At 41.8% G+C, this 115,343-nt stretch carries 105 protein-coding genes (2 of these 105 running past the window's edge); 60 read left to right on the top strand and 45 right to left on the bottom strand.

Going from position 1 to position 115,343, the window contains the following annotated elements:
• The 6 genes from xseA to dapA all read left to right on the top strand — a co-directional run.
• A protein-coding gene (gene xseA, locus LVD17_RS21780; protein ID WP_233761262.1) for an exodeoxyribonuclease VII large subunit crosses the window boundary here: on the top strand, positions 1–764 show its 3' portion. It extends 478 nt beyond the left edge of the window; only the last 764 of its 1,242 coding nucleotides appear in the window; the start codon falls outside the window, past its left edge; its stop codon occupies positions 762–764.
• On the top strand, positions 757–954 hold the full coding sequence (gene xseB / locus LVD17_RS21775; RefSeq protein ID WP_233761260.1) for an exodeoxyribonuclease VII small subunit: 198 nt from the start codon (positions 757–759) through the stop codon (positions 952–954). Before xseA ends, xseB begins: the two co-directional genes overlap by 8 nt.
• A gap of 87 nt (positions 955–1,041) precedes the next feature.
• Positions 1,042–2,922, top strand: a complete 1,881-nt coding sequence (locus tag LVD17_RS21770; RefSeq protein WP_233761258.1) for a M1 family metallopeptidase — start codon at positions 1,042–1,044, stop codon at positions 2,920–2,922.
• A 106-nt stretch (positions 2,923–3,028) separates the two neighbouring features.
• Positions 3,029–5,035 carry an NAD-dependent DNA ligase LigA gene (gene ligA / locus LVD17_RS21765; RefSeq protein WP_233761256.1) on the top strand — a complete coding sequence of 669 codons (2,007 nt, stop codon included), beginning with the start codon at positions 3,029–3,031 and terminating at the stop codon, positions 5,033–5,035.
• A gap of 6 nt (positions 5,036–5,041) precedes the next feature.
• Positions 5,042–5,557 (top strand): DUF6913 domain-containing protein, encoded by a 516-nt coding sequence (locus tag LVD17_RS21760; RefSeq protein WP_233761254.1) that lies wholly within the window; start codon positions 5,042–5,044, stop codon positions 5,555–5,557.
• A complete protein-coding gene (dapA, locus tag LVD17_RS21755; RefSeq protein WP_233761252.1) occupies positions 5,557–6,450 on the top strand; it encodes a 4-hydroxy-tetrahydrodipicolinate synthase in 894 nt (297 codons plus the stop codon). The genes LVD17_RS21760 and dapA overlap by 1 nt, the downstream gene beginning before the upstream one ends.
• Before the next feature lie 401 nt (positions 6,451–6,851).
• Here the strand turns inward: dapA and LVD17_RS21750 are convergent, their stop codons facing one another.
• Both LVD17_RS21750 and LVD17_RS21745 read right to left on the bottom strand, forming a co-directional pair.
• Positions 6,852–7,028, bottom strand: coding sequence for a BF3379 family histone-like protein (locus tag LVD17_RS21750; protein ID WP_155170884.1), 177 nt, complete (start codon positions 7,026–7,028; stop codon positions 6,852–6,854).
• A gap of 109 nt (positions 7,029–7,137) precedes the next feature.
• Complete coding sequence (locus tag LVD17_RS21745; RefSeq protein ID WP_233761250.1) at positions 7,138–8,385, bottom strand: aminotransferase class I/II-fold pyridoxal phosphate-dependent enzyme; 1,248 nt, start codon at positions 8,383–8,385, stop codon at positions 7,138–7,140.
• A gap of 166 nt (positions 8,386–8,551) precedes the next feature.
• On the opposite strand from LVD17_RS21745, the gene accC reads away from it, so the two are divergent.
• Genes accC through LVD17_RS21725 form a run of 4 tightly spaced genes read left to right on the top strand, consistent with a single transcriptional unit; the run spans position 8,552 to position 12,843 of the window.
• A complete protein-coding gene (gene accC, locus LVD17_RS21740) occupies positions 8,552–10,048 on the top strand; it encodes an acetyl-CoA carboxylase biotin carboxylase subunit (RefSeq protein ID WP_233761248.1) in 1,497 nt (498 codons plus the stop codon).
• 13 nt (positions 10,049–10,061) lie between these two features.
• Entirely contained in the window at positions 10,062–11,360 is a 1,299-nt protein-coding gene (locus tag LVD17_RS21735) for a DUF1015 domain-containing protein (RefSeq protein ID WP_233761246.1), read from the top strand.
• On the top strand, positions 11,323–11,892 hold the full coding sequence (locus LVD17_RS21730) for a Maf family nucleotide pyrophosphatase (RefSeq protein ID WP_233761244.1): 570 nt from the start codon (positions 11,323–11,325) through the stop codon (positions 11,890–11,892). The genes LVD17_RS21735 and LVD17_RS21730 overlap by 38 nt, the downstream gene beginning before the upstream one ends.
• Positions 11,893–11,901: 9 nt before the next feature.
• Positions 11,902–12,843, top strand: a complete 942-nt coding sequence (locus LVD17_RS21725; RefSeq protein ID WP_233761242.1) for a CPBP family intramembrane glutamic endopeptidase — start codon at positions 11,902–11,904, stop codon at positions 12,841–12,843.
• Between the two features lie 218 nt (positions 12,844–13,061).
• On the opposite strand, the gene LVD17_RS21720 is transcribed toward LVD17_RS21725, so the two are convergent.
• The 7 genes from LVD17_RS21720 to LVD17_RS21690 all read right to left on the bottom strand — a co-directional run bounded on the left by LVD17_RS21720 (position 13,062) and on the right by LVD17_RS21690 (position 18,017).
• The gene (locus LVD17_RS21720; protein WP_233761241.1) at positions 13,062–14,036 is read right to left on the bottom strand and encodes a glycosyltransferase; all 975 of its coding nucleotides are present in this window, start codon (positions 14,034–14,036) and stop codon (positions 13,062–13,064) included.
• Positions 14,033–14,863: a glycosyltransferase family 2 protein gene (locus LVD17_RS21715; RefSeq protein ID WP_233761239.1), complete on the bottom strand. Its 831-nt coding sequence runs from the start codon at positions 14,861–14,863 to the stop codon at positions 14,033–14,035. The genes LVD17_RS21720 and LVD17_RS21715 overlap by 4 nt, the downstream gene beginning before the upstream one ends.
• A complete protein-coding gene (locus tag LVD17_RS21710) occupies positions 14,860–15,627 on the bottom strand; it encodes a glycosyltransferase family 2 protein (RefSeq protein ID WP_233761237.1) in 768 nt (255 codons plus the stop codon). The genes LVD17_RS21715 and LVD17_RS21710 overlap by 4 nt, the downstream gene beginning before the upstream one ends.
• A gap of 80 nt (positions 15,628–15,707) precedes the next feature.
• Positions 15,708–15,956, bottom strand: a complete 249-nt coding sequence (locus LVD17_RS21705) for a hypothetical protein (RefSeq protein WP_233761235.1) — start codon at positions 15,954–15,956, stop codon at positions 15,708–15,710.
• A 193-nt stretch (positions 15,957–16,149) separates the two neighbouring features.
• A protein-coding gene (locus tag LVD17_RS21700; protein ID WP_233761233.1) for an IS3 family transposase occupies positions 16,150–17,285 on the bottom strand; the annotation gives its coding sequence in 2 pieces (ribosomal slippage) (positions 16,150–17,024 and positions 17,024–17,285; 1,137 coding nt in all).
• Between the two features lie 61 nt (positions 17,286–17,346).
• Entirely contained in the window at positions 17,347–17,835 is a 489-nt protein-coding gene (locus tag LVD17_RS21695) for an ABC-three component system protein (RefSeq protein ID WP_233761231.1), read from the bottom strand.
• Positions 17,835–18,017, bottom strand: coding sequence for a hypothetical protein (locus LVD17_RS21690; RefSeq protein ID WP_233761229.1), 183 nt, complete (start codon positions 18,015–18,017; stop codon positions 17,835–17,837). Before LVD17_RS21690 ends, LVD17_RS21695 begins: the two co-directional genes overlap by 1 nt.
• Positions 18,018–18,685: 668 nt before the next feature.
• Here LVD17_RS21690 and LVD17_RS21685 point away from each other — a divergent pair.
• Entirely contained in the window at positions 18,686–18,841 is a 156-nt protein-coding gene (locus LVD17_RS21685) for a hypothetical protein (RefSeq protein ID WP_233761227.1), read from the top strand.
• A 135-nt stretch (positions 18,842–18,976) separates the two neighbouring features.
• Positions 18,977–20,386: a tetratricopeptide repeat protein gene (locus tag LVD17_RS21680; protein ID WP_233761225.1), complete on the top strand. Its 1,410-nt coding sequence runs from the start codon at positions 18,977–18,979 to the stop codon at positions 20,384–20,386.
• Between the two features lie 38 nt (positions 20,387–20,424).
• On the opposite strand, the gene LVD17_RS21675 is transcribed toward LVD17_RS21680, so the two are convergent.
• Positions 20,425–20,901, bottom strand: a complete 477-nt coding sequence (locus LVD17_RS21675) for a helix-turn-helix domain-containing protein (protein WP_233761223.1) — start codon at positions 20,899–20,901, stop codon at positions 20,425–20,427.
• Between the two features lie 623 nt (positions 20,902–21,524).
• Here LVD17_RS21675 and LVD17_RS21670 point away from each other — a divergent pair.
• From LVD17_RS21670 to LVD17_RS21650, 5 genes are all read left to right on the top strand, one after another.
• The gene (locus LVD17_RS21670; protein WP_233761221.1) at positions 21,525–21,770 is read left to right on the top strand and encodes a hypothetical protein; all 246 of its coding nucleotides are present in this window, start codon (positions 21,525–21,527) and stop codon (positions 21,768–21,770) included.
• Between the two features lie 89 nt (positions 21,771–21,859).
• The gene (locus tag LVD17_RS21665; RefSeq protein WP_233761219.1) at positions 21,860–22,186 is read left to right on the top strand and encodes a hypothetical protein; all 327 of its coding nucleotides are present in this window, start codon (positions 21,860–21,862) and stop codon (positions 22,184–22,186) included.
• A 174-nt stretch (positions 22,187–22,360) separates the two neighbouring features.
• Complete coding sequence (locus LVD17_RS21660) at positions 22,361–23,506, top strand: hypothetical protein (RefSeq protein WP_233761218.1); 1,146 nt, start codon at positions 22,361–22,363, stop codon at positions 23,504–23,506.
• Positions 23,507–23,517: 11 nt separating this feature from the next.
• Positions 23,518–24,102 carry a hypothetical protein gene (locus LVD17_RS21655; protein ID WP_233761217.1) on the top strand — a complete coding sequence of 195 codons (585 nt, stop codon included), beginning with the start codon at positions 23,518–23,520 and terminating at the stop codon, positions 24,100–24,102.
• Positions 24,102–24,746 carry a hypothetical protein gene (locus tag LVD17_RS21650; protein ID WP_233761216.1) on the top strand — a complete coding sequence of 215 codons (645 nt, stop codon included), beginning with the start codon at positions 24,102–24,104 and terminating at the stop codon, positions 24,744–24,746. Before LVD17_RS21655 ends, LVD17_RS21650 begins: the two co-directional genes overlap by 1 nt.
• A 268-nt stretch (positions 24,747–25,014) precedes the next feature.
• Here the strand turns inward: LVD17_RS21650 and LVD17_RS21645 are convergent, their stop codons facing one another.
• From LVD17_RS21645 to sdaAB, 3 genes are read right to left on the bottom strand one after another with little or no spacing between them, the layout of a single operon-like run.
• Positions 25,015–26,397, bottom strand: a complete 1,383-nt coding sequence (locus tag LVD17_RS21645) for an efflux RND transporter periplasmic adaptor subunit (RefSeq protein ID WP_233761215.1) — start codon at positions 26,395–26,397, stop codon at positions 25,015–25,017.
• A 4-nt stretch (positions 26,398–26,401) separates the two neighbouring features.
• Positions 26,402–27,883, bottom strand: a complete 1,482-nt coding sequence (locus tag LVD17_RS21640; protein ID WP_233761214.1) for a TolC family protein — start codon at positions 27,881–27,883, stop codon at positions 26,402–26,404.
• A 2-nt stretch (positions 27,884–27,885) separates the two neighbouring features.
• Entirely contained in the window at positions 27,886–28,563 is a 678-nt protein-coding gene (sdaAB, locus tag LVD17_RS21635) for an L-serine ammonia-lyase, iron-sulfur-dependent subunit beta (protein WP_233761213.1), read from the bottom strand.
• A 165-nt stretch (positions 28,564–28,728) separates the two neighbouring features.
• Here sdaAB and LVD17_RS21630 point away from each other — a divergent pair, with 165 nt between their 5' ends.
• Positions 28,729–29,532, top strand: coding sequence for an aminotransferase class IV (locus LVD17_RS21630; RefSeq protein WP_233761205.1), 804 nt, complete (start codon positions 28,729–28,731; stop codon positions 29,530–29,532).
• Positions 29,533–29,676: 144 nt separating this feature from the next.
• On the top strand, positions 29,677–30,618 hold the full coding sequence (locus LVD17_RS21625) for an NHL repeat-containing protein (RefSeq protein WP_233761203.1): 942 nt from the start codon (positions 29,677–29,679) through the stop codon (positions 30,616–30,618).
• 3 nt (positions 30,619–30,621) lie between these two features.
• Here the strand turns inward: LVD17_RS21625 and thyA are convergent, their stop codons facing one another.
• Positions 30,622–31,416 (bottom strand): thymidylate synthase, encoded by a 795-nt coding sequence (gene thyA, locus LVD17_RS21620; RefSeq protein ID WP_233761201.1) that lies wholly within the window; start codon positions 31,414–31,416, stop codon positions 30,622–30,624.
• A gap of 347 nt (positions 31,417–31,763) precedes the next feature.
• Here thyA and LVD17_RS21615 point away from each other — a divergent pair, with 347 nt between their 5' ends.
• The gene (locus LVD17_RS21615; protein WP_233761199.1) at positions 31,764–31,991 is read left to right on the top strand and encodes a hypothetical protein; all 228 of its coding nucleotides are present in this window, start codon (positions 31,764–31,766) and stop codon (positions 31,989–31,991) included.
• A gap of 47 nt (positions 31,992–32,038) precedes the next feature.
• On the top strand, positions 32,039–34,312 hold the full coding sequence (locus LVD17_RS21610) for an efflux RND transporter permease subunit (RefSeq protein ID WP_233761197.1): 2,274 nt from the start codon (positions 32,039–32,041) through the stop codon (positions 34,310–34,312).
• Here LVD17_RS21610 and LVD17_RS21605 read toward each other — a convergent pair.
• From LVD17_RS21605 to LVD17_RS21595, 3 genes are all read right to left on the bottom strand, one after another.
• Positions 34,302–36,236 (bottom strand): extracellular catalytic domain type 1 short-chain-length polyhydroxyalkanoate depolymerase, encoded by a 1,935-nt coding sequence (locus tag LVD17_RS21605; RefSeq protein WP_233761195.1) that lies wholly within the window; start codon positions 36,234–36,236, stop codon positions 34,302–34,304. The two genes, LVD17_RS21610 and LVD17_RS21605, sit on opposite strands and share 11 nt — an antisense overlap.
• Before the next feature lie 196 nt (positions 36,237–36,432).
• Positions 36,433–37,266: a universal stress protein gene (locus LVD17_RS21600; protein ID WP_233761193.1), complete on the bottom strand. Its 834-nt coding sequence runs from the start codon at positions 37,264–37,266 to the stop codon at positions 36,433–36,435.
• A 51-nt stretch (positions 37,267–37,317) separates the two neighbouring features.
• Entirely contained in the window at positions 37,318–37,857 is a 540-nt protein-coding gene (locus LVD17_RS21595) for a Dps family protein (RefSeq protein WP_233761191.1), read from the bottom strand.
• 310 nt (positions 37,858–38,167) lie between these two features.
• Here LVD17_RS21595 and LVD17_RS21590 point away from each other — a divergent pair, with 310 nt between their 5' ends.
• Positions 38,168–39,034 carry a formate/nitrite transporter family protein gene (locus LVD17_RS21590; RefSeq protein ID WP_233761189.1) on the top strand — a complete coding sequence of 289 codons (867 nt, stop codon included), beginning with the start codon at positions 38,168–38,170 and terminating at the stop codon, positions 39,032–39,034.
• Here the strand turns inward: LVD17_RS21590 and LVD17_RS21585 are convergent.
• The 6 genes from LVD17_RS21585 to LVD17_RS21560 all read right to left on the bottom strand — a co-directional run bounded on the left by LVD17_RS21585 (position 39,027) and on the right by LVD17_RS21560 (position 44,964).
• Positions 39,027–40,097, bottom strand: coding sequence for an alanine racemase (locus tag LVD17_RS21585; RefSeq protein WP_233761187.1), 1,071 nt, complete (start codon positions 40,095–40,097; stop codon positions 39,027–39,029). The genes LVD17_RS21590 and LVD17_RS21585 overlap by 8 nt on opposite strands.
• A 9-nt stretch (positions 40,098–40,106) precedes the next feature.
• The gene (alr, locus tag LVD17_RS21580) at positions 40,107–41,261 is read right to left on the bottom strand and encodes an alanine racemase (protein ID WP_233761185.1); all 1,155 of its coding nucleotides are present in this window, start codon (positions 41,259–41,261) and stop codon (positions 40,107–40,109) included.
• Positions 41,254–42,414: an amidohydrolase gene (locus tag LVD17_RS21575; RefSeq protein ID WP_233761183.1), complete on the bottom strand. Its 1,161-nt coding sequence runs from the start codon at positions 42,412–42,414 to the stop codon at positions 41,254–41,256. The genes alr and LVD17_RS21575 overlap by 8 nt, the downstream gene beginning before the upstream one ends.
• 15 nt (positions 42,415–42,429) lie before the next feature.
• The gene (locus LVD17_RS21570) at positions 42,430–42,852 is read right to left on the bottom strand and encodes a GNAT family N-acetyltransferase (RefSeq protein WP_370688835.1); all 423 of its coding nucleotides are present in this window, start codon (positions 42,850–42,852) and stop codon (positions 42,430–42,432) included.
• A 60-nt stretch (positions 42,853–42,912) separates the two neighbouring features.
• Positions 42,913–44,358, bottom strand: a complete 1,446-nt coding sequence (locus tag LVD17_RS21565) for a sodium:solute symporter family protein (protein ID WP_233761181.1) — start codon at positions 44,356–44,358, stop codon at positions 42,913–42,915.
• Between the two features lie 117 nt (positions 44,359–44,475).
• Positions 44,476–44,964 carry a MarR family winged helix-turn-helix transcriptional regulator gene (locus LVD17_RS21560; RefSeq protein ID WP_233761179.1) on the bottom strand — a complete coding sequence of 163 codons (489 nt, stop codon included), beginning with the start codon at positions 44,962–44,964 and terminating at the stop codon, positions 44,476–44,478.
• A gap of 77 nt (positions 44,965–45,041) precedes the next feature.
• Between LVD17_RS21560 and LVD17_RS21555 the strand changes: the two genes are divergently transcribed.
• The gene (locus tag LVD17_RS21555; RefSeq protein ID WP_233761177.1) at positions 45,042–45,713 is read left to right on the top strand and encodes a DUF4159 domain-containing protein; all 672 of its coding nucleotides are present in this window, start codon (positions 45,042–45,044) and stop codon (positions 45,711–45,713) included.
• A gap of 7 nt (positions 45,714–45,720) precedes the next feature.
• Here the strand turns inward: LVD17_RS21555 and LVD17_RS21550 are convergent, their stop codons facing one another.
• Complete coding sequence (locus LVD17_RS21550) at positions 45,721–45,909, bottom strand: energy transducer TonB (RefSeq protein ID WP_233761176.1); 189 nt, start codon at positions 45,907–45,909, stop codon at positions 45,721–45,723.
• A gap of 394 nt (positions 45,910–46,303) precedes the next feature.
• Here LVD17_RS21550 and LVD17_RS21545 point away from each other — a divergent pair, with 394 nt between their 5' ends.
• The 3 genes from LVD17_RS21545 to LVD17_RS21535 all read left to right on the top strand — a co-directional run bounded on the left by LVD17_RS21545 (position 46,304) and on the right by LVD17_RS21535 (position 50,011).
• On the top strand, positions 46,304–46,681 hold the full coding sequence (locus tag LVD17_RS21545; protein ID WP_233761175.1) for a BlaI/MecI/CopY family transcriptional regulator: 378 nt from the start codon (positions 46,304–46,306) through the stop codon (positions 46,679–46,681).
• Positions 46,674–48,419: a TonB family protein gene (locus tag LVD17_RS21540; RefSeq protein ID WP_233761174.1), complete on the top strand. Its 1,746-nt coding sequence runs from the start codon at positions 46,674–46,676 to the stop codon at positions 48,417–48,419. The genes LVD17_RS21545 and LVD17_RS21540 overlap by 8 nt, the downstream gene beginning before the upstream one ends.
• A 788-nt stretch (positions 48,420–49,207) precedes the next feature.
• Positions 49,208–50,011 carry a M57 family metalloprotease gene (locus LVD17_RS21535; protein ID WP_233761173.1) on the top strand — a complete coding sequence of 268 codons (804 nt, stop codon included), beginning with the start codon at positions 49,208–49,210 and terminating at the stop codon, positions 50,009–50,011.
• Between the two features lie 54 nt (positions 50,012–50,065).
• On the opposite strand, the gene LVD17_RS21530 is transcribed toward LVD17_RS21535, so the two are convergent.
• Positions 50,066–50,584, bottom strand: a complete 519-nt coding sequence (locus LVD17_RS21530) for a hypothetical protein (protein WP_233761172.1) — start codon at positions 50,582–50,584, stop codon at positions 50,066–50,068.
• A 90-nt stretch (positions 50,585–50,674) separates the two neighbouring features.
• On the opposite strand from LVD17_RS21530, the gene LVD17_RS21525 reads away from it, so the two are divergent.
• The 5 genes from LVD17_RS21525 (at position 50,675) to LVD17_RS21505 (ending at position 61,409) form a co-directional block, all read left to right on the top strand.
• Positions 50,675–54,286: a chemotaxis protein CheB gene (locus LVD17_RS21525; protein WP_233761171.1), complete on the top strand. Its 3,612-nt coding sequence runs from the start codon at positions 50,675–50,677 to the stop codon at positions 54,284–54,286.
• A gap of 375 nt (positions 54,287–54,661) precedes the next feature.
• Positions 54,662–57,082, top strand: a complete 2,421-nt coding sequence (locus LVD17_RS21520; protein WP_233761170.1) for a glycoside hydrolase family 31 protein — start codon at positions 54,662–54,664, stop codon at positions 57,080–57,082.
• A gap of 45 nt (positions 57,083–57,127) precedes the next feature.
• Entirely contained in the window at positions 57,128–58,492 is a 1,365-nt protein-coding gene (locus tag LVD17_RS21515; RefSeq protein ID WP_233761169.1) for an alpha-amylase family glycosyl hydrolase, read from the top strand.
• 71 nt (positions 58,493–58,563) lie between these two features.
• Entirely contained in the window at positions 58,564–60,093 is a 1,530-nt protein-coding gene (locus LVD17_RS21510) for an MFS transporter (protein ID WP_233761167.1), read from the top strand.
• Between the two features lie 173 nt (positions 60,094–60,266).
• A complete protein-coding gene (locus LVD17_RS21505; protein WP_233761165.1) occupies positions 60,267–61,409 on the top strand; it encodes a hypothetical protein in 1,143 nt (380 codons plus the stop codon).
• Positions 61,410–61,484: 75 nt separating this feature from the next.
• Here the strand turns inward: LVD17_RS21505 and LVD17_RS21500 are convergent, their stop codons facing one another.
• The gene (locus tag LVD17_RS21500; RefSeq protein WP_233761163.1) at positions 61,485–62,705 is read right to left on the bottom strand and encodes a DEAD/DEAH box helicase; all 1,221 of its coding nucleotides are present in this window, start codon (positions 62,703–62,705) and stop codon (positions 61,485–61,487) included.
• A 167-nt stretch (positions 62,706–62,872) separates the two neighbouring features.
• Here LVD17_RS21500 and LVD17_RS21495 point away from each other — a divergent pair, with 167 nt between their 5' ends.
• Positions 62,873–63,529, top strand: a complete 657-nt coding sequence (locus LVD17_RS21495; protein WP_233761161.1) for an HAD family hydrolase — start codon at positions 62,873–62,875, stop codon at positions 63,527–63,529.
• A gap of 69 nt (positions 63,530–63,598) precedes the next feature.
• Here LVD17_RS21495 and LVD17_RS21490 read toward each other — a convergent pair whose 3' ends face one another.
• Together LVD17_RS21490 and LVD17_RS21485 are read right to left on the bottom strand one after the other, a co-directional pair.
• The gene (locus tag LVD17_RS21490; protein ID WP_233761159.1) at positions 63,599–65,515 is read right to left on the bottom strand and encodes a PAS domain S-box protein; all 1,917 of its coding nucleotides are present in this window, start codon (positions 65,513–65,515) and stop codon (positions 63,599–63,601) included.
• 51 nt (positions 65,516–65,566) lie between these two features.
• Positions 65,567–66,067 (bottom strand): YfiR family protein, encoded by a 501-nt coding sequence (locus LVD17_RS21485; RefSeq protein WP_233761157.1) that lies wholly within the window; start codon positions 66,065–66,067, stop codon positions 65,567–65,569.
• Between the two features lie 230 nt (positions 66,068–66,297).
• Between LVD17_RS21485 and msrB the strand changes: the two genes are divergently transcribed.
• Positions 66,298–66,801, top strand: a complete 504-nt coding sequence (gene msrB, locus LVD17_RS21480) for a peptide-methionine (R)-S-oxide reductase MsrB (RefSeq protein ID WP_233761155.1) — start codon at positions 66,298–66,300, stop codon at positions 66,799–66,801.
• 26 nt (positions 66,802–66,827) lie between these two features.
• Here msrB and LVD17_RS21475 read toward each other — a convergent pair whose 3' ends face one another.
• Entirely contained in the window at positions 66,828–67,883 is a 1,056-nt protein-coding gene (locus LVD17_RS21475; RefSeq protein ID WP_233761153.1) for a polysaccharide deacetylase family protein, read from the bottom strand.
• Positions 67,884–67,892: 9 nt separating this feature from the next.
• Positions 67,893–68,735, bottom strand: a complete 843-nt coding sequence (locus LVD17_RS21470) for a glucosaminidase domain-containing protein (RefSeq protein ID WP_233761151.1) — start codon at positions 68,733–68,735, stop codon at positions 67,893–67,895.
• A 106-nt stretch (positions 68,736–68,841) separates the two neighbouring features.
• Here LVD17_RS21470 and lhgD point away from each other — a divergent pair, with 106 nt between their 5' ends.
• From lhgD to LVD17_RS21455, 3 genes are read left to right on the top strand one after another with little or no spacing between them, the layout of a single operon-like run.
• Complete coding sequence (gene lhgD, locus LVD17_RS21465) at positions 68,842–70,038, top strand: L-2-hydroxyglutarate dehydrogenase (protein WP_233761149.1); 1,197 nt, start codon at positions 68,842–68,844, stop codon at positions 70,036–70,038.
• A 25-nt stretch (positions 70,039–70,063) separates the two neighbouring features.
• Positions 70,064–71,173 (top strand): molybdopterin-synthase adenylyltransferase MoeB, encoded by a 1,110-nt coding sequence (gene moeB / locus LVD17_RS21460; protein WP_233761147.1) that lies wholly within the window; start codon positions 70,064–70,066, stop codon positions 71,171–71,173.
• Between the two features lie 2 nt (positions 71,174–71,175).
• Complete coding sequence (locus LVD17_RS21455) at positions 71,176–72,102, top strand: L-lactate dehydrogenase (protein WP_233761145.1); 927 nt, start codon at positions 71,176–71,178, stop codon at positions 72,100–72,102.
• A 38-nt stretch (positions 72,103–72,140) separates the two neighbouring features.
• Here LVD17_RS21455 and LVD17_RS21450 read toward each other — a convergent pair whose 3' ends face one another.
• Both LVD17_RS21450 and LVD17_RS21445 read right to left on the bottom strand, forming a co-directional pair.
• Complete coding sequence (locus LVD17_RS21450) at positions 72,141–73,526, bottom strand: serine hydrolase domain-containing protein (protein WP_233761143.1); 1,386 nt, start codon at positions 73,524–73,526, stop codon at positions 72,141–72,143.
• A gap of 39 nt (positions 73,527–73,565) precedes the next feature.
• Positions 73,566–74,075, bottom strand: a complete 510-nt coding sequence (locus LVD17_RS21445) for a hypothetical protein (RefSeq protein ID WP_233761141.1) — start codon at positions 74,073–74,075, stop codon at positions 73,566–73,568.
• Between the two features lie 105 nt (positions 74,076–74,180).
• Here LVD17_RS21445 and LVD17_RS21440 point away from each other — a divergent pair, with 105 nt between their 5' ends.
• Together LVD17_RS21440 and LVD17_RS21435 are read left to right on the top strand one after the other, a co-directional pair.
• Positions 74,181–74,381: a YwbE family protein gene (locus LVD17_RS21440; RefSeq protein WP_233761139.1), complete on the top strand. Its 201-nt coding sequence runs from the start codon at positions 74,181–74,183 to the stop codon at positions 74,379–74,381.
• Positions 74,378–74,794, top strand: a complete 417-nt coding sequence (locus LVD17_RS21435) for a hypothetical protein (protein WP_233761137.1) — start codon at positions 74,378–74,380, stop codon at positions 74,792–74,794. The genes LVD17_RS21440 and LVD17_RS21435 overlap by 4 nt, the downstream gene beginning before the upstream one ends.
• Here the strand turns inward: LVD17_RS21435 and LVD17_RS21430 are convergent.
• On the bottom strand, positions 74,791–75,756 hold the full coding sequence (locus tag LVD17_RS21430) for a YheT family hydrolase (protein WP_233761135.1): 966 nt from the start codon (positions 75,754–75,756) through the stop codon (positions 74,791–74,793). The two genes, LVD17_RS21435 and LVD17_RS21430, sit on opposite strands and share 4 nt — an antisense overlap.
• A gap of 159 nt (positions 75,757–75,915) precedes the next feature.
• On the opposite strand from LVD17_RS21430, the gene LVD17_RS21425 reads away from it, so the two are divergent.
• The 5 genes from LVD17_RS21425 to LVD17_RS21405 all read left to right on the top strand — a co-directional run bounded on the left by LVD17_RS21425 (position 75,916) and on the right by LVD17_RS21405 (position 80,735).
• The gene (locus tag LVD17_RS21425; RefSeq protein WP_233761133.1) at positions 75,916–76,485 is read left to right on the top strand and encodes a helix-turn-helix domain-containing protein; all 570 of its coding nucleotides are present in this window, start codon (positions 75,916–75,918) and stop codon (positions 76,483–76,485) included.
• Between the two features lie 114 nt (positions 76,486–76,599).
• Positions 76,600–78,813, top strand: a complete 2,214-nt coding sequence (locus LVD17_RS21420; RefSeq protein WP_233761131.1) for a heavy metal translocating P-type ATPase — start codon at positions 76,600–76,602, stop codon at positions 78,811–78,813.
• A gap of 26 nt (positions 78,814–78,839) precedes the next feature.
• On the top strand, positions 78,840–79,052 hold the full coding sequence (locus tag LVD17_RS21415) for a heavy-metal-associated domain-containing protein (RefSeq protein WP_233761129.1): 213 nt from the start codon (positions 78,840–78,842) through the stop codon (positions 79,050–79,052).
• A 149-nt stretch (positions 79,053–79,201) separates the two neighbouring features.
• Positions 79,202–79,504 (top strand): DUF3817 domain-containing protein, encoded by a 303-nt coding sequence (locus LVD17_RS21410; RefSeq protein WP_306415957.1) that lies wholly within the window; start codon positions 79,202–79,204, stop codon positions 79,502–79,504.
• Between the two features lie 322 nt (positions 79,505–79,826).
• Entirely contained in the window at positions 79,827–80,735 is a 909-nt protein-coding gene (locus tag LVD17_RS21405) for a sensor histidine kinase (RefSeq protein ID WP_233761120.1), read from the top strand.
• A 444-nt stretch (positions 80,736–81,179) separates the two neighbouring features.
• On the opposite strand, the gene LVD17_RS21400 is transcribed toward LVD17_RS21405, so the two are convergent.
• Complete coding sequence (locus tag LVD17_RS21400; RefSeq protein WP_233761118.1) at positions 81,180–81,638, bottom strand: hypothetical protein; 459 nt, start codon at positions 81,636–81,638, stop codon at positions 81,180–81,182.
• 548 nt (positions 81,639–82,186) lie between these two features.
• Here LVD17_RS21400 and LVD17_RS21395 point away from each other — a divergent pair.
• Positions 82,187–82,816, top strand: coding sequence for a deoxynucleoside kinase (locus LVD17_RS21395; protein WP_233761116.1), 630 nt, complete (start codon positions 82,187–82,189; stop codon positions 82,814–82,816).
• A 65-nt stretch (positions 82,817–82,881) separates the two neighbouring features.
• Here the strand turns inward: LVD17_RS21395 and LVD17_RS21390 are convergent, their stop codons facing one another.
• The 6 genes from LVD17_RS21390 to LVD17_RS21365 all read right to left on the bottom strand — a co-directional run bounded on the left by LVD17_RS21390 (position 82,882) and on the right by LVD17_RS21365 (position 89,583).
• Positions 82,882–83,778, bottom strand: a complete 897-nt coding sequence (locus LVD17_RS21390; protein WP_233761115.1) for a DUF5777 family beta-barrel protein — start codon at positions 83,776–83,778, stop codon at positions 82,882–82,884.
• A 12-nt stretch (positions 83,779–83,790) separates the two neighbouring features.
• A complete protein-coding gene (locus LVD17_RS21385; protein WP_233761113.1) occupies positions 83,791–84,327 on the bottom strand; it encodes a YceI family protein in 537 nt (178 codons plus the stop codon).
• Between the two features lie 20 nt (positions 84,328–84,347).
• Positions 84,348–85,163, bottom strand: a complete 816-nt coding sequence (locus LVD17_RS21380) for a hypothetical protein (protein WP_233761111.1) — start codon at positions 85,161–85,163, stop codon at positions 84,348–84,350.
• 15 nt (positions 85,164–85,178) lie between these two features.
• Entirely contained in the window at positions 85,179–86,906 is a 1,728-nt protein-coding gene (locus tag LVD17_RS21375; protein WP_233761109.1) for a porin family protein, read from the bottom strand.
• Positions 86,890–87,492, bottom strand: a complete 603-nt coding sequence (locus LVD17_RS21370; RefSeq protein WP_233761106.1) for an RNA polymerase sigma factor — start codon at positions 87,490–87,492, stop codon at positions 86,890–86,892. The genes LVD17_RS21375 and LVD17_RS21370 overlap by 17 nt, the downstream gene beginning before the upstream one ends.
• A 1,872-nt stretch (positions 87,493–89,364) precedes the next feature.
• Positions 89,365–89,583 carry a hypothetical protein gene (locus LVD17_RS21365; RefSeq protein WP_233761104.1) on the bottom strand — a complete coding sequence of 73 codons (219 nt, stop codon included), beginning with the start codon at positions 89,581–89,583 and terminating at the stop codon, positions 89,365–89,367.
• A 146-nt stretch (positions 89,584–89,729) separates the two neighbouring features.
• Here LVD17_RS21365 and dinB point away from each other — a divergent pair, with 146 nt between their 5' ends.
• Positions 89,730–90,797 carry a DNA polymerase IV gene (dinB, locus tag LVD17_RS21360; protein WP_233761102.1) on the top strand — a complete coding sequence of 356 codons (1,068 nt, stop codon included), beginning with the start codon at positions 89,730–89,732 and terminating at the stop codon, positions 90,795–90,797.
• Here the strand turns inward: dinB and LVD17_RS21355 are convergent.
• A complete protein-coding gene (locus tag LVD17_RS21355) occupies positions 90,781–91,263 on the bottom strand; it encodes a YiiD C-terminal domain-containing protein (RefSeq protein ID WP_233761100.1) in 483 nt (160 codons plus the stop codon). The two genes, dinB and LVD17_RS21355, sit on opposite strands and share 17 nt — an antisense overlap.
• A 135-nt stretch (positions 91,264–91,398) precedes the next feature.
• On the opposite strand from LVD17_RS21355, the gene LVD17_RS21350 reads away from it, so the two are divergent.
• The 6 genes from LVD17_RS21350 to LVD17_RS21325 all read left to right on the top strand — a co-directional run bounded on the left by LVD17_RS21350 (position 91,399) and on the right by LVD17_RS21325 (position 99,238).
• A complete protein-coding gene (locus tag LVD17_RS21350) occupies positions 91,399–91,836 on the top strand; it encodes a peptidylprolyl isomerase (RefSeq protein ID WP_233761098.1) in 438 nt (145 codons plus the stop codon).
• Positions 91,826–92,326 (top strand): hypothetical protein, encoded by a 501-nt coding sequence (locus LVD17_RS21345; protein WP_233761097.1) that lies wholly within the window; start codon positions 91,826–91,828, stop codon positions 92,324–92,326. Before LVD17_RS21350 ends, LVD17_RS21345 begins: the two co-directional genes overlap by 11 nt.
• Before the next feature lie 506 nt (positions 92,327–92,832).
• Positions 92,833–93,912: an efflux RND transporter periplasmic adaptor subunit gene (locus LVD17_RS21340; RefSeq protein ID WP_233761096.1), complete on the top strand. Its 1,080-nt coding sequence runs from the start codon at positions 92,833–92,835 to the stop codon at positions 93,910–93,912.
• Positions 93,905–96,964, top strand: coding sequence for an efflux RND transporter permease subunit (locus LVD17_RS21335; RefSeq protein WP_233761095.1), 3,060 nt, complete (start codon positions 93,905–93,907; stop codon positions 96,962–96,964). The genes LVD17_RS21340 and LVD17_RS21335 overlap by 8 nt, the downstream gene beginning before the upstream one ends.
• On the top strand, positions 96,961–98,265 hold the full coding sequence (locus LVD17_RS21330; RefSeq protein ID WP_233761094.1) for a TolC family protein: 1,305 nt from the start codon (positions 96,961–96,963) through the stop codon (positions 98,263–98,265). Before LVD17_RS21335 ends, LVD17_RS21330 begins: the two co-directional genes overlap by 4 nt.
• Positions 98,266–98,347: 82 nt before the next feature.
• Positions 98,348–99,238: an endonuclease/exonuclease/phosphatase family protein gene (locus LVD17_RS21325; RefSeq protein ID WP_233761093.1), complete on the top strand. Its 891-nt coding sequence runs from the start codon at positions 98,348–98,350 to the stop codon at positions 99,236–99,238.
• A gap of 11 nt (positions 99,239–99,249) precedes the next feature.
• Here the strand turns inward: LVD17_RS21325 and LVD17_RS21320 are convergent, their stop codons facing one another.
• Genes LVD17_RS21320 through alaS form a run of 3 tightly spaced genes read right to left on the bottom strand, consistent with a single transcriptional unit; the run spans position 99,250 to position 104,505 of the window.
• Positions 99,250–100,398, bottom strand: coding sequence for a TlpA disulfide reductase family protein (locus LVD17_RS21320; RefSeq protein WP_233761092.1), 1,149 nt, complete (start codon positions 100,396–100,398; stop codon positions 99,250–99,252).
• A 19-nt stretch (positions 100,399–100,417) separates the two neighbouring features.
• Positions 100,418–101,872, bottom strand: coding sequence for an Asp-tRNA(Asn)/Glu-tRNA(Gln) amidotransferase subunit GatB (gatB, locus tag LVD17_RS21315; RefSeq protein WP_233761090.1), 1,455 nt, complete (start codon positions 101,870–101,872; stop codon positions 100,418–100,420).
• 11 nt (positions 101,873–101,883) lie between these two features.
• The gene (gene alaS, locus LVD17_RS21310) at positions 101,884–104,505 is read right to left on the bottom strand and encodes an alanine--tRNA ligase (RefSeq protein ID WP_233761089.1); all 2,622 of its coding nucleotides are present in this window, start codon (positions 104,503–104,505) and stop codon (positions 101,884–101,886) included.
• A 164-nt stretch (positions 104,506–104,669) separates the two neighbouring features.
• Here alaS and LVD17_RS21305 point away from each other — a divergent pair, with 164 nt between their 5' ends.
• Both LVD17_RS21305 and LVD17_RS21300 read left to right on the top strand, forming a co-directional pair.
• Positions 104,670–105,656 (top strand): M23 family metallopeptidase, encoded by a 987-nt coding sequence (locus LVD17_RS21305; RefSeq protein ID WP_233761088.1) that lies wholly within the window; start codon positions 104,670–104,672, stop codon positions 105,654–105,656.
• A gap of 37 nt (positions 105,657–105,693) precedes the next feature.
• Positions 105,694–106,668, top strand: a complete 975-nt coding sequence (locus LVD17_RS21300; protein WP_233761087.1) for a M23 family metallopeptidase — start codon at positions 105,694–105,696, stop codon at positions 106,666–106,668.
• 153 nt (positions 106,669–106,821) lie between these two features.
• Here LVD17_RS21300 and LVD17_RS21295 read toward each other — a convergent pair whose 3' ends face one another.
• A complete protein-coding gene (locus LVD17_RS21295; RefSeq protein ID WP_233761086.1) occupies positions 106,822–107,256 on the bottom strand; it encodes a DUF4168 domain-containing protein in 435 nt (144 codons plus the stop codon).
• 322 nt (positions 107,257–107,578) lie between these two features.
• Here LVD17_RS21295 and LVD17_RS21290 point away from each other — a divergent pair, with 322 nt between their 5' ends.
• The 7 genes from LVD17_RS21290 to LVD17_RS21260 form a co-directional block, all read left to right on the top strand.
• Positions 107,579–108,967, top strand: coding sequence for an alpha-amylase (locus LVD17_RS21290; protein ID WP_233761085.1), 1,389 nt, complete (start codon positions 107,579–107,581; stop codon positions 108,965–108,967).
• Between the two features lie 82 nt (positions 108,968–109,049).
• Entirely contained in the window at positions 109,050–110,012 is a 963-nt protein-coding gene (locus tag LVD17_RS21285) for a hypothetical protein (protein ID WP_233761084.1), read from the top strand.
• Between the two features lie 82 nt (positions 110,013–110,094).
• Positions 110,095–111,735 (top strand): hypothetical protein, encoded by a 1,641-nt coding sequence (locus tag LVD17_RS21280; protein WP_233761082.1) that lies wholly within the window; start codon positions 110,095–110,097, stop codon positions 111,733–111,735.
• Between the two features lie 156 nt (positions 111,736–111,891).
• A complete protein-coding gene (locus LVD17_RS21275) occupies positions 111,892–113,097 on the top strand; it encodes a CapA family protein (RefSeq protein WP_233761080.1) in 1,206 nt (401 codons plus the stop codon).
• A gap of 8 nt (positions 113,098–113,105) precedes the next feature.
• Complete coding sequence (locus LVD17_RS21270; RefSeq protein ID WP_155169295.1) at positions 113,106–113,444, top strand: MerR family transcriptional regulator; 339 nt, start codon at positions 113,106–113,108, stop codon at positions 113,442–113,444.
• Positions 113,445–113,457: 13 nt separating this feature from the next.
• Positions 113,458–114,573: a DNA-processing protein DprA gene (dprA, locus tag LVD17_RS21265; protein ID WP_233761078.1), complete on the top strand. Its 1,116-nt coding sequence runs from the start codon at positions 113,458–113,460 to the stop codon at positions 114,571–114,573.
• On the top strand, positions 114,570–115,343 hold the 5' portion of the coding sequence (locus LVD17_RS21260) for a J domain-containing protein (protein WP_233761077.1). It continues 264 nt past the right edge of the window; 774 of the gene's 1,038 nt are visible here — the first part of the coding sequence; it begins with the start codon at positions 114,570–114,572; its stop codon lies beyond the right edge, outside the window. Before dprA ends, LVD17_RS21260 begins: the two co-directional genes overlap by 4 nt.

Raw genomic sequence — 115,343 nt, 5'->3', positions numbered from 1 at the left:
GCTTTGGCGATTTTATGGACCAGATTACCAAAAATAGTTATGGCTATCGGTTCAAAGTTAAATTGTATAAAGCCATTATGCAGGGCGATAAGGCGTGTGAGTCTATTATCAACGCTATCCTGCAAATCCATAACTCCCAGGAAGAATATGATGCACTTATTATCATTCGTGGTGGAGGAAGCCAGATTGACCTTGACTGTTTTGACGATTACGACCTGGCCACTCACATTGCACAGTTTACCCTACCGGTAATCACAGGCATCGGGCATGAAAGGGATGAAACCATTGCAGACCTTGTAGCCCACACCATGATGAAAACACCCACTGCCGTCGCAGAATTCCTGATCAGTGGTGTAAGGGCATTTGAAGAAAAGCTGGATGACGCCTTCGCCCGTATATATCATTATACCAATAATGCACTTAACTTACACACACAGCAACTCAGCACACTCGGTTATCAGCTCAAGGCTAGTGCCAGGGATAAACTGTCTGCAAGACTCTATCGTGTTGACCATTTAAATGAGAGACTAAAAATCCATACCCTAAACCAGCTTCAAAACCATCAGAAAAGACTTAACCTGGCACAAACGTCCCTGAACTTGCTAGATCCGGATACCATTCTGAAAAGAGGCTATACATTTACCACAGTCAATGGCAAAGCCCTATCAGAAGCAGAGATAAAGCCCGGAGATAAAATGAAAACAGTGAGTGCCAGAAAAATCATTATCAGTACCGTAGAAACCCAAATAGATAAAAATGGCTAAGAAAGAAACCCGTTATAGAGATTCACTTGAAGAAATAGAAAAAATCATTCACCAGATAGAATCAGGAGAAACTGATATAGATGAACTTTCAGTACTTGTAAAAAGAGCGGCAACTTTAATTAAGGATTGTAAAAGCAAACTAAAAAGCACCGAAGATGACCTGAATCAGACCCTGAATGATATGGAGTGATTTTACCGTCCTTCACATTACAATTTGATAATAACATCTAAATTGATATTTTGCCCCAAATTCGATTAAACTTAAACGTAAATCTTAATGTATATTTATAAGAGACTCATTTTAAGCTACTTATTACTGATCCCAGTTCTGGGGATGGCTCAGCCAAAATCACAGTCGTACTGGCAGCAAAGAGCAGAATACACCATGGAAATAGACATGGATGTAAAAACACACCGGTTCAATGGCAAGCAGAAACTGGTTTACTATAACAATTCTCCTGACACCCTGAACAAAGCATACTACCACCTCTACTTCAATGCATTTCAGCCGGGAAGCATGATGGATGTACGCTCATTAAATATCGAAGACCCGGATAGCAGGGTTGGAAGCCGCATATCCCAATTGAAGGATGAAGAAATTGGCTACCAGCATATCAAATCATTGAAACAGGATGGCAAAACAGTGACTTATAAAGTTGAGGGTACAATACTGGAAGTAAGGTTAAATAAGCCTATCCTTCCCGGAAGTAAAACTACTTTTGAAATGGAGTTTGAAGCCCAGGTACCTTTGCAGATCAGAAGATCAGGCCGCAATAGTGCCGAGGGAATAGCCTATTCCATGACACAATGGTACCCTAAATTGAGCGAATATGATTACCTGGGGTGGCATACTAACCCTTATGTTGGTAGAGAATTTCATGGTGTATGGGGCGATTTCGATGTGAAGATCACCATAGATCCTTCATACACAGTTGGCGGAACAGGTTACCTGCAAAATCCCGACAAAATTGGCCATGGCTACCAAAAAGCAGGGGCTGAGGTAAAACAAGCTGACAAACCACTTACCTGGCACTTCAAAGCACCTAATGTACATGACTTTGCATGGGCTGCAGACCCTGATTACAAACATACCACAGCTCAGGTGCCTAACGGCCCTACCCTGCATTTTATCTATCAGGAAACCGAAGAAAATAAAGAGAACTGGGAAAAGCTTCCTGAGTTCATGGTCAAAGCTATGCAGTTTATGAGCGAGAACTTCGGCAAATATCCATATGACCAGTATTCGTTTATCCAGGGTGGAGACGGAGGTATGGAGTACCCTATGGCTACGCTTATCACCGGTAACAGAAATTTAAACAGCCTGATTGGCGTATCTGTACATGAAATGGTACACAGTTGGTACCAGGGCGTGCTGGCAACCAACGAAAGCCTGTACCCGTGGATGGATGAAGGGTTTACCTCTTATGCTTCGGATGTCATAATGAAACACTTGTTCGACCCTGAAAGTGACCGCAACGCTCATGAAGGATCGTACAGAGGCTATTTCTTCATGGCCAGCAGTGGCAAGGAGGAGCCTTTGACCACACATGCAGACCAATACCACACCAACAGGTCGTACGGCATCAACTCCTACTCAAAAGGAGCTGTTTTCCTGCACCAGCTGAGCTATATTATTGGTCATGAAACCTTTATGAAGGGGATGAAAAACTATTTTAACACCTGGAAGTTCAAACATCCCACATCAATTGATTTTATAAGGGTGATGGAAAAAACTTCAGGAATACAGTTGGATTGGTACCTTGAAAAATTTGTTTACACAACTGACCAAATCGATTACGGTATCAGAACAGTGGTTGGTGATGGTGATGCCACTTACGTAACCCTGGAACGTATCGGAGAGATGATGATGCCAGTAGACCTGTATGTAGAGTATGAAGATGGCTCAAAAGAGATCTATTATATTCCTTTAAGAATCATGAGAGGAGCAAAAGAGGTGGAAAACACTCAAATTCAGCGCATGAACAAGGAAGCGTGGCCATGGACCTACCCTACCTACACATTAAAGATCAACAATGCCGCGTCCAAAATAAAGAATATTGAGATAGACCCTACAGACAGAATGGCTGACATTGACAGGTCTAACAATAGTATGGATTTAAAAAGTGCCATGAAAGCATTTGAAGATCCCACAAAATAATAAAACCTGCATATCAGGATGATGAGGAAAGATGAATTTCGAATGAGATTCATCTTTCCTTTTTTTACAGACTTTGGTTAGATTTACGGGCATTTACAAGTACGACATGACTAAGGAAGAAGCACAACGGGAGATAGCTGATCTCACAAAAAAAATTGACCACTACAACGAACAGTATTATTTAAATGATACCTCAGAAATATCAGATTACGAGTTTGATATGCTCCTGGAAAAACTGATAGAGCTGGAAAACAAATTCCCTGAGTTCAAATATCCCGATTCACCAAGCCAGCGGGTAGGTGGTACGATCACTAAAAACTTTGATACGGTTTACCACAAAACTCCAATGCTGTCCCTGAGCAACACTTATTCAAAAGAAGAGCTGGAGGATTTTGACAGACGCGTGGCCAAAGGGCTGAACGGTGAGTCATATGAGTACTTCTGTGAGCTTAAATTTGATGGCGTTGCGCTTAGCCTTACCTATGAAAACGGCATGCTTGTCAGAGGTGTTACCCGTGGAGACGGCGTAAGAGGTGATGATATCACCAACAATGTAAAGACAATCCGGTCTGTTCCGCTCAGATTAAAAGGTGATTACCCTCAGGAGTTTGAGACCCGGGGAGAGGCTTTTATGCCCAACAAGGTCTTTACGCAACTGAACAAAGAACGTGAGGGCGTTGGAGAAGAGCCTTATGCCAATGCCCGGAATACAACTTCAGGCACATTGAAAATGCAGGACTCTGCTGCTGTTGCCAAGAGAAAACTCGATTGCTACCTCTACTCCATGAGTGGTGAAAACCTCGGTGTGGATACCCACGCCGCAGCAATTCAAAAGTTAATTGATCTGGGTTTCAATGTGTCCCCTACCTTCAGAAAGTGTGCAAGCATCGAAGAAGTACTGAAATATATAAAGGATTGGGAAGAAGAAAGAAATAAACTGCCACTGATCACCGATGGCATCGTAATCAAGATTAACAGCTTCTCGCAACAGGAAAGACTGGGATTTACGGCCAAAAGCCCTCGCTGGGCAATTGCTTACAAATATAAGTCAGAAAGTGCCGCCACAAGGCTAAAAGACATTACCTACCAGGTAGGCCGTACCGGAGCTATTACTCCCGTGGCAGAACTACAGCCTGTACTTCTTGCGGGCACAACCGTTAAAAGGGCTTCACTCCATAACGCCAATGAGATCCAACGCCTGGACCTGCGGGTTGGTGATATGGTTTTTGTAGAGAAAGGAGGGGAAATTATACCAAAAATCACCGGTGTAGACCTTACAGCCCGCACACCAGGATTACAGCCCGTAGAATATATCAGCCATTGCCCTGCATGCGGTTCCGCGCTGGAGCGTGTAGAAGGAGAAGCCGTACACTACTGCCCCAACACCAAAGGGTGCCCGCCACAGATCAAAGGCAGGATAGAGCACTTCATCCAAAGAAAAGCCATGGACATAGACTCACTGGGTGAGCGTACTATTCATATGCTTTTCGAAAAAGGTTTTGTCAAAAGCCCTGCCGACCTGTATGACCTTACTTTTGAACAGGTATATCAGCTGGAAGGTTTTAAAGAGCTCAGCACCAATAACTTACTTAAAGGCATTGAAATTTCAAAAACAACTAATTTTGATAGTGTACTTTTTGCTTTGGGCATTCGCTTCGTAGGTAAAACCGTGGCAGAAAAACTGGCCGCTCATTTTAAGAATATCGATAACATCATCAGCGCAAGCTTCGATGACCTCATCAATGTTCCTGAAATAGGCGAAAGGATTGCCACAAGTGTGCTGGACTTTTTCAAAGACACGGAAAATGTCAGGGAAATAGAGCGCCTTAAAGCTGCCGGCGTTAGCATGGAATTGGAAGAAGCTGATAATACCCAGGTATCTAATATTTTAGATGGCAAAACTTTCGTAATTTCGGGCGTGTTTGAAAGGTATAGCCGTGATGAGCTCAAAAAGGTCATCCAGGACAACGGAGGTAAAGTAATCTCGGCCATATCAGGAAAACTGGACTTTCTTTTGGCTGGCGACAAAATGGGGCCAGCTAAAAAGGATAAAGCAGAAAAAATGGGAGTAAAGATAATTTCGGAGCCTGATTTTGAAGCTATGCTCAAATAGAATACAATGCTTAGCAAAAAGATACTTTCATATAAAACCAAAGCTCTGGTTAAAAAGAGTAAAATAGCCCGTAGCAGTGTAAGTTATGAGCTGGCGAAAAGCATTGGTATTGTTTTTACTATAGATGACCTCGCCAAGCATGAAACAATCAAGCAATTGGTTAGGCAGCTTGAAAAAGACGGAAAGAAAGTTCAGGTATTGGCATTTCTCCCAAAAGGCAAGGAAAACTTTGAATTCCTTTTTGATTTTTTCAGCGACAAGGATGTAACTATGTGGGGAAACTTCACGGCAGATCAGGTTCATACTTTTATAGAAAAGCCTTTTGACTATCTTTTTTACCTGGACCAGAAAAGCAACCCGCTGATCACAAACATTTTGGCCATGAGCAAGGCTAAATGCAGGATCGGAAAATTCAATGAAGTGAACAATCAGCTCTGTGAGTTGATGATACAAACCCAAAACGGCAGTAGTATTCAACAGCTGGCTGATGAAATGTATAAGTATACTAAAATATTAAGTTGATGCATAAATTATACGGTACAGGTGTAGCACTGGTAACACCATTTGACAGCCAGGGAAATATTGACTTTGACGGACTGACAAACCTGCTAAAGTTTACAGCAGAAAAGGGCGTCGATTATTATGTCGTTCAAGGCACAACCGGAGAATCTGCCACCATCTCTGCTAAGGACAAGGCCGAGATACTCAACTACACCAAGCAAAACAATCCGCATCAGCTACCTGTCGTTTATGGCATAGGTGGAAATAACACAGAAGAAGTCATCAAAACCATCAAGTCGACAGACCTTGACGGTGTGAGTGCAATTTTATCTGTCAGCCCCTACTACAACAAGCCCTCTCAGGAAGGCATCTATCAGCATTATATCGCTATTGCAAATGCATCTCCGGTGCCGGTAATACTTTATAATGTACCGGGAAGAACAGGCTCTAACATCTCAGCCTCAACTACTTTGAGGCTTGCAAAGCACAAAAATATCATTGGCGTAAAAGAAGCCTCCGGCAATCTGGAGCAGGCTATGTTAATCAGCAGGGACAAACCTGAAGACTTTATGCTGATCAGTGGAGATGATATGCTTACAGTGCCATTATATTCTATTGGTGCAGTTGGTGTTATTTCAGTGCTGGCCAATGGATTTGCCGATATCTTTAAAGAAATAAAGGACGCTGCTTTTGCTAACGACTACAAAAAAGCATCTGCCGCTGCTTTCCAATTGCTAGAGATCAACCCACTCATGTATTCCGAAAGCAACCCTGTAGGAATTAAACAAGTACTCAAGGAGTTTGGTGTATGCGATAACTTTGTAAGGTTACCACTTATCTCGGCTTCTGAGGATTTACAGGAACAGATCAGCAAGGCTATGCACCAGATGAAAGCAGGTTTGTCTGCTATATAACAGTTGGCAAACCTCGAAGCGGTTTATTGCTTTTCAGAAACAAGCTTCACTTTACAGGTTTTTAATTGATTCAACTCCCAGCCTTGAAAGGGTGCTATTTATCAGTAAAAGGTGCGGCCTTTGTTAAAAAATTGAATACGGTGCCTCTGGAAGGGTGAGATTTCATCGGTCTTTATGTATTACCTACGGTCACATGCTTCTGAACAGTTCAGCTTTATCAAACTTTCGGAAGTTTAGTAAAGCCGCAATTTAGTTCTGTTGGCTGCCTTTCTAACAAATAATGTCCCTGTCTGAAAGATGTATGCCTCGGGAAGCAGGTCTTTTAAGGGTGAAATGCCCTAAATTAAAAAAGGGACAACTTGTGTTGTCCCTTTTTTATTTATTTGCTTAAAAGAATTAGATTATCCTTTGTTCTTCATATCTTGAACTTCAACTCTGATCTCCTGAGCAAGGTTTTTCAGATCTTGCATGCCTTTTCTAACTCTAGTTCCAGCAGCGTTATTATTCTTATCGTAGAATTTCTCGAAGTCAGACTCCAATGACATTACTAAATCTCTAAGTTGAGCAAATTTGTTCATACGTGATAAAATTTTAAGGTTATTGAAAATTTTCTACTATTAATTTTGAGGAGGCAATATAAGCAAAATGTTTATAATTAAACCAAAAACGGTCTTTTTTTTAACTTTTTTACTTAGTTATTGCGATAATTTCCTCTCTTCTGTAAACGCCATTGTCAAGTTTCTCCTTAACAGCGGCAAAAGCGTTAATTGTTTCCTCTACATCTCCCAGAGTATGTACAGCAGTAGGGATCAATCTCAGCATGATCACATCCTTAGGTACAACAGGGTAAATTACCATTGAGCAGAATATGTTGTAATTCTCTCTCAAATCCATAGCCATGTTGGCACCCTCTCCCAGTCCACCTTTAAATAATACAGGTGTTACAGGGGATTTAGTGGTTCCTATATCGAAACCGTGTTTCTTAAGACCGGACTGCAAAGCATTTACAACCTTCCAAAGGTTATCCTTCAATTCAGGCTGCGTTCTCAAAAGCTCCAGTCTTTTCAAGGCTCCTATTACAAGCGGCATAGGGAGCGTCTTGGCGAAGATCTGAGATCTCATCGTGTATCTCAGATACTGAATGATAGAGTTGTTACCTCCCACAAAAGCTCCGATGCTGGCCATAGACTTGGCAAATGTAGAGAAGTAAAGATCAATACCATCCTGAACACCTTGCTCCTCACCTGTTCCTGCTCCTGTCTTACCCATGGTACCGAAACCGTGAGCGTCGTCAACAAAAAGTCTGAACTGGTATTTGTCTTTAAGGGCAATAATGTCTTTCAGGTTACCCATGTTGCCTGACATACCAAAAACACCTTCGGTAATAACAAGGATACCACCGCCTGTTTCGTCAGTGATCTTCTTGGCTCTTTGAAGCTGCTTTTCAAGGTTTTCAATGTTATTGTGGGGGAACACGAAGCGTTTACCCATGTGCAGTCTTACACCATCTATAATACAGGCGTGAGATTCCGCATCATATACAATAACATCTTTTCTGTCTACTACGGCGTCAATGATTGATAATACACCCTGATAACCATAGTTAAGAAGCATTACCGCTTCTTTATCTATAAACTCTGCCAGCTTTTCCTCAAGCTCGATATGATGAACGGAGTTTCCTGACATCATTCTGGCGCCCATAGGATATGCAAGTCCCCATCTTTCAGCAGCTTCAGCATCAACTCTTCTTACTTCCGGGTGGTTTGCCAACCCCAAATAGTTGTTCAAACTCCACGTCAATACTTCTTTCCCATTAAACTTCATTCTTGGAGCTATATCTCCTTCCAGTTTAGGGAACATGAAATAATCTTTAGGAAGATGCGAATGTTGACCTAAAGCGCCCTCTTCTACTTTTAATTTATCAAATAGATCCACTACAAATAAGTTTTATTATAAAACGTCCATATACTTATAAAAAGCACACAAATCTAACATTAATAATGGTCTTGTCAAAAAGGCGCGTTTATTTTTAATGCGGCCTCAATTTCGTAAATAACAAATATTTAATTAGCATTGTGATTCATTTTTGAGGCCATTTGACATGAAGAAAATCCAGAAAATACTCATCGCCAACAGGGGCGAAATAGCATTACGAATCATTAGATCTGCACGGGAAATGGGCATAAAAACCGTTGCCGTGTATAGCGAAGCTGACCGTAACGCCCTGCATGTCAGGCATGCAGATGAAGCCGTATGCCTGGGGCCGGCCGCTTCTGCCGAATCGTATCTACGCAGCGATAAGATCATAAAAGTGTGCAAAGACCTCCATGTAGATGCCATACACCCTGGTTATGGTTTTCTGTCAGAGAACGCAGAATTCGCCAAACTGGTGTCTGAAAATAACATTATATTCATAGGCCCTTCCCCGGAAGCCATAGAAACCATGGGAAGCAAGCTGGCTGCTAAGGCTGCCGTAGCAAAGTATGATGTGCCGCTTGTGCCTGGTACTGAAAAGGCCATTGATGATATCGATGAAGCAAAAAGTATTGCCGCAGAAATTGGTTACCCGATCCTGATCAAAGCCAGCGCCGGTGGTGGTGGTAAAGGTATGAGGATTGTAACCAAAGAATCGGAGTTTGAAGAGCAGATGAAAAGGGCTATCAGCGAGGCAAAATCAGCCTTTGGAGATGGCTCCGTATTTATTGAAAAGTTTGTAACCTCCCCTCGCCATATTGAATTCCAGATCCTGGGAGACCAGCACGGCAACATAATCCACCTTTTTGAAAGGGAGTGCTCTATTCAAAGACGTCACCAGAAGGTTATAGAAGAAGCGCCTTCATCGGTACTTACACCTGAAGTAAGGGAAGCCATGGGAAAGGCGGCTGTTCGTGTTGCCAAAGCTTGTAATTACTATGGAGCAGGTACAGTTGAATTTATTGTAGATGATAAGCTCAATTTTTATTTTCTGGAAATGAATACCCGACTGCAAGTAGAGCACCCGGTGACCGAAGAAATTACCGGAATCGACCTGGTTAAAGAACAGGTTAAAATAGCGGAAGGCTCGAAACTGGAGTTTAAACAGGAAGACCTTTCTTTTAACGGTCACGCCTTGGAATTGAGAGTGTATGCCGAAGATCCGAAAAACAACTTCCTGCCTGATATTGGCAGATTAAATAAATATATAAGACCTGAAGGCCCGGGTGTGCGTGTTGACGACGGTTTTGAACAGGGCATGGATATACCTATCTACTATGACCCGATGATTGCCAAGCTTACGGTGTACGCCGAAGACAGGCCGGCCGCCATCCAAAGAATGCTGAGGGCCATTGAGGAATACGAAATCAGTGGTATCGAAACTACTCTCGAATTCGGAAGATTTGTGCTGAACCATGAGGCTTTTACCTCTGGAAATTTTGACACCACCTTTGTAGAAAGACACTTTTCTCCGGAAAAACTGGAAACAAAAGAGCAAAACGACGAGCAGATGATAGCTGCAGCACTCGCTGCCATGCTTCTCGAAGATACTAAACAACACAAAACTCAAAAAGCAGCTAATTCCACCCCTCGAAGCAAATGGAAACAGAGGGCCAGAAACTAGCAATAATCTACCCATGGCCGAAATAAAACCTTTAAGAGCGTGGCGTTATAACAGCGAGTTAACCTCCGGAATTGACGAACTCACCTCTCCCCTCTTTGATGTGGTATCTCCCCGGCAAAGGGGAAAGCTATACCAAAATCCATATAACAGCATCCACCTCTCCGTTCCCAGAGGAGAAAATGCAGCCGATAATGCTGCTTTACTGCTGGAAAAGTGGAAAAATGAAGGGATTATAGAACAGGATCCTATATATGGTATCTACGTCTACTACCAGTATTTTACCTTACCAGGTAGCCATAAGGAGTATTGCCGCAAAGGTTTTATTTGCAATATCAGGGCTTACGACTGGGATGAAGAAGTTATTCTCAGACATGAAAATACTATCCCAAAGGCTGTAAATGACCGGATCGACCTGCTCGAAAAAACACACCTCAATGTGAGTCCCACACACGGCCTCTATACTGATAAGGATTTTGAGCTGGAAAAATACATGGATGACAGCATGAAGCATCCATTATTTGAAACAGAGGATTACCAGGGAGTAAGGGATGTACTGAGCGTTATTCATGACGCAGGGGTTATTAAAAAATTCCTTGAGGTTATCAAAGATAAGAAGATCATACTGGCTGACGGACATCACCGGTATGAGGGCTCTTTGATGTATCGTAAAAAGATGATGCAACGGGAAGGGCACAAAGGCGACGAGGGTTATAATTACCATTTGATGTTCCTGACTAATACTGAAGCGGGTGATCTGAGGATTTTACCAACACATCGCCTTATCAAGAATATCAGTGGCTTTGATGAAAAGAAACTCATGGAGAAATTCAGTGAAGACTTTATCATCAAACCGGTTGAAGATGCTTATAATATCAATGAGATCATATTAGGTAAACAATGGGCTTTTGGATTGCTTTTCAAGGACTACGCCTATAAAGTAAGGTTAAAGCCTGAGAAAATATCTGCATTAAAATGGAATTTCCCCGATGAAATAAAAAAGTTGGACCTTACGGTAATGCACTACTTCATTATTGAGAAGATATTGGGAATACAAGGCAAGAACCAACGCACATCGGAAAATATAGAATTTGACCGTAGCTTCAGTGATTGTCTCGCAAAAGTTATCCGCGATGAGGCTCAAATGGCGATCATTACCAATGACATCACCATGAACGATGTAAAAAAGGTATGCTACAGTGGTTATCTGATGCCTCAAAAATCGACATATTTTTACCCGAAAGTAATCTGCGGTTTCTTATTTAGCTCTATAAAAGATGATGAATTTCAATCGCCCCCTCATTCTTGCTTCTAACTCTCCACGCCGCCAGGAGCTTCTCCGCAATGCAGGCTTTGAGTTTGAGATAAAGACCAAAGAGGTAGATGAATCGTATCCTGAGGACACTCCTCCCGAAGAAGTAGCCAAATACCTTGCCGCCAAGAAAGGTAATGCCTATGGCAATGACCTGAAGGATGAGGTGGTCATTACGGCAGACACCATTGTAAAGTTGAATGATCAGATCCTGGGCAAGCCTGAAAATTATGACGATGCCAGACGCATGCTTGAAGCGCTATCTGGTACAGAGCATGAGGTAATTACAGGGGTATGCATTAAAAGCCGTGACAAACAGATTGTTTTTGACGATACTACCCGAGTGTATTTCAAAAAGTTATCCGAAGAGGAAATTGACTACTACATTACCAATTACCTCCCTTATGACAAAGCAGGAGCCTATGGTATTCAGGAGTGGATCGGCATGGTGGGCATTGAAAAGATAGAAGGGTCATTTTTTAACGTGGTCGGTCTGCCGGTCAATAAAGTGTATGAAGCGCTCTTTACCTTGTAAGTTACAACCTTGAAAAAGATACTTCATTATCTGAAAGGCCACCTCAGGGAAGATTTTAGCCCGGGCTATTACAGCGCAATTGCCTTATTCCTCACTTTTTCGCTCATTTTCAATTACTACTTCGACTTTGAAGACTCGGTTATAGACAGTTACCACGGCAGCAACATAAGGATACTCTATTACTTCCTTTTCTATGGCTTTGCCTACTATTCGGCGGTACTGATCATGGTAAGCTTCAAAAAGAACCGGTCACTGCTCAGCAACAAGGTTTTCTGGATCAAAAGTGCATCAGTGTTGGCTATTTTGGCTTTGGATGCTGCCTTCCATTATCATGAGATACTCGTCAATCAGGAGCTAAGCTACCAACTGCACTACTGGGCAAAAAAGGTGGGTAAAAACCTGATCAATATATTTACCACGATCATCCCGCTATGGGTAATTTATAAAGCACTGGATCAGAAACTGGAGAGCTTTTACGGGCTCACACTAAAAGGCTTTGACTACAAACCTTATGTATTCCTGCTGCTAATCATGGTGCCCTTGCTGATAGCAGCCTCTTTTATTGACAATTTCAGCAATTTTTACCCCATTTATAAAGCCAACCCCTCCCCCGCTTACCTGGGCGTGCCTGAGTGGGTACCGGCCATAATCTATGAGCTGGCTTACGGATGGAATTTCCTGACTATTGAGCTGGTATTCCGGGGCTTCATGATCCTGGGCCTGGCATCTCTAATGGGTAGAAATGTGGTTATCCCCATGGTAGTAACGTATTGCTTCTTACATTTCGGCAAACCGGAAGGAGAAGCCATCAGCTCTATTTTCGGTGGTTATATACTCGGCGTGATCGCCTATGAGAGTCGCAGCATTTTGGGGGGCGTGATCATCCACGTGGGTGTAGCCTGGCTCATGGAGTTATTTGCCTGGTTGCAACAGGCACTGTTCAAGTCCTAACGATCAATCCTATACTATACCCGCATCTTCTGAATTGGACCCCTTATTTAGGACAGCAGCAGACAAAACTAACTTGCGGCTTTACTAAACCTCCGGAAGTTTGGTAATGCCTGACTGTTCAGAAACACTGGCAGCAGGTGGTGGCTCAAACTGAAATTATCCTACAGAAAGGTGGCTGTCTGAGGACAGCCACCGGGGGAGATTGTATAGAGCTGTTATCAGGCAAAAGGCAGGAATTTCGGTTCACTATCCTTCTCAAAATAGGGTTTAGAGGCATTTAGCGTTTCTCCGTTCATGATCTTCTCGTACAATTTCAGGAAGGAATTGGCCATCGGTGTAATCGAAAAATACTCCATCACCCGCTCATGGATGCCCTGATAGTTAAAATCAGCAGGGTCTTTAAGGTAGTTGATCAGCTCTTCTTTGTTCGCCGTCAGAAACCCTGACTCTTTATCTACAATTTCCGGTATAGAGCCATAAGGCGTGGCAAATACAGGACAACCAAAATACATGCTCTCGGTAATGGCGATACCAAAAGGCTCATGCCATATCACGGGAAACAAGAGGCCTTTGGACTCCTGCATTACTTTGTTCTTCTTTTCACCGCCAATCATGCCGTGGAAGCGCATGTTTGGGTCAATGGTAAACCTGAAGCCCATGTGAAAGTTCACCCTAGAACCGCCAATGACATGGAGCTTATTGCCACTCTTTTGGGCTACTTCTATGGCTCCTTTAACGTTTTTCACTCTCCAGGCTGCTTTACCTAGAAAATGGAGGTAGTTTTTCTTTTTAAATGTCGGACGTCCATAATCTTCCGGATCAAGACCGTTATGTACATAGCAGGTAGCATGGTGCCGCTCTGCATGGTTCCTGGACACAAATACAGTATTGATATCGTACTCCGGCTTTTTGGTATTCGACTCCATGTGTACGAGGTATGGCTTATTCAGCTCCTCCATTACAGGGATGTAGGAGTGCACCAGGTCTACTTCATCAGGTATCTGCTCCCTGAGAGGCTTTTCCGGATTGTATATTTTAACTTCTGCAAACGGGCACGATGAACCCTCTCCTACCAGAAAAATAACTTTGTGTCCCTGCCTGACCAGCTCCTTGCCCAGCCACCATACAATGCGTTGGATGCCACCATACTTGGCTACTGGTATAGTTTTATCAAAAACGATTAAAATCTTCATCCGTTAAGTTTTTCTATTCCGTAAGGGGTTTTGACCACGCCTGTTTTGCGGGTATTTCTCCTGATCTCCAGGTTGCGCTCCAATGATTCTTTTGTTTTATAGCCACGGGCATGATCCAGGTGTACACATATGGCCCGGTGCCTGATCTGCTTTCCTTTAATGCCTTTGTTCTCCAGTCGCTCACCGATCTCCCTGTCTGGCCCACCGTACCTCATGCGTTCATCATAGCCATTTACTTCGATCAGGTCTTCGCGCCATGCAGAGGTATTACAGTTGTTAAATGAAGCATTGGCAGGGGTAACAAAATCGAGGAAATCGGCCCACTTACCCTGGGCACCCAGCTTTCTTAACTGAGATGAGCCAGTAAGGCCATTTTCCCTGAGCCATTTTATATCAAAACAGCGCTGGGTAAGTATATCGTCTTTGCTGATCAGCTTGCTCAGCTCCATAGGTAGTTTGCAGTAGCCTCCTGACAGGAACCGCCCTCTCTCTGCAAGATTGGCGTGTACTTCTACAAAGTCCTTTCTGGGTATACAATCACCGTCGGTGAACAGGATGTATTCATTTTTTGCTTCTGTAATGGCCCTGTTCAGGATGGTTTGCCTCCTGTAGCCTTCATCTTCATGCCAAAGGTGGTTGATCTTAATTATAGACCGTTCCTTAGCCGCATCAATGATCTTTTTGGTCTCTTCACCCGATCCGTCATCAGCAATGATCACGTCAAAATTTTTATAGGTCTGGTTTTCATAACCGATAATAACCTTCTCCAGCCACTCGGGCATGTTGTAGGTGGCCATGATTACCGTTATCTTCAAATCCTGATTCATTTTCTCTTTTGGTTACGGTTTAACTCCCAAAGCCTCAAATACTTCATAAAGTTCAGATATGCAGTCAATCCGCTAAAAATGAAGCCGTAATACCCATCCAGGAACCCCAGCCTGAGTACGTACTTCCTGAAAAATTTATACAGCGGACTCAATATCACGTGAAAAATAAAGTTGGCCTTCTTCCCCTGCCTGAACTTGGCATGTGCGGCTATAATGGCAAACTTCTTGATCTGCTCATAATGCTCCTCCAGGTTCTCATAAGCATAGTGAAGGAGGTCGCCTTTTAGTTTTTCCACTTCCCCGGAGACGATTACTTTGTCATGTGGGTTAGTACCTCCCCACTTACCCTTTCGCCTGTCCCAAAGCCTGAGTTTTTTATCAGGATACCAAGAGCGCCTGAGCCAGGCCCCGCAGTAGTTATTAAACCGGTTGAAAACATAGCCATCTGCCTGCCAGTTATCCTTCACCGCCTGAATGGACGCTTTCATTTTTGGCGACACCCGCTCATCGGCATCCAGAGAGAGTATATGGTCGTAAGAGGCCTGATCCATGGCAAAGTTCTTCTGCTCAATATGTCCTTCAAAGGCATGCTGAACAAACCTAACCCCCAGCCTTTTACAGATTTCCTCTGTCTGATCTTTGCTATACGAATCAACCACAACCACCTCATCAACGATATCGATCAGCGAGTTGATGCACGCCTCGATATTACGCTCTTCGTTATAGGTAATAATTACTCCGGAAATTTTAACAGGACCTGCCAAGAATGCGCCGATATAAAGTTTTTACTATTACTTATTTACTACCTCTATGAAACAGATAGCAACTGCGGTGCAAATTAAAGCTATTTTGAAAACAATAGTGGGAAGATGGTTAAACTTTCGTTTTTTGATTGGGTAAATCTGTAATCATACCCCGTTTCTATATCTTCATCATATTTTGGGTTTTCACTCAATGTTATCCTTACCTGTTTGGCGTTATCATATTCAACAGTACCAGGAAGGTAAATTACATAAATCACAAGACCAACAAACAATAATACAAGTCCAATAAACTCCTTGACATCAATGTCTTTAATTATTCTCTTTAGCAATCCCTTCCATAATGTTTCTGCTTAAAGAGGCTATAGATGAAGTGTCCAAAAAGTCACTTTTTTCATTGGTCAGGAAATCTTGGCATGGTAATAATCTATCCAAAGATAAACTCGTAAGTGTCTGTTTGGTAAATATCCTAGCTGCTCGTGTAAGCACCCCCGTTTTAGGACTCCATAAAAGTATAGATTTCTATTAATTATTATTGTTATAATAGGTGTTAATTGTGGGTAACTCGATAGAGTTATCCACTGTTAACGCCACTTGTGCGTATTGTACAGGACTCTTATCATTTAAGCTTTCATGTGGCCTCACAAAGTTGTAATCATACATCCAATCTTCAGTGGCTTGTCGTACTTCATCTATAGAATCAAACACATAAGCATCAAGCACATAGTTTCTATAGGTACGATTCAGTCTCTCAACATATGCATTTTGAGTAGGCTTACCTGGTTGAATATAAATGAACTCTATTGCGTGCATACGGCTCCATTCTTGTGTTAATGCCGCTATAAATTCTGGACCGTTATCCATACGTATGCGCGAAGGTTTCCCTCTGCGTTTAATTAAGTGATTTAAAACCCACACCACTTTATTGCTCTTTAAAGAATAATCGATCTCTACATGCAAAGCTTCTCGATTAAAATCATCCATAACATTGAAAGAGCGGAATTTACGCCCATTGAATAAGGCATCACTCATGAAATCAATAGACCATGTATGGTTAAGTGCAGCAGGCACCTCCAGAGGTTCTTTTATTCTTGCTGGCAATCTCCTCTTTACTTTCCTACGCAAGTTTAAACCCAACGCTTTATAGATACGATGAACTTTCTTGTGATTCCATTCATTACCCTCATTTCTGAGGCGATTAAATGCTTTCCAAAAACCTTCGCGAGGAAATTGCTCAGCCTTTGCCTGCAATGCTGATATTATAGGCTCATCATTCTTAATAGACTGATAATAATATACCGATTTGGCTAGATTTAGCACACGGCACGCCCTGCTGATGCCACAGTTCAGTTCCTTCTGCACTTCTTTAACGAGCTGCTTTTTATGACAGGGCTTTAAAGCTTTTTTTCTATAATCTCTTTAGCAAGTTTGAGATCAAGGGCCAGTTCAGCATACATATGTTTTAACCTTCGGTTTTCTTCCTCAAGGTCCTTCAGCTTGCGAAGCTCTGAAGCTTCCATTCCGCCAAAGCGCTGACGCCACTTGTAAAATGAAGCCTGGCTAACGCCGTGTTCACGACTGATCTCTGCTGCCGTTTTTCCTGCATCAAACTCCTTTAAGATGCTGGCAATCTGCTGGGGTGAAAATCTTTTCCTTTTCATAAAAACAGTTCAAATTTAAGTTGTTTTCTCTACTTTTAAACTGTCCTATTTACGGAGGTGCTTACACTTCGACTTCTATTAAGTCTAATATTGGTTTTACTATATCTTTAGATATAGTTGACAATATCACTCTTTCTGACACTCCATCTCTCAACATTGGCTTTATTAAATGAATGTACTTCTCAAGTACAATGGCTAAAATAAATGCAAAGATTTCTTGAGCTGGCTCATAATTTTGATAATAAACAAGTTTTTTATGAAATTCTTGTTTTAACCAAGCAAAATCCTCGTACAAATAACTTTTGCCAGCATCATTTAATTTCTGTTCCAAGCCAATCGTATCTCTTCGTGTGGTGTACCTTTTTAAATCGTCTGATATTTTTTCTATTTCCTGACTATTATCAAAACTTGCTTTTAGCTTTTCAAATAGAGATGAAAGTTTTCCACTTGAACTATAATAATTATTTGTTTGCGATTTATCATCGCCTCCTATAATCTTATTCCCCGAACCTTCAATACTCGCGTTATTTTGATTAGTGCTTTTTAACATTATTTATTAGAGTTGTCATCTCCACCAATTACTTTGTTTTTGTTTCCTTTAATTTTTATATTGTCTTGACTAGATTTTGTGTTTCGTTTCCTTGATCTATTTATAGAAATCAACGCACCTCCAATTATTGCTGTCAATAAAGCTATAATTGCGACCATAATTTTTGCTGTACTATCTTCCATAATTTACATTTTTCAACTTATTCGCAACCGTGCATTCGGTACATTGTTCCGAATAGAACGGCTATAAATGATAACATATTTTTATTTCTTTTTTTGCTTATCAATTCTAGACATTCTTACCTATAATTCATCTAAAACTTTCCCAATATTTCCTTACACTTTCCGAACCCCACAATTCCGTTTGTAAACAATTCTAAAAGTAACTCTACAGTAGTATCCCTGTCAATACCCAACCTTGGGTATTTTTAGCGGATCAGCATTGGAATATTGAGTTTGTGCAACCGTATTAATTTAGCCGTTGAATATAAATTACAAAAAGCGAATTATACGCTTTTATGCATGCAAATTAATTGTATCGGTGGATTATTATTGAAAATTCCGTGTAAGATATTATTATAAAATGACACTTTAGGAAAGCAATTTTACACATCCCTCTATTGCAGTACAATTGGGGAGACTCGGTTTAGATAAAATTTCTTTTACTTGCTATGGGTAACTCATTAGTGGTCTGACAGTAACAGATATAAGTCTAACTGATTCATTACCAGCGTAACATTGCCATAAAAGTACCATGAGACGGTGATTTGAGAAACCATTAAATTTGTGAGGGTCTTATTCAATTGCCTGATGACCCGAAATACAACTAAACCCTTTAAATTCGGAAACAAATGAAAATCAGAAAAATTGCATTAATTGCAGCGCTTAGTATGTTTGGATTAACCTTTACATCGTGCCAGGAAGAAGAAATAATACCCGACACAGATAATGTACTAAACACGGAAGGTGTAAATGAAGGACATACCCAAGGGCCGGAAGACGATTGATCCAAATGATTAAACTTGGTAAATACTAATGCACGTAAGGTTTCCCAAGTATATGCTCCTTGATAATTGTGATAATACCGACATCTTTGTTCGATATTATCACAGTTATTTTCAACCTATAATTTACCTATCATTATGCCGAGACTTGCAACTCTGGCGGTCTTGAGTATGCTGTTTATCACGGCCTGTATTCAAGATGAGATCTATACCCACGACCCAGCCAAGATTGAAGCTTTAGAGCACACCTATCAAGAGTATCTAAACCACTATAAGGACTCTAAAATAGCCTTTGAGCTACTTGAAAAGTTGAAAACCTTAGCCATAGAATTAGATAATAAAGAATACTTAGCTAAGTATTATGACAACCATGGTTATCTAAACAACATGAGCAATCAACTTGGAGAAGCCACCAAATCATACAAATTGGCTCTGACGTTGTACTACGAATTGAATGACCCTGTTAAACAAGCTAAGATAGCGTCAAACTTGGGTAATGTTTACCGCTTGGTAGAGAGACATGAGGAAGCTCTAAATTACCTTCAACAAGCCGAAAAAATATATTCCCGATTGGACAAAAAGCAAAAACTCCCATTGATATACGATAATATTAGCTTGGTATACTTAGGGATGGAAGAGTATGACAAAGCTGAACACTACATTTCAAAAAGCCTTGAGGCGGCTACTGGTTTAGGATCATCATTTTGGATATATAATGGATATGCTTCATATGGTGAGCTATATTTCAGGCAGCAAAGGTTTGACGAAGCCATAAAGAGTTTTGAAGAAAGTCTTAACTATTTGGGGAGTGACCAAGCATTGGAAAAAGCCTTTCTACATGGTAATATAGGTGAGAGCTTTATGAAAGCCGGTAACCTCAATGAAGCCGAAAAATGGCTCAATGAAGCCCTGCAGTTAAAAACCGCTTTAGATGGTGCTGATAAAAGACCCAACCTGAATTATTTGGGAGAACTGGCCTCCCTCAAAGGTGATTACAAAGCTGCCCTGAAATATTATGACCAGGTGGTGGAGCTTTCCGTGTCTGATAAAGAATTGCTCTCCGATGAACTCGGTACCGCTTTAGAAGCCCTGCAAACGCTGACCAACAACCAGTCTGCTCGAGCTGCTGGTCTGGTGGTTCCCTCCCAAAAGTATAGCCTGATCCGGGATAAAAAGAATAAATTACTGGAAGAGCAAAACGAGCTGATATCATCGATGTATGCGCAGCAAAGTGTTGATATGGCGGAAGCCGAAATTACGCATTTGAACAATGAAGAAAAGTATAAGCACGAGTTGCTGCAAAAGGAACAGCGAGCAGATTTAATGAATATCGTTTACGCCATAAGCGCTGCGCTTGGCCTGCTTTTGGTGGTGTTTGTGCTGTATAAATACAGGAAAAGACTAATCATGTATCGCAATTATAAAAATCAACAAGAGAGAAAGAGTAACAAACTAGAAAAGCTGCACGAAAGGCTGGAAGAAGAGGTACTAGCCTTAAACCAACAGGTGCATTCTATCAGACAAATGCTCAGGGACAGCCAATCTTAAGTGGCTGCCTTGACCTATAGTAGTTTCATTATACACTATTATTCCAGGGCGGCTCTTTTTAGCTCATTAATTGTATCCGCAAGCTTGTCAGAGGCATTTATCATCACTTCAAGTTTCTTTTGATACTTGCCTACCTCCTTTTCAGAGTTTTTCAATTGCTCCTGAAGCTCTTTTATTTGATTGCTGTTCTCCCTGAGCAGGATCAACGACTTTTCAAAAGCCGCTTTAGCATCTCTATGGGCAAGTTCCTGAAGTTCGGAAATGCTGGTGCTGTATTCGTGGGACTTATCCATATCCTCACTCGTATAAAACAGCTCATCGGTGGTGACACCAAATATTTTCGCCAGAACGGGAATAAGGTCTACGGGTATCTTCCTTCTCCCATTTTCATAGTTAGAAACCACACTACGCGTAAACAATTGCCCCGTGATCTCCTGCATCTGCTCCCCAAGCTCAGTTTGGGACAAATTATTTTTCTTCCTAAAGTGAGAGATTCTTTCGGTAATTGTTTTCAATTTGTTTACAAAATATTATATTCGCATAGAGCAATGTTAACAAAATGAATACAAAATTATGTATCTTGTTTGCATCGCGTAAAGATCAAATATATATAAAACCATTGGAATTGCATTGGCTGACCCACACCTCATTTGTAGGTACAGGTACAGGACAAAGCAAAGCGGAGTTTATATAGGTAAAATTGAAAGAGTTCGCCCCACCGAACAGTAATCAAAATTTAAAAACATGCCTATTGTAAGGGATTATCAAACGGCAATTCAAAGCATGGAGGTGCTGGCCTTGAAGATGGAAGTCATAACATAAGAGCTGTTTGAGGCCAACATCGACTTCATCTGCAAGCTTACAGAACCGGAGCTAAAAGAAGAATTAAACGGCAACCTTTCCGCCTATAGCGCAAGGTTTCAGGGGCTTATAGAGGGGCTGGAGGAAATTATTAAAAAGGGAAAAAATTAATTATCAGTTCGGAAAAAGTTAATGGCTGAGTGTGTTCCGCTCGTGTAAATGGTAACTCTGTTGATTTTGGGGTTTCAGATTGACAGGTCAAGGGAGGTGCAGGCAATGGCACCTCCCTCAATGTACGGGGACACTGCATAGGCTTTCACTTTCTGAGGAGAACAAAATGAAGTCAAGCAAGATAATTCAAAGAATAGGGCAAACCGACCGTCTTCTTCAAAATGGCAACATTGGCAACGCTGAAGCTTTCGCCAAGCAACTTGATGTATCTAAACGCACGGTGTTTAATTTGTTTAAAATGCTGAAAGATGACTTTGAAGCTCCCGTGATATTTGACAGAAGCTCAAAAAGCTACAGGTATGCCCGGCAGGGAAACATAGTGATGGATTTTGTAACAGAGGATAATAATTAAAACAATCCGTTTCAACTGGATTTAGGTTGAGCGCCACCAAAGGGAGGAGCAAGTGTCTCCCGGCGGTGGGTATTTAAAACATGTGAATTATGAAAGACAACAAAACCGCGTGGGAGGAATCCCAAAACCAGTACAGGCTCCTGCTAGAAGGCGTGAACGAGCTCATAAAAAACTCCACACAGTTGGCCGAAACCTACCAAACCACCAACATGGACTTCGCCAGCATGATCTACCAAAACGGCCTTTCCGAGCTGATGCAAAAAGCAAACCAAATGAAAGTCTACGAACGCAGCTTCGAACTGATGCTTTACACCATGAAAAGCCACGTAGAGCAGTTGCGGCACCTAAAGGATGTGCTGAAGTTAATTATGATCAACGATACGGTTAATCAGCCGCTTAACGCTCCTGATCTTTAAAAGCAAGGTGGCGAAACAGCTCTGTAGTCTACCCTGGTTCAAGTCTTTAGCTTAGCGGAGATTTGGTGGAGCTATAATGAATTCAAGTCTTCTGACTTGTGGAAATTTGTTTGGGTATTCCAACCCTTCCTACAACTCTTAATTTTAAAGTTTAAACCAACCAATACTTTTATTATGAAATCTATCAACTACCTCCTTTGCCTATTTTTGGCAATTATTTCATTCAGTTGTCACCAATTTGATGAGTTTACTACTGAACAGGAAAAACTTAAAAGTTTTCAGCGAGATTTTACAGATAAATTTGAGCCATCAATCAGCTTTCCTGCTGAAGATTTAAATGTTGATTGGACCAGTTACGAAAAATTTTCCTCATACTTCGGCTCTGGTATTGCTTTCCAAATATCTCTGCCCAAATCAAAAAAGGAAGACAATGGGCCGTTTACTGCAATGGAGAAGTATATGCTTGTTGGTATTCAAAATGGTACCTTTATCACACCTGGTTATATTGTTAAAGTACTTTTTTTTAAGTCAGATCCACCAACCTGGAAGGGATTAAAAGATTTGTCTGAGTTTCATGGTGTTTTACAATACTATGATCTTCAAGGTAAGCAGGTTGCTTCTGAAACATACTTAAATGGAGACTTATACAAGCATGTTCTAGAAGAAGATTTAAAGAAGCTATCTACCTCTCGCGCCCCCGATTGTGGAGGTCACATAGTTACCACCCACCATTATGAAGATTGGTACCAGTTAACATCATCGGGTTGGTTATTTTTGGATACAAAATATAAAGGATCTACCACTGAATTCATTCATATCCCTTGTGAGGACTATGATTGGGACCCCATTCAGCGTAAGTATTGGGCCAGAAATATTAACGGTGGCAACCCTCCAACTAGCTCTCAGCAATGGAAAGCTCTCTCAAACAACCAAACCGTAGGGAGACTTTGCGATAACATAAAATCTATAAAAGTAGGCAATAGTTATACAGCTCAAATCACCGGAGTAGGCCTAACTGCCGTGAATCATCAACTTAATAAAGTCGTTAATGCAGAGCTAGGAACTATTTGTGTATCCATACCAATAGCATATGCCACAAGTCAATATACCGCTTCGCAAATACTCACAACCATCATCAACCAATCCCGGGATGAGATAGGCCCATTATTAAACTCAGGTAACTTAGCTCCCTATTCAAGTTCAATAAGAATTAAATTAAAATCATTAATTTCAACGAAGTTAAGTGCGTATGCTGGAATGATTTCATCGGGTCCATGCTCTGGGTCGATACCCAACACTACAGCAGATTACAGTTGTTAACACAATCATTTATGTATAAATTCTTTTCACTCATTCTTATTAATTTTTATGTCCTTTCTTCTTCAGTGGGTCAAAGTTTAGATACTTTAACTATTCATTTAGATTCGAAAGACTCACTTTCTTATTACCATATCATAAATGAACAAGTATCGACCTCGGAAGCAAAAGCCATGATTTTTGTGATTGATAACAACCTCTCAAGCTGGATAATTTTTCCTGCAAACTCAGACAGGGATGCTTTTGAGGATAACTATCCAAATTACACATTGCAATTTCACTTAAAGGAATTACCATATCCTTTAACCAATATCCCTTCTTTACAAGGATTAAATGTTTCGGCCCTCGGGCTGAAACATCTTCCGAAGGATATAGAAAGCCTAAAAGAATTAACGGCTTTAGATATAAGTTTTAATCCTATTGATATCAAAAACGAAATTTATACTATTTTAAAAATGCAGGGTTTAGAAGAATTGTATATCTATGGCTGCAAGTTTACAGAGGGTGATATCTTAAAACTAAAGAGTCTTACCCCCTCATTAAAAATCTTTTTTTCCAAAAAACAGTATCTTGAGAAATTCTATAGCAAAACGGAATAATGGAACTGAAAACTAAACTTGATCTCTTACAAGAAGTACACAAGTATTATGCTATTGGGTGCCCTCTCCTTAACCATGAATACCCGGGCTACAATCGTTTGTTAGGTGTTCTCGAAAACAAAATCAATAACTTAATAGACTATATTGAAGATGATACCTGGGGGTCTCTAATTAATGAACTTCAAAGCAATGGCAAATTCGTGGTCTACGATGATAGCTATCTTCAGTTTCCTAATCTGGTTGCTCGAATTGAACTTTCAAAAACCGAGGCTGAAGTAAGTATCACCCGAACTCTTCGGGTTACTTTATCACTGTTGACCAATTACTACACGGCTTTTATTGAAGAAAGGGCCACTTTTGGCAGGTATAATAATGAGGCTGGTGTGGCCCCTGTAAAACTGCTATGGTATGGACAGCGGAATATGTCGGATAATGAAACAAAGTGGCTGGAGGAAGTAAACGTCAGGGTGAACTATCATTATCCCAACTACTCATTTATCAACCATGATCTGCTGTTGAATACTAATATATATGGTGGATTGCCTCATGGTGAAGATCCGGAAGATTTAAAACCATGTTATTCCTTATACAGCTTCTTGTTTGATTATATACAGCCTCCTCAAGGTTTTGAGGTGATTTCCTGAATACTGGCTTGCACAGTGTACATCAGCACTTAGACACCCGACAAGTTTTCTTGCTTTCCACCTCGATCATACTAAGCTAGCGAAGTATCTAACTCGGTTCCTTACCGGCTCAGTGGTATGTAATAACCTGCTTAGGTAGACCCTTCCTATCGGCAGTAGGACTGTGGGGTGTTGGGAGGTGATGAGGTGAACACAGCAGGATTGAGAACAGGCACAAAAAAAGTTGCACTTACGTGCAGCTTTCCTTTTGATAAACTTATCGGAATTATTATTCTTCCGCCAATTTTTTATCCTCGGCTTTGTCATCGCTGTTTTTCTCTTCAGTCTTTACTTTATCACCATCTTCAAGCCGTTTAGATACCGCCAGGAAAGGCCCTGATATTACTTTCTCGCCTTCTTTTACACCCTCCAGTATTTCAATGTTTTCGTAATCGCTTATGCCAGTCTTAACTTCTCTCAACACTGCTGTGCCGCCTTCATTAACAAACACCACTTCCTTGATACTTTCTTTAGCTCCCGTGTTCTTCTCATCAGCCTTTGCTACTTTTTCGTCTTCCTCTTTTGCTCCTAATTTTTTCTTATCCGGGTCTCGTGTAGTAACGGCAGAAAGTGGTACGGCAAGTGCCTTTTCCTTTCTTTTTGTTATTATATCCACGCTGGCAGTCATACCCGGACGAAACGGGTACCTGCTACCCTCTTCTATCAAATCCCGATATGATGAGTTCAATATTTTAATACGAACTTCAAATTCTGTAACCGCATCTGCAGACGCTTTATCGTTGGCCGTATTGGCTATAGCCGTAACCACTCCTGTAAACTCTTTATCGAGGTGGCTGTAGGCATCTACATCAATAACAGCGGTATCGCCGAGCGAAACCCTTATAATATCATTTTCATTAACATCTACGCGTACTTCCATTTTATTGAGGTCAGCAATACGCATGATTTCTGTACCCTGAAACTGCTGGGTTCCCAGTACGGTCTCCCCTTTTTCTACATTGAGTTTGGATACTATACCTCCCATTGGCGAAGTAACAGTAGTCCTTCGTAAATTTTCCTGAGCCTGATCAAGGGACGCTCCACTTGATCGTACTATGTATTTTGCAGCTTCTACTGATTTCTCTGCAGACTTCAGATCGTTTTTGGCTACTGCAAAATTTTGCTGTGCCTGCTCCCATTCCGCATCGGATATAACAGTTTGCTTAAACAGTTTTTCCTGCCTCTTATACTCCTGTTCTGCACGTACAAAAGTAGCTTTAGCTCTTTCAAGAGATGCTTCTGCAGATGCCAGGTTTGCCTTCTGCTGATTAAGTGATGCCCTGGACTGCTCCACCACCGCCACAAAATTATCCGGTCTTACCTTCGCCAGAATCTGATCAGCCTGTACAGAATCTCCCTCTTCAACGTTTAATTCTATCAGCTCACCGGATACTTCCGGGCTTAGCTTTACTTCTACTACCGGCTGTACCATACCGGAAGCGCTGACTTTTTCAGTAATTGACAGTTGTTTGGCTTCGGCTATTTCCACCTCTATTTCATTGGGCTTACCAATCCAGCCGGCAGACTTACCGACGATAAGTATTACCACCAGCACGCCGAATGCACCGATCAACCAGTATAACCATTTATTGGATCTTCTTTTTTTTGCCATCAGTTTAAAAATCTAAAGGTTTACCTTGATAAAAATCTAATACTTTTAGTTTGAATATATAGTCGTATTTAGCTCTCAAAAGATCTGATTTGGCCTGAAACAAATCGTTTTCTGCTATTTGATAGTCTGTAAAATTAACTGCGCCTATGTCGTATCGCTGCTTCATTACCCTGAATGATTCTTCCCTGGCCTGCACCTGAGTTGTTGAAGCATTATAAGATTTGATAGCTGCTGTTACATCATTGTAAGACTGCTCTATGGTTCTCCAAAGCTGGTACTTCACATCCTTTTCGTTGATCTCGGCCTGCTGGTGCGTGATCTTCGCCCTCTGGATGCCCGCCCTGGCCGAAAAGCCATTGAAAATGGGGATGGAAACACCAAGGCTCACATACTTGCTGAGGTTATCATTGATCTGCGTGTCAAAATCAATGGTTTCATATCCGGTTGGCGATGAAGCCGGTACATTGACAGTCTGCAAGTCAGTGCCATTTGAAAAAGTAACTGACTGGTATAACTGAACCTGATTGCCGTTAGGATTTGTAGGGTTGTTGATAAACACCGGCTCTGTAGCTGTAGGTATCTGCGACGCATCAGAGTACCTGGTGGTAAAGCCGCCTTGTAGTGATAATGTAGGGTAAAGGTTTCCCCTGGCTACATCTACGCCTATATCAGTACTTTCGGTATTTAGCTCTGCACTCTTAACTTCAGGCATTGCACCAAGTGCAATATTGTATATTTCAATAGCTGAAAGCTCCATTACCGGCTCAGCCTCCACATCCAGCTCAGGCACCACAATATCAATATCGCTTTCCGGAGGAAGCTGAAGCACCTGTTTCAACTGAATTTTGGCCATCAGGTAGTCGTTTTCCCTGTTTACCACATTGAGCTCATTAGTGGCCTTTTGGGCCTGTAAGTCCAGCAGGTTAGCCTTAGGCAAGGCACCTACATCCACCTGCTTTTGAGTCAGCTCCACTTGCTGCTCGGTGCTGCTTAACTGTGTACGGGCATTTTCCAGTAGCTCGCGAGCAAAAAGAACATTGGTGTAAAAGGTAATTACATTCAGTATCACACTGTTCTTAGACGCAGCAAGATCCATCTGGCTCGACTCATAGGACAGCCTGTTCTGCTTTATGGAGTTATTAATCCTCATGCCATTGAACAACACAACACTACTGGTCAGGCTTCCGTTGGCAGATGCTATTCTCTGATTGTCAACGAATAAGTTAGTCGTCGGGTCAATAGACCTACCCCAGCTATAACTGTAGGAGCCATTGGCATTGGCATCGGGCAACCTTGACAACCTGGCCTGGCTGTAGTTAATATCCTGACTTTCCACATTCAGCACACTTCTTTTCACATCCAGGTTATTTTCCAGCGCGTAGTCTATACATTCCTGCAGCGTCCATTCGCTCTTATCCTGAGCAAAGGCGCCAAACGAACATAATAAAGAGACAATTAATACTTTGACCGCTTTCCTTTTCATCATATTTATAAATCGATATCGGGGATATATATTACTTCTTTGATCCAGCTGAGGCTTTTTATATATTCTAATGTAATTGGCTTTAAACCACTGTCCATTTCAATTACCTGGCACGCTATGTCATGCTTTCCTTTACGAGACACCGACATGGTGGCAATGTTACAGTCGTCGTGAGATAAAATATTGGCTATATAGGCAATACTGCCTTTTACATCATCGGCTTTGAGTATCAGGGTATGTAAGTTCGCAGAGAAATTGGCATTAAATCCATCAATTTCGGCGATATTGATCACTCCCCCTCCTTTGCTTTCACCTATTACTTCTATCTTCCGGCCATCTTTTTCGAGGTTCAGTTTTATGGTATTAGGGTGGTAAACCGAGGCGTTGCCTACAGACTTAAAAGTGTACTCCAGACCGGCCTTTTCAGCAAAATCAAAAGAATTCCTGATCCTTTCATCATCTGTTTTATAATCCAGAAGACCGGCTATTATTGCTTTGTCACTTCCGTGCCCTTCATAGGTGCGGGCAAAGGAATTATAAAATGTAATAACCGCTTTTTCCGGTTTGCCTCCCAGCACTCTGATAGCAGCACGCGCTATACGTACTACCCCTGCTGTATGCGAGCTTGACGGTCCTATCATAACGGGTCCTATCATATCAAATACACTACTTTTCTCCGCCATGGCACTAAATTGTTATAGTTTCAATATTAATGATAATTTTACTGCTGCATCACCTGAAAATTATGAATGGTTAATAACCCATTTGAAACCCCAAATTGGGTGATAAAGTATTTTAGGTAATGCCAAACGATCAAAGATCATATCTATTTATCGTTTTTCCATTTTATGGCTGCAATATTTAACAATAATTACATCACCAAGGCATTTTCATGTGCCATCAACGACCGGGCTCTTCAGTTTGGCGATGGACTTTTTGAAACTATCAGGATTGAAAACGGCAAGGCACAACTTTTAAACTATCATATGGAGCGCCTTTTAGAAGGTGCCGGGGCTTTGCGCTTTAATATTCCAAAGTATATTACTGAAGAATCCTTACAGTCACAAATAGCGGAGTTGCTTTTTCATAACCACTTTGGGAAAAATGCCACTGCGAAACTGATTGTATGGCGCAGAAATGACTACCAAAAAGCATATACCAGTACGGATACAGGAGTCAATACTTTGCTTATGTTAAGGCCGGCATCAACTCCTGTAACCAAACAGCGCGCAGGCTTTTCGGAAGACGTTATCCTCCACTACTGGAAGCTCTCAAGATTCAAAACCATCAGTGCTCTGCCTTATATCATGGCCTCTCAGGAAAGGGATAGCCGAAAACTTGATGAGCTCATTCTTCTTAATGTACACGGCCATATTACTGAAAGCACATCATCCAACATATTTTGGTCCAAGGATGATATTTATTATACTCCGGCGCTGACAACAGGGTGTATAGCCGGGGTACAACGACGACACATTTTAAAAACTCTCGGAACTCAAAAAATAGAATTTCATGAGGTTGAAGAGGGCAAGGAAGCTCTTTTAAATGCTGATGGAGTATTTGTGTGTAATAGTAGCGGGTTAAGTCCCATAGCACAGCTAAATAACATAACTTACTGTAAATCAGAATATATAATAAAAAAATTAACTTGAGTTAACTTTAAATTTCACAACTTGTCAGTGCACTTTGGCCGGTTTGTGAATCTTTTACCTCTCGTATTGAGTAAAAGCATTAAGTGAGAATCTGGTTCTTGGCCTGATCCTCTATATATGACCCCAAACCCTAACCTTCTGCAAATGAAATACGCTGTTATCCTGATTTTCCTGTCTCTGCCGGTTCTTTCCAAGGCTCAAAAATTCAACACCCTTGAAAAGGTATCAGAAATACCAGAGTCTGATCTTATACCTGAAGGAATTGCCCATGATCCCCAATCTGACGCTTTTTATATAGGTAGTCTTTATAAGAATAAGGTAATTATGATGGATAGGCAGGGGAAAGTTTCTGACTTTATCCCTGCTAATACAGATGGCGACTGGAGCTACCTGGGTATGAAGGTAAAAGATGGCAAGCTATGGAGCTGCAGAGGCCCTTTGAGTGAAAAGCATGACAGTACAGGATATTCCGGTTTGTTTGTATACGACCTAAAGACAGGAAAGCGGATCAAACGATATTTGACACCCGATCGCGGGCATCTGCTTAACGATTTGATATTTGACGGGAATGATATCTATATTTCGGATTCACAGGGTGGAGCTGTTTATAAGATTTCTTCGTCAAACGACCGGCTGGAAGTGTTTATCCCGCCAGGCACCTTTGTTTATCCAAACGGCATCACCCTGACCCCTGACGGTGGCAGCCTGGTATTAGCAACTTCCGGAGGACTGCAAAAAATTGATATCCCTACAAAGCAGGTCACCCAGCTCACTCACCCCGATTATTATATTATAGCTATTGACGGATTATACACTTATGGCGATGCTCTTATCGGTTTTCAAAGTATAATGAAACCGGAAGCCATCAATCAGTTTACCTTTGATAGTGCTTATACTGAGGTTGTAAATATTAAAACGCTAACGTGCGGACACCCCGCATTTTATCAACCCACTACAGGTGCTATAAAAAACGGCTGGCTTTACTTCATTGCAAATAGTTATGTGACTACTTTGAATAATGAAAAAGTAATCACAAACCCGAAATTATTAAAGAATCCGGAGCTCTACAGAGTAAAACTGGATTGAATATTAAACTGCAACCGGTGCTTTGATACCAGGGTGAGGATCATAGTTCAGAATTTCAAAATCCTCATATTTATAGTCAAATATTGAGTCAGGTTTTCTATTGATGCGCAACGTTGGCAGACTTCTCGGTTCTCTGTTCAATTGCGTCCTGACCTGCTCCATATGGTTGGAATAAAGGTGTACATCACCACCCGTCCAGACAAAATCGCCAACTTCCAGATCGCACTGCTGGGCAAACATATAAACGAGCAAGGCATAAGAAGCAATATTAAAAGGAACTCCCAAAAAGTAATCAGCACTTCGCTGATAAAGCTGGCATGACAATTTGCCTTTTGCTACATAGAACTGGAACAGGGCGTGACATGGAGGCAGAGCCATTTCATCTACTTCGGCAGGATTCCACGCACTTACTATATGCCTTCTGGAGTTTGGGTTGTTCTTTATAGAATCAATTACCTGCGATATCTGGTCAACGGTTCCTCCGCCGGGTGTTGGCCAGCTTCTCCATTGGTGCCCGTAAACCGGCCCCAGGTCGCCATTTTCATCCGCCCACTCATCCCAGATGGAAACACCATTATCTTTCAGGTATTTAATATTGGTATCTCCGCTGAGAAACCAAAGCAATTCGTGAATAATAGATCGTATATGGAGTTTTTTTGTAGTCAGCAATGGGAAGCCTTCGGAAAGGTCGAACCTAAGCTGACGACCAAATACACTGACAGTACCTGTACCTGTACGATCACCTTTTTCATTTCCATTGTCAAGGATATCCTGCATTAAGTCTAAGTACTGTTTCATAATTTTTTGTTTTGGGGTTGGGCACACGCAGTTTGTAAAACAAATAACGGCTTACCGCAATAAAAATACATTTATCGAAAGATACGTGTGATGCAAATAAATAAAAGCTAAAATTATAGCGAAGATATAAATTTTGATTCTATACCTTTATGTCACCTTAATACTTTTTAAAAAATTAAGTGTGGAGAGGTGGCTTAAATAATGAGTAACTATATTCACATAAAATATTCCCCCATTATCATTTTTTACTTGAATATAATAATCATAAATACCTGATTGTCTAGGCATTATTTTTTTTAAGTTATTATAGATTTTATAACGGTGCATTTTGTGCACAATAATAGTATATGGGATTTTTCAGTCAATTTTTTAGTCCTAAGAGACAGCGTATTATCGAATCGGTCAGAAATTACTACAGCGGCAAAGGTGATAAGATTCCGTACTCACCCAAAGAGATCCGGGAAGCCATTGAATGGGTAAAGAAAACCGATATTGAAAACAAGGAGATGCTTATTGAAAAATTAACAATGGCTGAGTTGCTGGTGCAGGCAAAAGAGCCTTCCAAATCACGTTAATTTATCTATTTTTGCGAGCGTTATTCATCGTGTAGCCTGCAAAACTGATGCTCAAAAAACTCTCTTTTCTTTCCATAGTCTTTGTCGTCATTATATCATTGATTTTGGGCTACTTCATTCGTAACCTACAATTCAATTATGTCTTTGAGAGCTTTTTCCCCACTGATGATCCGGACTTGGAATATTATAAGCAATTTGAAGAGTTATTTGAAACTGACAATAACTACCTGCTTATAGGACTAGTTAACAAGCCATCAGTGTTTGACAGTGCATTCCTTTATAAAGTAACCCAGCTCACACAAAGTATTAGCAAAACGGACCATGTTAAAAGTGTTGCTTCTCTCACCAGTATGGAAAAGCCTGTCATTAGCCCTGCAGGATACTTTGAAATCCCTGTCATACATGTGGATGCCCCGGAAAGGTATGCCAGTGACAGTACACGCATTTACAGAGACGAATGGCTGCTGGAATCATTGATCTCGCGCGATGCCAGTGCCACGGCCGTCATTTTAAAGCATGAGCAGCTCTCCGGTAAAGAAGGCGCCGACTCTCTGGTCAGTAATATAAGAAAAGCTATTGACGATCTTGGTTTTCAGAAAAGCCACCTGGCAGGGAAAGCTTATGCTCAGGGCGTATTTATTGAAAAGATGCAGTATGAGCTGGCTATTTTCCTTTCTGCCTCTGTCGTTTTGGTCATCATATTCTTATGGGTAGCTTTCAGATCGATTTCGGGGGTGCTCGTACCACTCATTGTTGTGCTGCTCTCTACAATATGGATACTGGGCTTTATGGCTATGACTGGCAAAACCCTGGACATTCTTATGGTGCTTCTACCAACCATCATGTTCATTGTAGGCATGTCTGATGTGGTGCATATCATGACCAAATATATTGAACAACTGCGCGTGGGTGACAGCAAAAGCACTGCCTTAGTTACTACCCTAAAAGAAGTCGGGCTGGCTACATTCCTTACCTCACTCACTACTGCGGTGGGTTTTGCAACTCTGCTGACCGCCAGCATAAAGCCGATCCAGGAGTTTGGCATTTATACTGCAGCAGGGGTATTCTTTGCTTTTATAGTTGCCTTTACTCTTCTTCCCGCATGCCTGTATCTGATTCCAAGGCCAAAGGTTTCCTATAAAATGGTACACAGGTCTTCATGGTTCATGTTTTTGAGTCGGTCATTCATTAAAGTGGCAAGGAATGGAAAAACTATTATTGGCATTAACTTTTTACTGATAATCATTTCATTGATCGGCATTTTTCAGATCCGTATCAACACTTTCCTCATAGAAGACCTGCCATCAGACGACCCGCTTAAACAGGATTTTACATTTTTTGATACTCAATTTGGAGGTTCACGGCCCTTTGAAATTACTGCTACCATAAAAAAAGCAGGTCTTACTGTCTATGACCCGCAGATTTTGATTGAAACAGATTCTCTGCAAAAGCATTTCACCTCATTATTCGGCCCAGGTGGTATTCTATCACCTGTTACTGTTGTAAAAGGCCTTAACCAGGCTATAAATGGTGGTGCAGCTGAAGCCTACCGGTTGCCCTCCACCGAAAAGGAATGGAAGCGTATGAACAAGTATCTGCCCAGGATATTGAAAAGACATGAAAGCTCAGGAAACATAACTGCAAAAGAGAATACCATAGGCCGGATCAGTACCCGCATAGGAGACATAGGCAGTGCCATTTCACTGGAAAAAACAAAAGAATTGCAATTGTATATAAGGGAGCATACTGATACCTCACGGGTGGCCTATAAAATTACTGGCACTTCTAATCTTATAGACAAAAACAACGAATACCTGGCCCGCAATATGTTTGAAGGCTTGGGAATAGCTTTTTTTGTTGTAGCCATTATAGCGGGCCTGCTTTTTAAATCGCTACGAATGGTAATCATCACTTTGGTACCTAACGTTATTCCGCTACTTGTTATAGCAGGAATTATGGGAATATCAGGCATCACACTGAAGCTTTCAACCTCCATAGTTTTTTCGATTGCCTTTGGCATTGCTGTAGATGATACCATTCACTTCATCAGCAAGCTCAAAATCGAACTTAGCAAAGGAAAACCCTTGCTTTATGCCTTAAAAAGGACGTACCTGTCTACTGGAAAGGCTATTATTGTCACAAGCATTATTCTCTCCGGTGGTTTTCTGATCTTATTGCTATCATCCTTTGGAGGAACGTTTTATACAGGTCTCCTGGTAAGTCTGACACTTGTTTTTGCCCTTATTATTGATCTCACCCTTCTGCCTGTAATGATCTTGCTTTTCTTCAAAAGCAAGGGCGAGCCTCGTTTTACCGCCTGATCATAATTTTACAGGTATATGGTTCATCATTTATAACCATATGAAGCAGATATAAGCCTTTGCTGAGGGAGCTTACATCCAGCAAAAGAGTCCCGTTGAGCCATTCGGCTTTGGTTCTGCCTATCCTTCCATCAACGGAAATCATTTTTATGCCCCAAACATCAGGGGAGCTACTTCTTATATAAATTCTGTCAGTTGCAGGATTAGGATACAGGAAAACTACCTGGTGCTGTGGTCCCGTATCGCCAATTCTGTACAGGCTGGAGTGGTTTTCTCTGATCCCTACCTTAAAAGCTGCATCGAACACAGTATATGCAATCCCATTATACCAGAAATTACCGCCACCGTACAAATTGGAATAACTATATTTTATAGAGGCCTCGGTAAGCTGTACCGTATAGAGTTGACCACTCAACAGCTCAGGACCATTTTGCAAAGTAATGGTTTGCCATCCGTCAGCCATGTTTATTCCCGGTTGTTCATAAACGGGCTGTCCTGTTACCGAATTGCCATTATATATGCGAAGGGCCGAACCTGAAACAGCATTGACCAGGTTGAAGGAAACAGTTTCGAGCCTGCCATTCACCGTGGCCATGAACGATTGCCCCATATGCTGTCCGTTGTTATAACTCAAAATACCGCTGCCATTTGGCTGCTCTATTACAACCAGTTCTCCCTGCTCTCCTTCTGCCAGAGTAGTTGCCGAAACCGTTTGGCTTACAGCGGTTTCATTGCTGGCATTGACTGCTGTTATCCTGTAGTAATAGCGGGTCTCTGCGTCCAGACCTGTATCATTGTACGAAGTGGTGTTGGCACTTAAACTGACCACATTAATAAACTGATTATCAGGATTTAACGACCTTTCAACAGCATAAGAAGTTTCCGTGGTCGCATTATCATTCCACGTGAGTCTGATCTCAGAAGGAGAGGTTGCCACGGCCTGTACATTATCCGGAGCTTCAAATACCTCTCCTACATCGATAATCTCAAAAAACTGAGCTGCAATATAGCTGCTGAACAGGTCAACATCACTGGCATAAGTACCGGTTTGTCCGCCTTGCTTTTCTCCACTGCCCGGATCAACGGCAATGGCATGCCCCATACCATCAATGCTATAGGTGACCACAACATCATTACCATGCTGGTCTTTATAGGCTTTCCGGGTTACAAGAGCATTATTTTCATAACCGGCATCTTCCAGGTCGGCAACCTGATCAGTACCATGTACATTGGTCCATTGTTCCATAAGTTCCCGCTGATTCATAAAATATACAGTGTAATCTGATGCACCGTGAATGACCGCCAGGCGAGGATAATTTCCGTTGAAAGAGGAAAAGGCATTTCTCACCAGGTTTCCCAATTGTTGCGGACTTTTGTTAATATTACCAAACATGGCCATAAAAGCTTCATTGCTTCCTGAAGCTACTTTGTAAGGTAATCCACTCATCACTACTCCGGCAGAGAACACATCAGGATAGGCGGCCATCATAACACTCGTCATAGCTCCACCGGCAGAAAAGCCGGTAACATATACACTGTTTCCGTCGATGGTGTAGTTTGCTTTTACATAGTCAACCATAGATTTGAGAGAGGCTGCTTCGCCTGCGCCACGACTGATATCACCATTTTCAAACCAATTGAAGCACCGGGAAGAGTTATTGCTGCTTTTTTGCTCAGCATAGATCACATAGAACCCATGCTGATCGGCCAGTTGATTCCAGCCACTCTCCATTGCAAAACTGCCGGCATTCTGGGAGCAGCCGTGTAATACCAGCACAAGGGCTGCATTGGGTGCCACCGCTGCAGGTTCATAAAGATACATGCTGAGATTACCCGGGTTTGTACCAAAGCTACCAACAGGAACCTGGGATAAAACTCTAAAGGCAAAAAAAATAATGAAAGGTAATATAACTAGCTTTTTCATAGGATTGAGGGTTTATGGTTGAGCAACTTAATATCTCAATCTCTATGCAATAAATGTATCTCTGATGCTAATATCAGGTGGGTGACTTAATCCGGATTTATCAAAAAAACCGTATATAATCTTCAGGTTATCAAGGGATTAAAAAACAAAAAAAGCTTATTGACTTAAAGCGTTTTACCATTCGCCATAGAAGGACTCAATAAACAAAAACGGGATTCTCCGTTTCTTCCATAACCTGCCCGGCATGACACTCTTTGTAGCCCGAGGTTTTACTAAACCGGTTAATGGCAATTAAGTCAGCATTAAGCTGATCGGCATAAGCCTTTATGGCCATTTCCTTTTGTGCACTACTTACCAGTTCGATAGCCTCAGCTTTCAGGCTGTGTATTTCAAGGTAGTTTTCTATATCATTTAGTGTACATTGTTTTTTGTCATCAGGGTGATTTACATGTATGTAGTAAACCTTTGATGACAGCTTCCTGGCCAATAAGGCAAGGTCTTCAACTTTATGCTGCTCCAGTGAATCGAAATCCAAAGACACTACTATTTTATGTTTGCCTTTGAAGGTATGTTCATGATTATGGCATACCATAATAGGGCAGTCAACTTTAATCAGTTCCCGGGCCTGATTAATATTACAAAAGGAATCCCCGATGGTATGCGCACCGGTGATCCCTATTACAATCAGTCCTATGTTTTTCTTTTTTAGCTGCTTTCTTATTCCTGAAGCCAGCTTATCAATTTTAATTTCCGAATGAACTTCAACGTCAGTTCTACCCATTTCTTTTACCAGCTCCGCAAGTTTTTCTTCATTTTCCTTTAAAAGGTTGATTGATGAAAAAAGCTCTTCGCTGATATTTTCTATAGGATTTGATGAAGGCTGTAATTTACGCCTGACCGGTGGAATAAAATTAACCAGATGAACATCAGTTTTCAGTTTTTCCCCCAGTTCAACAGCGTTTCTTACAGCGTTGGTTGCTGCTTCGGTAAAGTCAACTGGTACTAGAATAGATTTGGTAAGCTTTCCCATAACATCAACATTTTGATTGGGGCATTGAAGTGTACGGTGCTTCAGAAGTAGCTATTGATCTAAAAAAGCAGTGAACATCCAATGACTCTTTTCTATTTTATTGATAAACGTGTTTATCATATCTTCGGTGCCGACATCACCAATATTGATGGCGGCATTTGCTACATCTGTCATGTAAGTTAGCAATATTTCGTAATCCTTCAAGATTTCTGCCACCATTTCTGTACCGGCCAGATTCGATCCGGTTTCTTTTATTTCAGAATTGGCCAGGTATTCTTTCAATGTACTCATCGGCGTAAAACCAAAAACTCTGATTCTTTCTGCTATATCATCAATATTGAGTTTTGCCTCGTTATACTGCTCTTCGAACTTCTCATGGATATCAAAAAAGTCCGCTCCTTTAACATTCCAGTGGTAATTTCTAAGTTTTTGATAGTGTACATGATAGTTGGCTAATAGCTGATTTAGTGTGTTTACAATTTCAGCCGTTTCGGTCTCAGAAAACCCCAGCCTGGTATAAACTCTTTTTTGCATTGATGTACCCTTTTTCGGTTTTTCCTTTTGAAGGGTTTGAGTAGTTTGAGTATTCATAATTTTCATAGTTAATATAGTTCTGCCTTTACCCTTTGCAATTACTGTACTACCTAAGACTTAATGACTATGCTTCCGGACAGATGGCTGGAGAATTGCTCTTTAACCTGAAAACAGCCGATTAAATATGGATAAATACCAGCAATAAGGCGTGTTTGATGCAGGTCAATGAGAAAACCTCTTCTCTTTGTGTGGAGGAAAATCCACGCATTTGCTTTTTTTGAAACAATTAGGAGCTAATGTGCTTAATATATTTTACAGACCTGACATGCTCATGTCTAAATAATCGATACCAATACCCCATACTAATATGAAACTCCTGAACTTATTTAAGCCTAAACCACAGAAAGTAGAAGATGTAAGCAATGAGCCCAAAACGGTATATCACATTTTCCAGGAGCAGATAGACGCTGGACTTGCAGAGCATCACCGCACTCCGCAGGGCCTCTTCGTATCGGCTTTTGCTGCCGGTCTGGAGGTGGGGTTCACCCTTTTTCTAAGTGGCATGTTATTTACATTGCTACATGGTCATATTGCGGATTATCTCATGCACATTTTTCTTGCACTTTCCTATCCGGTAGGTTTCATCTTTGTAATTATAGGCAGGTCAGAGCTATTTACTGAACATACCACCCTGGCAGTAATCCCTGTACTGCGCGGGTCGGCATCGTATAAAAGTTTATTAAGGTTATGGGGTATCATATACCTCGGTAATCTTATTGGTGGCTATTTTATGGCTTTTATTTTGACCTCCATAGGCTCAAGTATGGAAATAATATCTATAGAAGCTTTTGAATATCTGGCCCATAATATGACAAAGTATAGCTGGCTTGTGATCCTGGGCAGCAGTATCATTGCAGGCTGGCTGATGGGGCAGTTATCATGGCTGGTTACTTCATCTCAGGAAACCATAAGCCGTATAGCCGTAGTTGTGTTGGTCACCTCGCTAATCGGCCTGGGAGGCCTGCACCACTCCATTGTAGGGTCTATTGAAGTCTTTGCGGGAGTACTTACTTCAGGTGTTAGTTGGGTAGATTACTTCCACTTTCAACTTTGGACTACAGCAGGTAACATAATCGGCGGAGTGGTGTTTGTATCAGTCATTAAATTCAGCACCATAAAACTGAGTGAAAAGAAGAAACACCCTAAAAAGCCTTTCGAAACGAATGCTAAATGATCTTCTTGTCAATATAATCTGAATTCAGAATACTCAGGGCGCCCATATACCTCAATTTAAAAGACACAAGGTCTCCTACTTTATAGTTTCGCCTTGTTTTGCCCAGGTCGATAACAAGCATATCACTACTGGCGCCGCTAATTTCTATTTTCGGATCATCCGGGATCAGATATTCGGGTGAGATATCAAGTAACCCGATATCTATAATGGCACGGTATGAAGTTTTACCGTAGTCATCCTCGTTGATCACCATTACCTCACCGGAAGGGTTTTCCGCCAGCTCGCCCATAGGCACTTTTGGCTTCTCATACAGCTCAATGATCTCTGTATATAGTTTAAATACATCATCCCTCATGCCTTTGACTGTTTTCATGGTAAAGAGGTTGAGCCCAAAATAGAGGATCTCTCCTACTCTGAAATGGTTGATGCCCATTGGTCTCATTTTTTTGAGGAGTAGCGGAATGGTAACAGAAGTACCTCCGGAAACCCAGGGTATCTGCCTGTTGAATTTGGCTTCTATAAGTTGTTTATACAAGCTGAGCTGGATTAGCTTATCCTGAGAGGGCATAACACCATGCAGGCAATTGAGGTTGGTTCCTATACCGGTCACTTCGATATTGGGAAGCTCAAATATGCGCTCATAAAAATCAATGACATTTTCTCCAAGCACACCTTCCCTCAGGTCACCCATTTCGATCATGATGATAACCTTGTGCTTTTTATTTTGCCGTCCTGCCTCTTCTGACAGGAGCTTTATGGTAGAATAGCTAGTATTAAAACTCACATCAGCATATTTGATCAGGTTCGGAATGCTGCGTTTGGCAGGTGGTTTTATATAAACAGTCTGCACCTTTTTGTCAATACTCTTAACTACCTTAAGGTTACTTATTCTGGAATCATGAATCTCTCTGGCTCCAAGGTTTATAACCTCCCTGATATAGCTTTTATTACCACAAAGCAGCTTGGTGACCACCCCCCACTCTATATCCCGGTCTTCAAAAAGTCTTGACAGATATTGATAATTGTGTTTTAAGCGATCTTTATATAATTCTAAAAAAGCCATTGTGTTAGTTTATTCAGTTATACGGGGAATATCATGAGGCAACCTGGTGAGCAGCTCGTAGTTTAGCTGATTACTCAGCTCTCCAAATGAAGCTACAGATATGGCCGTTTCCTCATGCCCGCCTATTAAAGTTACTTCAGTTCCCTTTGAAACACCAGTCACATCAGTAATATCTACCATCATCATATTCATATTAACGGTTCCGATTACCCCCACTCTGCGACCATTGATCAGCACACGCCCCTGATTACTAAGTACTCTGCTATAACCATGGGCATAGCCAACCGGAATAGTTGCTATTACCATATTTTGCTGAGCCAGGTAGCTCGTACCGTACCCGATGAATTCTCCCGCCTTAACTACTTTTATGCCCATTACATAGCTGGACCAGGTAATAACCCTCTTTAAGGGGTCAGTTTTATGTTCTGTTTTAAGCTTACCCAGGTAATCAATGAATATCTCCTTACTTGGCCAGTAGCCATACTGAAGAATGCCTACCCTTACCATATCCATATGGGTTTTGGGGTATGCCATGGCAGCAGCAGAGCAGGCAGTATGCCTTACAGCAGGAGTCACTCCTTTTTTCTTCAACAATTCATAGGTTTTGTTAAATTTCTTGATCTGTTTCTGGACTCTCACATAATTAGCTATACTTTCTGCTCCGGCATAATGCGTACATAGTCCACGGGGTATCAGATGTTGGCTGTTTTCATTGATCAGGTTGACCAACAGCTCCAGTTCGCCGCGGCTGAAGCCGGTCCGGTTCATACCGGTTTCAACTTCGATATGGATCAGCGCAGGCTTACCTGTTTTCCTGGCAGCATCCAGCGCCACCCGGGCTCTTTCCAGATCAAATATGAAAAACTCTATTCCCTGCTCTACCAGCCAAGCTACGTCGTGGTTATAAACTGCTCCCATTACCAGTATTGTGCATTTTTTGTCCAGCACTTTATATACTTTGTAAGCTTCATCGGCACTAAATACAGAAAAGTGATCTACACCGCACTTTTCAATCATGGGTACCACAGCTTCTATCCCGTGTCCGTAGGCGTTGCCTTTCACCACCGATGACAGCTTTACATTTTCGCCCAGTCTGGATCTGATAAATTCAATGTTGGATTTTAGCGCCTCTGAATTAAGCACAATTGTAGATGTACTATGCATTTTCTGTTTTTAAAAGCTGGTTTATGATGTTGTGAAACATTAAAATGCCAGTGCTCAAAATCTCATCAGGAAAGTCGTAATTTGGGTTATGTAAATCAGGCATATCCTCTCCTGAGCCAAGTCCAAAAAGGGCGCCCTTAAATTTTTGTGTAAAAAGACCGAAATCTTCACTCCACCTGAAAGGTTGCTCTATTTCCGTAACAGACAGATTCAATTGTCGCGCAGCATTTTTTATATACTCACAACAATTTTTGTCACTTAAGGTTGAGCTGAATATTTCAGTATCACTGATTTGTACTTTTAACTTATATTTTTCGGCGATGACTTTGGTATTCTTTTCGATTTCATCTTCCAACCGGGCAAGATCTTCATCGTGATAAGCCCGGATAGTGGCCATAACTACCGCCTTACCGGGAGTGACACCAAAAGCACGGTCTCCCAGCCTGGCATGTACCACAGTAGCCAGTGTAAAATCTTTTAGATCGCTCAACGCCGAGGGTGCGTTTTCAATCAGTTTTATGATTTCAGCCACAGCGATAGCCGGACTAATGCCATTATGAGGTTCTGCCGCATGGGAGGTTTTACCCTGAAGCTCTATAATCAATCCTTTTGAGGCTGCGGCAAAAACACCATCCTTAACTATAATTTCATTTTTGGAAAACCCGGGCAGGTTATGAAGGGCGAAGATATAATCCACTTTCAGACCCTCAAACGCATTATCTCCTATCATTCTTCCTGCTCCTTCCCCCGTTTCTTCGGCTGGCTGAAACAATAATGCAATCCTGCCTTTTTCCGGCCTTTGATCAGCCAGCAGCGGGGCCAGACCAGCCACCATTGTCATGTGGCCATCGTGCCCGCATAGGTGTGCTTTACCCTCTGTTTTAGAGCGATGCGGCACATCGTTGATCTCTTCAATCGGCAGGCCGTCGAGCTCTGCCCTGATCATAACAGTCGGGCCTGGTTCGCTCCCATCAAAAAAGAAAACCATTCCATCTCCTCCGATCTCAGTAAGAACTTCATCAGGGCCAAACTGCTCAATAAAGTGCTTTATTTTGAGGGCAGTTTTCTTCTCCTCACCAGAAACTTCCGGCTCTTGGTGCAGTTCCTTGCGTAGCTGCTGCAGTTTTTGCAGTGTCGTATCCTTTATCGGCATACAGTATGAAACTGCTTATTTTTTAAGTCTCATTTCAAGGTACTTATTGGTAAAGCCCAGTTTCTCATAAAGGAATTTGGCTGGATTGTTAGGCTCTACATGCAAGGCTATATCACCATCTGCTTTATCAATGGCTTTTTGCATCAGCTCCTTTCCGATGCCTTTGCCTCGATGTGCAGAGTCCATGGCAATATAAACCAGTATATTTTCAGGAATATAACCAGCCATGCCGGTTCTGTTGATAACTACAGCCCCTATGATCTTGCCCTCCAGCCGTGCCGTTACTACAAACCCGCCCGGTGTAACGCCACTGTCCAGAGCATAATCAATTGCTTTTAGTATATCTGTCTTTTCATCTCCGAACTCATCCAGGTGAACATATAAGAAGTCTGCCACCTCTTTGCGGTGTATCAATCCTACCGTTTCTGCAGGTGTCATTATATTATATTGAACCATTGTCGTGTCTTTATTGGTGTTTGCTGAAATTGTACTCATAAGTTAAGCATTTTTTAATTTTTGTTTCCTTCTCACTTCATTGACCACAATAAACATCATCAGTGAAGAAGTGATTCCATAGAAATTAGCATCCAGCCCCATAGGCAGCTTTTGCTGACTAAGAATAAGGGAAAGCGTGACTATCCCTCCTGTTAACATGGCAAGAAATGCTGCCAGGGAACTGCTGTTTTTAACGAACAAAGCCGCAATGACGGGGACAAACAGTCCCGAAACCATAAATGCATATGAATAAAGCATTAACTCCAGAACATTCTGCATAAATGTGGCCAGAATAAGCGCGGCTATACCTATAACGAGTGTAAGCACCTGCGAAGTTCTCAGGATACTTTTTTCACTCCTGCCAATGTGCAGCCATCTCCCCAGCACATCTGTAAGAATATTGCCAGAAGCGGCCATAAGACAGCTGTCTGCGGTAGACATAATGGCTGAAAAATAAGCTGACATCATAAGCCCCATTAATCCAACGGGCAGGATGCTTCGAAGTAAAAGTGGAAGACCCATTTCTGAATCTATGTCTCCGACACTAGCATATCCCAGGTTCACAAACATACCTTGCTCTGCAGCCACTCTGGCAAAAAGCCCCAGCAAAACGCCCATCATAGCCATAATCGGCCACTCAAACAGCCCCGCAATAAACCATGCTTTCCGGGCTTCCTTTTCTCCTCTGCAAGAGTAGATCCGCTGGTAGAGTGTCATACCCACAAACCAGATAGGTATGATGGTAATGCCCCAGTTAACGAAGGTTTGCCATTTGATATTACCAAAGGAAAGGTATTCGGCAGGCAGTATGGCTGAAATAGCATCATAGCCACCAATAGCCATATAACCTAACGGGATACCTATGAATATCAGACCTGACATTAATATAATCCACTGGATGGTATCAGTGTAAATAACGGCCTTCATGCCGCCCATTACGGTATAAACTATGGCAATTACCCCCATGATGATAAGAGCTGTATTCAGGTCGAGTTCTACAAATGAAGCGGATGCAAGCTTTGCTCCGGCCAGAATCTGAGAGCTGGTGAAACCGATATAACCTATGGCTGAAATGATACCGGCCAACAAGGCTACATAGCCATTGTAAAAATGACCGAATATTTGGGGGAAAGTGAGGAAATTATGAAGCTTTGATAACCGACTGACTTTTGGAATAAGGAATACCGCAGCAAGCCATGCCCCAATCAGACCGGTAAACAACATCCACGAACCGGATATTCCCATTGTAAAACCGAGTCCGCCGAGCCCGATTGAGAAACCGCCGCCAACATCAGTGGCCACCACGGACAAGCCCACATGCCACGACCCCATTTTTCTACCTCCCACATAATAATCGTCAGTGTCTTTGTTTTTCTTCAGAAAGAAAAATCCAACTCCCAACATGGCCAACATGTAAATGGCGAAAATCGCCAGGTCAATAGCGTGCATTCAAGAAATTTATTTTCTACAGAAACATTCAAAACACAAAACTATGGATATAACATTTAAAATGCCATTTTTACTGACACAATAACAGTTACAAGATCATATTATCTTCTGTACAAATTATTTATCATCCTGAGAAGGCAACAAATCATCAAGCGTCACCAGTGGGTAAGCATCGATATTATCAATACCCATAACATCGATCAAAAGTTTAAAACCACGCTCTATTTCCTTAAGCTGATCCTCCGATAGTTTATTAAGCTTGGTCTGTAACTGCTCGTGCATAAGCTCTGGTGCCTTTTTAAGAAGGGATGCACCACTTGTAGTCAGTGCCACATAGGTGATCCTCTTGTCTTTCAGATTAGGTAGTTTGGCTACATAGCTTTTCTTTTCCAGTCTGCTGATTATCCCTGTAACGGTACTTGAGTTCAGGTTCAGGTATTTGGAGATCTGTCCGTGTGTAGCTTTGAAGTCATCGCACGTTTTCAGGTAGTTTAACGTTAACAACTGTGGAATACTGATACCATATTCCTTCTGGATTCTTTTTGACTCCAGGTTGACGGATCGAAGAATTTTTCGAATATTGATTAGTATACTAGTTGAATCCAAGGTATTATTGAGATTTAACTGCAAAGTTAGAAAAAGATTTAAAATTAGTTTCTACAAAAACTATTTCAGATTGTAGCATGACGTATAGAAAAGCAATACTTCTTATAGCAACAGGCCTGGTATTTATAGCATATGCGGCCCACGCCCAGGTACAGATTAAAATAGCCAAATTAAAATATGACGGTGGCGGCGACTGGTATGCCAACAAAACAGCCCTACCCAACCTGATCCAGTTTTGCAACAGGGAACTAAACACCAGCCTGGACCCGGAGGATGAGGTAGTTGATGTGAGCAGCCCCGATCTGTTCCTCTATCCTTACATATACATGACCGGCCATGGCAATGTGGTTTTCTCCAGCAGCGATGCAGAAAATTTAAGAACTTACCTGGAAGCGGGCGGTTTCCTCCATATTGACGATAATTATGGTCTAGACCAGTTTGTCAAACTGGAGATGAAAAAGGTGTTTCCTGAACTGGAGTTTGTTGAGATCCCTTTCGACCACCCCATTTATCATCAAAAATTTGACTTCCCGAACGGGTTGCCCAAAATACATGAACACGATGGTAAGCCAGCCCAGGGCTTTGGTCTGATATATAAAGGCAGGCTTGTATGCTTCTACAGCTATGAAAGTGACCTCGGCAATGGCTGGGAGGACCAGTCCATCCACAAAGACCCTGAGGCCAAGCGACAGCAGGCATTAAAGATGGGTGCTAATATTATCGCCTACTGCTTTACTCATTATCAATAGCAACCAATCAAGGCAGCCTGAAACGCATTAATGTGGATTTTCTCTGCCTTACGGGCTTACAGTCGCATGGCAGTTTGCCAAGCCGGTGCATTTCCAATAATCTCATGGCTTCTTCGTCACAGCCTGTACCAATACCTTTGGTGATCATTATAGCCTTCAGTTGTCCTTCTTCATCAACATCAAACACTGCAAACACATTTCCTTCAATGGATACTCCATCTTTTCCTGAAGATAATCTTCAAACGCCGTATTACCACCCACAGGCCCAGCCGGTGAATCTCCCTGCGCCCACACAGCTAAAACCTCCAAATAAACAAGCCACTAAAACAACTGAAAATTTGAACTTCATTATTAATACTTCTCTTATTTTAACTAGCCCCCTAAACTGGTAAAGCTTCTTATAACCTGCTAAAAATGTGCATATTTTCACAATAAAATGCTTTATGCCCTACCCTACCGATGTATGGGACCCAGGTAATAACTAAAAAAATAGTTTGAAAACTAAATTATTAGTTATATCTTTGAATCATTACTTTACGAATATTCTGAAGCAGCCGCTCCGGACGGCCAAAACCAAAACAAAAAGTATTATGAAGGAATTAACCAAAGCAGAAGAACAAGTCATGCAGATCCTCTGGCAGATTGAAAAGGGTTTTGTAAAGGACATCATTGAAAAGATGGACCCGCCGAAACCTGCGTATAATACTGTCTCTACCATAGTGCGTATACTGGAGCAAAAAGGTTTTGTTGCTCACAATGCCTATGGCAAAACACATGAGTATTATCCGCTGATTGCCAAGGAAAAGTATAGCAAATTCTACTTCAACAATTTCCTGTCAGGGTATTTCAATGGCTCATTTGAACGGCTGGTGTCGTTTTTTGCCAAAGAAAATGACCTGGACATCAAAGAGGTGGAAGAGCTTATGAGGCACGCCAGATCAGAACAAAAAGATAAGGACAATGAGTAGCTATATCAATTACCTGCTTGAGGCCAATATTTGCCTCCTTATCTTCGGGTTGTTTTATTACCTGGTACTTCGAAATGATACGCATTTCAGGTTTTCCCGGTATTATCTGCTCGGGTCAGCTGCACTTACACTGGTTATTCCTTTGTTGCACTTTAACAATCCCTTTACAGGAGACAATGCCATACCCCTGGTCAATGACCTTCAGGCCATCACATTACCTGAATTGATCATTAACCTGGATAACAGCCCGGCCACTGAAACTAATGGTGAGGCCGGTCTCTGGTCATTGCCCATGATCATTTCGCTGGTATACGTTGGTGTAATCATAGTAATGTTAACACTGTTTTTATATCAGGTATATCAAATTATCAGCTTCAAACGGCTCAAGAAAGATGAGACTATTCGTCACAGTGAGCATTTGGTTATTCCTACGGATGGCCAGTTGCCTACATTCGCTTTTTTTAACATGATCTTTTTCGACAACACGGCTCCTTTATCAGATCTGGAGAAAGAAAAAATCATGGAGCATGAAGCTGTACATGTGAGCCAGCGTCATACGCTGGATATCATGGTAATGGAATTGGTAAAGATCCTGTTTTGGGTAAATCCGGTGGCCTGGTGGATGCACAAAAGCCTCAGAGACGTACATGAATACCTGGCAGACCAGAGTATTATCAAGTATGCTGACAGCGAAAGCTACAGCAGCTTACTTGCAAAAATGGCGCTCCGGCAAATGAGCCTCTCTGTGGGTCACCACTTTAACAAATCAATGACTTTAAAGAGAATCAAAATGATAAAATCTCCTAAAACAAAATTTAAAAACTGGAAATTGGCCAGTATGATAGTGGTAACTACACTGGTTGTGACGGTTTTTAGCTGCAACGATGTCAATGAGGTTATGGAAACTGCCGTTCAGAAAGAAATCCCGGCTTCACTGGAGCCTGAACTAAAACGTCTGCAGAAACAATATCCCGATGCGGAATTTGTGTACATAGAAACAGATGCAGAGAATAAACAAAGGCTCGAAAATCTGGGTGAACTGGATCCTAAGGCCATCGCTTATACCAGGGAATGGAAAGAAACGGGTATGATAGGCATTATTGTGAGTAAAACTGGCCCCGTGCAAAACCTGCCCGATGCCGACGGGGTATTTACGATTGTAGAAGAAACTGCAGTGCCGGAAGGTGGATATGAGGTAATGTATGCCCAACTCGCTGAAGCTCTAACATACCCCGAACAAGCACGAAAACTGGGAGTAGAAGGTAAGGTTTATATTGAATTTATCGTGGATACAGATGGAAGCCTTACCAATATCACAGTCAAAAAAGGTATAGGTGCCGGTTGTGATAATGCCGCCCTGGAGGCCATGAAAACCATAGGGCCGTTTAAGCCCGCGAAACAGCGGGGAAAAGCTGTAAAACAAAGACTAATCCTGCCTGTTTCCTTTAAGTTAGATGACGAAACTGCTTTATCAAAAATCAATCAGGAAGAGATCATAATCGTTCAGGAGAAATTTAACGTAAAAGTTGAGAGAAATGGCCTCGCAGTATCAGGAAAGGTAACAGGCCCTGACGGCAAACCTATGCCCGGAACCAATGTAATTATAAAAGGCACAAATAACGGCACCGTGTGCGATCGTGATGGTACTTTCAAACTAACTGTTTTCAGGAAAACCGATGAGTTGGTGTTTAGTTATGTAGGTTTTGAAAACCAAACCTTAGCCCTGGCTGAGTATTAAAAATTCTGATCTTGAAGCTTTCCCGAGTTATTAATATTAAGCTTGGGAAAGCTTCATTTTGTTATTCAGGCTGAAGACATCCAGATAAGTCCTTAAATTAATTTACAAATTTTGTTATTAACCAAACCACGATAAGAGTCAGGGTTAAGTAGAATAAAATTAAAGATAACCATAATTTGCCTTCTATATCCTTTATCTCAGATTTTCCTTTCATTGAAGGAAAGTATATCAGCAAAAACACATTGTAGAATCTCAAGAGATTCATTATATCTTTTTGAACTATTTTCCCTCTAATTAAAATTTCATAACCAGAGGATTCTTTATACTCATCTTTTAGGACTTGCATTATTATCCAATGCAAATGATGCTTTTTTCTCATAGCAACTTACAACCGCAGACAGAAGTAATAGGAATGAAAGCTTTAAATAGCCGCAAATATCCATCAGCCTCCTCCAACAGCAATTATTGATTCAGTTGGATAAATATGTTTATTAAATTGACCTGTCATACCCGCAAGAATAACAATAAACACTGAATCATATGTACCTATTCCTCCAATCCATAGCAAAATTAACATCCATCGAAAATGCAAAATCTTACATATAAAATTTACTTCGACTATAAAGCTATCAGTGCAGAAATACTAAACATCAATCCCGTTCCCAAAAAACAAAATCCCAACTTTCCTTTTGTATGTAATATACAACGCCGTTTTTAAAAGCATTGTGACTCAGCGATTTGTATATTAAGCTCGAAATTAAAATTTCCAACCTAAACCATCTTTTATTATGACTAACCCTAAATTACTGGCCATTGGTCTGGCCTTATGTCTGTTTGTTTCCTGTAATGAGCAGGAAGATGTCGCACCTGAAAAAGAGGCTATTTCTCCAGAAACCATTGCTAAATTGCACGCTTTAGGTTTCAAAACGGATAATGCTTTTAAATACAACGGTTCTCTCGTTGTGGAGGGTGATATTGTGCTTTCGGAAGCTGACGTGGATCGTATGAAGCCATCAAACATCGTAGCCGTTGAGGAGCAGTACCATACTGACAACCTCGTGTCTTCACTGCCCCGGACTATTGATGTGTATGTAAGCACCAGCTTTTCATCCAAGTACTTTACTGCTGTAGATGCGGCCATTGCAAGGTACAATAGCGAAAATCTGAACCTTACCTTTCAGCGTGTGACCAGCTCAGGTGGAGCAGATATGGTGATCAATCCGTCCCCATGGTGGTACTACTGGTTCGGTATTCTGGGTTCTGCCGGTTTCCCTACAGCCGGTGGCGATCCTCACAACGAAATACTGCTGACCAGGCAGTATTACGACGGTGTAAGTGATATTGGTGCGCTAACCACTACTATTGCTCATGAAATGGGACATTGTATAGGCTTTCGCCACACTGATTATATGGACAGAAGCTATAGCTGCGGCGGAAGTGCTGACAATGAAGGTGATGGAGGTGTAGGCGCCAATCATACTCCGGGTACACCTACTACCCCAGATGCTGCTTCCTGGATGCTTGCATGCTCCGACGGGTCCGACAGACCATTTAACAACAACGACAAAACAGCGCTTGATTATCTTTACTAAAACCAACTGGAATAAAGCAGCTTGACCCAGAAACCCCACTCAATGTGGGGTTTCTTATTTTATATCTGTCATGTACACTTGTGGCTCACAGGCCTCACATATCACAGTCTGGGTCCTTAATTCATCCAGGCTACCAAAAACCCGCCGGCTGGTCAAAGCATCAAACCATCCTCCTTTGAATTGTATTTTACCACAAACCGCACAACGTTTTTCCTCAGCCTCGCTATCCTCTATAAAGCTTATCTCAGGGGTAATTTCACCAGTGCGAATTAAATCGTGCTCAATATGAAAAGTCCCGTCGCTTACCTTCGATACCATCATTTTCATAAATTGAGCCCTCGATGGGCCATCACATCTGTAATGCAAAATATAAGGTTTTCCCGTTACCCTGACCCTTGTTATCAAAGCATCCAAAAACATCCTTGCAGGATCTCCCTTGATATATTTCCATATCAATCTGCCCGAAATTTCATCACCTGTTAGCTGGCTGGCCTTATTCTTTCTTGCGAGCTCATCCCATGATTTGTCTGTCCTTATTATTCTGCAATTTATGTCTATCCAAATAGATGCCATTACCTGATGCTTAGTGCTGATTGTTAAACATTTCCACTAACAATTTCCATTCTTAGTGGTTTTAAAGGAAGAACAAAATTTTAAGAAAACTTGAATAAAAAGAAATCAGTCGAATATATAGTAGCTATCGGAGCATCGGCGGGAGGGCTTACTCCTCTTCAGGAATTGATCGACGCTCTACCCGAAAATATTAATAATTCTGCCATAATTATAGCCCAGCACCTTAGTCCTGAATACAAAAGTATGCTGGCAGAAATACTTAGTAGAAAAACCATACTTCCTACCACAGCCATTGCCGATGGTGTGGAACTAGAGCCTAATCATATATATGTTACCCCTCCTAACTGTGACGCCATACTGAAAGGCACACACCTGGAAATAGTAGAAACCAGTGCCGGAGGACCAAGACCAAGCATTGACAGGCTTTTCACATCACTTGCCAAAGAATATGGCAAGAAGGCGGCTGGTATTGTACTGTCAGGCACGGGGCAAGACGGAAGTAAAGGTGTGATGGCACTTCGCAGGGCGGGTGGCCTTACCATTTGCCAGAGCCTCGACACTTGTAAATACACAGGTATGCCTCATGCTGCCATTAGCACCGGAATGATCGATGCCATCCTATCCCCCAGAGAAATAGGGGAAAGTCTGCTTGATATGATCCATGGAAGTAGAAACAAGGTTTATGATGATGTACAGGATGAAAATAAAGAGAGCACCTTCTATGAATCGAGCGATGATATAAGCACTATTTTAAGCCTGCTCGAAGCTAAAATAGGAACCGACTTCAGCAATTATAAGGAGTCAACCATTATCCGAAGGCTGGAAAAGAGGCTGCATGATAAAAAATTTAATACGGTAGAGGCATACCTCAAATATATAAGAAACAATGAGGACGAACTTGATGAGTTCTTTAAATATCTGCTTATTGGTGTGACTTCTTTTTTCAGAGATAATGAAGCATTTAAAGCTCTGAAAATAGAAATAGAAGATCTTATCAAGCAAAAGAGCAAAGGCTCCAGACTCAGGGTGTGGATACCCGGCTGCGCCACAGGAGAAGAAAGTGTAAGCATAGCGATATTGATTAATGAACTGCTGATCAAGACAGGCAGGTATGACATCAAGCCGCAAATTTTCGCCACCGACATTAACACAAAAGCTTTAAAAACTGCACGGATAGGTATTTATAAGAAAGATAAGGTGGAAGTAATCCCTGCCAATTTGATTGATAAATATTTTGAGAAATACAATGAAGAGGAATACGAAGTTTGCCGGGACATCAAACAGATTATCCTGTATACCAAGCATGATCTTACTTCTAATCCTCCCTTTCTCAGGTTAGACCTGATCAGCTGTCGCAATTTGTTTATATACTTTAATCAGCGACTTCAAAATCATATTTTCCCTATTTTTCAATATTCACTGCTCCCTGGAGGAATTTTATTTCTGGGAAAGTCAGAGTCGGTTGGTAATTATAAAAACCTGTTCAGTACACTTAATGCAAAATACAGGATATTTTCGCGCAAAGAGCGAAGCTCCTTGAAACCGTTGCGACTGCCCTCTACCAAACCCCTGGTAGTAGATAAGAAGGTTTCCCCTAAGCTCAACCTGAAAAATGAATCACTTTCTCTTCATGAAATGGTCAAGGAAACGGTTTATAACACCTATGAACACCCATATGTAATAATTGATGAGAATATGGATATTCTGGAAATATCCGGTGATACCAACAGCATTTTGAAGATCAAACCTGGGCTGGCCAACATGAACTTGCTGAGGCTGATCTCAGAGGAACTCCAGATAGAAGCACGAGCTCTGACCATGCAGTCCATGAAATCCATGAAAATCGAAAAAGGTGGCCCCAGAAGATTTCATGATAAGGAAGAAAGCCACCTGGTAAGACTTATCGTGAAACCATTGATATATACCAAGCCCGGGCACCCATACTTTATGGTGATCTTTGAATCGTTTGATGGGGTAGAGCCTTTCTTTATTAATGTGGAAGAGGGTGGTGAAGCATTGCTGGAATCTCAGCGTAATCAGGAACTGCAATATGAACTGATCAGCAACAAGCAACATATGAATACATTGGTTCAGGAGCTTGAAACCACTAATGAAGAGCTACAGGCACTTAACGAAGAGTTGCAATCATCCAATGAAGAGCTACAGGCCTCCAACGAAGAGCTGGAAACCTCCAACGAAGAACTGCAGGCTACTAATGAAGAACTGGAGAATGCCTATGTAGACCTCAGAATCGCTTCACAGAAGCTTACCAGGCAAAAGCAAATGTGGGAAAAGCTTTCAGTAACATCTCCGGATCATATTGCAGTACTTAAAGGGGAAGACTTTATTTTTGAGTTTGCAAATCCGGCTTATAAAGCCCTTTTTCCAAACCGTGAGCTTGAAGGTCACTCCGTAATGAGTGTTATGCCAGAGCTTGCGGCACACGGGTTTATTGACATGCTGAACAATGTGCGTAAAAGTGGGAAAGCACATCATCAAAATGAGGCCACCATTACTATGGATTACAATGGAAATGGTGAGGAAACAAGGTATTTTAATTTCACCTATGCTCCGCTAAGGTACTCAGACCATGACAAGCCTGATATTATAATTTATGCCGTGGATGTAACAGAGCATGTCAGTAACCGCAAAAAAGCAGAAAACAGTGCAAAGTTCTTCGGTACACTGGCAGAATCCATGGCTCAAAAGATCTGGACTATTGACCCTGAGGGAGATATCTCATACATCAACCAAACCATGAGAAACTATTTTGGTTTTGATGGGCCTCCGGCAGACCTGAAGCTGACTGAGTATATTCATGAAGAGGATGCACAACATTCTCCCACGCTGACGAGGGAAGCCCGGCAAACGAAAGAAGGGTTTAAAAGACAATACCGCCTCAAGGATAAAAACGGGAAGTACAGGTGGCACCTGATCAGGAATACCCCACTTTTCAACAAAGATGAAGAAGAATTAGTGGTCTGGATATGTACAGCTACCGACATTCACGAGCAAAAGACAATTGAGGAAAAGAAAGATGAATTCATGAGTATTGCCAGCCATGAGTTAAAAACACCTCTGACCACAGTAAAAGCATACCTTGAATTACTGGAGGAAGTACTAAAAAAAGAAGATGCAGACACAGCGCGTCTATACGCCCAAAAAGCCTCCACCGGGCTAAACAAAATCAACTCACTGGTCTCCGACCTGCTGGATGTCACGCGTATACAGACAGGGAAGATGAAATTCAATATTACAGAGTTTGACTTCGATAAACTGGTAGAGCAGGCTGTAGATGATGCCCGGCCACTGAGCAATAATCACAAAATAATTCTCAAAGGTAAATCAGGGACTAAAATCAAAGGGGACGCCAACCGGCTTGAGCAGGTTATGGTCAACCTTATCAGCAACGCCATAAAGTACTCTAACAATGCAGACAAGGTATTAATCAATAACTTCAGGGAAGATGGCCATGTAGTGTTGGAGGTGGTTGATTATGGCCCGGGAATAAAACCTCAGTACAGAGAAAAAATATTTGAGCGTTTCTACCGCTTAAAAAAGAACCATGACTTTACTTCCGGGCTTGGTATAGGGCTGTACATTTCAAAGCAGATCATCAACCAGCACAACGGGAAAATTGGTGTAACTGACCATGATGTCAAAGGCAGTAAATTCTATGTTAGGCTGCCTGTTGATAACTAAAAATAACCCTAAAAAAGCAACTGAATGATTTTATACTCTTTCCTGGCAATAAGACCATTCCTGCCCGGGCATGGTTAATGCCAGTATATTACGATTTCGAACAGTTTAAAATGAAACATTAAATTTAAAAACATGCATTAAAAGAAGGCGATACTTTTTCATAAGTATCTCTTGTTAAGAAAGGAATTGCCAACAAAACTACTTTTGCGACAGGCGGTTGTATTTAAAAGTTTTCCATACAATCGTCAACGCAAACGATTTCGGGATTTTTTTGCCCTAAACGGTCGATTTGTAAGGAATAATGTCTTTACTTTCGTTCGAATTGCAGTAAGAAAAAAGCCGGATTTCGGGCATTTTTTAACTAACTTTAGATAAATGATAGTATCTCAATCATCATCAAAAACGAACTTAAGTACCAGCGTGGATAACCTTCTTCAGTTTGAGGAAAAGCATAATGGTCTGGAAGGAAAAACGGGCAGCTATCAGTTCAGGGTCCTGGTATACTCGTCAAATATAATTCGTATTCATATTACGGCCAATGAGCAATACGATGAGCATTCTTATGCCGTTATTGCCAAACCGGAATTTAATGATTTCAACCTGGAAGATTCAGATGACCTGTTGATACTCAGCACCAGCGCCATCGATCTTAAAATTGAAAAGCGTCCACTGCGATTTTCTTTCTTTGACAAACAAGGTAATGCCATTAATGAAGACGATAGTTTCGGTACTTCATGGATCGGTGAGCAGGTGACTACATATAAAAAGTTGCAGGAGGGTGAACGCTTTATTGGTCTTGGAGAAAAAACCGGACCATTGGATCGAAAGGGTCATGGCTACCAGCATTGGAATACTGATAGCTTTGCATATGGCCCCGAGAGTGACCCTTTGTATTGCTCCACTCCTTTTTATATTGGTCTGCACAATCAACTCTCTTACGGTATTTTTCTGGATAATTCTCACAAATCGCATTTCAATTTCGCAGCGTCCAACAACAGATTCTCCAGCTTCTCTGCCGACAGTGGTGATATGAATTATTATTTCATCCATCACGATTCAGTTGACGAGATCATACAATCATATACATACCTTACAGGCCGCATGTCTATGCCACCAATGTGGAGTATCGGGTATCAGCAGTGCCGGTACAGTTACTATCCTGATAAAGAAGCCTTAACTGTAGCCCAAACCTTCAGAGACAAGGATATTCCGGCGGATGTAATAGTATTTGACATCCATTATATGGAAAGCTACAAGATTTTCACCTGGGACAAGGTGAAATTTTCTGACCCTGAAAAAATGATCTCACAGCTCCGGGAGTTAGGCTTTCATGTTGTTGTCATGTGTGATCCTGGTATAAAGATCGAGGATGGTTACGAAGCCTATGAGGATGGTAAGAAAAAAGATGTTTTTCTCAAATATCCTGATGGCAGCTATTATTCCGGAGCCGTTTGGCCAGGCTGGTGCCACTTCCCTGACTTTACAAATCCTAAAACCAGGGATTGGTGGAAAGATAAATTAAAGGGATACGTAGAGATGGGCGTTCATGGCTTCTGGAATGATATGAACGAAATAGCCACGTGGGGGCAGATGATGCCAGAGCTCATAGAGTTTGACCTGGAAGGCAGCAAAGGAACAACACGTAAAGGCCGCAATATATACGGTATGCAGATGGCCAAAAGCACATTTGAGGGAGCAAAACATCACCTTAATGGCAAAAGGCCCTTTAATCTCACTCGTGCAGGTTTCTCTGGTGTACAACGCTATTCGGCAGTATGGACCGGCGACAATGTAGCCAACGATGAGCATATGCTTGTAGGTGTAAGGCTGGTAAACAGTATGGGGCTCACGGGTATTCCATTTGCTGGTTATGATGTAGGGGGATTTGTAGGAAATTCCAGCGAACACTTATTCGCACGATGGGTACAACTAGGTGCCTTCTCCCCTTTCTTCAGAGGCCATAGCATGATTAACAGCCGCGACTCCGAACCCTGGGCATACGGAGAAGAGGTCGAGGAGATATCGAGGAATTATATCAGATTGCGCTACAAATTAATGCCATATATTTACAGCGCATTCTACGAATCTGCCCAAACCGGCACACCGATAGCCAGAAGCCTTGCCATTGATTATAGCCATGATAGCAAGATCTTCGATAAGCTTTATCACAACCAATATATGTTTGGAAAAAACATACTTGTGGGGCCTGTAGAAAGCACCAAAGACCTGACAAAGGTTTACTTGCCTGAGGGTGAATGGTACGAATTCTTCACTGACAGACATTATCATGGTAAACAGGAAATTGTAGCCGAATGCCCTATTGAAAGGTTACCTTTATTTGTAAAAGCATCATCCATAATTCCTGTAAGTCCGAAGGCCGGATTCAATACCACGGATCTTGGAGATACCCTGGAACTTCACCTTTATGCAGGCAAAGAAATATCATCATTCACCTACTATGAAGATGATGGTGACTCTTATGAATACCAGCAGGGCAACTACCACAAACGTACCATACAATACAACCCTGAAAGTTCATCCATAAAAATATCCAAAGCGGAAGGTGCTTTCAGTTCCCGATATAAGCATATAAAAATATGTTTCCATGGTTTCAGCCCTGATTCAGCAACAGTAAATAACGCGGCTGCCACGCCTGAGACACACGATTATCAGTTCATACTACCGATTTCAAACTTTGATCCTATTTACACGGAGCCTAACACGAGGCTGGTAGTAAAAGACCTCCGGATGGTGTCTTTTGACAACATCAATGAAGAAATAGAGGTCAGATGGTAAAGGACTGATTTGAAATATTACTACATTAACCCACTCAATCCCATTATGAAGAAATATAGCTTACACTTTTTAACGCTTGTGCTGGCAGGCATTTGCGCCTGTACCCCTGCCGAAAAGAGCAATAAGGAGACAAAAAGGACCGAAGAGCCGAAAGAAGCCACATTTCCGCAACTGGCCGGCAATATGACCATCTATGAAGTCAACATTCGCCAGTTTACACCTGAAGGCACTTTCAAAGCCTTTGATGAGCATCTGCCAAGAATAAAAGAGCTCGGCACAGAGATATTATGGTTTATGCCCATACAGCCGATCGGAGAGAAAAACAGAAAGGGAACACTCGGCAGTTATTATTCGATCAAGGATTATGAGGCTGTCAATCCTGAGTTTGGCACGCTGGAAGACTTCAAAGCCACAGTAAACAAAGCGCATGAGTTGGGTATGTATGTTATACTCGACTGGGTGCCCAACCATACCGCATGGGATCACCCGTGGATTACGGAACATCCGGAATATTACGCCAAAGACAGTTTGGGAAATATTACTTATGAGGCAGACTGGACAGACATTGCCCTGCTGGATCACACAAAGCCTGAAACCAGAAAGAAAATGATCGATGCCATGAGATTCTGGATTGATGAAACGGATATTGACGGCTTCAGGTGCGACCATGCCGGCCATGAGATCCCGCTCTACTTCTGGGAAGAAGCCACTGCGGCCCTTGATCCCCTGAAAGACCTGTTTTGGCTTGCCGAATGGGATGAGCCCAGAATGCACCTCGAACTGGATGCCACTTACAACTGGAGTATACTGCACGCAACCGAAGATGTCGCTAAAGGAGAGCACTCAGGAGACGATCTGTACGAGTATATTGAAAAGGACCTTGCCCATTACGGACATAGCCCTTTCAGGCTGCTGATGATTACCAACCACGATGAAAACGCCTGGGCCGGTACCGTATTTGAGCGATATGGAGAAGGTCACAAAGCCTTTGCGGTCTTTACATTTACCATTTACGGCATACCTATGATCTACAGTGGCCAGGAAGTAGGGCTTGATAAAAGACTTGCCTTCTTTGAAAAAGACAGCATCAACTGGCAGGATAAAAAGGGGCTGACCGACTTCTACAAAAAACTCATAAGTCTGAGAAAGAACAATACGGCTTTATGGAGCGGCCAATATGGTGGAGTACCTGTAAAAATAGATGTTGACAACAAAAACGTACTGGCATATAGCAGAAAAAAGGATGGGAACGAAGTGCTGGTTATTCTCAACCTCAGCAATCAGCAGCAGGAAGTTGCGCAGAACGCTGAACTATCCGGCTCACACCAAAACTATATGACCGGAGAGCAGGTAGACCTATCTGCCCTTAAAACTTTAAAACCTTACGAGTACATAGTAATTATTAAATAGTAAATAACGACTGCCTTTACTGATCAACTAGAGAGGCAGTTTTTGTTTCAACCTACCTATAAAACTGAAAAATGGAGAAGGTATCCCTTACATCTGAAAAACCAAAATTAAGCTTTTGGCAGATCTGGAACATGAGCTTCGGCTTTTTAGGCATCCAGTTTGGTTTTGCCCTGCAAAATGCCAATACCAGCCGTATCTTTGAAACATTAGGCGGAGACACCAAAAATCTTGCATTCTACTGGTTGGCAGCCCCTGTTACCGGCCTGCTGGTGCAACCGATTATCGGATATTACAGTGATAAAACCTGGCATCCGAAATGGGGACGCCGAAGACCCTTTTTTGCCATAGGTGCCATTCTGGCATCAATAGCATTGATCATTATGCCCAACTCGCCCTCTTTATGGATAGCGATTGGTATGCTTTGGATCATGGATGCCTCTATAAACATAAGTATGGAGCCATTCAGAGCTTTTGTTGGCGATATGCTCCCTCCTTCTCAGCGAACTACCGGATTTGCCATGCAAAGCTTCTTCATTGGTATCGGTGCAGTAGTAGCTTCCGCTCTCCCATGGATGTTTACAAATTGGGTCGGTTTATCAAATACTGCCACTGCCGGAGAAATCCCGGAGTCTGTTAAATGGTCATTTTATGTAGGAGCCGTTGCCTTTTTTGCAGCTGTAATGTGGACTGTGTTCTCAACCAAGGAGTACCCTCCTGATAAAGAAGATCTTAACCCGGAGAAAAAAGAAGAGCCGATACAAATCAGATATGCTCCAAGTGTATACCTGAAAATCGGCCTGGCCCTTTTAGGCATAGCTGTTTTGTTAACAGTATGGTTTTATTCTCAGCAATTGGATCCTCAGCTATATGTATTATGCGGAGTGGTATCTGTATTTGGTTTATCTTACTTTGTTGCAGCTTTATTTATGAGAAAAAACTTATACCGCAATGGCTTTGTTCAAATAGTCCGTGACTTTCAAAATATGCCTAAAACCATGATCCAGTTGGCTTTTGTTCAATTCTTTTCATGGTTTGCCCTGTTCGCCATGTGGATCTATACTACATCGGCTGTTACAAGCCATATATACCTCTCCACCGACACAACAAGCCTCGCTTATAACGAGGGTGCAGACTGGGTATCCCTTCTTTTTAGCGGATACAATGGTGTAGCAGCTATCGCAGCCTTGCTACTTCCCTATTTAGCAAAGCTAACCAGCCGTCGAATCACCCATCTGCTAGCCTTAACATGCGGAGGACTTGGACTTATTTCCTTTTATTTTATAAATGACCCGGACTGGTTGATCCTATCCATGGTAGGTGTTGGTATAGCTTGGGCAAGCATACTTTCTGTACCTTACGCCATGCTTTCCTCTGCATTGCCTGCTAAGAAGATGGGATACTATATGGGCATCTTCAATTTCTTTATCGTCATCCCCCAGATTGTAGCGGCAAGCGTTTTGGGATTTCTGATCTCAACCTTCTTCAATAGTGAATTTATCTATGCTTTGATCATAGGTGGTGCTTCTATGATACTGGCGGGCCTGCTTTGTCTCGGTGTTAATGACAAGGACGAAGTGCTTATGAAAGAAAATGCAGCCTGATTAAAATCGCAGTATGTGTGAAGGTAAATTCTGCTAAGGCTTTATAAATTGGCATCAATTATGTTAATTGTAGCATTTAAAAGTCTTAGCATATAAGTAGTTTTAAAGCCGTCTTGCTTCCGTGCACTACATTTAAAGCTACCTTTATATGCCGGCTGGAAACTTACTTGCATATGAAAAAAATTTACTTTTTGTTATTACTTCTCACACCTCTGTTACTTACAGATTGCACCTCTGGTAAGAAGGCATTTGAGCAGGGAGACTATTATGAGGCAGTTTTAAAAGCGGTTAACAGGCTACGCCAAAAACCTGATCATAAAAAGTCCAGGGAAACCCTGCGCAGAGGCTATCCACTTGCACTTGAGACCATTGAGCAAAGTGCTGCCAACAGCCTGGCCAGCAATGCTCCATTTAAATATCGTGATGCACTCAGGAGGTATCAGCAAGTCAATGTCATGTATGAGGAGATCAGAAGATCACCCGGAGCTTTAAGGGTCATCCACAATCCGAAAAATTATTATGACAAGCTGCCAGAGCTTAAAGAGAGAGCTGCCAGCGAAAGTTATGAAGCCGCTATGATCGCATTAAACCGTGAAACGCGCGAAGATGCTAAAAAAGCATACTTCCTTTTCATCGATGTGCAGGAATATGTCCCTGGCTACAAGGATGTGCAAAACAAAATAGAAGAAGCGCACTTCATGGCCACATTGAAGGTTGTAGTGGAGCAAATACCCGTTCACTCGAGATTCCGGCTCAGCGCGGCCTTTTTTCAGGATAAAATAGAGGAATACCTTCATTCTCAATTCAGAAGCAACCAGTTCGTTCGGTTCTATACTCCACGCGAAGCTGAGAAAGAGCAACTGCCTTTTGTTGACCAGTACCTGAGACTTGAATTTGATGAATTTACCGTGGGTGAAACTCATGTAATCAAGGAAATTGAAACCTATAGCAAAGATAGCGTAAAGGTAGGCACCGTCGTAATCGAAGGAGAGAAAGTTGATGCTTATGGAACCGTAACTGCAAAACTGACAACCTGGAGAAAAGAGGTAATTTCAAAAGGTATCGTTAGTATGCGGGTTTTTGATGCACAATCAGATGCTGTGCTCACCCATAGAAAATTCAATGGAGAGTTTGTTTGGTTTTCCAAATGGGGCACATTCAGTGGCGATGAGCGCGCATTGAGTGATGAACAAATAAAGATCTGTAATAACTCAGAAGTTCCTCCGCCACCACCTCAGGATTTGTTCATTGAATTCACAAAACCGATTTACGATCAACTCACGTCAGCAGTTAACTCTTTTTATTCACGTTATTGAGTTTGAGGTAATAAAGAAAGCCTTCAGGTTATTGGTTAAACCTGAAGGCTTTCTCATATTATAAAAAGTATTTAATTAACTCTTCTTTTTATATCCGTTCCTGGGTTTTCTTGACCCTTTAAATCCACCGGCCCGTCGTTTCTTAGGCTGATAAACAGGGGCTTCGCCAAGTGATGCAGGGACTTTTCCTTTGGGAACAGGTGACCCCAAGAGTTCTTCTATACCCAAAAACTTGCCTTGCTCCTTTTCATTGATAAAGGTAAAAGCCACCCCTTTTGAAGCTGCCCTTGCAGTTCTCCCAATTCGATGAATATAGTCTTCCCCATCATTAGGTACATCATAGTTAATCACCAACTCTATATCTTCAATATCAATACCTCGTGACATAATATCGGTGGCCACCAATATATTAAGTTTTCTGTTTTTGAAGCTCCTCAGCACCTGCTCTCTTTCAGTTTGATCAAGGTCAGAGTGAATATCTTCAGCCTGAAATCCAAGCCCTTTTAATTCCTTTGCCAATTGCTTTGCACTGCTTTTGGTACTGCAAAAGACAATGACACTTTGTAGTTTTTTAGCCTGTAGCAGATATTTAGCCAAAGGAATCTTCTGGTTGTCATAAACAGCAAAAGCTACTTGCAGAATACGCTCAGCGGGCTTTGACACTGCTATATTGATCTCTACAGGTTCGTGAAGGATTTTCTTGGCCAGCTCCCTGATCTTTGGAGGCATCGTGGCAGAAAACAACAGGTTTTGTCGTTGTTTTGGAAGATAAGAGATAATCTTCATCAGATCGTCATAAAAGCCCATGTCCAGCATCCGGTCGGCCTCATCGAGAATAAGGTGCTGTAGCTGATCAACCTTTACATAGCCCATGTTCAGATGGGCAATTAAACGCCCGGGGGTGCCTACAATTACATCAGCCCCCTCAGAAAGCGCCTGCTTCTCACGTGTAAAAGAGCTACCATCGCCACCCCCGTAAACAGCTATAGAACTGACTGATGTAAAATACGACAATCCTTCCATTTGCTGATCAATCTGAACAGCCAGCTCCCTGGTGGGAACTATGATGAGTGCTTTGATATGATTATCATCATGGTCACCCGATAAAATCTGGTGAATGACCGGTAGTAAGAACGCTGCCGTTTTGCCCGTACCAGTCTGGGCCGACGCAATCATGTCTTTACCACTTAAAATCTCTGGAATTGCCTGCTCCTGAACCGGAGTAGCATTTTCAAAACCAATGGCCTCAATCCCCTCTAACAGGCGATTATCCAGGCCCAAATCTTTAAATTTCAATATTTACATTATTTAAAATCAACGGCGCCAATACTTCGCAGTACCTCCCGACAGCCTATGCTATCTTCAATTTGCGCAAGATACTCAAATTTATTACATAATCGTTGCCGACAAAATATTATCATTGCACTGTAATTACAAATTATATCAACAAAAAAATCCGTTTCATGTTTAAACAACTCATTTTTGATTGTGATGGCGTACTCGTAGATACAGAAATAATAGCAGCTGAGGTCATGACCAAAGCCTTCACTCAGTGCGACATTCACATCTCTGTTGAAGATTATTTAAGTACTTATACAGGCAAGACCATTTCTTCAATATTCAATTCATTACTATCTCCGGATCAACTGCAAAAGATAAATCTCAAGGAGTTTACCCACCAATGTGATGTGGATATTTATAACCAGCTTAGGCCGGTGAAGGGCATGCAGGACGTAGTTAGAACCTTACCATTTCCTAAAGCAGTGGTATCAAACAGTAGTTTATGGCAGGTTAAAAAGGCGGTTAAACACATCGGCCTCGAGGATATTTTTAAAGAGAAATTCTTTTCCTCTGAAATGGTAGCAAACCCCAAGCCCTGGCCTGACATTTATCTTCATGCTGCAAAAACCCTGGAAGTAAACCCTGAATATTGCCTGGTTGTGGAGGACAGCAAGAGTGGTGTTAAAGCGGCCGTTGATGCGGGTATGACGGTAATAGGCTTTACGGGGGCCAGCCATATACGCAGCGGACATGCGGATATCCTGATGGAGATTGGTGCCAGTCATGTGGCCTCCTCTCCTGACGAACTAAAGGAGCTTGTAGCCACACTCACCTCTTAATAAAAAACCTTCCCCTTTTATGGAGAAGGTTTTTCACTTCTTATTCATTTTGAGTTGCCCCGGTCTCTCTTATTTATATGTTGTGATGTCTGTAGCAAACATCATAATTTTTGCTGTAGAACCGTCCCTGTTTCTTATTGGAGCGTAGCTCTCCTTGAGGAACCTGGTTTTACCGGACTTGTCAAGTCTTTTATATTCGCCTTCTTTTAACTGACCTGAAGAGAGGTCCCTCCAGAACTGCTTATAGTCATCCGAAGTCTTTTCTTCCTTAGTTACGAATATTCTATGGAACTCACCCACCAATTCGTCCTTGCTATATCCCATCATATCAAGGAAGTTACGGTTTACATTCACTATTTTACCCTCAGGGTCAAACTCTATGGTTGCTACGGCCTGATTAATGGCATCCATGGTATTTTCAGCCTCAGCCTGACCTCTTTGCATCTCTTCCTGTGTGGCCTGCAGCTCTTCCATATTCTGTCTCATCTCCTCTTCCTGCGATCTCATTTGCTCAGTCATTTCCTGAGATTCTTCAAGCAGGCTCTGAGTTTTGGCATTGATCTTAACTGAAGACACAGTTGAAGCGATCGTTTCGGCAATCTTTTCAACAAAATCTATTTCGTGCTCTTCAAAAGCATTGAATGAAGCAATCTCCACCACACCATAGATCTCTTCGTTAACTTTCAGCGGCACGATCAGTATACTTTTAGGGTTAGCATCTCCAAGCCCTGAGGTGATCTTAATGTAGTTATCAGGCACTTCCGTTAAATAGATGGTATCCATTTCCAACCATACCTGACCGGCAAGGCCTTCACCTTTATATACTTTTTGGTTAAGGTACTTTTTCTTGTCCCATGCGTAGACTGCCATTAAGGTCATAAAAGGATCATCAGAGCCATCGTCCTCTATAATATAAATTCCACCCTGATTGGCCCTCATGTATTTGACCAGGTTACGGATAATATCATCGGCAAGCTTGCTGATGTTATCATTGTTCTTTCTAAGGATATCACCAAATTTGGCAAGGCCTTCAGTAGACCAGTTTCTCTTCTTGTCCTCTTCAGCAACACGCGAAAGGTTCTCCCTCATTTCCAGAAGGGCATTACCCAACACATCATGGTCACTTAGCGGTTTAAATTCAGAATCGTAGCTTCCCTTACCTATGTTTTCGGCAAACAAAGTAGTAGATCTCAAACCATGTATGAGACTATCCATTGCAGCCGCCATTTCCCCTATCTCGTCATTGTTAAACTTGCGTCCCGAATCGTCCACAAGCTCTCCTTTACCCAGCTTGACCACCACATCCTTGATATAATTAATCGGTCGCGTAATGGATCGGGCCATCACAAAGGCCATGAACAGGCCTAATGCAACGATAATTACTCCCAAAATGATCGTAATATTCCTCAATTGGTCGGCAGCAGTTTTCAAATCAGCATCAGACTCCTCAGTCACCTCCTGTTGCATTTCAGCAATCTTGTCAAGCATGGAGATGATGGATGATGTCAGGGGGATAACCTGGCTTTCAATGGCGTCCTCTGCCAGAAGTTTCGTTAGCGGATCCTCATAATTTTCAAAGGTCACCAACTGTCCCATTACTTCTTTCTCTACTTTTAACAGCTTGTCAAACTCCGTGAAAACAGAGTCCATTAATTGTCTTTGACTATCAATTTCCCAGTTTACCATCAGCCCGGTGATCTCATCCTTCAGCTCAGGGTAGTCAAATTCGTGCAGGTCCCTCAGAGCATCCTTGTCATCAGTGTTGCTTTGCAGATACACCCAGTTGGTAATAAGCATTTTAGATCTGGTCACCAAAAGGATAAAGTCATTAATCGCTTCTTTAGACGGCCTTATCACCTCAGAAGAACGGTTTACTACCTGATCAATCACATTACCATTGTAAAAAATGATCGAAGCATTGACAACAAACAATACTATGAGGATGAGAAAACCACCAAAAATCTTATTACCAATTTTGAATTTCATCTTTCGCATATAGCTGAATCTGTAGATTAAATATTGTTACTTAATTCTTAATTATATAATAATGGCTAACCGGGTTAGCTCTGTTGATACTTTCAGGTCAGCCCGATCCATTGCTGCCCTGTTTAGTTCAAAAGCGAGCTTGCCATTTCGGATTACAAAATTAATGTTGCTCCCCTCTTTTCCCATGCCTTCTTCCTCAGTTATTATCATGGTATTTTTGTTCTTTAGTTTAGACAAAAGCCCCTGCAACTGATTACCTGACTCTTTAGACATAAACAATATGTCACTATTGGCCACTTCGTTTACCGAGTTAAACTTTTTTATCACAATGGTGCGGTTTCCTGCTTTTTTAACTTCCGCCATTTTCTGAAGGTGCGGGATCAAAGGTGAGTCTCCCAAAACGCCTATAACAAAATCGGAGGAAGTATCTCCTCCGGGCCATTGGATGTAGCGAATGAAACTATAGATATAAACAGAATGTAATTGATAATTTTGCGCCTGCACGGCAAGGCCAACAAATAAAAATGTAAGAATAAAAAATAGCTTTCTCATGAATTGAATGGCTTAAAGCACAACTCTCTACTTTGTAAAGTAAACTTCATTTATTTTAATTTCAAAAAATAACTCCAAAATAGCAATTTAAAAGGTAAATACATCAAATCTGTGCGAAGTTTGCTAAAATAGTTTTTGTCTTTGAAAAGACATAATATGGCAAATGACTATATAATAGAAACTTTAATATACAAAAACAGTTTGTAATATTTAACGTAAGTATGAGTGTTATGAAAATTTTAAATACCCCCTTTGTTTTGCTTATTTTAACACTGGTGTTTAGCCTTGTATCATGCAGTAAAGGGCAAGAGGCAAGAAAAACTATTGAGAGAAATAAAAAGGATAAAATAATGAAGTCAGAAGAAGAATGGAAAAAAGAGCTTACCTCGGAAGAATATCATGTTCTTAGAGAGAAAGGCACTGAAAGAGCATTTACCGGGAAGTACTGGGACAATCACAAAGATGGTGTTTACTACTGCGCTGCATGCCATCAGAAGTTATTTGATTCTGACACCAAGTTTGAGTCTGGTAGCGGCTGGCCAAGCTTCTATGAACCCATAGACGACGAAAATGTGGAAATAATAAAGGATACCAGCCTCGGTATGGTTCGGGAAGAAGTGGTTTGCTCCAGATGTGGCGGCCACCTTGGCCATGTTTTCCCCGATGGCCCTGAACCTACAGGACTAAGGTACTGCATTAACTCGGCAGCAATGGATTTTAAGGAAGAAAAATAAAAGAATAAGGGACGATTGATCGTCCCTTATTCTTTTATTTCCGGTTTAATCCACAAGTGACTGTACCAGTGCCATTTCCCCTCTGCGGAACGGATGGTAACCGTATAGAGAGTTCTCCTTCTTTTAAGCGGCTGCCTGGCAGTCAATTTCACCTTCAAAGGGTCCTCACGCAAGATTTGCACATTACAACTACCACTCTGTACAAAGCATTGCAACGAAGAGGTATTTAAACCTTCATTCATGAAATCAATTTCAATGGAAGGCGGATCATTTGTTACGAGTACGGACGCAGGTATTTCTTCTTTTATTCGAAGTGGCTCCATGCCGGCCTTCTCAGCAAAGCCATTGATATCTGCATAAGCATCAGCCATCGGAAACCTGGGCAAGGCAAAATAATCACCATGGCTATTCATTACTCCTGAGTTCTGAGCTGCTGCCGACTCAAAACCCATTTCCTCTATTACCTTTTTCATTTCAGGAGAAAACTCTCCATAAGGATAGGCAAATGCCGCAGGTTCCAGATCCAGACGCTCCCGAATCATTGCCTGCGCCTGCCTGACATCTTCTCTGAATTTTTGAACGCGTTCATGCTCCGGAATATTCAAAAAATAAGCATGTGAATGGCTATGGTTGCCTATCTCCACACCTTCACCGGATATCTTCCGTAACTCATCCCAATCAAGGTAGCCCCCTCCTCCCACTGTTTCAGTGTTAACAAAAAGCGTGGCAGGGTATCCAAACTTTCGCAACAGTGGCATAGCTCCTGACAGAAAGGTATCGTAGCCGTCATCCACCGTAATAACTGCTACTTTCATATTACTATCACCTGTCCGTAGATACTTCACTGCATCAGACAGAGTCATTACGGTAAATTGATGCTCTTTAAGATATTTCAGGTGCGCGGCAAAATCAGTAAGACTTACATTGGTTGAAGGATATCTGTTATCTCCAAAACGGTGGTAAACAAAGCAAACTACTGACCTGTTTCCCGTTACCGGCTCGCTGACTACTGCTTTTTCTGATGAACCGGAATTACAGGCTGAAGTGATGGATAACAAAACAAATATCAATATTAACCTCATTGACTTTTTTTAAAGAATGATATGATTTTCGCTGTTGTAGTATGATGGGTCCAGCTTCAGGCTGTCGTATTGCGTAAGGTTGTTCTTCCGCATTACCATATTCAACCTGGAAACATAGGTATAGCGTAACTCTGAATAGTTTTTCAGGAAGTAGGTAAGCTGATAAGGATCCTTTACTTTTAACCGCTGCTGGCGATAGTTTCCGTAAGCGTTGGCCCGGGAAAGGGTAAGAAAATAATCTTTAATGGAACCTCTTAAGTCGGGATACTTACGCAAGAATATGGCCTGGTCTCCCCGGCTTTGAGATGCCATAATCCTGTCTTCGTCAGGGTTATATGACCAAACGCCAAAAATATTATTAGCTTCGTTAAAAAACCGTGAACTGCCCCAACCACTCTCAATTGCAGCCTGCGCAAGCACAATACTTGTTGGGTGCGTTGCCATGCGGTTATAAAGGTCCTCCGGACTGTTGGCCTTAAACTCTTCCATTTTAGTATCAAAAAATGCTTTGTCTTCACCACTAACCGGATCGTCATTCTTCATCTTCCAAATTATATTGCCAACACGAGCCCTTTCTACTGCGAGGTTATGCTTTACCAATAGAATTGAAGGTAACAGCATTTCAATAAATTTCTGTTTCTTTTTCTTTACAGAAAGTCTGCTAAAATCAATTCTGTTATCATACAGTACCGGCCTTACCCACTTACCTGTCACAGGTTTAATATCCTCCGGAGTCTCAGCTATAATAAATGCAGGCTTTAGTATAGGGTCAGAACACCCCATAATCAAAGCCAGCAACAACATGAAGTAAATATTCTTATATTTTATTCGTACAATATACTGTTTCAACATTTTCCAAAGTTACATCTCTTTGCGATAATAAAGATGATAAGTCCATCTTTCACGATTTCAATAAACATATTATATCTTCGCATCTACACATACAAATACATAAGTCTTGAAGTACGATATAATTGTAATAGGCGCAGGGATTGTTGGTCTAGCTACAGCCCTAAAGATAAAAACAAAAAAACCTGCCCTTAGGTTATTGGTGATTGATAAAGAAGATAAACCCGCAGCGCATCAGACCGGGCATAATAGTGGGGTGATACACTCCGGGCTCTACTATAAGCCCGGAAGCCTGAAAGCTACCAATTGTATAAACGGGTATCACCAACTCATTGCTTTTTGTGATGAGAATGGAATTGACTATGACCTCTGTGGAAAAATTGTAGTGGCTACCTCCAAAGAGGAAATCCCATTGATGCATAACTTGTTCAAGCGAGGTGAACAAAACGGCCTTACTAATATGAAGCTTTTGAAAGCTGATGAGTTGAAAGAATACGAACCACACGTAAATGGACTTGAAGGAATTTTCGTGCCTCAAACGGGTATTGTTAATTATAAAGTTGTCGCTCAAAAATATGCAGCGCTCATCCGTGAAAAAGGTGGAGACATCCATCTTGGCGAAAGAGTTGTTGGCATCCACACAGGAACTACAGAAAGCACTGTGGCCACAGACAAAGGTACATATACTACCAAGCTGGTCGTAAACTGCGCAGGATTGTATTCTGACAAAGTGGCTGCATTTACCCATCAAAAAATTAATGTTAAGATCATACCGTTCAGAGGTGAATATTACAAACTGAATGCGAATAAGGAAGGATTGGTTAAAAACCTGATCTACCCTGTCCCGGATCCTAATTTCCCGTTTCTTGGGGTTCATTTTACGCGTATGATGGAAGGAGGCGTTGAAGCCGGCCCCAATGCTGTGCTTGCATTTAAGCGGGAAGGATACAAAAAAAGCGACATAAGTGTGAAGGAACTTGGGGAATCTCTTGCCTGGCCGGGTTTTCAGAAAGTAGCCATGAAGTACTGGAAAACAGGCATGGGTGAGATGTACAGATCGTTTTCAAAGGCAGCATTTACCAAAGCCCTGCAAAAACTGTTGCCTGAGATCAGGGAAGAAGACTTGCAACCTGGCGGAGCAGGTGTCCGAGCTCAGGCCTGCGACCGTAACGGAGGCTTAATAGATGATTTTCTGATCCTTGAAAATGAATATGCCGTAAACGTATGTAACGCGCCATCTCCTGCGGCTACTTCTTCGCTATCCATCGGTGACACCGTATCCAATCTTGCGCTGAAACGTTTTTAATAATTGACCAAAGGCTAATTCGAATATGCTTACCACCAACGAACTTGCACGATACCAGCGCCATCTTACCTTACCACAGTTTGGACAGGCAGGACAGGAAAAACTCAAAACTTCAAAAGTTTTGGTAGTAGGCTCCGGGGGCCTGGGTAGTCCGGTCTTGCTTTATCTGGCGGCTGCAGGTGTAGGTACCATTGGTATTGTGGATTTCGACCAGGTAGATGAAACTAACTTACAGAGGCAGGTACTGTTTCAGCAAATTGACATCGGAAAATCAAAAGCACGGCTTGCTGCGGAAAAATTGAAATCACTCAACCCGTACATTGATGTTGAAGTACACGAAATCCGCCTGACCTCTGAAAATGCACTGGACGTGCTGAAAAATTATGACCTGATCATCGACGGGACTGACAATTTCCCAACAAGGTACCTCGTCAATGATGCCTGCACCATGCTGGGTAAACCTTTTGTATATGGCTCTATTTTCAGGTTTGAGGGGCAGGTGGCTGTATTTAATTATCAAAATGGGCCAAACTACAGAGACCTTTACCCGGAACCACCGGAACCTGAATCTGTACCCAACTGCGCTGAAGGTGGCGTTATAGGAGTGCTTCCCGGCATAATCGGATCCATGCAAGCCAACGAAGCCATTAAGGTATTAGCAAAGATTGGGCAGCCACTTTCAGGAAAGATACTTATCTTCGATGCGCTGAGCATGCAAAGCAGGATCATTAAAATTAACAGAAATAAAAACGCTCCCGTAATTGACAAACTCATAGACTATGAAGAGTTTTGTTATGGGCCTAAAACCACAAAAATCATGAAAGAAATTACCGTACAAGAGCTGAAATCACTTCAGGAGTCAGGTGAAGACTTCCAGTTACTTGATGTTCGCGAACCACATGAATATGACATTGCCAATTTGAACGGTGAACTTATCCCTATGCAGCAGGTACCTGAGGCCGGAGATAAAATAGCCCGGGATAAAAAGGTAGTGGTACATTGCCGCAGCGGGGCGAGAAGTGCTCAGGCTATTCAGTACTGGGAAAGCAAGTATGGCCTTGATAACTTGTACAACCTTAAAGGAGGTATACTGGAATGGGCCAGACAAATTGACTCTGAAATGCAGCAGTATTAAGAATGGAGGGCAGAAAATCTATTGGAATAATCGGCATGGGCTGGGTTGGCAGTAGTGTTGCCATCTCTATACTCCATTCCGGCATAGCCAATGAACTGCTGCTTTATGACATAAAAACAGAAATTGCCGAGGGTGAAGCCATGGATCTGAGCCATGGCTCCTCCTTCTACCCCACCGCCAGGGTTAGGGCCACCACCATTGAGGAAATGATGAACACGGAAGCAATTGTGATTGCTGCCGGCCGTGGTGGAAAGCCCGGAGAAACGAGGCTTCAGCTGCTGAATGAAAATGTAATTATTGCCCGCGAAATAGCCTTTAAATTAAAAAATTATCAGGGCATTATAGTCGTGGTTTCCAACCCAGTCGATGTACTTACATACTTCTTTCAAAAATTTTCAGGACTGCCAGAATCAAGGGTGATCGGTACAGGGACTATGCTGGATACCGCCCGCCTGAAAGAAATTCTTGGAAAACACCTTCATCTTGATCCGCGTAGTGTTCACGCCCAGGTGGTGGGTGAGCATGGCGACTCTGACGTAGTGTTATGGTCGGGCGCAACTGCAGGGGGAACAGACCTGAGAGCCTGGCCTGGCTGGACATCGGAAAAAGAAGATACGATAGCTGAACAGGTCCGCACGGCTGCACAGGAAATTATAAAAAGAAAAGGTGCCACCAATCATGCCATAGGTTTGGTTACGGCTACATTATTGAAATGGATACTAAGGGGTGAAAGAAGGATCATCACACTGTCCCGTGTTATGCCTGATGCTTTGGGGTTAGGTAAAGTTGCTATTTCTCTCCCTGCCATTGTCGGCACTGATGGAGCCACTGAAATTCTGATCCCTAAGATGTCAGATACGGAGCGGGAAAAACTAAAGACTTCAATCGGTGTGATACAACAGGCCATTGCTTCTGTGGATCAGGGTTAGGAAACAAGAAACAGAGCGCTGGCCATAAACTAAGAATTCTAATCCGGTAAGGTATTCAAAACTTCCTTTAAAAATTCGTTAAAGTCAAAATCACCTCTCTTGGTAAGCCCTAGCCGTACAATAACTGCTTTTTTTGACGGAACTATAAAAACACGCTGCCCCTCAAACCCATTCATGCTAAATATGTCAGTGGGTGCATCCGGGTACCACCGATCAGAAGGGTCACCTACGGCTCCGGCATTCAGCCAGAAATGAGCGCCATACTCTCCCCGTTTTGCTCCGGGTGTTGGAGTTGAAGAATATTTAACCCAGCCTTCGGGAAGTATTCTTTCACCATTCCATACGCCGTCGTTCAGATAAAGCAGCCCAAATTTTGCCCAATCTCTGGGTGTAGCATACATGTATGAGGAGCCTACATAGACACCTGAGGCATCTGGTTCGATAACGGCACTGGTCATACCGAGTTTATTAAACAGCCTTTCATAAGCAAAACTATAATAATCACTATTCACATTCTGCCTTACTATCAGAGAGAGAATATTAGAAGTTCCGCTTGAATAATACCATTTAGTGTCGGGCGGATTTTCCAGCGGAAAACCTGCAGCAAAAACCCCCATGTCAGCCTGCTTAAACAACATATTGGTAGCGCTGCTGGGACCGGAATATTCTTCCTCCCACTCCAGACCACTGCTCATTCTTAGCAGGTGGTCAATGGTTATTATACCTCTTGCATCTCCCTCCGCTTTCCACAGCTCTATCGGTGCAGGTTGATATAAATGAAGTTTTCCATCCTTTATGAGAAGGGAGATCAAGGCGTTAGTCACACTTTTAGTCATAGACCATCCCATTTGCGGAGTGGTACTGTCATACCCGTCGGCGTATTGTTCCAATATCAATTTGCCATCGTGAATAACTACAACAGCCCGCGTATTTTGGGGATGCTCTTTATCCGGCTCCTGAAATGCTTTACCTACAGCTTTTTTCAAGGCCTTCATATTTATCGCACTATTAACACTGTCGGGTATAGTGGTACCCAGAGGCCAGTCAACCGTATCGGAAAGTGTAATAATTGAATCCGGTAGTTTATACTCCAGTGATCTCATCTCACTTTCATTAATTTCAGAAATGAGGGTGCATCCTAATCCTTTGCGATAAATAGCTTTCTTAGCCGCCAGCCCAAAAACTTCACCATGGGCGGAAGAGTCAGACTGATCAATACGAAATGTCCCCAGGGAAAGCGGAAAAGCTCCCAACTCATTTTTTATTACAGATTCAGGCGTCCTTCCTGAAACATAGGTACAACTACATAGATTTTTAGCTCCATAACCACTGATTATGGGGAAGGCACGCCATGCATAGCTCAACCCATAAATGAGTATTATGAGAATAACCAGCAAGAAAAATCTTGTCAGTAGTTTTTTCATTTTAAAGGGTAATCGCAATAGAAAATGGATACGAATGATCTAGTCATTTTGTTTCCCCTGTTTTCTTTGCTTGCCCCAATAATGATCATCAGCATCACCATCTTCATCCCAATCCAGATTGCCCTCAAACTCAGCTATGCCGTCTTTTACCTTTGTAAAATAATAAGTTGTGGTACCCTCCTGAGTCATTTTCAATGTATCACCATTTACAGCCCACGTTCCGGCACTTGTCATTATTACGGCATCGTCAAGGTCTCTGTATTCCGAACTAAAAGTACCATCTTCATTAAATACAGTTCTGATTGGCTGAATTTTAAGCATTTCTTCCCATTTGCCAGCTGGTACATCTACCACCGAGTCCGCCTGCTCTCCTTTAATGGTTACTTTCATGGCTACATTGCGCCACTCTCCTACCATGTCTTTCTCAAGCGTATTTACACTTTCGCTTGCTACCGTTGGCTCTTTCAATTGTTCGCTTTCTTCCTTCTTCCCACTCTCACATGCCACTGTAAAAGCCGAAATAAATGCTATAGTTAGTATCTTATTCATGGTAATGATATAGTTTCATCTTAAATGTAACGTTATGATTGTGTATTTCAAAGTGGTAGCTTACCATTAAATCATGTACTTTTGATGTGAATATATATTTGATACATGAACGGTACCAACAGAAAAGATATCAGTCCGGGCTTAAGGGTTGCCATTGTGCTAAAAAAAGACCAACGGACAGGAAAACTCACAGAAGGAATAGTAAAAGACCTGCTGACCAAATCACCTACTCACCACCGGGGTATCAAAGTTCGGCTGCAGGATGGCCAGATTGGCCGAGTACAACAAATCCTTGACGAGGAATGATGCAGCGGGACTTCATATTGAAGGAATTGGAAAAACTCAGCATCCTGCTGGCCAAATTGATGGGGCTAAAGCAGGATGGAAAAACAGCTGAAGCTGAAAAACTGATCAATAATTATTTTGAACAGACGTCAGGCATAGGCATTGATGAGCTTGAAGCTCTGAATGACTCAGAAGTGACAGCATTTCTGACAAACACCAGGAAGCTAACCACTATAGAATTTAAGGTACTGGCCGAGCTTTGTTTTCAGGCTGCAGAATTTACTTCCCCGTCCTGCTCTTTAAAAAGCATAAGTCTTTACAAAAAATCGTTGGTGATGCTGGAACATATTACAGCTGCGGAGAAGACCTTTGATTTCGAAAGAGAAGAAAAAGTTAAACTGATAAGAGCCAAAATCAGCAATTGTTCAGGTTAGTCAATATTTTCGTTGAAGAACTGCAGAGCTCTGTGCTCCATATAGTTAAACTCGCTCCCTTTCAATGTAAACCCTACATGGCCTCCATACTCAGGTGATTCAAAATACAGGTAATTATGCTTTTCACATTGTTTCTGCGGATAACACGCTTCGGGTAAAAACGGATCGTTCCAGGCATTAACCAGGAGGGTCGGACGCTTCACATTATACATATATTGTTTAGCGCTTGCCTTATTATAAAAATCCTCAGCATCCTTAAAGCCGTGTAGCGGTGCTGTATACATGTTATCAAAATCAGGAAAATAACGAATATTATCAAACCCTGTATATTGTACTTCATCAGGGTACTTAACCGCCTTTAGTTTGATCTTTTTCTCCAGCTTTTTGAGGAAACGCCTGCGATAAAAATTATTGCTCCTTCTTGCCAGTTCCGCGACACTCGAACCAAGATCGACCGGAACTGAAAAGACAGCACCTCCCCTGACCTGCGGCATAATATGGTCACTCATTTCACCCAGATACTTCAGCGTCATGCTTCCTCCCATACTGAAGCCCACAAGTACTACAGTAGAATAGTCACTTTTCCCTATGGCATGCTCCACTACCCGGGCAAGATCTTCGCTATCTCCATGATGGTAAAATCGCGCCTTGCTATTGATCTCCCCACTGCAGCTGCGGCAGTTCCAGGCAAGTGTATCCCAACCATATCTGTAAAAGTATTTGGTCATACCTTTCACATAAGGCCGGTTGGCACTTCCCTCCAGACCGTGCGAAATTATAATAAGCTTTTCAGAACTCTGGGTTGACCAGTCAAGGTCTAAAAAATCACCGTCCGCAGTGGTAATTCGCTCCCTTATATACTCCACATCACTAACCCTACGAAATGCACTGGGAACAACCGTGGCCAGGTGGCCATTTTTTAGATAAAAAGGAGGTTTGTATTTTGACTGAACTAAGGGCATAATAAAAAAATTAAAACTTATCGCTACAGGAGCTCCTGTAAAAATCCCCCAAATTGGTGCAAATATAATGCATAAAAACTTCTTAACCTGTTATTTTACAACAAAGGTAACCTGATAACATGAGAGGCGTTAGATTTGTAAAGGAAAACAGCTAATTGGATGAAACTACACATTAGGAATATGGTATGCCCACGCTGCATTGCAGCTGTCAGGGACTTACTGGAACAGGAAAGCATCAGGTACACGTCCGTAACACTGGGTGAAGTAGTAACTGAATCTGATATCCCTCAAGGCAAGTTAAAGACCATTGACCAGGGTTTGAAACAATTGGGCTTTGAGCTGATCAACAACCGCCAACAACAGAACATCGAGTCCATTAAAAATATTGTGATCCGCAAAGTACATCATGAAGAAAATACCCTTCAACAGCAAAAGTTTAATTGGTCGGACATTATAGCGGAAACGCTAAATCAGGACTATAAAAGCCTAAGCCGGCTGTTCTCTTCTGTTGAAGGGATCACTATAGAGCAGTACATCATCAAGCAAAAAATTGAAAAGGTAAAAGAGTTGCTCCTGTACGACCAGCTTACCCTTTCTGAAATAGCCTGGAAACTTGGGTATAGCAGCGTTGCCCACCTCAGCGGACAATTCCAAAAAGTAACAGGCATGAGTCCAAGCGCTTTCAAAAAACAATCACAACCTCACAGGTCATTTATCGATCAGATATGATTCCGAAGAACTGGATTAAATAAGCAGCCAATGATGTAAAACTCTGCGATAATTCTATAACATAAGTCAATGGGTTTGAGCCGAGCTTTGTTAACATAATACAAAGCAAAAATCATGGCTACAAATAACAAACAAACCTATCCGGTGAGTGGTATGAGTTGCGCGGCGTGCGCGGTGAGTGTTGAGTCAACACTCAAAGCCGTAAACGGAGTAAAAGATGCCGGGGTCAATTTTGCCACCCAATCTGCCTGGGTTGAATTTGAAAATAGCAATATCGCAGCTGAGGAACTGCAAAATGCCGTTCGCTCGATTGGATACGACCTGATTATAGATACGGAAGACCCTCAGGCACTACAGGAAGAGGCGCAGCATAAGAAATACCAGGAAATCAAGCACCGTACGATCTGGTCATCCATTTTGGCAGTTCCGGTGGTAATCATAGGCATGTTCTTCATGGACCTGCCCTATGGCGAATGGATCTCAATGGCCCTTACCGCCCCTATACTTTTCTATTTCGGAAGAAACTTCTTTATTAACGCTTACAAACAGGCCTCGCACGGTATGGCTAATATGGATACGCTGGTGGCGCTTAGTACAGGCATAGCCTTTGCGTTTAGTGTATTCAACACCTTATATCCTGAGTTTTGGACATCCAAAGGTCTGGGTGCACATGTTTATTATGAAGCAGCGGCTGTTATTATCGCTTTTATCTCACTCGGTAAGCTGCTGGAAGAGCGGGCAAAGTCAAGCACTTCATCCGCTATTAAAAAGCTTATGGGTTTACAGCCCAAAACTGTAATAGTTGTTACTGACGGTAAAGAGATGGAAATCCCCATCTCCTCTGTAAAAGCGGGAAACGAAATACTGGTCAGGCCTGGTGAGAAGGTGCCTGTAGACGGTGTAGTGAAAGAGGGCAGTTCTTATGTGGATGAGAGCATGATCACAGGTGAGCCTATTCCCGTGGAGAAGCAAAAAGACGGTAAAGTATTCGCCGGTACGATCAACCAAAAAGGAAGTTTCCGGTTTATTGCAGAAAAGGTCGGCTCTGACACTTTACTGGCCCAGATCATTAAAATGGTACAGGAAGCCCAGGGAAGCAAAGCCCCTGTACAAAAGCTTGTAGACAAAATCGCCGGCATTTTTGTGCCTGTAGTAATGGGCATTTCCATCATCACGTTTGCCGTATGGTTGATTGCCGGGGGTGATGATGCCTTTACACATGCGTTGCTGACCTCAATTACAGTCCTGGTAATAGCCTGTCCGTGTGCATTAGGGCTGGCCACTCCTACAGCCATCATGGTTGGTGTGGGCAAGGGTGCCGAAAACAATATACTCATTAAGGATGCTGAGAGCCTGGAACTTGCCCATAAAGTTAGTACTGTAATCCTGGACAAAACAGGAACCATTACGGAGGGCAAACCTGTAGTAACTAACCTGGTGTGGGCAAGTCCTGAAACCGGTAAACTGGCTGACATCCTCCTCACGCTTGAATCCCAATCAGAGCACCCGCTGGCAGAAGCAGTGGTGAATAAGCTGAAAGCAGAAAATGTAAAACCTGTTAAAATGACCGACTTCGACAGCATTACCGGCAAAGGAGTATCAGCAAAGCATAAGGACACCCTGTACCTGATCGGAAACAGAAAGCTACTCCTGGAGAATAATATTGCTATGGACCCGCAGATAATCCATAAGGCTGATGAATGGCAGACAGAAGCCAAAACCGTGGTTTATTTTGCTGATGAGCAGAACCTGCAAGCCGTAATAGCCATTGCAGACCAGATCAAACCTACATCCCGGGAGGCCATAGAGTTGCTGCAAAAGAAAGGCATAGACGTCTACATGCTAACCGGTGATAATCACCAGACTGCCACTGCCATAGCCAAACAGATAGACCTGAAACATTTTGAGTCGGAAGTACTACCTGCTGACAAGGCTGATTTTGTCAAAAAGCTTCAACAAAAAGGACATGTGGTGGCGATGGTTGGTGACGGCATCAATGACTCTCATGCCCTCGCTCAGGCAGATGTAAGCATCGCTATGGGCAAAGGCTCTGATATAGCCATGGATGTGGCCAAAATGACATTGATCACGTCCGACCTTAAATCGGTCCCCAAAGCCTTTAATTTGTCGGGTAAAGTGGTGGCAGGCATTCGTCAAAACCTGTTTTGGGCATTTATATATAACCTTATAGGCATCCCGATCGCAGCAGGTATACTGTACCCGGTAAACGGCTTCCTCCTGGATCCGATGATCGCAGGTGCAGCTATGGCCCTAAGTTCTGTATCCGTAGTAAGTAACAGCCTGAGATTAAGGGCTGCAAAAATCTAATTTGTATTATTTTAAATCCAATGAACATGAACATAAAATTCAAAACAAATATCAAATGTATGGGCTGTGTAGAGGCTGTAAGGCCTGAACTGGAGAAATTGCCCGAAGTGAAAAAGTGGGAAGTGGACCTTCAGAGCCAGGACAAGATACTGACAGTGGAAGCAACGGACAGCAATGCCCAACAAAAAATAGTAAATGCCTTACAAACGGCAGGTTACGTGGGTGAGCCTCAACACTAGCCTACTATAAAAGTCCCGGGAAACAAAATTTTAAACTCCCGGGACTTTTATTTCTTAAAAATGAAATTATTTGTTTCCCACTCTGGTTTAATTCACCGCCAGACGTAATCTTTACACCTGTTTATCAGGATTCACAAAATATGACGCAGATGCTAAAGACCAATATCAACAGATTAAGAGTACTCGGCTTTTTAGAAGGTATCAGTTACCTGCTTTTATTAGGTATCTGTATGCCGCTCAAATACATGATGGACATACCTGAACCCACGTCATACGTAGGCATGGCTCACGGCGTATTGTTCATAGCCTACTGCCTTTGGGTGGTCATAGTAGCTGTTGAACTGAAATGGGGCTTTAGCAAGATCTTTTGGGCTTTGGCAGCTTCACTCCTTCCCTTCGGTACATTTGTGGCCGATGCTCGTTTGTTTAAGCCGGAGGAAGTAAAGCGGTAAATAGTAGAGGCCTGGTGTTAGAGAGGCATTATTGATTTGGTCCATCAGATACACCATTTGGTTCGCTTGTGCGATTTCTTCCCGTAATACCTTTTTCTCCATACTTTTTATCCAGTAACTCGCTGAATGTACCCCGCGCTAGGGCAAGTGCCTACTTGTGCTCTTGCCCAAATATATTCCTAACTATCGTTAGAATGATCTGCAAAGAAAACTTCAATACCCCTTCACCATTCTTTTTTTAACCACTAAATATTACATTTCCTTATTTATGTTATGAGTACTCTTAATTTTACATTTCGCGAAAAGATAAGAGTTACTAAGAATGCCCCAGATCAGACCTTCGGCAAGAGTCGCCATCATTTATTTTATTATTGGTGTGTTATGGATTTTAGTTTCTGATAGTGTTGTAAGCTTTTTTGTTGATGACAAAGAGTCTATCCTTGAAATTCAAATGTTCAAAGGATGGTTTTTTGTAATTATCTCATCATTACTCATATTCAGCCTCAGTGCTCATTATAACAGGCACCTTAACAACAAGATACGGGAATTAAAAAACGCCAATGAGGACCTGAGACTATTTTTCTACAAAGCCTCGCATGATCTGAGAGGCCCCATAAAATCTATCCTTGGGCTCACCAACATCATAGACCTATACCTCCGCACAGGAGAGCTACCCACAGCGATCAACCATATAGAACTATCCGCAAAAAAAGCAGATCATCTGATCCATGACCTTGAACAACTGACCAATATCATTGAAGGCCCCCTACAGGTAGCCCCCATAAATTTTCCGGCCCTGATCAAAAAAATCGTTAAAAATCAGTACCAAAACCATCACGACCTGATAGATAAGGTGGAGTTTACATCAGAAATGGATGTAGAGCATTATGAATCCAACCCTTACCTGGTTGAACTGGCGCTGGAAAAGGTGATGGAGAATGCCATCCTATTTACCGCTCCATACAAGGAAAATCCTCAAATCGAAACCCGCGTAGAAACAGTAAAAGATGGAATAGAGGTAAGTATAAAAGACAATGGTATAGGAGTGGATGACATCCAGGTAAAAAAGATATTTGATATGTTTTACCGGGGCTCGGAAGCATCAAAAGGAAGTGGATTGGGGTTGTACATTGCCAAAATGGCCATGGAAAGACTGAACGGTAAAATAAAGGTAAGAAGCACCTACAGAAAAGAGAGCACATTTACTATTTTCTTACCAAAAGCTGCATAATAGGGGTAATAGTGCATATTGTGACATCATTGTCATAAAGTTGTCGTAAAAAAACATATTTTCAAAGGAGGTCATGCGCTGCATTTGCTGGTGTAAGTTTTACGCGAAACACAAAGTCAACAGCAAAAAAAACAATCTGTATTCTCTGGATGTACTGCTGCAATACATGCTTTCCCTTCGGTTCCAAATCGTTTAATTCTTTCAAACTATTGATTTCCCAATATCAAGAAATGGATTAAAAAAGCTGACCGCTCACTGCTCAAAGGCAAAGATAGAATTTGGGTACTTGGTAATTAAACTTAGCTCAGTTACGTGTATTGAAAGCATCAGTCCTTTTCGGAAATTTAGCCGATGTTACTTTCAGGCATAGGGGTATGATTGGCAATCAGCTTTTTTGAAACCATACCATCATGCATGAACTTCAAACCGAACCTGCTTGCCATTCTATAAATTATTGTTTTTACCTAAAACATGCTGTAGTTTTTCGCTTTCCACAACCACTTCGGTAATGGCAAATATTTCCTTTTTAAGGCTTCTGTGGGCTTTTACATAGTCTGCCACATCATCTTCCAGTTGTGCATGCTCATCTCTGAATGCCTGCTCATCGTGTACAAAAGGATTTTCCATCATGTTCTTAATGTGTTTCATATGCCTGGAGATAGTGGCTAAAAGGTCATTCTTAAATCGCTCACAGACATGAAGCTTTTCAGAAACCTGCTCTACCTGCGAAATATTGCCTGGCAGTGTGAGCCAAATAGTGTATTTATCCACAAGGTGTTTCAGGAAATTTGTCTCGTCATTATAAAAGCAAAGATCCGATTTCCAATGATCAGTAATTATATAAAGCTGTTCCCAACTGGCTTGATTGAAAAAGTCGCTTTTTAGTTGCATTCGTAGTTCCATATCCATTACCCGTTTTAAGTACCCGTAAATTGTTGTAACGAAACTATCTTTTTAAGCACCTCTTTTCAATGACTTAAGTTATCGTAACAACTGATTTATAACAGCTTTTGATCCATAAGAATTGAGATAATATCTGTAAGCAAGTCCGGGAGAAAGCTCTTCCTAAGGTTGTCAATCCTGATTTCAAACATTTTATTCACAATTTAATAATACACCGATGGCTATAAACTTTCACCATCTATAAAAATACAACATGTTTACACCTTTCGCAATAAGAATATTCTCCTGCCGCATACGTAACAATAACTTTCCCGGGTACAATCTTTACCTAAAAATTATCTGATGGTTAAACATATAACACATCCATAATACAAATAAACTGTACGATAAGAATACTAGTAATACCTTTGAACCATAGTAAAGACTTCTTCATAAGGGTGCTTTAATAAGGTTATTGCCCTTGGGCCGGCTGGTTACCGGCCTTTTTTTATTTTTATTTTTTCCTTAACCCCTGAAGTAATACTTTTGCCTCCCAAATATTTTTTCTCATGCACATCGCTATTTGTGGTAATATTGGCTCCGGCAAAACAACTCTGGCAAAAATGCTCTCCAAACACTACGGATGGGAAGCCGAACTCGAATCTGTAGAGGACAACCCATACCTGGTAGATTTCTATGAAGACATGCACAGGTGGGCCTTTCATCTTCAAATCTATTTTCTTAACAGCAGATTCTCGCAAGTGAAGAAAATACGGGAAAACTGGAAATCTACTGTCCAGGACAGAACCATATACGAGGATGCCTATATTTTTGCCAACAATCTATACAGGTCAGGCTATATCAATGATCGCGATTACTCCAGTTATCTTACGCTTTTTGAATCTATGATTCAGCATGTGGAATCCCCGGATCTACTGATCTACCTGAAAGCTGATATTCCAAAACTGGTTAGTCAGATCCAGAAAAGAGGCCGCGAATACGAAAATGCTATCAGGCTCGACTACCTAAAAAACCTCAATCAGCGCTATCAGGAGTGGATTGGCAGTTACGATTTGGGCAAACTATTGATCGTGGATGTGAATAACATGGATTTTGTGGCTAACTCTGAAGATTTTGCCAGCATAGTGAGCAAAATCGACGTGGAACTGCACGGGTTGTTCAGTGATAAGAAAGAATAAAAAACCACCCAATGCGCCTTAACTAAGGCAACCAGTGAGTGGTTTTTATTATCTGCAATAAAAACTTACCAGCCTGCTTCTTTCTTCTTTTCGCCTAACTGAAAGGTTCTTGATATATTAAATCCAAAATGAATATCTCCATCAAAGAAGTCATCATTGGTTTCAGTAATAAATGACCTCTCAATGGCAGTGATCGAATTTGTAAAGTGCAACTGAAATACGTGTCCGCCTGTTTCAATATCAAAACCAACCGCTATAGAGTTTTTGTACGGGCTGCCCTCAGGCGGATTGATTCTATAATAATATTCTGCATTAAAGGCCAGCCGTTGCGTAAGTTTAATACGTCCTCCCGCTCCAATGGCAATCTGATCATTATCATCAAATGTTTCCACCCTGTTTTTATGGATAAAGGTTGGCATTACCTGCAATGAAAGTTTGCTGCTAAACTTTCTTGCGATCAGCAGCTGGCTTACGGTAGCCAGCCTGTCATTGAATGAGTAGGTCGGATCATCCTCTTCCTTAGGTGTAGTTTTAAGGGCAAGGCTATTAAACAGCACCACACTTACAGGGGCTCCGTTGGAAGCCTGCTTTATGAACTTATATTTTAGAAAGGTATCAAAACTCTTGTCAAACGAGCTCCTTCCTATACCGAAATTGATATCATCTGTAATGCCATATTCCAGCCCCAGCCTGATATTCGCATTATCAAGACCATATAGGTTATGAGCTCCGGAATTTACCCTGCCAAACCTGTGGCTTATCAAAAATTCAAGTGCTTTCTTATGCTTGGTCTCCACAGAATGCCCCAGTATTACTCTTGAGCCTTTAAATGTCGCAGAGGTATATTGCTTCCCTTCCGGCTCATCAACAAGATCCATCAAATCGTCCTGAGCAATGGCCGGTAGGTTAATGGTCATAGCAAATGCAGCTATGAAGAGATAAAATGCAAGTCTGAAATTCATTGTTTGTCTTCCTTAAATTGGTTGGTAAATAAAGTTGATGGTCACTTCCACTTCTTCTGCAATATTTTGCCAGAGAACCTGGGGTATTTTTACTTTGTAGTCCTCCAGACGCACTGGAAAAACACTATTGAGATGTAACTTGCCATCTTTATACTCCATCATACCATCGACATTTATTGTCCTTGTTACACCGTGGATGGTCATATCACCTTTAGCAGTCACTTTCTGATTTGTCTTACCCTTTACAAAGTTGACCACCTCGCCTTTAAATACCGCTTTCGGGTATTTCTCAGACTCCATATAATTTTCATTGAAATGTTCCTGCATCAATGATTTATCAAATACAAATGAAGTAATAGGTATAGAAAAAACTATCTGCCTGCTTTCCTCATCAAACACACTTGATCCATCTTTATTATCGGCAGCAATGTTTTCCAAAGTAGCTTCAGAAAAGAATTTGACCATACTTTCAACAGACTTATACTTCTGACCATAAGCCGTAATGCTGCATCCCAGTATTACGATTAATAAATTTACTTTTAGATTCATGGTTGTTATTGATTTATAGTTTAGTTATTTAATGCTCCGTCATCTACCCAGCAGGCAATGAGGTCTTTTTCCTCCTGCGTCAGGGATTGGCTTGAGGTTGATGGTGGCATACTGCCATTTTGAGTCAGCCTTTTTATACCATCAGCATGTTCCTTCACTTTGGTAAAATCATTCCAGTTTAGGTTTGCTCCCAGATTACCATTATGGCAGCCGTCAATAGCACAATTTGTGGTAATGATCTCCTTCACCTGCTGCTCATAGCTGGTACCATTAAGTATGGTCACTTGCTCAAACACCTCGCAGCCGGCTTCCTCTCTTACTACCACCCTGTAAGTTCCTGATGCTAATCCATTAAAAGTATTGGAAGACTGGAAAGTACCATTATCCAGCTGGTACGACAATTGACCTTCACCTACTGCATCTATAACCAAAACTCCTTCCTCCGATTCGCAGCCCGCACTGGTTACATTTATATTGTTAATAGCCAAAATAGATCCTTCTACACCTACTGAAAACGAGGTGGTCACCTCACATTCACCCGCATCGCGCACTGTTACTACATAATTACCAGCAGAAAGTCCTGTAAATGCTTCTGAGGCCTGAAAGTCCACTCCATTGACACTATACTGCAAGTCTCCCTCTCCTCCCTGGGCGGAAACAGTTACGCCTCCATCTTCCGCAAGACAGTCAGATACATTTTGTACCTGGTCCACCTCAACCTGCAGGTTAGAGTCTTCACAATTTACAGGTGCGGGATCCTTCTCGCTCGAGCATCCTGAAAGCCATAATAGTCCCAAAGTAAGGGCAACACAACATGTCCTTATTGATCTTTCCATATTAAAAAGTCTGTTTTATTTATTTTTATGATTGAACTTGTACATGAGATTTAAAAACGCCCCGGTAGAAACCAAATCTACCTTCCCCTCTCCTATACCTGAGACTGGCGCTTTGACAAAGGGTTCTAACTGAATAAAAAATCCATTTTTTATACGCCTTTCATAACCCAGTGATAGGTTTAGTACACTAAAAAAATGATTGTTCTTATTTTCATATTCGCTTGACCACTCCCTTTCGGTACCATTAGACTTGGTAAGGAAGTCATAATTCTCCCTGAGCATAATATAGCTGGAAAATCCGGCGGACAGGTAAAAGCCGTGATGTACATTGTTGCTCAGGTAATAGCTTATATTTATGGGGATATCAATGACCCTACAGTCTCCATCTATTCTGGTAAAATCGCTTGGACCGGAATAATAACCACCTCCGGAACTTTCTTCGCTAAAATATATTTTGCGTGAATAAATAGCACCCGTTGATACGCTCCATCTATTCATAAAGTATGACCCCATCAACCCAAAGTTGCTTCCGGGTCTGTCTGGTTTAAAATAACCTACAGAGGTCAGGTCAGGTGAATAGGCCATTTCTACTGCAAAGCCCCTTTGGCTGGCCTGCTCATCTCTCCTGGCACTCACCGGGTCTGGTATTTCTACACCATTTAACTTACGGTATTCCTCCGGGTATGGATATTGATATTCAGGGTAGTCCATCCTTTCCAGAAATGCAGGGCTGTAAACCCATACCTGATTATTCTTTTGAGATGAGTTATCAGCGCTTTCTTCTAAGGCAGGCATTAATCTCTTACCGTTCCTGTCTCCGGCTGATCGGTTATTCTCAGCCAGTCGTACCGCTTCATCTTCAAAAGTTAAAGGTTTATCAACCTTATCCCGGGTTAAGCGGGCTGCCTCTACGTTATCAGGTGCCTGGTCGGCAGGTTCACCCTCAACTAAATCTTCCCCATCGTTTTGCCGGTCAGGCACCATTTCTTTATCATCAGCCTTCACATACATGTTGGTGGAGCTTTTCTCTTCATCCTTGTGTTCACTTTTCCTTATATGTTTACGGTCGAAACTATCCGGGTCACCATAATTCGCTCTTTCCAGATCATTTTCCCGCTTTGCTGCCAACTTTTCAGATGAACTGGTATCTACAGTTATTAATGTGCTATTACCCGATTGCTTTGCATATTCTTCCAGTTTGGCATTAGTATTCACCTTCGCTACCCCAGACGGGTCTAAGGAGTTTTCATTTTCAGAAATTGCCCCGGAGCGGCCTGAAACTTCTTCATGATCATCACTATTCACCCCGCTTAAGCGTTGTGCCCTGTCATAATTTCCAGAAACATTTTGCTTTGACTCGTTTTCGTTTAAAAAGTGATCCTGATGGCTATTTTCGGCATCCTCAGCTCCATCAACTGTGTTTTCCTTTTTTACTCCTAAAGCGTTTTCCATACCGGTACCTGAAGTTTCAATATTCCCGGCGGCCTGAGCTGTTGCGTGTGAGTCCTCAGCCCCTGTGAGTGCCAGGTGGTTTTCTGAAGATATCCACCAAATCGCTACAGAGCTAAGCATCAAAATAGCTATTATACCTCCCAATATCTTAAAGTAAGAGAATCCATCATCTCCGCCATCATCTATTTTCCGCTCCATATCTTCCCAGGCAGATTCATCAAAAGATGCCTGATAGCCCTCCGCAGCTTCCCTAAACAGCTTATCTAAATCTTTATCAGATATATTGCTCATAAATTTCTCTGTTCATCTTCATTAACATCTTTCTCAAATTGCCCCTGGCTTTTGAAAGGTTAGATTTTGAGGTACCGACGGATATTCCCAGCTGTTTCGCTATCTCTTCATGGTTATATCCATCAATAGCATACATACTGAATACTGTTCTGTACATAGGAGAAAGCTTCTGCACAAGTTCAAGGATATCGTTGTGAGACATGTCATCAATTACATCAACACTATCCATCTGATCGTGCCCCTCGGTAATATCCGCATGGTAGTAATGCTTTTTATTCGCCCTGAAATGGTCAATTGCCGTATTGATCAATATCCTCCTGAGCCATCCTTTAAATGACTTTTTAGGATCGTACATATCTATTTTGGCAAAAACTTTCATAAAGCCATCATTTAAGATTTCCCTGGCCTCTTCCTGATCCTGAGCATACCGGACACATATACTCATAGCATAGCCATAGTAATGCTTGTACAGCATACGTTGACTTTCTCTATTTTTACTTTTACATCCCTCAATCAAGATCATGTCATAGTCAGGATTAACTGGATTTATTGACCTTTTGCCCTCATCACGGAGATAGCTTTGCATTGGTTGCCTCCTTATTCAATTTACGAGTTTAAACTTTAACTTTTGAGTAAAATCATAGCAAACAGAGCTACCACTTTACCCTAAGACAAAGAGAATAAATCAAATTTTGGAAAGAGCTATATACTTGCTTATATGGGGTATACACCTTTCAGAATAGAGGTGTACAATAAGTGAACAATATTGATATAATAGCGTGTTTCAGAGCAAATTTAAGCAATAGAAGCTGGTTATCAACAATTTTCAACTGACTACGGGTGAAAAACAATAAACTAAAACCAAATCCGGAATAGCTTCAAAATATAAAAAATCAGCATTGATGTTGATAAGCGCTGAGCCCCTGTGATTCTTAAACTCATGAGAACGTGATCAAAGCAAAACTTCTGGGTAGACCCTAAATTCTCACTTTGCTGACAGACAGTTGTTAATAGCAGTTGGCAAACTTATATAGTACAACAATAAGCGAGGTTTACAGATTTTCAGTGGCAAGCTTCACATGTTATTAATAATAAAGTGGTGTAAAACAAAAAATCCCCTGAAGACCTGGCTTCAGGGGATAATTCGTTGTCTATAGTTGGCTTTAATTATTTCAAAGGTAATGTCTTCCGGTTCACCTCCAAACAAGTCAGCGATCAGTAACATATATCGTCGTCCAGGTGCAGTAATTGTCAATAACAGGTTTTTACCTCCACTCTCCACATCATTTATAGAGTAAGTAAATTGATATCAAAGCTTTGACCTGGATTTTTCACGACTGTGATATAAAAAAAATCCCCTGAAGACCTTGCCTCAGGGGATTTTTGTTGTCTATAGTTGGCTTTAATTGATTCAAAGGTAATATCATCCGGCTCATGTACAAATAGCACTCCGGTCAATGGCATATATCATCGCCAAACTGCAGAAATAACAAACGAACAGTTTCAAGCTTCTTCCAAGAAACTGAAAAAGCTTAAAGGTCAAATAAAGCACTAAAAATTCCTATAATAGGTAATGGGTATGGATTATATTTTTGTATGATCCGGGACTAGAAAGTAAAAGGCAACAGGGTTACTAATTTCAGTATTAGGCTTACCTTTTCCCAAATCCACTTATTCCTTATATTTTTACTCCTGATCGCATTTCAGGGCAGGTAAATACTAAGAGATTAATGAATGGTATTTTCTGATTATTACAATTTAGATTAGCCAGAAAATATAGTATTAAAGGGAATAAACAAAAAATCCTCAGAGGACCTGACCTCAGAGGATTTTTTTGTTGTCTATAGTTGGCTTTAATTGATTCAAAGGTAATATCATCCTGCTCATGTGCAAACACCAGAACGACGAGCTAACTTATATTGCCGTTAAAAGGTAATGATGCTCTACAAACCGCAAAAGGTTTGATGATCATCATTACGGATCAATAGAATTTCCGAAGAGACACTGCATTTAGTTTAGGATCAGGCGGAATTTCTGGGTAGACACGAACTTTTTAATTCTGTATTTGGCAGAAAGTTGTTAATAGCAATCGGCAAAAGCTGTAAGCAAATCAGTATGGAAATTGGCAATGGGGCAGTTTTATCTTGTTTCACGGGTAAGCTTTACGTTAAGAATTCTTGTTTTCCGATCCACTTACTCCACAGGTTTTTGTTAGTTTAGGCAACCTTGGGTAAATATAGGTTGCCGATTGTAGTGGTAAGGCTCTCATTACAAGCTCTATTTTTCTGCAAAACCTATGTGAATGAGGTTGACTACAAATAAAAAATCCCTCAAGGACCTGGCCTCAAGGGATTTCTTTGTTGTCTATAGTTGGCTTTAATTGATACTAACTTACAACCTATTATGGCTTTTATCAATTTCAGGTCGACAAACGCAATAAAACTTCCGACAAAATGCATTAATTGCCGTTAAGTTGCAGAGTTTTGAGACTATCAACATCACTCATCCCCTTCCCAATGGTATCCTTTTGTTGATCATCTCCATGGAGCAGCCTCTCCTTTAACTGAGGTTTTGACCCGGGAAAAGTAGTACGCATCGATATATCGTAGGTAATATAAATCATCGCCCCGAAAAAAATCAATGCAAATAATAAAAACAGTTTCTTTTTATTCATCATACATAAGCCTGAACACAAATATCCCATACCTTTTCAGAAAGATCAAATAAAATAATTGAACTAATTTTGATGTTGACAGGCTTGGTAAAAATCCAACTGATAAATTAATCGTACAAAATGTATCAGGAAGATTTGAGCATATATAAATGAGAAAGATCATACATATAGACATGGATGCTTTTTATGCCTCGGTTGAGCAACGTGACAATCCGGAGTTAAAAGGGAAACCTGTAGCTGTTGGGGGAAGCTCAGATCGCGGTGTGGTAGCTGCAGCCAGCTATGAAGCCCGGAAATTTGGAGTTCGCTCCGCTATGCCTTCCTCAATTGCAGCAAGGAAATGTCCGGACCTGATCTTTGTTAAACCCAGGTTTGATGCTTATAAAGCTGTATCAAACCAAATCCGTGAAATTTTCTTTGAATATACTGATTTGGTAGAGCCACTTTCCCTCGATGAAGCATATCTTGATGTAACTCACAACAAAAAGAATATGCCTTCTGCAACCCTTATTGCCCGGGAGATCAAGGCGCGCATCAAACAAAAAACCCAGCTCACCGCATCAGCCGGTATTTCAATTAATAAATTTCTGGCAAAAACAGCCTCTGATGTAAATAAACCTGATGGCCTTTTCCTTATACCTCCGGATAAAGCTGCAGCCTACGTAGAAAGCCTGCCTATAGAGCGCTTTTTCGGAATAGGAAAAGTAACAGCAGAAAAAATGCACAAAATGGGCATTAAAAACGGATTGGATCTGAAAAGATATAGCGAGTCTGACCTGGCTATGAGATTTGGTAAGTCAGGAAGGTACTACTACCGTATAGCGAGGGCCATTGATGATCGTGAAGTAAACCCTCACCGTATCCGGAAATCACTCGGAGCCGAAAATACATTTTTACATGACCTTACTCAGCCCGATGAAATAAGAAAAGAGCTTGAACATATCAAAGTGACTCTGGTTAACCGCATGGAGAGATCAAACACCAGAGGCAAAACACTAACCCTGAAGGTAAAATTTTATGATTTTCAACAGATTACCCGTAGCAAAACCATTACCAAGTGGATAGAAAATGAAAAACAGATAACGTCTCTATATGAAGAGTTGCTGACAACTTTGGATTTATCAGATGTAAAAATCAGATTGTTAGGACTCTCTATATCAAATTTAAATCATGAATTGGAGGAACCTGTCTCCTATCAGCTCACTCTGGAGTTTTAGCTATTCCAGCCTCTCTTTCCTTTTCCAGAGCTTCAAAATCAAACCCTTTTTTTCGAACGTAAACTACCTTATCTACTTCGGTGACTACCTCACCTTCTTCATCTATCACCTCACACGTAAATGTATAGTCATTTTTACCAATCGCTTCTATCTCCTGCCTGATGTCTTCTATTTTTTGCTTACTGATATGAAATGTACACCTCAGGGTACCCCGCCCGGGTTTCTTATACCTTATGGCTGCAGCCTTATCCAGTACAACATATTCTTTACCCAGGTTAGCTACTAAAATAAACATATACCAGGGATCGCACATAGAGTAAAGCGAGCCTCCGTAATGTATCCCTACAAGGTTGCGGTTATACCACCTTAGTTTCATGATCACCTCAAAAGTGGTCATATCTTCAGATACTTTTTTCAAACTGATACCTGTTCCGAGCATAGGCGGCCACCAGTTGATCAATTTCATTTTAGTTTGGATACTCAGCATGCATACAAAATAAATGGATTACAGGAGAAATTTGATACCTTTGGATAAAAGATTCGCAAAAAGTTTTTTGTGCACCTAAACTTCAGGAAACGTATATCCATATTAATTTCATAAATGAAAACAGCAGAAATAATCACCGAAAAAGGAACCATGAAGGTGGAGTTTTACGAAAAAGATGCTCCAAATACAGTAAAAAATTTTGTTGACCTCTCTAAAAAAGGATTCTACGACGGCCTTACTTTCCACAGAGTAATACCCAACTTCGTAATTCAGGGTGGGTGCCCGGAAGGCAGCGGATATGGTGGCCCCGGATATAAAATTGACTGTGAGCTTGACGGAGATAATCAGTATCATGACAGGGGTGTTGTTTCCATGGCACATGCCGGAAGAAACACCGGTGGCAGCCAGTTTTTCATTTGCCATAGCCGTGACAACACCGCAGGCCTGGACAGGCACCACACATGTTTTGGCAAAGTAGTTGAAGGCCTGGACGTTATAGATCAGATTCGCCAGGGAGACAAGATCAATAAAGTCGTCATACATGAAGATTAAATATGCTTGTAGTATAGTATATTCAGTGTTAACATTAGTAGTGGCAAACATCGCCACTACTAACGCTCAGGATACCACCAAACCTGAATTGCCAGAGGTTACCATCACCCATCACAAAAAGCTGATCTCCACAGATGATGGTGTAAAGATGGAAAAAGGCAAGTATACAGTCTTTGAAATTAAAACTGTGCATGGAGGTGACCCCAGAGTCGATGCCCAGGTTACTACCACATTAATTTTTGATATTGCCAGAGGTATAAAATCCTTTGAAATTAACAGTGATGAGTGGAAAGAAAGACTGGCTTATGTTCTTATTAGTGAATGCAGGTGCATGGACAGGGGCTACAATCCAATTGTCAGTGGTATATTAAAGGGTAAAAAATTAGCAGATGGTAAGTGGCAAATTGAAGCTGATGTAGTAGCAGAAGGTATAGACAGTGGTGAAGACCGAATATTCCGGTACTCAGGTGTAATACCCTCCGAAAAATAGCCCAATCCGATTATCCGGGATTGGTTCCCCTATCCGTAGTCCCCTTAAACATTATGCCCGTTTCACTGGTTTACTCATTAATGACGACTATAAATCAACGGAGCATAATCACTCGTTAAATAAACTCAAAGAGATTGTTGTAAAGGAACTTAGAATGACAGATACAGAGTTAAACAAAATTTTCTGGAGGTGATGGTCAGCGCCGGTAGGAAAGATATTGACAAATACCAGAATGCCATCAAGAAACATACTCATACCTGGATAAATATTCCTGTTCTTCAGCAGCATCAGTCTCATGTTTAGCCGCTTTTTAGATGATGATAGTGGCGGATACTTTAAGCTAGCCTGGTAAGCTGCTTTGTTAATTTCGGTGAATGAAAATACCGTGGTTTGGCAAATACTACTTAAATTGTATTTGCTTTTTTGTTTAAGCGTACGTCATAATTTTATAAGCGGTAATGCTATAGCCGGTGTTTCAACATTACTTTGCAGGATAATTACAAGTTATGAATCCGACAATCAAGAAAATCCTGATCGTTATTATTGTTTTAGCTGCAATAGGGTTTATTATTTACCCACAGTTAGATTTTGGTAACGAAAGTACCACGGAAAGTATTGAGCAAACTTCTAAACCCACGGAGAAGCTACCTGTTACCGCTGTAATTGCCCGCGCTTCTAACCTTGATAATAACCTTAGGTCTACCGGGTCATTAATGGCTAACGAGTCCGTTACTCTAAGATCCGAAGTGGCAGGTGTTGTTGAAAAAATATATTTCAAAGAAGGTCAGCAGGTAAACAAAGGGCAGCTTCTTGTTCAGTTAAACGATGATGAAGTAAAAGCCGAAATTGAGAAACTTCAATTTACGAGAAAGCTTAACGAAGACATTGAATATCGGCAAAAGCAGCTTCTTCAAAGAGAAGCTATTAGCCAGGAAGAATATGAAACGGCGCTTACCACCTTAAATACTACTCGCTCTGACATTAAAGTGAGGCAGGTAAGGCTCGACAAACATCAGATCCGTGCACCTTTCAGCGGCGTTATCGGTCTTCGTTCTGTAAGTGTAGGCAGCTACCTCAATCCTTCAGATAACATTGCCACTTTATACAGTATCAACCCAATCAAAATAGAATTTTCAGTTCCGGGCAAGTATTCCTCCCAGGTAAATGCAGGGGATAAAATAACTTTCACTACAGATGCTCATGAAGAGGCTTTTAAGGGTGAAATCTATGCCCTCGAACCTCAAATAGACCCGAAGACCCGAAGCCTGAAAATCAGGGCCACCAGTGGGAACGAAGAAAATAAGCTTTTGCCCGGACAGTTTGCAAAAATACAGCTCACACTGAACAGTTATGAAAGCGCAATTATGGTACCTACCGAGGCGGTTATCCCGGAACTTAACAGTAAAAAGGTGTATATCTATCAAAATGGTGTTGCTCAGGCAAAGCAGATAGAAACAGGTATAAGAACTGCTGACAAAATACAAGTCATTTCCGGTTTGAGTCCGGGAGATACGGTAATCACTTCCGGTACGCTTCAGCTCAAACAGGGAACTTCCGTGGACATTGAAATTCAAGGTAATGAGTAGTTTATCCAATATTAGCATTGACAGGCCGGTACTGGCTGTTGTGATGTCAATAACAATTATCCTGTTTGGCCTGGTGGGTTTCAATTTCCTGGGTGTAAGAGAATATCCCAGTGTGGACCCTCCCATTATTACGGTTTCGACCAGTTATGAAGGTGCAAATTCTGATGTGATAGAGACTCAGATTACCGAACCGCTGGAAGAGTCGATCAACGGCATTGAAGGAATCAAAACCCTGAGTTCTGTTTCCCGAGAGGGCCGTAGTACCATTCGTGTAGAATTCGGGCTCGACACGGACCTTGAAGCTGCGGCTAATGATGTAAGGGACAAGGTTTCCCGCGCGGTGCGGAACTTACCTCCCGATGCAGACCCTCCCATTGTTTCCAAGGCAGACGCAGACTCCTCACCTATCATTGCTCTCAGGATCTTTAGCAAAAAAAGAAGCCTGCTGGAAATGTCAGAGATTGCAGACAATACTTTTAAAGAAAACTTCCAGACTATCGAAGGAGTAAGTGAGGTACGGGTATGGGGAGAGAAACGGTATTCTATCCGGCTCTGGATGGACCCGGAAAAGCTTGCGGCCTACCAGGTCACTCCACTGGATGTATTTGAAGCCGTAAACGCGCAGAATCTTGAGTTGCCCTCAGGACGAATCGAGGGTTCATCCACAGAATTAACGATCAGGACGCTGGGAAGACTTAATACGCCTGAGCAATACAATGATCTTATTATCCGCGAAGATGAAGAAACAATAATCCGCTTCAGAGATGTCGGACGAGCTGAATTTTTTCCTGAAAATGACCGTACAGTGCTTAAAAATGATGGTATACCCATGGTAATGACGGCCATTGTACCTCAGCCGGGCACCAACAACCTGAGCATCGCCGAAAACTTTTATAAGCGACTTGAAGGTATAAAGAAGAACCTGCCTGATGATATTGAGGTTTCTGTAGCATTTGATAATACCGAATACATTCAGGACTCCATCAATGAAGTAGAGCAGACTATTTATCTGGCTTTCTTCCTGGTAGTGCTCATTATTTTTATCTTCCTGCGCGATTGGAGGACCACCTTTATTCCCGTGATCACCGTGCCTATTGCCCTGATCGGTGCATTCTTTTTAATGTATCTTTTTAACTTCTCAATTAATGTACTAACCATGTTGGGCATAGTGCTGGCTATAGGACTGGTAGTGGATGATGCCATTGTGGTATTGGAAAATATTTATTCGAAAATCGAAGGCGGCGAAGAGCCTATGGAAGCTGGTAAAAGAGGCACTGAAGAAATATTCTTTGCTGTAATATCCACTACAGTGGCTCTATCAGCTGTTTTCTTTCCCATCATCTTTCTTCAGGGCATTACCGGGCGTCTTTTCCGAGAGTTTGGCCTTGTGGTAGCCGGGGCAGTAATTATTTCAAGCTTTGTTGCCCTTACCCTTACGCCAATGCTTTCGTCCAAGTTGCTCAAAAGGCGTGAAAGACATAACTGGCTTTACAGAAAAACAGAGCCTTTTTTTGTAAAGCTGAATAACATTTATGGTGATGCTCTGGATTCTTTTATGAAACATCGCTGGGTAGCTTTTGCCATTGTATTGATCTCCGGATTTGCCATTTATGGTCTTATCAAACAATTACCTGATGAACTGGCTCCCCTGGAGGACAGGGGAACTTTCAGGGTGATTGCAACAGGTCCCGAAGGCGCCACCTTTGAATATATGGACTTCTATGTTGATCAGATGATCAGCATGACCCAAAATGAAGTTCCTGAAAACGAATCGATTATATCAATAACTTCGCCTGGATTCGGAGCATCTTCATCGGTTAACTCCGCCTTTGTAATAGTTAAACTTAAGGATGCGGAAAACAGGGTCAGGAGCCAAAGCGAAATTGTAGATTCGCTGAAGCCTAAAATAGCTAAAAACACAAGGGCACGAGCATTTGTTACTCAGCCACAAACTATTGGTGACAGGCGTGGCGGGCTTCCCGTACAATTTGTAATACAGGCGCCTAATCTTGAAAAGCTAAAAGATGTGCTTCCTGAGTTTCAGGAAAGAGCACAGACAAGTCCTGTATTTGATTTTGTGGACCTTGACTTGAAATTTAACAAACCTGAGCTAAACGTCACTATTAACCGGGACAAGGCCAGGGATCTGGGTGTATCTGTTCGCAATGTGGCCCAAACGCTACAGCTGACCTTAAGCGGTCAGAGATTTGGCTATTTTGTAAAAGATGGTAAACAGTACTATATCATAGGCCAGGTAGAAAGGGAAAATCGTAATGATCCGCTCGATCTCAAATCTATATATGTAAAAAATGATGAGGATGAAATTGTGCAGATGGATAACCTGGTAACTCTTGAAGAAAAAAGTACTCCCCCACAGCTATTCCGCTACAACAGGTTTGCTTCTGCCACCTTCTCTGCCAGTCTTACTCCAGGGTACACTTTAGGGGCCGGCCTGGAAGAAATGGACAGAATAGCAGCCGAAGTGCTTGATGGTTCCTTTAGTACGGCTCTAGCCGGAAGCTCTCTGGAATACCAGGAGAGTGCTGACAACCTGTATTTTGCTTTTGCCTTTGCCCTTATACTGATTTACCTGGTGCTGGCGGCCCAATTCGAGAGCTTTAGAGATCCGTTGATCATAATGTTTACGGTACCACTGGCACTGGCCGGCACACTTTTATCCCTTTGGTTCTTTGGTGAAACGCTTAATATATTCAGCCAGATCGGTATTATTATGCTCATTGGCCTGGTAACTAAAAACGGTATTCTGATAGTAGAGTTTGCCAATCAAAGAAAAGCGCACGATATGGACATTAAAGAAGCCATTATTGGTGCTGCCAAGGCGCGCTTCAGGCCTATATTAATGACTAGTTTATCTACCATCCTGGGTATATTACCTATTGCTCTGGCATTAGGAGCAGGGTCAGAAAGCCGGGTTTCAATGGGAATAGCCGTAATTGGAGGTATGTTGTTCGCTACTGTACTTACGCTGTTCGTTATACCCGCAGTATATACTTACATCACCAGTAAACACAAAAGATTAGCAAGACTATGATGAGATTGGCCCTGATCACTTTTACTGTTTTATGGGCTACGTCGGTGCTGGCCCAGGAAGAGCTAACACTGGAAAAGGCCATTGGAACAGCTCTGGAACATAACTATTCCATTAAAATAGCAAAAAATAACGAACAGATTGCTCAAAATAATCATACCCTTGGCAATGCCGGCTTTCTGCCCTCGCTTACTGCCAGTTACAATCGTGATTACGGGATTCAAAGCTTTGAACAACAAAGATCAACCGGGGAAGTCAGCGACAATGGCGCCAAAAGCCAGCGGGAAACCTACGGTGCCACCCTCAACTGGACCATTTTTGACGGGCTCAAAATGTTTACGACCTATGATCAGCTGGAAGCTCTGAACAAACAAAGCGAAGACCTGACCAGGGCTCAGATAGAACTTTTGGTCTATAATGTAACTACTGCATTTTACAATGCTGCATGGGAAAAAGAGCGCCTGCTGCTCTTTGAAAGCAATGTGGGATTATCAGAGGAAAGGCTAAAAGTATCAAAAGATAAATACGAACTGGGCAAGGCATCAAAAATAGAGTTCCTTCAGGCACAGGTTGATTTGAATGCAGATAAATCGTCTATGATCAAGCAACTGGAGTTGCTTGCTGTCAGGAAGTTTGAGCTTATGGAGTTGATGGCTATAGAGCAGGACACCCTTAATTTTACCATTAAATATGAAGTTGAAAATAACTCCGATATATTGTTAGGTCAACTTCTAGAGCAATTGGAATCTCAAAATGCCCAGTTGCTGGCCCTGAAAAGAGACCAGGTCATAGCCCTCTACGATAAAAAAATAGTTGAGGGCGACCGGTTACCGGAAGTCGGTGTTTTTGCAGATTATACACACTCCAGTTTTGAAACACCTGCCGGCTTTGTATTAAGCGGAAACTCGGATGATATCACCTATGGGGTAACCGCCAGATGGACTCTTTTCAATGGATTCAATGTTAACAGAAGGCTAACCAATGCAAAAATCCAGTACGAAACAGCCCAGTATCAATATAAAGACCAATTGCTGGCTTTCACAACCGATATTAAAACCAGGTACATAAATTATCGAAACAACCTGGACTTGCTAAAATTGGAAAAAGAGAACCTAAGTGTAGCAAAGGAAAATAATGAAATAGCCCAGGAAAGGTACCAGATAGGCCTCTCCAATGCATTAGAGTTGCGTGAGTCGCAGATCAACCTGATCAACGCTGAAATCAGATATCAAAACGCTGCTTTTGCTGCAAAACAAGCCGAAATAGAACTTAAATATCTTAGCGGCACACTTGTTATCAAATAAGATTATTCGAAAAGGAAAAAGAAGTTGAATAACTGGCAGATAAAGTCGGGTTAATTACCTTTGCTGCTCATTAAAACTATCTATGAGATATATCCTGCTTCTGATTGTTGCTATAATTTCCACTTGGTGCAGCAATCGTCAATTACCAGCCACCAGCGATAATGATCCGGCCTGTACATCCATATCTGACCAATTATCGTCCTGTATAGCTCTGCCCTCTTCTGAAACACTGGAGATCATGACATGGAATATCGAAAATTTCCCAAAAGACAGTACCACATTTTGCCTGGTAAGCAATATCATTAAAACATCAACTGCTGACGTTATCGCAGTTCAGGAAATAGATTCGCCGGAAGATTTTTCCAGATTGGCAACTCAAATTGAAGGATGGAAAGGGGTTTACCATGATGTTCGAGGTGGCATAGAAACAGGCTTTTTATATAAAACATCAGAAATTGTCTCTGTAGGCACACTAAAAAGTATTTTTCCTGATAACCGCTACGAATTTCCCCGTGAACCAATATTACTTACCGTTGAACATAAAAATGGGTTGGAGGTCACCCTTGTCAACATTCATCTCAAATGCTGCAAGGATGGTAAGGAGCGGAGATCAAAGGCCAGCATAATGCTGAAGCAGTATCTTGACGACTCACTAAGCACGCAAAACATAGTGGTACTGGGTGATTTTAACGATGACATATCAGACGATACACCTTTTTTGAATTTTGTAGCAGATGCCAACCATTATACTTTTGCAGACAAAGAAATAGCACTTCAAAGTGAAGAGCATTGGAGTTACCCTTCCTGGCCAGCTCATATCGACCATATTCTTATCAGCAATGAACTGACTGACAACCGCATTTTCACAAAAACAGTTGCTTTGAACCGATGCATCAGTGTTTATGAAGATCATATTTCCGACCACCGGCCCGTAATAATTTCACTTAAAGCGGATAAAGTTCCTGATTTGTAATCAGGCCGTTTTTATTCAGCCTTTGCGCTGAATATTTCTTCCAGCTTATTTTCCAGTGCCTGTCCCCTAAGATTTTTACCTATGATTTTGCCCTCCGGGTCAAGCAGAAGAGCAAAAGGGATTGAGTTTACATTGTACAGCCTTGCCGCTTCTGAGTTCCAGAACTTCAGGTCAGACACCTGGGTCCAGTGTAGTTGGTCCTGCTCAATAGCCTCAAGCCAGTCTTCACGCTTTCTGTCGAGGGAGACTCCATAAACCTCAAAGCCCTTCTCATTGTATTTGTTGTACATCCTTACTACATTAGGATTCTCCATACGGCACGGCTTACACCATTTTGCCCAGAAATCCACCAACACATAATTACCACGCAATGAAGAAAGCTTTACGATCTCACCGTCAGGGTTGGGCAAGGCGATGTCAGGGGCAATCTGGCCTATAGCCAGCTTTTTGCTTTGCTCCACATCCTTAATAAACTCCTGCGCAATCGGAGAATCCGGCATTTCATTTTCAAGCAGATCAGCATACTTCACAAAAAAGTCATGATGCTCGTCTTTATCCAGGTAGCGACCGGATTTCAAAATCTCCACCACTCCAAGAGAAGCTCCGAGAGAGTCGATCTTAGCTTTCAATTGCTCTTTAAGTTGCGCATCAAGCGTCAGATACTCATTTCTTAAAGCATCCATTTCAGTCTCATCCCCTGTCTGGCTAGCGGATTTGAATCTTTGGTTAATGCTTTGAACAGCTTCGGAAGATTGAAACTGATTAGCCATGGCCTGTACTTCATTAATAAAATCATGATCGCGCGACCCTTTTACTTCATAGAACCCTTGCTGATTATTTCCATCCACATTAATGACTACATCATCTCTGTCAAGAATTAATGGCACAAACTGTTTTCCATAAAAATTGAGTCTATAATATCCGGGATTTTCAACCTTAACCTGCTCGCTGAAGGTATAGTCCTTTTCATTCAGGGTGATGGTGTCATGCGGAACAGGTACATTTCCATTAAATTTCTCCAGGATGATAAGTCCGTTCTGAGGGTAGCCTACTGTTCCTGAGAGCTTGATCATATCCTCACTGCTTTGCTCCGAAGCGGGATTGGACGAGCATGCCCAAAAAGAAACTACAGATATCAATACTAATCTTAAAAAGTTCATATACATAATTTTGCCTTTATTATCTTAATTTGCTTCTCAACAGCTCATTGGCCATTTTCGGGTCTATCTTTCCTTTGCTGCGCTTCATCAGTTCTCCCATAAACATGCCCAACAAGCCCTTGTGTCCCTTCTTATAAGCGGCCGCTTTATCCGGAAACTCTGCAACCACTTCATCTACCAATACGCTGATAGCATCGCTGTCATCATCCTGTAACAGGTTAAATGCCTCCGCAGTTTCCAATGCCGTCATGCCGTTTTGCTTTAACATCTCAGGAAATAAATTTTGCGATGCCACCGAAAAACTCACTTTATTATCATCTACCAGCCTTATCAGCTCGGCCAGACGCTCAGTAGACAGTGGTAAATTATCAATCTGTAGATTGTGCTCATTTAGATATGATTTCACCGGCCCCATTATCCAGTTAGAGGCAGCCTTGAAATTGGCAGTCCTGGTACAGAGATCTTCAAAATAAAGTGCAATCTCTTTGGTATCAGTCAGAACCTGTGCATCGTACTCAGGCAGGTTAAATTCCTTCACATACTTATTAAAAAGCTCATGAGGCAGGCTTGGCATACTTTCTTCAATAGCTTTCAGCCATTCTTCCGTTACATGCAGTGGGCTAAGGTCAGGATCCGGAAAGTAGCGGTAATCGTTCAACTCTTCTTTGGTACGCATTCCGGATGTAGTACCTGTATTGGCATCAAATGTCCGTGTTTCAGAAAATATCTCTTCACCTCCTTCGACAGCCAATATCTGTCTTTCTATTTCATGGTCTATAGCTCGTTGTACATTCCTGATGGAGTTCATGTTTTTAACCTCAACCTTTTTTCCCAGAGTTTTTGATCCCTTGGGCATAATAGAAATATTCGCATCGCATCGCAATGAACCCTCTTCCATATTTCCATCGCAGATATCCAGGTAACGTACCAGCCTCCGGACTTCCGTCAGGAAGGAATGTGCCTCATCTGATGTACGAATATCCGGCTCTGTAACAATCTCGATCAGCGGTACCCCCGCTCTATTGAAGTCAACCAGTGTATCGGTTTCTTCGGTCAGGTGGATAGACTTGCCCGCATCTTCTTCAATATGGATCCTGTTCAGGTGAATGTCACGCGGTTCGCCAGTCCTCGGAAAAACCCTTACAAAACCATTTTTGCATATTGGAGTACGGTCTTGCGTAAGCTGGTAGCCCTTTGGAAGATCAGGGTAAAAATAATTCTTACGGTCAAATATCTGTTCACGGCTAATTTCACATTGACATGCAAGCCCCATTTTGATCGCATATTCAACCACTTTCTTATTAAGTTTGGGCAAAGTACCGGGGTGGCCAAGGGTTATCACACTTACGTTGGTATTGGGCTGGCTACCATATTCTGCCGAGTCGGAGTTATATATTTTAGTAGTTGTCAGCAACTGTGCATGCACTTCCAGACCAATTACAGCCGTGTACTTATCTCTGATCGATTTATCCATTTACCTTCAAATTAAATGATAGCCCTTGCCTTCTCCAAAACTTTATCAAGTCCACCTATGTCTTTACCACCTGCCGTAGCGAAAAATGGTTGCCCACCACCACCACCTTTGATCTCTTTAGCCAGCTCCCTTACAATTGTGCCTGCATTCAGATCTTTTTCCTTAATTATGTTATCTCCTATAACCACGGCAATCTGAGGTTTTCCTTCTATATCTGCAGCCAGCACCATGAAGAGGTTTTCCACTTCATTTTTGAGCTCAAATGAAAGATTCTTCAATGCATCGCCTGCCGGTACTGCTACCTTTTCTATTATTACATTGGCGCCATTCTGAGCCTTAACTTTCCCAAGAAGTTCTTTCTTAATGCCTTGAGCCTGACCTGCGTGTAATTTTTCTATTTCCTTTTCCAGTTTACTTTTTTGCTCTACAAGACTATGAACTGCTGCTTTAATATCCTTTGGATTTTTGAGCAACTCCTTCAACTCATCAACCAAAGCAAACTGCTCTTCTATATATTTTTCAGCTGCTTCGGAGGTTATCGCTTCAATTCTCCTTACACCGGCTGCTATGGAGCTTTCGGATACTATCTTAAAAAAGCCAATATTACCTGTAGCAGGCACGTGTGTTCCTCCGCAAAGCTCTACAGAGTAACCCTGATCAAACATAATGACACGAACAAATTCACCGTACTTTTCTCCGAACAGTGCCATAGCACCCATTTTCTTAGCCTCCTCTATGGGTACGTTGCGTTTTTCATTCAACGGAATATTCTCCCTGATTTTCTCATTCACGATATGTTCCACCCTGGCGATCTCATCATCAGTCATTTTTTGGAAGTGAGAGAAGTCAAACCTCAACACTTTATCGTTAACCAACGATCCCTTCTGCTCCACATGCTCGCCAAGAACGGATCTTAATGCGGCATGTAGCAGGTGGGTGGCGCTATGGTTACTCATGATTAGCTTTCGTTTTTTCGCGCTTACCACAGCTTTATAAGAGCCTTCAAGGTTAACAGGCAGTTTATCAGTAAAGTGAACGATCAGGTCATTTTCCTTCTTGGTATCGAGTACACTGATCTTCTCGCCATATCCTTCAAGGTGTCCCTGGTCTCCGACCTGTCCACCACTTTCGGCATAAAAGGGGGTTTTGTCGAGTACTACCTGGTAGATCTCCTTCCCTTTTTGTTTGATGGTACGATACTTTATTAACTTTGCCTCGCTCTCCAGGTGCTCATAACCGATAAACTCAACATTCTCCTGATCTCCTACTACATTCCAATCTCCGGTTTCCTTAGCGGCATCAGCCTTAGATCGGGCTTTTTGTTTTTGCATTTCTGTATCAAAGCCCCCAGAGTCAACTGAAAGTCCGTTTTCCCTGGCAATCAGAGACGTCAGGTCAAATGGAAAACCAAAAGTATCATAAAGTTCAAATGCCAACTTACCATCTATAACCGTTTCGCCCTTTGAAGCCATTTCAGATTTCACGGAATCTATCTTTTTAAGTCCGTTTTCCAAAGTCCTCAGGAAAGACGCCTCCTCCTGCTCTATCACCCTCATCACAAAATCTTTCTGGCTTTTGAGTTCAGGAAACACTTCCTCAAACTGGTCCACAAGGATCGGCACCAGCTCATATATAAAAGGCTTTTTGAAATCAAGGAAAGTAAAGCCATAGCGTACCGCCCTTCTCAATATTCTTCTGATCACATAACCCGCCCCCGTATTGGATGGCAGTTGTCCATCAGTAATGGCAAATGCAATGGCTCTTACGTGATCTGAAATTACACGGATGGCAATATCTGTTTGATTATCTACACCATATTTAACTCCGGCTTTTTCAGCCAGAAAGTTTATTAAAGGTGTAAATACATCGGTATCATAATTTGAAGACTTTTTCTGAATAGCCATACAAAGCCTTTCAAACCCCATACCCGTATCCACGTGCTTTGCAGGAAGGTTTTTTAACTCTCCGGAAGCCAGACGGTTAAATTCCATGAATACAAGGTTCCATATCTCAACCACTGCAGGGTGATCCTGATTAACCAGCTCCTTGCCGGGTACTTTTTCTATCTCTTCCGGCTTTCGCAGGTCAATGTGTATTTCTGAGCAGGGTCCGCAGGGTCCGGTATCACCCATCTCCCAGAAGTTATCCTTTTTTGAGCCGTAAAGTATTCTGTCTTCAGCAATGATCTCCTTCCAGTAGTCATAAGCCTCCTGATCTACATCAAGCTTATCACCCTCATCACCACCAAATACAGTCACATATAACCTGTCTTTGGGCAAACCATACACTTCGGTAAGTAATTCCCAGGCCCATGCAATGGCTTCTTTCTTAAAATAGTCACCAAATGACCAGTTGCCAAGCATTTCGAACATGGTATGGTGGTAAGTGTCAAGCCCTACTTCTTCCAGGTCATTATGCTTACCCGATACCCTCAGGCATTTCTGGGTGTCTGCCACGCGGTTATACTGCGGCTTTTTATTACCCAGAAAGTAGTCTTTGAACTGGTTCATACCTGCATTGGTAAACATCAATGTAGGATCATCTTTATTAACCAAAGGAGCAGAATCGACTATTTGGTGCTGCTTGTTTTCAAAAAACTCAAGAAATTTTCGCCTTACTAACTTAGAATCCATTTATTGTCAAAAAAATTGATAATTTTGCGCCCGAAGACTTTTTTTTAAAGAAAATTAATATATTGCAGTTAAACTAAAGCTTTAAACCTCGTGTTAACTGAAAAACCAACTGTCTCTTTTTAATAGAGAGAGACAAAAATAGAAGTTTTTAGCATAGAACATTAATGGCCAGAATAAAATATTACTATGATACCGAGACCTGCCGCTATGAAAGAGCCAGGGTTACCTACTCTGATATAGTATTAAATGTTTTAGGGTTCTTCTCCATTGCTTTGGTCATGGCAATTGCATTTGTGCTGGTATATAACACCTACTTTGATTCCCCCTCCGAAATAAAGCTAAAAAAAGAAAACAAGGAACTTCAGACTTACTATCAGGACCTTCAGGAGGAAATGAATGAGGTTAATGAAGTAATTTCCGCTTTAGAAGAAAGAGATAATAATATATATAGAAAAATTTATGAGGCTGAGCCTTTAGGTCCTGCGATCCGTGAAGCCGGCCATGGTGGTGCGGAAGAGTACAAACGTATAATGGAAAAGGGCTTATACGACAAGCAACTGATAATCAGTACGTTTAAGAAAATTGATAAAATAAAAAGAAAGGCGCACATACAAAACCAGTCTTTCGATGAAATTATGCAGCTGGCACGCGATAACAATGCGATGCTGTCTTCCCTGCCCTCTATCCAGCCGGTAAAAAACCCGGAACTTACAAAACTTGCTTCAGGTTTTGGTATGAGAATCAACCCTTTTCATAAAGGTCGCGTAATGCATGGAGGTATTGATTTTGCCGCTCCAAGAGGATCGGAAGTATTTGCAACCGGAAATGGGGAAGTGAAGTTTGTTAAAGACAATAGTGAATTACAAACAGGATACGGAAACTATATCGAAATAGACCATGGCTTTGGTTATGTAACCAAGTATGCTCATCTGGGTGAAATTAAGGTAAAGCCCGGAGATAAGGTAAAACGAGGCGAGGTAATAGCCTACGTATCAAGTTCGGGCGGCTCTGCCGCTCCACACGTTCACTACGAAATTATAAAAGACAATAAAAAAATTGATCCTGTTAATTTCCTTATACAAGGGCTTAGCGATGAAGAATATCAAAAACTTTTAACTTTAGCGTCACACGAAAATCAGTCTTTCGATTGACATTTTTTGAACTTATTTGAGAACATTTTTTTAACAGATGGCTAAAATACGATATTATTATAACACCGAAACCTGCAAATATGAGCCAATAAAAGCTTCTAAAAAAGCTGTTTTTATGAATATTATGGGGTTTCTCAGTGTGTCAATAGTACTTGCATCAGGGCTTATCTATTTGTATAGAACCAACTTTACCCCTATTAAAGAATCTACCCTTCTGGCCAAAAATCAGGACTTAAAAGTAGAATGGAACCTGCTTAATGATGAACTTCAAAGAGCATATGACCACGCTGACGAGCTTGAATTTAAAGACGACAAGATCTACAGGGTAATATTAGATACCGAGCCCATCCCGCTAACGGTAAGAGAGGGCGGTGTAGGTGGCCATGATAAGTATGAGAGCCTGATGGAAGAGGACCTGGAGCAGTCGGAAATGATAGTCGGGACATTCCAGAAAATGGATAAACTAAAGAAAAAGCTCTACATACAGAGTAAATCTTACGATCAGATCTCCAGCCTCCTCAGTGAAAAAGAAAAAATGTGGGCCTCCCGACCAGCCATTCAGCCCATCAACAATAAGGAACTTACAAGACTACACACTACCTTCGGCAGACGCTACCACCCGATACTCAAACAATGGAAGGATCATGAGGGACTCGACTTTACCGCTCCATCAGGCACCCCGGTGTATGCAACAGGAGATGGGGTAATAACTTCTTCATACAGCTCGGCAACTTACGGTAATGTTGTATTTATAAATCATGGATATGGCTATCAGACACGCTACGCCCACCTGATAGAATATATTGTAAATCGCGGAGAAAGTGTAAAAAGAGGACAAGTGATTGGTTATGTGGGCAGTACAGGCCGCTCTGAAGCGCCTCACCTGCATTACGAAGTGCTTTATAACTACAAACCCATTAATCCTATCAACTTCTTCCAGCGAGACCTGAGCAATGATGAATACGAAAAACTAATAGAGATTTCAAAACAGGAAACTATCCCTCTGGATTGATCATATGTATCTAAAAACATTAAAAGAGGCCGTGTCAAATTTTGACATGGCCTCTTTTCTATCAAACCATCATAGTTAAAAACAGATTAGCAGCTATTACGGTTTTCGTTCCAAACTGTCACTAATCCGCTTCTACTGATCTGCCCTCCGTATTCACTGTTCAAGCATCTTATTAACCTTCTTCTGAACTTTCGGGCTTTGCTGATATGCAACCATGATCTCCTGATAAGTATTGATATCAATACCCTCCTCTTCAATAGCCTCCACCATTTGCCGCTCAACCTTCTGACGCTCTTGAATTATGGACTGGGCTGCTGCATTAAAAGCCGCCATTTCCCCGGCAGAAGCATCCGATTCTTTACCCGGGTCCTGCTGTTGCGCCAGTATTTCATTGAATCTTTCCATAGAAAGGTCACCCTCTTCAATGGCGGCCATCACCTGCCTGTCACTCTCCTGCTGAATGGCTTGCACCTCTTCATAAGCCTCCACAAATGATGTCAGTTCTCCTTTTGAAAAATCATCCCTGACCTTTACAGGATTTTGAGCCAGTGACGTGGATGAAACTACAGCTAACAGAACTAAGGACATCAACCATTTATATAGACAATTGCCATCTTCATTTTTTAAAATCATAATTTATTGAATATAATTGCACATATTTATTACAAGATAAAACAAGTAAGGACACACTATGTTTTAATTAGTTTTATCATGATATTATCATTTTACCAGCCGCACCTCCTTCAATTTTTCGCGATTTACTCCTAAACCTTACAAGGCTAGCCTTGACTAAAATTACTGCAATCGTTTGCGGTATCCTTGTCATTGGCAGTTAGTTAGTTAACCTTACTTTTCAAGGAAAATTCATCATTTTCTGACCAATTTTAGACTCAACCAAACCCTTATACCTATGAAAAAAACAATTAAAAACCACTGGCACTATTGTGCCCTTTTGTTACTGTTTTCCTGTACCGAACCCGAGATTCAAAGGGAGAGACAAGGTGAGCAGGTAACTCCTGATCCGGTAAGCTCCAAAACCGATGATCTCAATGCTAAGAATCCCGGCCCCGGTGGTGGCGTGCTAATGCAAGCCTTTTACTGGGATGTACCCGCCGGAGGAACCTGGTACAACACCGTAAAAAGTAAACTGGCATCCTGGGATGCTGCAGGCTTTTCTGCCATATGGCTGCCTCCGGTTTCAAAGGCTCAGAACGGCCCGTTCTCCATGGGATACGACCCCGCAGATTATTTCGACTTTGGTCATTATAATCAACATGGGTCAGTTGAGACACGTTTCGGATCAAAAAGTGAGCTACAAAGCCTGATATCAACCGCACATAACCTTAATATTGACGTCTATGCAGATATCGTTATCAACCACAACAGCGGTGGCGACCTTGAGGCAAACCCATATACCGGAACAAACACTTATACAGACTTTAACCCCGCTTCAGGCAAGTTTTACAGAAGCTATAATGATTTTCACCCTAACGGCTATGCTAATAACGACGAAGGTATTTTTGGTGGCTTCCCTGACCTGAGCCATTCAGTACCCTATGTGCAGGACTGGTTATGGAAAAGAAGTGACGGCGTAGGCAAATACTATAAAAACACGATTGGGTTTGATGGCTTCCGGTTCGACTATGTTAAAGGTTTTGGAGGTTGGGTAGTACGAGACTGGATGAATAATGTAGGAGGTTTTGCCGTTGGTGAATATTGGGATGGCAATGCACAGCTGCTGCAAAACTGGGTCAATGCTACCAATAGAAAATCATCCGCCTTTGATTTTGCCTGTTACTACAGAATGGACGAAGCCTTTGACGGCAACAACCTCAACAAACTCAATGATGATATGCTCTGGAAGCGTGACCCCGCCAAAGCTGTTACATTTGTAGCTAATCATGATACTGATGTAATCTGGGATAAAATGCATGCTTATGCCTACATCATGACGCATGAAGGATATCCCACGGTTTTCTACCGCGATTATGAAGAGTGGCTGGATAAGAACAAGTTAAACAACCTGATTTGGATCCATAGAAATAAAGCTGTTGGTTCCACCACCATCCTTTATGCGGATAACGACGAATATGTTGCCCGACGCAACGGATCTCCGGGACTGGTGGTATACCTGAACGACTCGAACAGCTGGCTGGAAAGATGGGTAGAAACAAACTGGAGCAGCACTACCATAAAGGATTATACCGGTAACTCCGCCTGGGAGCCAACAACGCAAAGCGGAAAATGGGTTAAGATACAGTGCCCTCCCAACAGCTACACAATCTGGTCACCAAAGTAAACGTTTTTTCATAATGTGCGATAACTGCCCTGGTTTTCAATAGTAAATTGAAAAATACCGGGGCGGTTGTTATTTTTAGCCTATGAGATACATTATACCAATACTTTTTGCCTCAGGCTTTTTCTTTGCCTGCCAGCCTTCCCATGAAAAAGAAACCTCAGCACTTTCCTTTCAGCAGAAGTATCCCAAATTTTCAGATTATTCATTGGAATATAAGACCACAACGCCACCGGACGATATGCAAATCTGTCTTTTTGCAAATCCATTGACGGCAAAAGTTCTAATCTATGTCAGACAAACCGATAAAGTATATAATACTCCGTTCTCTCCTGAAATGTTCTCCATTATTGCCCATGAAGGTGGCCGTGCACATGCAACAGAAATTATTCCGGCTGATTCTACCCATCCGGAACTATCTTACATAGTCCCATTTGATGTAGTCCATGATAGGTGGTTTTACAAAAAAACGGGTCTTCCGGGGGACCTGTCTCTCTCTTATTCACTTGAAATTGAGAATTTGGATCAGGTTCTAAATTTTGAAATTGACAAAGAGCATTACCGGCAGTACCAAAAAAATGATGGCCTTACAAAGCTAACCACCTTGTATAACACCTATGTTGATACTGCGGCACAGAAGAGTTACCAGCTCAGCAATGGTCTCTCAGGTTTCCTTCATGCAGACGATACAGAGATCTCGTCAGCCGGGATCAATCTCAGTTTACAGGCTTATCAACTTAGCGATAGCCTTAAATTATCGGTTAAAATTGTTAACCATAGTAATTATGAATTGTTGATACAACCAGATGTTTTTATTCTCAAATCCGGGAGCATGTTACTCCAACCAGTCACCAGCCGTACCGGAATGATTCAACTGCGCAAGGGTGATCGGTTTATACAGGATTTCATTTATTTCCCTGAGCAGGAAATCGCTCAGTTTGCATTGTTAAAAGAAGGAATACAAGTCCTTGCTGATGTAAATCCGACGAATCTGCTTATAGAAAACCTTCAGTTCAGGAGAACGGAATCACCCCCCCAAGGTGACTAGTATTAAAGCTCCATCTACAATAAAAACTGAAATTCTGTTTTCACTAGCAATCAAAGTAAATTAATATTATCTTAATTATACAATGCATAGGTGGAGTTCAATTATAAGAATACTGATTGTCAGTTCTTTTTGTTTTGCGGAAGCGTTCGCTTTCCAAAGCGATCAGGTCTTACTTCATCAACTTGAAACCGCCCGATATGATACCGCCAAAGTCAGGATTCTTGTAAAACTGTCACAATCCCCGCTTATCCCCAGAAATAAAGCACTTAATTACGCTCAGGAAGCACTGTATATTTCTGAAAAGAACCAATATACCTTTGGCGTTGCCCTGAGCAACTATGCTTTGATAGCATTTGCCAAAAGCCCTGGTGAAATTGAACACTACACCTCCGAAGCCCGTGAAATTTTCAACAATCAAAAGAATACAGTTCATGAAGGGAACACCCTGCTGGCCGCCGCGGCTCAACATCTTGATATCAGTGCCAACTATATAACCGCATTAACTTATGCGCGTCAGTTTCTTTCGCTCAATGAGGAAAAAAAAGATCATCAGGCATTGGCAAGAGGCTGGAATCTGATCGGAGAAGTATACCGGATATCAAAGAATTATGATAAAGCGCTGGAAGCCTATCGGCAATCAGTCAAACATGTAAACCTAAGTACTCCCGCTGATTATACTTCTCCATTTATTAATATTGCAACCGTATATAAAGAGTTGGGCGAATACAGCAATGCACTAAATAAATACGACTCTGTTCTTCGCTATCTTGTAGCCAATAACCTGGCCGGATCTAATACCACTGCTTATATCATCTGCAGAAAAGCCCAAACACACCTGCTAACGGGTAGCTATCATGAAGCTTTGAGCGAAGCAAAAGAAAGTTTGGAATTATATACGGAGCTTAACTTTACGCGAGGGTTAGTACTTGCCCTAAGCACACTTGCAGAGGCCCAGCTTAAAGTAGGCGACTACCAAAATGCCGTTGAAACCGGCTCAAGAGCCATTGATACCGCATCTTCCTTTGGGTTTACCACAGAAGAGTTTGATGAGGTCCACAGAATAGTTGCTGCCGCCTATGAAGCATTAGGCAACTATAAAATGGCCTACTCCTACCAAAAGAAGTACACTGATGTAATCAACCAGATCTATAGCCCGGAATCATATATTCAACTGGCCAACGAACAGGTAAAGCTGGAAACAGAAAAACGTGAACTGGAAAACAGGTTACTGGAGAAGCAGGCCCGTATAGATGAGGCTATCATTGAACAGCATCGATATATAAATATCTTTGTTATTATTGTTCTTATCCTGGTGGTGGCTACTTCTTTATACATCTATAAAAACCTCAGGGTAAAGCAACGCCTCAATTTTGAGCTCAAAGAAAAGCAGGATGAGATACTGCAACAGTCTGAAGAACTAAAAGCACAGGCAGAAGAGTTGAGTGCTTATAACGAAAAAATCACAAACATCAATGACAAGCTTGAGGAGATGGTACTTGAAAGAACAAGTGAGGTCAATAAGCAAAACAAGAGACTTATGGAGTATGCCTATTTCAACGCCCATAACCTGCGGGGCCCTGTTGCCAGAATACTGGGTCTCATTTATTTACTGGATAAGGATTTTCCTGAGGACCCTTACAGAGATTACAAAAAAATGTTGAAAGAAGCAGGGGACGAGCTTGACCAGGTAGTTAAGGAGATAAAAAACAGGCTGGAAACCTGACGAATCAGCCGACCGGATACGCAGGCTTAATTGCATAATAATATATTTCAAATTTTTACTGTAACTACTTTTCTAAAAAAAGCTGTAGACTTTAATTCTTTGAACTTTAGATTTTTATTAATCTTACCTTATTTTTGCGCCCCCGTGATTAATAATATGATATACACTTTTCTGAAATATTCATGTCTGTTGTTGGCTATAGCAGTGGTATTCAGTGCGTGTAAAGCCTCAAGGCCTGCACAAAAATCCCCTGGACCTGCGGAAAAAGACACTTTGGAAATCGTACAGATCGATACTGTCGTCCAACAGCCGGTTGATTCTGCCATAGCACAGGTTGAAGAAATTCAGGACTCAGTCGTCATCAGCGTACACCGTGTACTTAAAGACACCCTGTCAATCATTGGTGTTGGGGACATCATGATGGGAACCAATTACCCGGAAAACTGGTACTTACCTCCAAACCACGGAACCCAACTACTCGCCGAGGTCGATACCATCCTCAGAAATGCAGATGTTACATTCGGAAATCTGGAAGGTGTCATCCTTAACAGTGGCGGTGACGCTAAATATTGCAAAGACCCTAAGGTATGCTACATATTCAGGTCACCGGAATACCTGGCACAGAACCTTGTGCATGCCGGCTTTGACGTAATGAGTACAGCTAACAACCATGCCGGGGATTTTGGCAATCCGGGAAGGAAAAATACCATGAAGGTATTGGATTCACTAGGTATTAAACATGCAGGCTTACTGACCCACCCCTACACTACTTTTGAGAAAGAAGGAATGCGCTACGGTTTTGCAGCGTTTGCACCAAACACTGGTACCGTAAGCATCAACGATATTGCAAATGCACAAAAAATAGTGGCTCACCTCGACTCCATCAGTGATATAGTTATCGTTAGCTTTCATGGTGGTGCAGAAGGAAGTAAATATCAACATGTACCCAGAAAAAATGAGTACTTCTACGGAGAAAACCGCGGCAATGTGTACCTGTTTGCCCATCAGGTAATAGACGCAGGCGCTGACATCGTTTTTGGGCACGGCCCACACGTGACCAGAGCGGTTGAAGTTTATAAAAACAGGTTTATTTCGTATAGCCTCGGTAACTTTTGTACCTATGCCCGGTTTAATTTAAGAGGAGATAACGGACTGGCCCCGATCATTAAAGTTTTTACCGACAGCCAGGGCAATTTTATCAAAGGGGAGATCACTCCTGTAATTCAATTATCTCCGGGAGGCCCAAGCATCGACCCTCAGAAGCGAGTCATCACTCGTTTGCAGCAGCTTACCGAAAAAGATTTCCCGGAAGTAAAAATAAAAATTGACGATAGCGGTATAATTACTTATATTCAAGACTGAATTTATCCATGCCTTATAAAGAGAAGACCATAGAGAAGAAGTATTATGCCATTGGAGAGGTGGCAGCTATGTTCAACGTGGCAACTTCATTAATTCGGTTCTGGGAAACCGAATTCGACATTATCAAACCTAAAAAGAACCGTAAGGGCAATCGTCAGTTTACAAAAGAAGATATTGACAATGTAAAACTTATCTATCACCTGGTCAAAGAGCGAGGCTTCACACTTCAGGGTGCTAAAGACATGCTTAAAAATGACTCTAATGCAGTGAAAGATAAGATGGACATGATCGATTCTTTAAGCAAGGTAAAAGAATTCCTTCAGGAATTGAGACAGCAGATTCCCTAAGCGCATTTAAAACATGGATCAGAACCGGCTGGCTCAACTGGCACTGCATTTTATTCCCGGAATCGGAAATTTCACAGTAAAACAACTTGTTAGCTATGCCGGGTCAGCAGAAAATGTATTTAAGCTTCCCAAGGCAAAACTTCTTAAAATACCGGGTATCGGCCCTGCAATAGCCAAATCCATTCTAGAACATAGACCTTTTTCGAAAGCTGAAGAAGAATTGATCAGGGCGGAGAAAGAAAATACCCGCCTGTTGCTCTACTCAGATAAAGATTTTCCTCAAAGACTTAAACATATCAACAATGCCCCTTCACTGCTGTACTATAAGGGAAATGCTGACCTTAATACAGCAAAAGTGGTAGCCCTTGTGGGAACAAGAAACGCAACCCAGTACGGCAGGGATTTTACGGCTGAATTCATTGAGGAGTTAAAAGCACATAATACACTAATCGTAAGTGGTCTGGCTTATGGCATTGATATCCAAGCCCATAAATGTTCTTTAAAATCGGGCTTACCTACCGTAGGTGTAATGGCCAGTGGGATAGACATCATATATCCTGCCCTGCACAAGGAAACAGCCCGTCAGATGACTGAACATGGTGGTATACTTACCGAACATAGTTTTGGCAGTAAACCTGATGCTCCGAAATTTCCGGCACGTAACAGAATCATAGCTGGAATGGCGGATGCCATTGTTGTGGTTGAGGCCGCTAAAAAAGGCGGCGCTTTAATCACCGCAGAAATTGCCAATAGCTATAGCAAAGATGTATTCGCTGTACCAGGTGACCTGAAAAGTTCTTTTTCCGAAGGTTGTAACGACCTGATCAAAACGAACAAAGCGCATCTTTTAACCGGCATTAAAGATCTGGAATATATTATGAATTGGGAACCTTCGGGGGAGGGTAAGGAAAAGCAAGAACCGCTAATTGATATATCTTCGCTAGATGACGAAGAAGTATTGGTATTTTCAGAACTAAAAAAACATGGCAATGCAATTGCCATAGATAACCTAAGCTGGCAAACCCAGCTTCCGGTAGGCAAGTTGGCTTCAGTTTTACTGAACCTGGAATTCAAAGGATTCGTTAATTCCTTACCGGGTAAAAGCTATAAGCTCGCCAACAGTAAATGAGAGATAATTATTATCACATTTTAGGACTTGATAACTTTGCCTCACAGGAAGAAATAAAGCGTGCCTATCGTTTGTTGGCAAAAAAATATCACCCCGATAAGAATCCGGGTAAACCTGACTACGAAGAGAAATTCAAAAGAGTTAATATTGCTCACAAAATATTGACTGATCCTGTTGAAAAGTTACGCTTTGATCAGGCCTTAGAACAACAGCGTTTATACACGGATACTCCAAAATATTCACCAAGACAAGCTTATTACACGACAGAAAAAAGAAGATATACGCCTACTGCCTGGATGTATGCCCGGATATTCATCATCGCTTTTATTATGGCGATAATATTGATCCCAATCGGACTGATTTATAAATCTTCAATAACTTCATATGAAAGAGGCATTGAGGCACTTGAAAAGCAGGAATATTACCAGTCTCTCAATCATTTTGAGCGTGCCATTACCACTTTCGGAGGTCGAGCAGTTGAAGCTGGTATAACCGGAAGCAAAGTATCAGTGTATAACCTTCGAAGTTATGAACAAGGGCTATATTTTGCCAATCGTGGACTGGAGCATGCTGAAAAACAGGTTGAGTATGCAGAATTGTATTTTCTGAAGGCCTTGTCCTACAAAGGACTGGGAAATTACACAGAGTCGATGAAAGCTCTGAATGCAGCTGATTCGCTCCACTACCCTACCGATAGCCTTGAACTTCAATTTGGTCTTTTGAATGCATTTAGCTTATATGAATATGAGAAAGGTGAAAAGAACTTCAAC

Origin of the sequence: Fulvivirga ulvae (assembly GCF_021389975.1) — a bacterium.
GTDB lineage: Bacteria > Bacteroidota > Bacteroidia > Cytophagales > Cyclobacteriaceae > Fulvivirga > Fulvivirga ulvae.
This window is presented reverse-complemented; position numbering and strand designations above follow the sequence as displayed.

What these genes read in the sequence shown, in the direction of transcription:
- LVD17_RS21685 (WP_233761227.1), top strand. Translation starts at nt 18,686, where the DNA reads ATGAAAATCAGAAAAATTGCATTAATTGCAGCGCTTAGTATGTTTGGA.
- LVD17_RS21330 (WP_233761094.1), top strand. Translation starts at nt 96,961, where the DNA reads ATGATGAGATTGGCCCTGATCACTTTTACTGTTTTATGGGCTACGTCG.
- LVD17_RS21380 (WP_233761111.1), bottom strand. Translation starts at nt 85,163, where the DNA reads ATGGAAAGATCAATAAGGACATGTTGTGTTGCCCTTACTTTGGGACTA.
- LVD17_RS21505 (WP_233761165.1), top strand. Translation starts at nt 60,267, where the DNA reads ATGAAAAAAATTTACTTTTTGTTATTACTTCTCACACCTCTGTTACTT.
- LVD17_RS21470 (WP_233761151.1), bottom strand. Translation starts at nt 68,735, where the DNA reads ATGTTGAAACAGTATATTGTACGAATAAAATATAAGAATATTTACTTC.
- LVD17_RS21595 (WP_233761191.1), bottom strand. Translation starts at nt 37,857, where the DNA reads ATGAATACTCAAACTACTCAAACCCTTCAAAAGGAAAAACCGAAAAAG.
- LVD17_RS21605 (WP_233761195.1), bottom strand. Translation starts at nt 36,236, where the DNA reads ATGAAAAAGCTAGTTATATTACCTTTCATTATTTTTTTTGCCTTTAGA.
- LVD17_RS21350 (WP_233761098.1), top strand. Translation starts at nt 91,399, where the DNA reads ATGAAAACAGCAGAAATAATCACCGAAAAAGGAACCATGAAGGTGGAG.
- LVD17_RS21665 (WP_233761219.1), top strand. Translation starts at nt 21,860, where the DNA reads ATGAAAGACAACAAAACCGCGTGGGAGGAATCCCAAAACCAGTACAGG.
- LVD17_RS21435 (WP_233761137.1), top strand. Translation starts at nt 74,378, where the DNA reads ATGATGCAGCGGGACTTCATATTGAAGGAATTGGAAAAACTCAGCATC.
- LVD17_RS21320 (WP_233761092.1), bottom strand. Translation starts at nt 100,398, where the DNA reads ATGAACTTTTTAAGATTAGTATTGATATCTGTAGTTTCTTTTTGGGCA.
- LVD17_RS21570 (WP_370688835.1), bottom strand. Translation starts at nt 42,852, where the DNA reads ATGACACCTGCAGAAACGGTAGGATTGATACACCGCAAAGAGGTGGCA.
- dinB (WP_233761102.1), top strand. Translation starts at nt 89,730, where the DNA reads ATGAGAAAGATCATACATATAGACATGGATGCTTTTTATGCCTCGGTT.
- LVD17_RS21440 (WP_233761139.1), top strand. Translation starts at nt 74,181, where the DNA reads ATGAACGGTACCAACAGAAAAGATATCAGTCCGGGCTTAAGGGTTGCC.
- LVD17_RS21475 (WP_233761153.1), bottom strand. Translation starts at nt 67,883, where the DNA reads ATGAGGTTAATATTGATATTTGTTTTGTTATCCATCACTTCAGCCTGT.
- LVD17_RS21750 (WP_155170884.1), bottom strand. Translation starts at nt 7,028, where the DNA reads ATGAACAAATTTGCTCAACTTAGAGATTTAGTAATGTCATTGGAGTCT.
- ligA (WP_233761256.1), top strand. Translation starts at nt 3,029, where the DNA reads ATGACTAAGGAAGAAGCACAACGGGAGATAGCTGATCTCACAAAAAAA.
- LVD17_RS21490 (WP_233761159.1), bottom strand. Translation starts at nt 65,515, where the DNA reads ATGAAATTCAAAATTGGTAATAAGATTTTTGGTGGTTTTCTCATCCTC.
- LVD17_RS21340 (WP_233761096.1), top strand. Translation starts at nt 92,833, where the DNA reads ATGAATCCGACAATCAAGAAAATCCTGATCGTTATTATTGTTTTAGCT.
- LVD17_RS21545 (WP_233761175.1), top strand. Translation starts at nt 46,304, where the DNA reads ATGAAGGAATTAACCAAAGCAGAAGAACAAGTCATGCAGATCCTCTGG.
- LVD17_RS21485 (WP_233761157.1), bottom strand. Translation starts at nt 66,067, where the DNA reads ATGAGAAAGCTATTTTTTATTCTTACATTTTTATTTGTTGGCCTTGCC.
- LVD17_RS21585 (WP_233761187.1), bottom strand. Translation starts at nt 40,097, where the DNA reads ATGGCTTTTTTAGAATTATATAAAGATCGCTTAAAACACAATTATCAA.
- LVD17_RS21375 (WP_233761109.1), bottom strand. Translation starts at nt 86,906, where the DNA reads ATGAGCAATATATCTGATAAAGATTTAGATAAGCTGTTTAGGGAAGCT.
- LVD17_RS21735 (WP_233761246.1), top strand. Translation starts at nt 10,062, where the DNA reads ATGGCCGAAATAAAACCTTTAAGAGCGTGGCGTTATAACAGCGAGTTA.
- LVD17_RS21650 (WP_233761216.1), top strand. Translation starts at nt 24,102, where the DNA reads ATGGAACTGAAAACTAAACTTGATCTCTTACAAGAAGTACACAAGTAT.
- LVD17_RS21660 (WP_233761218.1), top strand. Translation starts at nt 22,361, where the DNA reads ATGAAATCTATCAACTACCTCCTTTGCCTATTTTTGGCAATTATTTCA.
- alaS (WP_233761089.1), bottom strand. Translation starts at nt 104,505, where the DNA reads ATGGATTCTAAGTTAGTAAGGCGAAAATTTCTTGAGTTTTTTGAAAAC.
- thyA (WP_233761201.1), bottom strand. Translation starts at nt 31,416, where the DNA reads ATGAAACAGTACTTAGACTTAATGCAGGATATCCTTGACAATGGAAAT.
- LVD17_RS21590 (WP_233761189.1), top strand. Translation starts at nt 38,168, where the DNA reads ATGAAACTCCTGAACTTATTTAAGCCTAAACCACAGAAAGTAGAAGAT.
- LVD17_RS21670 (WP_233761221.1), top strand. Translation starts at nt 21,525, where the DNA reads ATGAAGTCAAGCAAGATAATTCAAAGAATAGGGCAAACCGACCGTCTT.
- LVD17_RS21410 (WP_306415957.1), top strand. Translation starts at nt 79,202, where the DNA reads ATGCTAAAGACCAATATCAACAGATTAAGAGTACTCGGCTTTTTAGAA.
- LVD17_RS21715 (WP_233761239.1), bottom strand. Translation starts at nt 14,863, where the DNA reads ATGAATCAGGATTTGAAGATAACGGTAATCATGGCCACCTACAACATG.
- LVD17_RS21610 (WP_233761197.1), top strand. Translation starts at nt 32,039, where the DNA reads ATGCTCAAAAAACTCTCTTTTCTTTCCATAGTCTTTGTCGTCATTATA.
- LVD17_RS21365 (WP_233761104.1), bottom strand. Translation starts at nt 89,583, where the DNA reads ATGATGAATAAAAAGAAACTGTTTTTATTATTTGCATTGATTTTTTTC.
- LVD17_RS21300 (WP_233761087.1), top strand. Translation starts at nt 105,694, where the DNA reads ATGGCTAAAATACGATATTATTATAACACCGAAACCTGCAAATATGAG.
- LVD17_RS21385 (WP_233761113.1), bottom strand. Translation starts at nt 84,327, where the DNA reads ATGAATCTAAAAGTAAATTTATTAATCGTAATACTGGGATGCAGCATT.
- LVD17_RS21325 (WP_233761093.1), top strand. Translation starts at nt 98,348, where the DNA reads ATGAGATATATCCTGCTTCTGATTGTTGCTATAATTTCCACTTGGTGC.
- accC (WP_233761248.1), top strand. Translation starts at nt 8,552, where the DNA reads ATGAAGAAAATCCAGAAAATACTCATCGCCAACAGGGGCGAAATAGCA.
- LVD17_RS21400 (WP_233761118.1), bottom strand. Translation starts at nt 81,638, where the DNA reads ATGGAACTACGAATGCAACTAAAAAGCGACTTTTTCAATCAAGCCAGT.
- LVD17_RS21510 (WP_233761167.1), top strand. Translation starts at nt 58,564, where the DNA reads ATGGAGAAGGTATCCCTTACATCTGAAAAACCAAAATTAAGCTTTTGG.
- LVD17_RS21415 (WP_233761129.1), top strand. Translation starts at nt 78,840, where the DNA reads ATGAACATAAAATTCAAAACAAATATCAAATGTATGGGCTGTGTAGAG.
- LVD17_RS21445 (WP_233761141.1), bottom strand. Translation starts at nt 74,075, where the DNA reads ATGAATAAGATACTAACTATAGCATTTATTTCGGCTTTTACAGTGGCA.
- LVD17_RS21540 (WP_233761174.1), top strand. Translation starts at nt 46,674, where the DNA reads ATGAGTAGCTATATCAATTACCTGCTTGAGGCCAATATTTGCCTCCTT.
- moeB (WP_233761147.1), top strand. Translation starts at nt 70,064, where the DNA reads ATGCTTACCACCAACGAACTTGCACGATACCAGCGCCATCTTACCTTA.
- LVD17_RS21680 (WP_233761225.1), top strand. Translation starts at nt 18,977, where the DNA reads ATGCCGAGACTTGCAACTCTGGCGGTCTTGAGTATGCTGTTTATCACG.
- LVD17_RS21420 (WP_233761131.1), top strand. Translation starts at nt 76,600, where the DNA reads ATGGCTACAAATAACAAACAAACCTATCCGGTGAGTGGTATGAGTTGC.
- LVD17_RS21275 (WP_233761080.1), top strand. Translation starts at nt 111,892, where the DNA reads ATGATATACACTTTTCTGAAATATTCATGTCTGTTGTTGGCTATAGCA.
- LVD17_RS21565 (WP_233761181.1), bottom strand. Translation starts at nt 44,358, where the DNA reads ATGCACGCTATTGACCTGGCGATTTTCGCCATTTACATGTTGGCCATG.
- LVD17_RS21770 (WP_233761258.1), top strand. Translation starts at nt 1,042, where the DNA reads ATGTATATTTATAAGAGACTCATTTTAAGCTACTTATTACTGATCCCA.
- LVD17_RS21425 (WP_233761133.1), top strand. Translation starts at nt 75,916, where the DNA reads ATGAAACTACACATTAGGAATATGGTATGCCCACGCTGCATTGCAGCT.
- LVD17_RS21270 (WP_155169295.1), top strand. Translation starts at nt 113,106, where the DNA reads ATGCCTTATAAAGAGAAGACCATAGAGAAGAAGTATTATGCCATTGGA.
- LVD17_RS21345 (WP_233761097.1), top strand. Translation starts at nt 91,826, where the DNA reads ATGAAGATTAAATATGCTTGTAGTATAGTATATTCAGTGTTAACATTA.
- LVD17_RS21390 (WP_233761115.1), bottom strand. Translation starts at nt 83,778, where the DNA reads ATGAATTTCAGACTTGCATTTTATCTCTTCATAGCTGCATTTGCTATG.
- LVD17_RS21450 (WP_233761143.1), bottom strand. Translation starts at nt 73,526, where the DNA reads ATGAAAAAACTACTGACAAGATTTTTCTTGCTGGTTATTCTCATAATA.
- LVD17_RS21615 (WP_233761199.1), top strand. Translation starts at nt 31,764, where the DNA reads ATGGGATTTTTCAGTCAATTTTTTAGTCCTAAGAGACAGCGTATTATC.
- LVD17_RS21625 (WP_233761203.1), top strand. Translation starts at nt 29,677, where the DNA reads ATGAAATACGCTGTTATCCTGATTTTCCTGTCTCTGCCGGTTCTTTCC.
- LVD17_RS21285 (WP_233761084.1), top strand. Translation starts at nt 109,050, where the DNA reads ATGAGATACATTATACCAATACTTTTTGCCTCAGGCTTTTTCTTTGCC.
- LVD17_RS21760 (WP_233761254.1), top strand. Translation starts at nt 5,042, where the DNA reads ATGCTTAGCAAAAAGATACTTTCATATAAAACCAAAGCTCTGGTTAAA.
- LVD17_RS21280 (WP_233761082.1), top strand. Translation starts at nt 110,095, where the DNA reads ATGCATAGGTGGAGTTCAATTATAAGAATACTGATTGTCAGTTCTTTT.
- LVD17_RS21645 (WP_233761215.1), bottom strand. Translation starts at nt 26,397, where the DNA reads ATGGCAAAAAAAAGAAGATCCAATAAATGGTTATACTGGTTGATCGGT.
- LVD17_RS21555 (WP_233761177.1), top strand. Translation starts at nt 45,042, where the DNA reads ATGACGTATAGAAAAGCAATACTTCTTATAGCAACAGGCCTGGTATTT.
- LVD17_RS21295 (WP_233761086.1), bottom strand. Translation starts at nt 107,256, where the DNA reads ATGTCCTTAGTTCTGTTAGCTGTAGTTTCATCCACGTCACTGGCTCAA.
- LVD17_RS21430 (WP_233761135.1), bottom strand. Translation starts at nt 75,756, where the DNA reads ATGCCCTTAGTTCAGTCAAAATACAAACCTCCTTTTTATCTAAAAAAT.
- dapA (WP_233761252.1), top strand. Translation starts at nt 5,557, where the DNA reads ATGCATAAATTATACGGTACAGGTGTAGCACTGGTAACACCATTTGAC.
- LVD17_RS21305 (WP_233761088.1), top strand. Translation starts at nt 104,670, where the DNA reads ATGGCCAGAATAAAATATTACTATGATACCGAGACCTGCCGCTATGAA.
- LVD17_RS21690 (WP_233761229.1), bottom strand. Translation starts at nt 18,017, where the DNA reads ATGGAAGATAGTACAGCAAAAATTATGGTCGCAATTATAGCTTTATTG.
- LVD17_RS21290 (WP_233761085.1), top strand. Translation starts at nt 107,579, where the DNA reads ATGAAAAAAACAATTAAAAACCACTGGCACTATTGTGCCCTTTTGTTA.
- LVD17_RS21655 (WP_233761217.1), top strand. Translation starts at nt 23,518, where the DNA reads ATGTATAAATTCTTTTCACTCATTCTTATTAATTTTTATGTCCTTTCT.
- LVD17_RS21515 (WP_233761169.1), top strand. Translation starts at nt 57,128, where the DNA reads ATGAAGAAATATAGCTTACACTTTTTAACGCTTGTGCTGGCAGGCATT.
- LVD17_RS21575 (WP_233761183.1), bottom strand. Translation starts at nt 42,414, where the DNA reads ATGCCGATAAAGGATACGACACTGCAAAAACTGCAGCAGCTACGCAAG.
- LVD17_RS21405 (WP_233761120.1), top strand. Translation starts at nt 79,827, where the DNA reads ATGCCCCAGATCAGACCTTCGGCAAGAGTCGCCATCATTTATTTTATT.
- LVD17_RS21395 (WP_233761116.1), top strand. Translation starts at nt 82,187, where the DNA reads ATGCACATCGCTATTTGTGGTAATATTGGCTCCGGCAAAACAACTCTG.
- LVD17_RS21640 (WP_233761214.1), bottom strand. Translation starts at nt 27,883, where the DNA reads ATGATGAAAAGGAAAGCGGTCAAAGTATTAATTGTCTCTTTATTATGT.
- LVD17_RS21695 (WP_233761231.1), bottom strand. Translation starts at nt 17,835, where the DNA reads ATGTTAAAAAGCACTAATCAAAATAACGCGAGTATTGAAGGTTCGGGG.
- LVD17_RS21730 (WP_233761244.1), top strand. Translation starts at nt 11,323, where the DNA reads ATGATGAATTTCAATCGCCCCCTCATTCTTGCTTCTAACTCTCCACGC.
- LVD17_RS21720 (WP_233761241.1), bottom strand. Translation starts at nt 14,036, where the DNA reads ATGAAGATTTTAATCGTTTTTGATAAAACTATACCAGTAGCCAAGTAT.
- LVD17_RS21495 (WP_233761161.1), top strand. Translation starts at nt 62,873, where the DNA reads ATGTTTAAACAACTCATTTTTGATTGTGATGGCGTACTCGTAGATACA.
- LVD17_RS21600 (WP_233761193.1), bottom strand. Translation starts at nt 37,266, where the DNA reads ATGGGAAAGCTTACCAAATCTATTCTAGTACCAGTTGACTTTACCGAA.
- gatB (WP_233761090.1), bottom strand. Translation starts at nt 101,872, where the DNA reads ATGGATAAATCGATCAGAGATAAGTACACGGCTGTAATTGGTCTGGAA.
- LVD17_RS21335 (WP_233761095.1), top strand. Translation starts at nt 93,905, where the DNA reads ATGAGTAGTTTATCCAATATTAGCATTGACAGGCCGGTACTGGCTGTT.
- msrB (WP_233761155.1), top strand. Translation starts at nt 66,298, where the DNA reads ATGAAAATTTTAAATACCCCCTTTGTTTTGCTTATTTTAACACTGGTG.
- LVD17_RS21530 (WP_233761172.1), bottom strand. Translation starts at nt 50,584, where the DNA reads ATGGCATCTATTTGGATAGACATAAATTGCAGAATAATAAGGACAGAC.
- xseB (WP_233761260.1), top strand. Translation starts at nt 757, where the DNA reads ATGGCTAAGAAAGAAACCCGTTATAGAGATTCACTTGAAGAAATAGAA.
- alr (WP_233761185.1), bottom strand. Translation starts at nt 41,261, where the DNA reads ATGCATAGTACATCTACAATTGTGCTTAATTCAGAGGCGCTAAAATCC.
- LVD17_RS21535 (WP_233761173.1), top strand. Translation starts at nt 49,208, where the DNA reads ATGACTAACCCTAAATTACTGGCCATTGGTCTGGCCTTATGTCTGTTT.
- LVD17_RS21520 (WP_233761170.1), top strand. Translation starts at nt 54,662, where the DNA reads ATGATAGTATCTCAATCATCATCAAAAACGAACTTAAGTACCAGCGTG.
- dprA (WP_233761078.1), top strand. Translation starts at nt 113,458, where the DNA reads ATGGATCAGAACCGGCTGGCTCAACTGGCACTGCATTTTATTCCCGGA.
- LVD17_RS21455 (WP_233761145.1), top strand. Translation starts at nt 71,176, where the DNA reads ATGGAGGGCAGAAAATCTATTGGAATAATCGGCATGGGCTGGGTTGGC.
- LVD17_RS21370 (WP_233761106.1), bottom strand. Translation starts at nt 87,492, where the DNA reads ATGCAAAGCTATCTCCGTGATGAGGGCAAAAGGTCAATAAATCCAGTT.
- LVD17_RS21630 (WP_233761205.1), top strand. Translation starts at nt 28,729, where the DNA reads ATGGCTGCAATATTTAACAATAATTACATCACCAAGGCATTTTCATGT.
- LVD17_RS21355 (WP_233761100.1), bottom strand. Translation starts at nt 91,263, where the DNA reads ATGAAATTGATCAACTGGTGGCCGCCTATGCTCGGAACAGGTATCAGT.
- sdaAB (WP_233761213.1), bottom strand. Translation starts at nt 28,563, where the DNA reads ATGGCGGAGAAAAGTAGTGTATTTGATATGATAGGACCCGTTATGATA.